Annotated in this window: 102 protein-coding genes, 1 other RNA gene and 10 pseudogenes (3 of these 113 only partly in view); 54 read left to right on the forward strand and 59 right to left on the reverse strand. The window is 70.9% G+C overall.

Translation table 11 applies throughout. From position 1 onward, the window contains the following. Positions 1–1,313: the 3' portion of a helix-turn-helix domain-containing protein gene (locus F0344_RS26655; protein ID WP_185301181.1), read on the forward strand. 700 nt of this gene lie to the left of the window's left edge; 1,313 of the gene's 2,013 nt are visible here — the last part of the coding sequence; the start codon falls outside the window, past its left edge; its stop codon occupies positions 1,311–1,313. 302 nt (positions 1,314–1,615) lie between these two features. On the opposite strand, the gene F0344_RS26660 is transcribed toward F0344_RS26655, so the two are convergent. The 7 genes from F0344_RS26660 to F0344_RS26690 all read right to left on the reverse strand — a co-directional run bounded on the left by F0344_RS26660 (position 1,616) and on the right by F0344_RS26690 (position 8,097). Continuing rightward, positions 1,616–2,542 (reverse strand): alpha/beta hydrolase, encoded by a 927-nt coding sequence (locus F0344_RS26660; RefSeq protein WP_185301182.1) that lies wholly within the window; start codon positions 2,540–2,542, stop codon positions 1,616–1,618. Beyond that, positions 2,539–3,675 (reverse strand): branched-chain amino acid ABC transporter permease, encoded by a 1,137-nt coding sequence (locus tag F0344_RS26665; RefSeq protein ID WP_185301183.1) that lies wholly within the window; start codon positions 3,673–3,675, stop codon positions 2,539–2,541. Before F0344_RS26665 ends, F0344_RS26660 begins: the two co-directional genes overlap by 4 nt. Then, positions 3,672–4,559, reverse strand: coding sequence for a branched-chain amino acid ABC transporter permease (locus F0344_RS26670; protein ID WP_185301184.1), 888 nt, complete (start codon positions 4,557–4,559; stop codon positions 3,672–3,674). The genes F0344_RS26665 and F0344_RS26670 overlap by 4 nt, the downstream gene beginning before the upstream one ends. Beyond that, positions 4,559–5,317, reverse strand: coding sequence for an ABC transporter ATP-binding protein (locus F0344_RS26675; RefSeq protein WP_258050130.1), 759 nt, complete (start codon positions 5,315–5,317; stop codon positions 4,559–4,561). The genes F0344_RS26670 and F0344_RS26675 overlap by 1 nt, the downstream gene beginning before the upstream one ends. Continuing rightward, entirely contained in the window at positions 5,314–6,105 is a 792-nt protein-coding gene (locus tag F0344_RS26680) for an ABC transporter ATP-binding protein (protein ID WP_185301185.1), read from the reverse strand. The genes F0344_RS26675 and F0344_RS26680 overlap by 4 nt, the downstream gene beginning before the upstream one ends. Positions 6,106–6,108: 3 nt before the next feature. Next, positions 6,109–7,347 (reverse strand): substrate-binding domain-containing protein, encoded by a 1,239-nt coding sequence (locus F0344_RS26685; protein ID WP_185301186.1) that lies wholly within the window; start codon positions 7,345–7,347, stop codon positions 6,109–6,111. A gap of 135 nt (positions 7,348–7,482) precedes the next feature. Next, positions 7,483–8,097: a TetR family transcriptional regulator gene (locus F0344_RS26690; protein WP_185301187.1), complete on the reverse strand. Its 615-nt coding sequence runs from the start codon at positions 8,095–8,097 to the stop codon at positions 7,483–7,485. A gap of 230 nt (positions 8,098–8,327) precedes the next feature. Between F0344_RS26690 and F0344_RS26695 the strand changes: the two genes are divergently transcribed. Genes F0344_RS26695 through F0344_RS26705 form a run of 3 tightly spaced genes read left to right on the forward strand, consistent with a single transcriptional unit; the run spans position 8,328 to position 11,498 of the window. Continuing rightward, positions 8,328–9,635 (forward strand): glycosyltransferase family 4 protein, encoded by a 1,308-nt coding sequence (locus F0344_RS26695; RefSeq protein ID WP_185301188.1) that lies wholly within the window; start codon positions 8,328–8,330, stop codon positions 9,633–9,635. 52 nt (positions 9,636–9,687) lie between these two features. After that, positions 9,688–10,428 (forward strand): class I SAM-dependent methyltransferase, encoded by a 741-nt coding sequence (locus tag F0344_RS26700; RefSeq protein WP_185301189.1) that lies wholly within the window; start codon positions 9,688–9,690, stop codon positions 10,426–10,428. Further along, positions 10,425–11,498, forward strand: a complete 1,074-nt coding sequence (locus tag F0344_RS26705) for a prenyltransferase/squalene oxidase repeat-containing protein (protein WP_185301190.1) — start codon at positions 10,425–10,427, stop codon at positions 11,496–11,498. Before F0344_RS26700 ends, F0344_RS26705 begins: the two co-directional genes overlap by 4 nt. 49 nt (positions 11,499–11,547) lie before the next feature. On the opposite strand, the gene F0344_RS26710 is transcribed toward F0344_RS26705, so the two are convergent. Further along, the gene (locus tag F0344_RS26710; RefSeq protein WP_185301191.1) at positions 11,548–11,841 is read right to left on the reverse strand and encodes a hypothetical protein; all 294 of its coding nucleotides are present in this window, start codon (positions 11,839–11,841) and stop codon (positions 11,548–11,550) included. A gap of 176 nt (positions 11,842–12,017) precedes the next feature. On the opposite strand from F0344_RS26710, the pseudogene F0344_RS26715 reads away from it, so the two are divergent. Beyond that, positions 12,018–12,348: pseudogene (locus tag F0344_RS26715) on the forward strand (hypothetical protein); the annotation flags it as partial. Positions 12,349–12,358: 10 nt separating this feature from the next. On the opposite strand, the gene F0344_RS26720 reads toward F0344_RS26715, so the two are convergent. The 5 genes from F0344_RS26720 to F0344_RS26740 form a co-directional block, all read right to left on the reverse strand. Beyond that, positions 12,359–13,369, reverse strand: a complete 1,011-nt coding sequence (locus tag F0344_RS26720; protein WP_185301192.1) for an LLM class F420-dependent oxidoreductase — start codon at positions 13,367–13,369, stop codon at positions 12,359–12,361. Positions 13,370–13,481: 112 nt separating this feature from the next. Then, positions 13,482–14,345 (reverse strand): hypothetical protein, encoded by an 864-nt coding sequence (locus F0344_RS26725; RefSeq protein WP_185301193.1) that lies wholly within the window; start codon positions 14,343–14,345, stop codon positions 13,482–13,484. A 186-nt stretch (positions 14,346–14,531) separates the two neighbouring features. Continuing rightward, a complete protein-coding gene (locus F0344_RS26730) occupies positions 14,532–15,410 on the reverse strand; it encodes an N-acetylmuramoyl-L-alanine amidase (protein WP_185301194.1) in 879 nt (292 codons plus the stop codon). 22 nt (positions 15,411–15,432) lie between these two features. Further along, positions 15,433–16,020 (reverse strand): class I SAM-dependent methyltransferase, encoded by a 588-nt coding sequence (locus tag F0344_RS26735; protein WP_374940168.1) that lies wholly within the window; start codon positions 16,018–16,020, stop codon positions 15,433–15,435. A 183-nt stretch (positions 16,021–16,203) separates the two neighbouring features. Continuing rightward, positions 16,204–17,733: an MFS transporter gene (locus tag F0344_RS26740; RefSeq protein WP_185301196.1), complete on the reverse strand. Its 1,530-nt coding sequence runs from the start codon at positions 17,731–17,733 to the stop codon at positions 16,204–16,206. Between the two features lie 204 nt (positions 17,734–17,937). Here F0344_RS26740 and F0344_RS26745 point away from each other — a divergent pair, with 204 nt between their 5' ends. The 3 genes from F0344_RS26745 (at position 17,938) to F0344_RS26755 (ending at position 23,035) form a co-directional block, all read left to right on the forward strand. Next, positions 17,938–20,163 (forward strand): acyl-CoA dehydrogenase, encoded by a 2,226-nt coding sequence (locus tag F0344_RS26745; protein ID WP_185301197.1) that lies wholly within the window; start codon positions 17,938–17,940, stop codon positions 20,161–20,163. Between the two features lie 12 nt (positions 20,164–20,175). Next, the gene (locus F0344_RS26750) at positions 20,176–21,378 is read left to right on the forward strand and encodes a lipid-transfer protein (protein ID WP_185301198.1); all 1,203 of its coding nucleotides are present in this window, start codon (positions 20,176–20,178) and stop codon (positions 21,376–21,378) included. Positions 21,379–21,595: 217 nt separating this feature from the next. After that, positions 21,596–23,035 carry an MFS transporter gene (locus F0344_RS26755; RefSeq protein ID WP_185301199.1) on the forward strand — a complete coding sequence of 480 codons (1,440 nt, stop codon included), beginning with the start codon at positions 21,596–21,598 and terminating at the stop codon, positions 23,033–23,035. A gap of 7 nt (positions 23,036–23,042) precedes the next feature. On the opposite strand, the gene F0344_RS26760 is transcribed toward F0344_RS26755, so the two are convergent. The 3 genes and pseudogenes from F0344_RS26760 to F0344_RS36145 all read right to left on the reverse strand — a co-directional run. Continuing rightward, positions 23,043–23,675 (reverse strand): response regulator transcription factor, encoded by a 633-nt coding sequence (locus tag F0344_RS26760; protein ID WP_185302910.1) that lies wholly within the window; start codon positions 23,673–23,675, stop codon positions 23,043–23,045. 5 nt (positions 23,676–23,680) lie between these two features. Beyond that, positions 23,681–24,565: pseudogene (locus F0344_RS36140) on the reverse strand (sensor histidine kinase); the annotation flags it as partial. After that, positions 24,552–25,025 (reverse strand): annotated as a pseudogene (locus tag F0344_RS36145) (ATP-binding cassette domain-containing protein); the annotation flags it as partial. The pseudogenes F0344_RS36140 and F0344_RS36145, both read right to left, overlap by 14 nt. A gap of 289 nt (positions 25,026–25,314) precedes the next feature. Between F0344_RS36145 and F0344_RS26775 the strand changes: the two are divergent. The 3 genes from F0344_RS26775 (at position 25,315) to F0344_RS26785 (ending at position 28,322) form a co-directional block, all read left to right on the forward strand. Then, entirely contained in the window at positions 25,315–26,169 is an 855-nt protein-coding gene (locus F0344_RS26775; protein WP_185301202.1) for a MaoC/PaaZ C-terminal domain-containing protein, read from the forward strand. A gap of 25 nt (positions 26,170–26,194) precedes the next feature. Then, positions 26,195–27,271: a Zn-dependent alcohol dehydrogenase gene (locus F0344_RS26780; protein WP_185301203.1), complete on the forward strand. Its 1,077-nt coding sequence runs from the start codon at positions 26,195–26,197 to the stop codon at positions 27,269–27,271. Positions 27,272–27,374: 103 nt separating this feature from the next. Next, positions 27,375–28,322 (forward strand): 3-oxoacyl-ACP reductase, encoded by a 948-nt coding sequence (locus tag F0344_RS26785; RefSeq protein WP_185301204.1) that lies wholly within the window; start codon positions 27,375–27,377, stop codon positions 28,320–28,322. A gap of 380 nt (positions 28,323–28,702) precedes the next feature. Here F0344_RS26785 and F0344_RS26790 read toward each other — a convergent pair whose 3' ends face one another. Beyond that, a complete protein-coding gene (locus tag F0344_RS26790; protein WP_185301205.1) occupies positions 28,703–29,992 on the reverse strand; it encodes a hypothetical protein in 1,290 nt (429 codons plus the stop codon). A gap of 287 nt (positions 29,993–30,279) precedes the next feature. On the opposite strand from F0344_RS26790, the gene F0344_RS26795 reads away from it, so the two are divergent. From F0344_RS26795 to F0344_RS26805, 3 genes are read left to right on the forward strand one after another with little or no spacing between them, the layout of a single operon-like run. After that, on the forward strand, positions 30,280–31,116 hold the full coding sequence (locus F0344_RS26795) for a Nif3-like dinuclear metal center hexameric protein (RefSeq protein ID WP_185301206.1): 837 nt from the start codon (positions 30,280–30,282) through the stop codon (positions 31,114–31,116). Then, positions 31,113–31,856, forward strand: coding sequence for a zinc ribbon domain-containing protein (locus F0344_RS26800; protein ID WP_185302911.1), 744 nt, complete (start codon positions 31,113–31,115; stop codon positions 31,854–31,856). Before F0344_RS26795 ends, F0344_RS26800 begins: the two co-directional genes overlap by 4 nt. Then, complete coding sequence (locus F0344_RS26805; RefSeq protein ID WP_185301207.1) at positions 31,856–33,118, forward strand: bifunctional RNase H/acid phosphatase; 1,263 nt, start codon at positions 31,856–31,858, stop codon at positions 33,116–33,118. The genes F0344_RS26800 and F0344_RS26805 overlap by 1 nt, the downstream gene beginning before the upstream one ends. Positions 33,119–33,122: 4 nt before the next feature. Here the strand turns inward: F0344_RS26805 and eda are convergent, their stop codons facing one another. Further along, positions 33,123–33,761 (reverse strand): bifunctional 4-hydroxy-2-oxoglutarate aldolase/2-dehydro-3-deoxy-phosphogluconate aldolase, encoded by a 639-nt coding sequence (eda, locus tag F0344_RS26810; protein ID WP_185301208.1) that lies wholly within the window; start codon positions 33,759–33,761, stop codon positions 33,123–33,125. 60 nt (positions 33,762–33,821) lie between these two features. After that, on the reverse strand, positions 33,822–34,622 hold the full coding sequence (yaaA, locus tag F0344_RS26815; RefSeq protein ID WP_185301209.1) for a peroxide stress protein YaaA: 801 nt from the start codon (positions 34,620–34,622) through the stop codon (positions 33,822–33,824). 264 nt (positions 34,623–34,886) lie between these two features. Between yaaA and F0344_RS36150 the strand changes: the two genes are divergently transcribed. Further along, the gene (locus F0344_RS36150) at positions 34,887–35,015 is read left to right on the forward strand and encodes a hypothetical protein (RefSeq protein ID WP_258050332.1); all 129 of its coding nucleotides are present in this window, start codon (positions 34,887–34,889) and stop codon (positions 35,013–35,015) included. Between the two features lie 92 nt (positions 35,016–35,107). Here the strand turns inward: F0344_RS36150 and F0344_RS26825 are convergent, their stop codons facing one another. Continuing rightward, positions 35,108–35,965: a hypothetical protein gene (locus F0344_RS26825; protein ID WP_258050132.1), complete on the reverse strand. Its 858-nt coding sequence runs from the start codon at positions 35,963–35,965 to the stop codon at positions 35,108–35,110. Beyond that, positions 35,962–36,702: a MerR family transcriptional regulator gene (locus F0344_RS26830; protein WP_185301210.1), complete on the reverse strand. Its 741-nt coding sequence runs from the start codon at positions 36,700–36,702 to the stop codon at positions 35,962–35,964. The genes F0344_RS26825 and F0344_RS26830 overlap by 4 nt, the downstream gene beginning before the upstream one ends. A gap of 265 nt (positions 36,703–36,967) precedes the next feature. Here F0344_RS26830 and rnpB point away from each other — a divergent pair. Both rnpB and F0344_RS36895 read left to right on the forward strand, forming a co-directional pair. Continuing rightward, positions 36,968–37,369, forward strand: an RNA gene (gene rnpB / locus F0344_RS26835) — RNase P RNA component class A. 196 nt (positions 37,370–37,565) lie between these two features. After that, positions 37,566–37,799: pseudogene (locus F0344_RS36895) on the forward strand (hypothetical protein); the annotation flags it as partial. A gap of 58 nt (positions 37,800–37,857) precedes the next feature. On the opposite strand, the gene F0344_RS26845 reads toward F0344_RS36895, so the two are convergent. Beyond that, complete coding sequence (locus tag F0344_RS26845) at positions 37,858–38,427, reverse strand: Fic/DOC family protein (protein WP_185301211.1); 570 nt, start codon at positions 38,425–38,427, stop codon at positions 37,858–37,860. Beyond that, on the reverse strand, positions 38,424–39,137 hold the full coding sequence (locus F0344_RS26850; protein ID WP_185301212.1) for an antitoxin VbhA family protein: 714 nt from the start codon (positions 39,135–39,137) through the stop codon (positions 38,424–38,426). Before F0344_RS26850 ends, F0344_RS26845 begins: the two co-directional genes overlap by 4 nt. Before the next feature lie 618 nt (positions 39,138–39,755). On the opposite strand from F0344_RS26850, the gene F0344_RS26855 reads away from it, so the two are divergent. Next, positions 39,756–40,247: a hypothetical protein gene (locus tag F0344_RS26855; RefSeq protein WP_185301213.1), complete on the forward strand. Its 492-nt coding sequence runs from the start codon at positions 39,756–39,758 to the stop codon at positions 40,245–40,247. A 111-nt stretch (positions 40,248–40,358) separates the two neighbouring features. Beyond that, the gene (locus F0344_RS26860; protein ID WP_185301214.1) at positions 40,359–40,550 is read left to right on the forward strand and encodes a DUF6191 domain-containing protein; all 192 of its coding nucleotides are present in this window, start codon (positions 40,359–40,361) and stop codon (positions 40,548–40,550) included. Positions 40,551–40,565: 15 nt separating this feature from the next. On the opposite strand, the gene F0344_RS26865 is transcribed toward F0344_RS26860, so the two are convergent. From F0344_RS26865 to F0344_RS26890, 6 genes are all read right to left on the reverse strand, one after another. Beyond that, complete coding sequence (locus F0344_RS26865; RefSeq protein WP_185303043.1) at positions 40,566–40,844, reverse strand: hypothetical protein; 279 nt, start codon at positions 40,842–40,844, stop codon at positions 40,566–40,568. Positions 40,845–41,012: 168 nt separating this feature from the next. Continuing rightward, entirely contained in the window at positions 41,013–42,026 is a 1,014-nt protein-coding gene (locus F0344_RS26870) for an NEW3 domain-containing protein (RefSeq protein WP_258050133.1), read from the reverse strand. Between the two features lie 42 nt (positions 42,027–42,068). Next, a complete protein-coding gene (locus tag F0344_RS26875) occupies positions 42,069–43,520 on the reverse strand; it encodes a Gfo/Idh/MocA family protein (protein ID WP_185301215.1) in 1,452 nt (483 codons plus the stop codon). Positions 43,521–43,676: 156 nt separating this feature from the next. Further along, positions 43,677–44,579, reverse strand: a complete 903-nt coding sequence (locus F0344_RS26880; protein WP_185301216.1) for a glycosyltransferase family 2 protein — start codon at positions 44,577–44,579, stop codon at positions 43,677–43,679. Between the two features lie 86 nt (positions 44,580–44,665). Further along, positions 44,666–44,887 (reverse strand): hypothetical protein, encoded by a 222-nt coding sequence (locus tag F0344_RS26885; RefSeq protein ID WP_185301217.1) that lies wholly within the window; start codon positions 44,885–44,887, stop codon positions 44,666–44,668. 99 nt (positions 44,888–44,986) lie between these two features. Beyond that, entirely contained in the window at positions 44,987–46,435 is a 1,449-nt protein-coding gene (locus tag F0344_RS26890; RefSeq protein WP_219732155.1) for an MFS transporter, read from the reverse strand. Between the two features lie 104 nt (positions 46,436–46,539). Here F0344_RS26890 and F0344_RS26895 point away from each other — a divergent pair, with 104 nt between their 5' ends. Next, entirely contained in the window at positions 46,540–47,151 is a 612-nt protein-coding gene (locus F0344_RS26895) for a TetR/AcrR family transcriptional regulator (protein ID WP_185301218.1), read from the forward strand. 46 nt (positions 47,152–47,197) lie between these two features. On the opposite strand, the gene F0344_RS26900 is transcribed toward F0344_RS26895, so the two are convergent. Next, positions 47,198–48,073: a PhzF family phenazine biosynthesis protein gene (locus tag F0344_RS26900; protein ID WP_258050134.1), complete on the reverse strand. Its 876-nt coding sequence runs from the start codon at positions 48,071–48,073 to the stop codon at positions 47,198–47,200. Positions 48,074–48,149: 76 nt separating this feature from the next. Then, a complete protein-coding gene (locus F0344_RS26905) occupies positions 48,150–48,905 on the reverse strand; it encodes an SDR family oxidoreductase (RefSeq protein WP_185301220.1) in 756 nt (251 codons plus the stop codon). Between the two features lie 142 nt (positions 48,906–49,047). Here F0344_RS26905 and F0344_RS26910 point away from each other — a divergent pair, with 142 nt between their 5' ends. Next, positions 49,048–50,715, forward strand: a complete 1,668-nt coding sequence (locus F0344_RS26910) for an alkaline phosphatase D family protein (protein WP_185301221.1) — start codon at positions 49,048–49,050, stop codon at positions 50,713–50,715. A 320-nt stretch (positions 50,716–51,035) separates the two neighbouring features. Here F0344_RS26910 and F0344_RS26915 read toward each other — a convergent pair. Beyond that, a pseudogene (locus F0344_RS26915) lies at positions 51,036–51,842 on the reverse strand (Gfo/Idh/MocA family protein); the annotation flags it as partial. Between F0344_RS26915 and F0344_RS26920 the strand changes: the two are divergent. Beyond that, a complete protein-coding gene (locus F0344_RS26920; protein WP_185302916.1) occupies positions 51,802–53,115 on the forward strand; it encodes a multidrug effflux MFS transporter in 1,314 nt (437 codons plus the stop codon). The pseudogene F0344_RS26915 and the gene F0344_RS26920 overlap by 41 nt on opposite strands. A 64-nt stretch (positions 53,116–53,179) precedes the next feature. On the opposite strand, the gene F0344_RS26925 is transcribed toward F0344_RS26920, so the two are convergent. Continuing rightward, the gene (locus tag F0344_RS26925; protein WP_185301222.1) at positions 53,180–54,490 is read right to left on the reverse strand and encodes a hypothetical protein; all 1,311 of its coding nucleotides are present in this window, start codon (positions 54,488–54,490) and stop codon (positions 53,180–53,182) included. 152 nt (positions 54,491–54,642) lie between these two features. On the opposite strand from F0344_RS26925, the gene F0344_RS26930 reads away from it, so the two are divergent. Continuing rightward, positions 54,643–55,641 carry a small ribosomal subunit Rsm22 family protein gene (locus tag F0344_RS26930; protein ID WP_185301223.1) on the forward strand — a complete coding sequence of 333 codons (999 nt, stop codon included), beginning with the start codon at positions 54,643–54,645 and terminating at the stop codon, positions 55,639–55,641. Here the strand turns inward: F0344_RS26930 and F0344_RS36155 are convergent. Next, positions 55,630–55,727, reverse strand: a pseudogene (locus F0344_RS36155) (amidinotransferase); the annotation flags it as partial. The gene F0344_RS26930 and the pseudogene F0344_RS36155 overlap by 12 nt on opposite strands. A 310-nt stretch (positions 55,728–56,037) precedes the next feature. Here F0344_RS36155 and F0344_RS26935 point away from each other — a divergent pair. Together F0344_RS26935 and F0344_RS26940 are read left to right on the forward strand one after the other, a co-directional pair. Further along, positions 56,038–56,652, forward strand: a complete 615-nt coding sequence (locus F0344_RS26935) for a TetR/AcrR family transcriptional regulator (RefSeq protein ID WP_185301224.1) — start codon at positions 56,038–56,040, stop codon at positions 56,650–56,652. Between the two features lie 139 nt (positions 56,653–56,791). After that, on the forward strand, positions 56,792–57,550 hold the full coding sequence (locus F0344_RS26940) for a bifunctional DNA primase/polymerase (protein WP_185301225.1): 759 nt from the start codon (positions 56,792–56,794) through the stop codon (positions 57,548–57,550). Positions 57,551–57,724: 174 nt separating this feature from the next. Here F0344_RS26940 and F0344_RS26945 read toward each other — a convergent pair whose 3' ends face one another. The 4 genes from F0344_RS26945 to efeO are packed head-to-tail and all read right to left on the reverse strand — an operon-like array spanning position 57,725 to position 62,048. Beyond that, positions 57,725–58,708: a hypothetical protein gene (locus F0344_RS26945; RefSeq protein ID WP_185302917.1), complete on the reverse strand. Its 984-nt coding sequence runs from the start codon at positions 58,706–58,708 to the stop codon at positions 57,725–57,727. Next, complete coding sequence (efeU, locus tag F0344_RS26950) at positions 58,596–59,564, reverse strand: iron uptake transporter permease EfeU (protein WP_185301226.1); 969 nt, start codon at positions 59,562–59,564, stop codon at positions 58,596–58,598. Before efeU ends, F0344_RS26945 begins: the two co-directional genes overlap by 113 nt. A 37-nt stretch (positions 59,565–59,601) precedes the next feature. Continuing rightward, positions 59,602–60,888: an iron uptake transporter deferrochelatase/peroxidase subunit gene (efeB, locus tag F0344_RS26955; RefSeq protein WP_185301227.1), complete on the reverse strand. Its 1,287-nt coding sequence runs from the start codon at positions 60,886–60,888 to the stop codon at positions 59,602–59,604. A gap of 23 nt (positions 60,889–60,911) precedes the next feature. After that, entirely contained in the window at positions 60,912–62,048 is a 1,137-nt protein-coding gene (gene efeO / locus F0344_RS26960) for an iron uptake system protein EfeO (RefSeq protein ID WP_185301228.1), read from the reverse strand. 373 nt (positions 62,049–62,421) lie between these two features. On the opposite strand from efeO, the gene F0344_RS26965 reads away from it, so the two are divergent. Then, positions 62,422–63,105, forward strand: a complete 684-nt coding sequence (locus tag F0344_RS26965; RefSeq protein WP_185301229.1) for a PhzF family phenazine biosynthesis protein — start codon at positions 62,422–62,424, stop codon at positions 63,103–63,105. A gap of 15 nt (positions 63,106–63,120) precedes the next feature. Here the strand turns inward: F0344_RS26965 and F0344_RS26970 are convergent, their stop codons facing one another. Continuing rightward, complete coding sequence (locus tag F0344_RS26970) at positions 63,121–63,786, reverse strand: biliverdin-producing heme oxygenase (protein ID WP_185301230.1); 666 nt, start codon at positions 63,784–63,786, stop codon at positions 63,121–63,123. A gap of 193 nt (positions 63,787–63,979) precedes the next feature. After that, positions 63,980–64,837 carry a type I methionyl aminopeptidase gene (map, locus tag F0344_RS26975; protein WP_185301231.1) on the reverse strand — a complete coding sequence of 286 codons (858 nt, stop codon included), beginning with the start codon at positions 64,835–64,837 and terminating at the stop codon, positions 63,980–63,982. A 58-nt stretch (positions 64,838–64,895) separates the two neighbouring features. Here map and F0344_RS26980 point away from each other — a divergent pair, with 58 nt between their 5' ends. After that, positions 64,896–65,129: a hypothetical protein gene (locus tag F0344_RS26980; protein ID WP_185301232.1), complete on the forward strand. Its 234-nt coding sequence runs from the start codon at positions 64,896–64,898 to the stop codon at positions 65,127–65,129. Positions 65,130–65,180: 51 nt separating this feature from the next. Here the strand turns inward: F0344_RS26980 and F0344_RS26985 are convergent, their stop codons facing one another. Both F0344_RS26985 and F0344_RS26990 read right to left on the reverse strand, forming a co-directional pair. Continuing rightward, positions 65,181–66,479 carry an MFS transporter gene (locus F0344_RS26985; protein WP_185301233.1) on the reverse strand — a complete coding sequence of 433 codons (1,299 nt, stop codon included), beginning with the start codon at positions 66,477–66,479 and terminating at the stop codon, positions 65,181–65,183. 64 nt (positions 66,480–66,543) lie between these two features. Continuing rightward, positions 66,544–67,146 (reverse strand): hypothetical protein, encoded by a 603-nt coding sequence (locus F0344_RS26990; protein ID WP_185301234.1) that lies wholly within the window; start codon positions 67,144–67,146, stop codon positions 66,544–66,546. A 139-nt stretch (positions 67,147–67,285) separates the two neighbouring features. Between F0344_RS26990 and npdG the strand changes: the two genes are divergently transcribed. Both npdG and F0344_RS27000 read left to right on the forward strand, forming a co-directional pair. Then, complete coding sequence (gene npdG / locus F0344_RS26995; RefSeq protein ID WP_185301235.1) at positions 67,286–67,996, forward strand: NADPH-dependent F420 reductase; 711 nt, start codon at positions 67,286–67,288, stop codon at positions 67,994–67,996. A gap of 146 nt (positions 67,997–68,142) precedes the next feature. Then, positions 68,143–68,328 (forward strand): hypothetical protein, encoded by a 186-nt coding sequence (locus tag F0344_RS27000; RefSeq protein WP_185301236.1) that lies wholly within the window; start codon positions 68,143–68,145, stop codon positions 68,326–68,328. Here F0344_RS27000 and F0344_RS27005 read toward each other — a convergent pair. Beyond that, complete coding sequence (locus F0344_RS27005; RefSeq protein ID WP_185301237.1) at positions 68,325–69,134, reverse strand: site-2 protease family protein; 810 nt, start codon at positions 69,132–69,134, stop codon at positions 68,325–68,327. The genes F0344_RS27000 and F0344_RS27005 overlap by 4 nt on opposite strands. 151 nt (positions 69,135–69,285) lie before the next feature. Between F0344_RS27005 and F0344_RS27010 the strand changes: the two are divergent. Then, positions 69,286–72,089 (forward strand): annotated as a pseudogene (locus F0344_RS27010) (BTAD domain-containing putative transcriptional regulator); the annotation flags it as partial. Here the strand turns inward: F0344_RS27010 and F0344_RS27015 are convergent. After that, a pseudogene (locus F0344_RS27015) lies at positions 72,089–72,709 on the reverse strand (ABC transporter permease); the annotation flags it as partial. The pseudogenes F0344_RS27010 and F0344_RS27015 sit on opposite strands and share 1 nt — an antisense overlap. Positions 72,710–72,767: 58 nt before the next feature. Further along, positions 72,768–73,652: a 3-methyl-2-oxobutanoate hydroxymethyltransferase gene (gene panB, locus F0344_RS27020; protein ID WP_185301239.1), complete on the reverse strand. Its 885-nt coding sequence runs from the start codon at positions 73,650–73,652 to the stop codon at positions 72,768–72,770. Between the two features lie 330 nt (positions 73,653–73,982). Between panB and F0344_RS27025 the strand changes: the two genes are divergently transcribed. Together F0344_RS27025 and F0344_RS27030 are read left to right on the forward strand one after the other, a co-directional pair. Then, the gene (locus F0344_RS27025; RefSeq protein ID WP_185301240.1) at positions 73,983–75,005 is read left to right on the forward strand and encodes an endonuclease/exonuclease/phosphatase family protein; all 1,023 of its coding nucleotides are present in this window, start codon (positions 73,983–73,985) and stop codon (positions 75,003–75,005) included. A 178-nt stretch (positions 75,006–75,183) separates the two neighbouring features. Beyond that, entirely contained in the window at positions 75,184–76,413 is a 1,230-nt protein-coding gene (locus F0344_RS27030) for an MFS transporter (protein ID WP_185301241.1), read from the forward strand. A gap of 240 nt (positions 76,414–76,653) precedes the next feature. Here the strand turns inward: F0344_RS27030 and F0344_RS27035 are convergent, their stop codons facing one another. The 6 genes from F0344_RS27035 to F0344_RS27060 all read right to left on the reverse strand — a co-directional run bounded on the left by F0344_RS27035 (position 76,654) and on the right by F0344_RS27060 (position 82,859). Next, entirely contained in the window at positions 76,654–78,408 is a 1,755-nt protein-coding gene (locus F0344_RS27035) for an NAD+ synthase (RefSeq protein WP_185301242.1), read from the reverse strand. Between the two features lie 80 nt (positions 78,409–78,488). After that, complete coding sequence (locus F0344_RS27040) at positions 78,489–80,072, reverse strand: multicopper oxidase family protein (RefSeq protein ID WP_185301243.1); 1,584 nt, start codon at positions 80,070–80,072, stop codon at positions 78,489–78,491. A gap of 214 nt (positions 80,073–80,286) precedes the next feature. Further along, positions 80,287–80,754: a hypothetical protein gene (locus F0344_RS27045; RefSeq protein WP_185301244.1), complete on the reverse strand. Its 468-nt coding sequence runs from the start codon at positions 80,752–80,754 to the stop codon at positions 80,287–80,289. Positions 80,755–80,852: 98 nt separating this feature from the next. Beyond that, positions 80,853–81,278, reverse strand: coding sequence for a CBS domain-containing protein (locus F0344_RS27050; RefSeq protein WP_185301245.1), 426 nt, complete (start codon positions 81,276–81,278; stop codon positions 80,853–80,855). A gap of 121 nt (positions 81,279–81,399) precedes the next feature. After that, on the reverse strand, positions 81,400–82,182 hold the full coding sequence (locus F0344_RS27055; protein WP_185301246.1) for a DUF305 domain-containing protein: 783 nt from the start codon (positions 82,180–82,182) through the stop codon (positions 81,400–81,402). Continuing rightward, positions 82,179–82,859 (reverse strand): DUF3105 domain-containing protein, encoded by a 681-nt coding sequence (locus F0344_RS27060; RefSeq protein WP_185301247.1) that lies wholly within the window; start codon positions 82,857–82,859, stop codon positions 82,179–82,181. The genes F0344_RS27055 and F0344_RS27060 overlap by 4 nt, the downstream gene beginning before the upstream one ends. A gap of 242 nt (positions 82,860–83,101) precedes the next feature. Here F0344_RS27060 and glnA point away from each other — a divergent pair, with 242 nt between their 5' ends. Beyond that, complete coding sequence (glnA, locus tag F0344_RS27065; protein ID WP_185301248.1) at positions 83,102–84,463, forward strand: type I glutamate--ammonia ligase; 1,362 nt, start codon at positions 83,102–83,104, stop codon at positions 84,461–84,463. Positions 84,464–84,693: 230 nt separating this feature from the next. Here the strand turns inward: glnA and F0344_RS27070 are convergent, their stop codons facing one another. Together F0344_RS27070 and F0344_RS27075 are read right to left on the reverse strand one after the other, a co-directional pair. Then, positions 84,694–84,894, reverse strand: coding sequence for a DUF3987 domain-containing protein (locus tag F0344_RS27070; RefSeq protein WP_185302918.1), 201 nt, complete (start codon positions 84,892–84,894; stop codon positions 84,694–84,696). A gap of 137 nt (positions 84,895–85,031) precedes the next feature. Then, on the reverse strand, positions 85,032–86,258 hold the full coding sequence (locus F0344_RS27075; RefSeq protein ID WP_185302919.1) for an IS1380 family transposase: 1,227 nt from the start codon (positions 86,256–86,258) through the stop codon (positions 85,032–85,034). 394 nt (positions 86,259–86,652) lie between these two features. On the opposite strand from F0344_RS27075, the gene F0344_RS27080 reads away from it, so the two are divergent. Both F0344_RS27080 and F0344_RS27085 read left to right on the forward strand, forming a co-directional pair. After that, positions 86,653–87,315: an HAD-IA family hydrolase gene (locus tag F0344_RS27080; protein WP_185301249.1), complete on the forward strand. Its 663-nt coding sequence runs from the start codon at positions 86,653–86,655 to the stop codon at positions 87,313–87,315. A 108-nt stretch (positions 87,316–87,423) separates the two neighbouring features. After that, positions 87,424–88,626 (forward strand): helix-turn-helix domain-containing protein, encoded by a 1,203-nt coding sequence (locus F0344_RS27085; RefSeq protein ID WP_185301250.1) that lies wholly within the window; start codon positions 87,424–87,426, stop codon positions 88,624–88,626. A 204-nt stretch (positions 88,627–88,830) separates the two neighbouring features. Here the strand turns inward: F0344_RS27085 and F0344_RS27090 are convergent. Continuing rightward, a pseudogene (locus F0344_RS27090) lies at positions 88,831–89,025 on the reverse strand (transposase family protein); the annotation flags it as partial. Positions 89,026–89,356: 331 nt separating this feature from the next. Between F0344_RS27090 and F0344_RS36160 the strand changes: the two are divergent. Then, the gene (locus F0344_RS36160) at positions 89,357–89,488 is read left to right on the forward strand and encodes a hypothetical protein (RefSeq protein ID WP_258050136.1); all 132 of its coding nucleotides are present in this window, start codon (positions 89,357–89,359) and stop codon (positions 89,486–89,488) included. Between the two features lie 401 nt (positions 89,489–89,889). After that, positions 89,890–90,972 carry a phage tail sheath family protein gene (locus F0344_RS27095; protein WP_258050137.1) on the forward strand — a complete coding sequence of 361 codons (1,083 nt, stop codon included), beginning with the start codon at positions 89,890–89,892 and terminating at the stop codon, positions 90,970–90,972. 291 nt (positions 90,973–91,263) lie between these two features. Here F0344_RS27095 and F0344_RS27100 read toward each other — a convergent pair whose 3' ends face one another. Further along, complete coding sequence (locus F0344_RS27100) at positions 91,264–92,661, reverse strand: hypothetical protein (protein WP_185301251.1); 1,398 nt, start codon at positions 92,659–92,661, stop codon at positions 91,264–91,266. A gap of 562 nt (positions 92,662–93,223) precedes the next feature. Next, positions 93,224–94,735 carry a hypothetical protein gene (locus F0344_RS27105; RefSeq protein WP_185301252.1) on the reverse strand — a complete coding sequence of 504 codons (1,512 nt, stop codon included), beginning with the start codon at positions 94,733–94,735 and terminating at the stop codon, positions 93,224–93,226. Positions 94,736–94,943: 208 nt separating this feature from the next. Between F0344_RS27105 and F0344_RS27110 the strand changes: the two genes are divergently transcribed. The 3 genes from F0344_RS27110 to F0344_RS27120 all read left to right on the forward strand — a co-directional run bounded on the left by F0344_RS27110 (position 94,944) and on the right by F0344_RS27120 (position 96,133). Next, the gene (locus F0344_RS27110) at positions 94,944–95,276 is read left to right on the forward strand and encodes a hypothetical protein (RefSeq protein ID WP_185301253.1); all 333 of its coding nucleotides are present in this window, start codon (positions 94,944–94,946) and stop codon (positions 95,274–95,276) included. A gap of 180 nt (positions 95,277–95,456) precedes the next feature. Next, the gene (locus F0344_RS27115; protein WP_258050138.1) at positions 95,457–95,897 is read left to right on the forward strand and encodes a hypothetical protein; all 441 of its coding nucleotides are present in this window, start codon (positions 95,457–95,459) and stop codon (positions 95,895–95,897) included. A gap of 26 nt (positions 95,898–95,923) precedes the next feature. Continuing rightward, on the forward strand, positions 95,924–96,133 hold the full coding sequence (locus F0344_RS27120) for a hypothetical protein (protein ID WP_185301254.1): 210 nt from the start codon (positions 95,924–95,926) through the stop codon (positions 96,131–96,133). 62 nt (positions 96,134–96,195) lie between these two features. Here F0344_RS27120 and F0344_RS36165 read toward each other — a convergent pair whose 3' ends face one another. Continuing rightward, the gene (locus tag F0344_RS36165; protein ID WP_258050139.1) at positions 96,196–96,384 is read right to left on the reverse strand and encodes a hypothetical protein; all 189 of its coding nucleotides are present in this window, start codon (positions 96,382–96,384) and stop codon (positions 96,196–96,198) included. Here F0344_RS36165 and F0344_RS36900 point away from each other — a divergent pair. The 9 genes and pseudogenes from F0344_RS36900 to F0344_RS27160 form a co-directional block, all read left to right on the forward strand. Further along, positions 96,328–96,522 (forward strand): annotated as a pseudogene (locus F0344_RS36900) (hypothetical protein); the annotation flags it as partial. The gene F0344_RS36165 and the pseudogene F0344_RS36900 sit on opposite strands and share 57 nt — an antisense overlap. A gap of 116 nt (positions 96,523–96,638) precedes the next feature. Beyond that, positions 96,639–96,869, forward strand: a complete 231-nt coding sequence (locus tag F0344_RS36905; protein ID WP_374940169.1) for a zinc ribbon domain-containing protein — start codon at positions 96,639–96,641, stop codon at positions 96,867–96,869. A 240-nt stretch (positions 96,870–97,109) separates the two neighbouring features. After that, positions 97,110–97,901, forward strand: coding sequence for a putative protein N(5)-glutamine methyltransferase (locus F0344_RS27135; protein ID WP_185301255.1), 792 nt, complete (start codon positions 97,110–97,112; stop codon positions 97,899–97,901). A 285-nt stretch (positions 97,902–98,186) separates the two neighbouring features. Then, complete coding sequence (locus F0344_RS35200) at positions 98,187–98,264, forward strand: hypothetical protein (protein ID WP_445585685.1); 78 nt, start codon at positions 98,187–98,189, stop codon at positions 98,262–98,264. A 348-nt stretch (positions 98,265–98,612) separates the two neighbouring features. Next, positions 98,613–100,145 (forward strand): MFS transporter, encoded by a 1,533-nt coding sequence (locus F0344_RS27140; RefSeq protein WP_219732156.1) that lies wholly within the window; start codon positions 98,613–98,615, stop codon positions 100,143–100,145. Positions 100,146–100,468: 323 nt separating this feature from the next. Then, positions 100,469–101,878 (forward strand): IS4 family transposase, encoded by a 1,410-nt coding sequence (locus F0344_RS27145; protein WP_185296855.1) that lies wholly within the window; start codon positions 100,469–100,471, stop codon positions 101,876–101,878. Between the two features lie 11 nt (positions 101,879–101,889). Next, positions 101,890–102,315: an ester cyclase gene (locus F0344_RS27150; RefSeq protein WP_185301256.1), complete on the forward strand. Its 426-nt coding sequence runs from the start codon at positions 101,890–101,892 to the stop codon at positions 102,313–102,315. 296 nt (positions 102,316–102,611) lie between these two features. Next, positions 102,612–102,785 (forward strand): hypothetical protein, encoded by a 174-nt coding sequence (locus tag F0344_RS27155; RefSeq protein WP_185301257.1) that lies wholly within the window; start codon positions 102,612–102,614, stop codon positions 102,783–102,785. Then, positions 102,782–105,775 carry a bifunctional [glutamine synthetase] adenylyltransferase/[glutamine synthetase]-adenylyl-L-tyrosine phosphorylase gene (locus tag F0344_RS27160; RefSeq protein WP_185301258.1) on the forward strand — a complete coding sequence of 998 codons (2,994 nt, stop codon included), beginning with the start codon at positions 102,782–102,784 and terminating at the stop codon, positions 105,773–105,775. Before F0344_RS27155 ends, F0344_RS27160 begins: the two co-directional genes overlap by 4 nt. 75 nt (positions 105,776–105,850) lie before the next feature. Here the strand turns inward: F0344_RS27160 and F0344_RS27165 are convergent, their stop codons facing one another. Together F0344_RS27165 and F0344_RS27170 are read right to left on the reverse strand one after the other, a co-directional pair. Then, complete coding sequence (locus F0344_RS27165; RefSeq protein WP_185301259.1) at positions 105,851–106,765, reverse strand: phosphatase PAP2 family protein; 915 nt, start codon at positions 106,763–106,765, stop codon at positions 105,851–105,853. A 76-nt stretch (positions 106,766–106,841) separates the two neighbouring features. Further along, positions 106,842–107,885, reverse strand: a complete 1,044-nt coding sequence (locus tag F0344_RS27170) for a LacI family DNA-binding transcriptional regulator (protein ID WP_185301260.1) — start codon at positions 107,883–107,885, stop codon at positions 106,842–106,844. Between the two features lie 425 nt (positions 107,886–108,310). Between F0344_RS27170 and F0344_RS27175 the strand changes: the two genes are divergently transcribed. Beyond that, on the forward strand, positions 108,311–109,582 hold the full coding sequence (locus F0344_RS27175; RefSeq protein ID WP_185301261.1) for an extracellular solute-binding protein: 1,272 nt from the start codon (positions 108,311–108,313) through the stop codon (positions 109,580–109,582). Positions 109,583–109,603: 21 nt separating this feature from the next. Then, a complete protein-coding gene (locus F0344_RS27180) occupies positions 109,604–110,620 on the forward strand; it encodes a carbohydrate ABC transporter permease (RefSeq protein ID WP_185301262.1) in 1,017 nt (338 codons plus the stop codon). Then, positions 110,617–111,495 (forward strand): sugar ABC transporter permease, encoded by an 879-nt coding sequence (locus tag F0344_RS27185; protein WP_185301263.1) that lies wholly within the window; start codon positions 110,617–110,619, stop codon positions 111,493–111,495. Before F0344_RS27180 ends, F0344_RS27185 begins: the two co-directional genes overlap by 4 nt. A 122-nt stretch (positions 111,496–111,617) precedes the next feature. After that, positions 111,618–113,293, forward strand: the 5' portion of a protein-coding gene (locus tag F0344_RS27190) for a glycoside hydrolase family 13 protein (RefSeq protein ID WP_185301264.1). Its footprint extends 1 nt past the window's final position; the window shows 1,676 of its 1,677 coding nt (coding positions 1–1,676); it begins with the start codon at positions 111,618–111,620; its stop codon straddles the right edge of the window (only 2 of its three bases are visible, at positions 113,292–113,293). Continuing rightward, positions 113,279–113,293 carry the start of a LacI family DNA-binding transcriptional regulator gene (locus F0344_RS27195; protein ID WP_185301265.1) on the forward strand. 1,044 nt of this gene lie beyond the right edge of the window, so the window shows 15 of its 1,059 coding nt (coding positions 1–15); the start codon lies at positions 113,279–113,281; its stop codon lies off the right edge, out of view. Before F0344_RS27190 ends, F0344_RS27195 begins: the two co-directional genes overlap by 16 nt.

The raw sequence follows: 113,293 nt of genomic DNA on the forward strand, positions 1-113,293 counted from the left end.
TCGACACCGCCCGCGCCCTCGCCGACACGGGCGCCGCCCTCGCCGAACTCGCGCAGGCGAACGCGGAGCTGGCCGAGGCCAACGCGGCCGTGCGCGAGCACTCCGCCGCCATGCGGCGCGCGGAGGCGGCCCACGACCGGCTCACCGACCTGGTGCTGCGCGGGGGCGACGTCACGGACGTCGCCACCTCGGTCGCCGGCCTCCTCGACAGTCCGCTGACCATCCACGACCCGGGCGGACGCACCCTGGCGGCGGTCCGGCCCGACGGGACCGCCTGCTCGGCCGACGCCGCGGACGGGGAATGGCTGGCCGAGACCGCCGAGGAGTCCCGCGCCGGAGGGCGTGCCGTGCACCGTGACGGGCGGTGGATCTGCGCCGTGCTCGCCGGGCAGGAGCTGCTGGCCAGCCTGGTGCTGCACCAGCGCCGACGCCTCGACGACTCCGACCGCCGGCTCTTCGAACGGGCGGCCGTGGTCACCGGGTTGCTCCTGCTGCTGCGCAGAACGGTGGCCGAGACGGAGAACCGGATCCGCGGTGAACTGATCAGCGACCTGCTGAGCGACGCGGAACGCGATCCGGCCGGACTGGCCGAGCGCGGCCGTCGGCTGGGCATCGACCTGGACCGGCCCCGGCTGCTGCTCGTCGCGGAGTCCGGCGCGCGGGAGAGGCTCGGCGCGGCTGCCATGCGGTATCTGTTCGGTGGGGACATCCGCGGGGTGAGCGCCGAACACGCGGGAACGGTCGTGCTGCTGGTCGACCACGACCACGGGGGCGCCGATGACGGTACGGGCGCCGGGCCCGGCTCCGGCCGGTCGCCCGGAGACGTGGCCAGGGCGGCGGCCGTCCAGCTCGGCCACCTCGTGCAGGCCTCCGTCACCGTCGCCGCGGCGGGCCCGGCGGGCGGACCCCGGGAGCTGGCCGCCGCATACGGGGAAGCGGCCCGGTGCCTTCGGGCGATGCGGGTGCTCGGGCGTACGGGCGAGGGCGCCTGTGTGGACGAACTCGGCTTCCTGGGCGTGGTGCTGGGCAACGCGCAGGACGTCGACGGCTTCGTCCTGGCCACGCTGGGGCCGCTGCTGCGGTACGACGAGCGGCGCGGTACGCATCTGGTGCGCACGCTGAGCGCGTACTTCGGGGCGGGGGGCAGCCTGATACGGGCCAAGGACGAACTGCACGTGCACGTCAACACGGTGGTGCAGCGGCTGGACCGGATCCAGGTGCTGCTGGGGCGGGACTGGAACGAGCCTGCGCGGGCGCTGGAGCTGCAACTCGCCTTGCGGCTGCATCTGCTGGGGGGCGGTCGGGAGGGATGACCGGGCGGCCGGGGTGCCGCCCGGCCTCAATCGCCGGCCGGGCTCAAAGATGTCCTCAATCGCCGGACGGGCTCGATCCGGGTGGGCCGGGTGGTCCTGCCGACATCTGGGATGTCCTCGGATGCGGACGCGCTTGATCTGGTTCGGCCGGTAGATCATCAGGGTGTCAGGGACGTCCTCAATCGCCGGACGGGCTTGGTTCCGGCTGGGGCGTGGTTGATAGGGGTGCGAGGGGTGTCCTCTCACGCCGGACGGGCTCGATGTGGCTGGGCCGCGTGGTGCCGCCGGCGTGAGGGGTGCCCTCAAACGGTGGGTGGGCTTGGCGTGGCTGAGCCTGGTCGTGAGTCGGTCAGCAGGTGGTGGGCGATTTCTCCTGCCCCTGTGTCGCCCGTCAGGATCGTGTAGTGGTTCACGTCCGGGATGCGTACCGTTCGGACCCCCGCTCCCCGGAGGCCGGCCGCCTTCAGGCGGGACTCGTCGTACAGGCCCTGGGGTTCGTTCATCAGGCCCCGCTCCGCCCACAGCAGCGTGGCAGGGGCCGGCAGGTTCCGTACCGCCGACAGCACCTCCTCGGTGAAGAGTCCGGCGCCGTCGGCGCGTACGGCGTCGATCCGGCAGGTGGAGCGCAGCAGCGGCTCCCGACCCGTCAGATCGCGCTGGATGTAGGCGTCCACCTCCGCCGACCACGCCCCGGCGAATGCCGGGTGGGCCTGCCAGAACGACCGGTAGGCGGCCCGGTCGGGGAACGTCATCGACAGCCGGTCCATCGCCGGTCCGATGACGGCGCTCAGGAGCGCGTCCGGGGAGAGGTGGGCAGGCGCGGGGAAACCGGCCCCGCCGTCGACGAGCAGCAGCGGTCCGAACCGCTCCGGATGCCGTACTGCGGCCAGCGTCGCCACGAACGCGCCCATCGAGTGGCCGGCCAGCACCACCCGGCCCTGGCCGGGGCACAGGGCCCCGGCCAGGGCCGCCACGTCGTCCGCGTGCGCGGCGATCCCGTACGGGCCGGGCAGCCCGGAACTGGCCGCCCGGCCCCGCAGGTCCGGGGCGATCAGCGTGACCCGGCCCGCCAGCGCCCGGGCCACCGGCCCCCAGGACAGGGCGTTGGCCGTGATGCCGTGCAGGGCCACGACCACGGGGGCGCCGGCCTCGTGGGCCGGCCAGCGCAGGGCCGCGAGTGCGCCTCCGGTGACGGGGACCCGCAGTTCCTCGTACGGGGTAGTGGTCATGAACTGCGCCCTTCAACCGAGGTGTTCGCTGTGGCGCGGCGGCCCGCGCCCAGCCGTGCGGGCAGCCGCGTGAGGCCGCCGGGCAGCAGATGCACCACGGCCACGAACAGCACCCCGAGCAGGAACAGCGGCTGGGACAGCGGTACCCGTAGCACCGCCGGGAGATCGGCGACCGCCCCCGACCCGGCGAGATCACCGAGACGGTGATCGGCCCAGGTGTAGAGGATGCCGCCGACCATCGGCCCCCACCGGGTCCCCGACCCGCCCAGGACCACCATCACCAGGAGCGACAGCGTGAAGTCGGAGGTCGTCGTCTGCGGGGTGGAACCCCCGGTGAGCAGCAGGTGGACCAGCCCGCCGACCGCGGCCAGCGCACCCGCGAGCACGAAGGCGGTCAGCTTGAATCCGTACGGCTTCAGGCCCAGCACCTCCACCCGGCGTTCGTTCTCCTTGATGCCCTCCCAGACGCGCCCCGTGGGCGAGCGGACGGCCCAGTGGACGACACCGAGCGTGAGGACGAGATAGGCCAGCGCGATCCAGTACAGATTCGCCGTGTTGTCGATACCGACGAGCCCGGACGGCAGCAGTCCGGCGGGTGCCGCGCGGCCCTCCTCGCCGCCGGTGAGGCCGCCGGGGTTGCGCGAGACGAGGATCGAGCCCGCCTGCGCGAAGGCCAGCGTCACCATGGAGAAGCCGATGCCGGTGACCCGCAGGCTCACCGAGCCGAGCACCAGGGCCAGGGCGGTCCCGAAGCAGAGGCCGAGCACCGCGGCGAGGGCGAACGGCAGTCCGGCCTCCAGCAGGAACATGTTGGTGGCGTAGCTGCCCGCCGCGAAGTACAGCGCGTGCCCGAAGGACAGCAGCCCGGTACGGCCGAGCAGCAGGTCGTAGCCGGTCGCCAGGGCGCCGAACAACAGGCAGGTGGCCAGGAGTTGCAGCGATCCGGGGCTGCCCACCGGTCCGTCCAGCAGCCCCGGCAGCGGCAGCGCGCTGAACGGGGCGACGGCCAGGGCGAGCAGCGCGGCGGCGGGCCACCAGCGCAGCACCCGGGCCGGTGTCGCGGCAGCCGGTCGCGGCGGTCCCGTGACGGGCGGCCCGTCGGTACGGTCATGTGTCTCGGTGGCGGTACTCACGCGAGCCTCCCGGTCAGTCCGCGCGGCCGGACGAGCAGCAGCGCGCCGAGCAGGACGACGACGGCCAGGTCGCCGAGGCCCGCTGCGGTGTAGTAGTTGGCGAACTGCTGGACCAGGCCGATGACGACGGCCGCCACGGCGGCCCCGGTCACCGAACCCATGCCGCCGGTGACCACCACCACGAAGGCGAAGATCAGCAGCGAGGTGCCCTGCCGGGGATCGACCGAGCCGAAGTACAGCCCGCCGAGGGCCCCGCCGAGCGCGGCGACACAGCCGCCGATCGCGAAGACGAGCGTGAACGCCCGGCGGACGTCGATGCCCAGAGCGGTCACCATCGCCCGGTCCTCGACCCCCGCCCGTACGACGAGTCCGTGCCGGGTCCGGCCGAGGAACAGCCGCAGCGCGACGAGGACCACGACCGCCGCCGCGATCAGGACCAGCCGGTTGACCGGGACGTGCGCGCCCAGCAGCCCGAAGGTGCCCGACAGCGCCTCGGGGCCCGGGAACGTCAGCGCGTCCGGCCCCCAGATCCCCGAGAGCAGCGCGGGGACGGCGAGCCCGACCCCGACGGTGGCGAGCACCTGCTCGCGCGGCCGGGTGTAGAGGGGGCGGACCACGGCGAGTTCTAGCAGAACGGCGGCGACGGTGCCCACCGCCGTACCGAACAGGACGGCGAGGGCGAAGCCCGCACCGCCGGGCCCCGCGCCGGGCAGATTCCCGGACGCCGCCCACCAGGTGCCGTACGCGCCGATGGAGAGCAGGGCACCGTGCGCGAAGTTGAGCACGTCCATCAGGCCGAAGATGAGCGAGAGGCCCGACGCGATCAGGAAGTAGAGCGCCCCCAGACCGAGCCCGGTCATGGTGAGCAGAACGATGGTGGACATCAGGATTCCGCCTCCGCGGTCGGGGAAGAGGCATGGGCGGCCGGGCCGTGCCCCACGCCGAGGAGCCTGCGGGCCGCCTCCGCGTCACCCAGCAGCGCTTCCGCCGGACCGTGGTGCGCGGTGCGCCCGTCGGCGAGGACGACACACCGGCCCGCCAGGCGGCGCACGACGGCGAGGTTCTGCTCCACGAGCAGCACCGGCACCGCCTCGGCGGCCCGTTCCAGTACCTGGGTGACCTCGGTGACGACCCGGGGCGCGAGGCCCTTGGTGGGTTCGTCGGCGATGACGAGCCGGTTGGTGTTGAGCAGGGTGCGCCCGATGGCCACCATCTGCTGCTGGCCGCCGGACAGTGTTCCCGCCAACTGGCGTGCGCGCTGTTTCAGTTCGGGGAAGAGCTCGTGGACGAGTGCGTACGCGGGCTCACCCGCCCCGCGCCGCTCCGCCAGCCGGAGGTTCTCCGCCACGGTGAGCCCGGCGAAGATCCCGCGGTCCTCGGGGGCGTAACCGATGCCCCGCCCGACGACGGCGTGGGTGGGCAGCGCGACGGTCTCCTCGCCGTCGAGCCGCACACTGCCGGCGCGGGGGACGAGGCCGAGGATGCCGCGTACGGTCGTGGTCTTTCCGGCGCCGTTGCGGCCCAGGAGCGCGGTCACCCCGTGCCGTGCGACGTCCAGGTCCACGCCGTGCAGGATGTGCCGCCCCCCGATCAGGACCCGCAGGTCCCGTACGGCGAGCAGGATGCCCGGGTCCGGAGTCACAGCCCCTCCCCGAGGTAGGCCCGCTGGACCTCCGGGTCGGCGGTCACGGCCCGCGGAGTGTCCAGCGCCAGGAGCTGCCCGTGATGCATGACGGCGAGCCGGTCGGCGAGGCCCAGCAGGACGTCCATGTGGTGCTCGACCATGAGGACGGTGCGGCCCTCGTCGCGGTGCAGGGTGCGGATCAGTTCGGTGAGCGCGGGCACCTCCTCGGCGCTGACGCCGGCCATCGGCTCGTCCAGCAGCATCAGCCTGGGCTCCCCGACCAGCAGCACCGCCAGTTCGAGCTTGCGCTTCTCCCCGTGGGACAGCTCGGCCGCCGTCGCCTGCGCCCGGTGCCCGAGGCCGGTGCGCTCCAGGACGCCGCACACCTCGGCGGTGTACGGGGAGGCCCGTCGCCACAGCCGGTACGAGCCGCCCTTCGCCGCCTGCGCGGCCAGCCGGACGTGATCGGCGACGCTCATCCCCGGCCAGAGGCTGGACGTCTGGAACGTGCGGCCGATCCCACGGCGCGCGCGGATGTGCGCGGGCTGCGCCGTCATGTCCGTACCGTCCAGCGCCAGGGTGCCGGCCGTGGGAGTGGTCAGCCCGCTGATCAGGTTGAACAGGGAGGTCTTGCCCGCCCCGTTGGGGCCGATGAAGGCCAGGAACTCGCCCTCGCGGACGCTCAGGGTGACGTCCTGGACGATGGTCGCCCCGCCGATGCTCCAGCCGAGCCCTTCGAGGGCGAGGACGGGGGCGGGTGCGCGCAGGTGTCGGTCGCGTTCCGTGGTGGTGCCCGGAGACGTCATCGCTCAGCCCGCCGAAGGCGCGACAGGCGGCGCCACCGCGTCCATCGGCCGGGTGCTCACCAGCTCCGGCACAGCGGCTGCGCCCTTCCCCTTCAGCCGTGCCACGAACATCGGCTGCAGCAGGGCGTGGTCCTCGGCGCGGACCTGCTCCTTGCCCTTCACCCCGTCGAAGGTCCAGCCCTCCAGGGCCTTCACCATGGCGGCGGTGTCGGTGGGGCTGCCCTCCTCCACGGCACGGACGATCATCTGGGCGGCCGTGAACCCGTCCGTGGTGAACAGGTCGGGGGTGCCGCCCGCCTTCTCGACCGCGTCCAGCATGGCCTGCTCCACCGCGTTGCCGCCGCCCGCGCCGGGGAAGTAGTGCGCCAGGAACGAGACCTTGGAGCCGGCCGCTCCGAAGACCGGGTACGAGGCCGTTCCGGCCAGTCCCGTGACCACCTTCCCGGCGTCCAGCACCCCCTGCTGGTCCAGTGCCGTCCACAGGGCCGGGGCGGTGGAGCCGGCCCAGGCGACGAAGACCAGGTCCGTTCCCGCGGCCTTCACCTGCCGGGCGAAGGGAGTCAGGTCCGTCGCTCCGGGCGGCGCCAGCACCGAGCCGACCTTCGCGCCTCCGGCGCCGAGCACCGCCTTGACCGCGGCGACGTTGGCCTGGCCGAAGGTGGAGTCCTGGGCCAGCACCGTGACCTTCTTGCCCTCGGCGTCGCCGAGCATCGTGCCCGCGGTGCGGATGTCCTGGTAGGACTGCCGGCCCGACCGGAAGGTGTACGTGTTGATCCCGGTCACCGCGTCGGTGGCGGCCGGCCCGCTGACGTACAGCACCTTGTTCTGCGCGGCGAGCGGGGCCATCTGGAGGGCGACGCCGGAGTCGGTGGTACCGGCCAGCACCTTGTAGCCCTTGCCGATCAGGTTCTTCGCGGCGGCGACCGCCTTGCCGGGGTCGCCCGCGTCGTCCTGCTCCGTCACCTCGATGCGGTGGCCGCCGGCTCTGCCGGTGCCCTTGGTGGCGTGGTCGAGCCCGGCCATGAAGCCGTCGCGGTACTGCTTGCCGTACGCGGCGAGCAGCCCGGTCCGCGAGTAGACCAGCCCCACCTTGACCGTCTCGTCCTTGCCACCGTCGGCCGGGTCGGAGCCGCCCGCCTGCCCGGCGGCCGTGCAGCCGGCCAGGAGCAGCGCGGCGGTGGCGAGGGCGGCTGCGGTCAGGGAACGGTGCTGGACGGTGCCTACGGCTCTGTGACGGCGCATGGTGACCGGCTCCTCGGCGTGGTTCGGATGATGTCGGCCGAACCGTACGAACACCGTGGCGCCGTCGATATGGTGCAGGAGCCCTCACCTGACCGGGTCCCCATGTGGGTGCCCGACATGGGCACGGGGAACGGCCTAGGCCGGACCGGATTCCTCGCTCGTCAGGTCGATCAGCCTGCACACCGTCTCGATGTCCATCTTCACCTGCGCGATCGATGCCCGTCCCGACAGCCAGGTGATCAGCGCGGAGTGCCAGGTGTGCTCGATGACCCGGACCGCCGACAACTGCTGCGGCGTCGGCTTCTCCAGGCCCATCGCGTCCAGCACGATCTTCGTCGTGAGCCGCGAGACGGTGTCCACCTCGGGGCTCACGCTGCGGTCGGCGAAGGTCAGCGCCCGCACCATGGCGTCGGCCAGATGGGGCTCCCGCTGGAGCGCCCTGAAGGCCCGCATCAGGGTCTCGGCGACCCGTTCCGCGGCGCTCTCCCCGGACGGGGGGCGCTTGCGGAGCGTGCTGTGCATGTGCTGGAGCTGGTCCTGCATCGTGGCGACCAGCAGATGGATCTTGGAGGGGAAGTAGCGGTAGAGCGTGCCCAGGGCGACCCCGGCGGCCTCCGCGACCTCCCGCATCTGGACGGCCTCGAAACCGCCCTTGCCGGCGAGCTGGGCGCTGGCATGGAGGATGCGACGGCGCCGGGCCTCCTGGCGTTCCGTCAGGGGCGGCGATGCGGGTCTGGCTTCCGCTGTCATGTGTCCCAATCCATGGCTTCTGTCCGCGACCGGCACAAGGGGGAGCGGGATTGCGGGCGGGCACAGCATGCCAGGGTGCCTGCCGTGGCGCGAATCACCTGATCCGGCGGTTACGCCGACGCTACCTGCCGGTAGATTCGATGCTCGTCGAACGATCCGGTCTGAAACTTGTTCTAGATTAGCGTGAGCGGTTACGCTCCGGCGAACACGCAGTGAGAAGGGGGCCGAGTGTGACCGCTGAGGCCATAGAGACGGGCCCCCGGGCGGGCACCGAAGCACCCGCCGGCGACCGGCCGTTGCGCATCGCACTCCTCACGTACAAGGGCAATCCGTTCTGCGGAGGCCAGGGCGTCTACGTTCGCCATCTCGGCCGCGAACTGGCCCGCCTCGGCCACAGCGTCGAAGTGATCGGCGCCCAGCCCTATCCCGTGCTCGACGAGGGTGTCCCCCTCACCGAACTGCCGAGCCTGGACCTGTACCGACAGCCCGACCCGTTCCGCACGCCGGGCCGCGGCGAGTTCCGCGACTGGATCGACCTCACCGAGGTCGCCACCATGTGGACCGGCGGCTTCCCCGAACCACTCACCTTCAGCCTGCGGGCCCGGCGCCACCTCCAGGCCCGCCGCGGTGATTTCGACGTCATCCACGACAACCAGACCCTCGGGTACGGCCTGCTCGGCGACCTCGGTGCTCCGCTCGTCACCACCATCCACCACCCCATCACCGTCGACCGGCAGCTCGACCTGGCCGCCGCCGCCGGCTGGCGCCGCCGCGCCTCCGTACGCCGCTGGTACGCCTTCACCCGTATGCAGAAGCGGGTCGCCCGCCGTCTGCCGTCCGTCCTCACCGTCTCCGGCTCCTCCCAGCAGGAGATCGTCGAGCACCTCGGTGTACGGCAGGACCGCGTCAGCGTGGTGCACATCGGGGCCGACACCGGCCTATGGTCGCCCGATCCGGCCGTCGCGGAAGTGCCCGGCCGCATCGTCACCACGTCAAGCGCCGACGTCCCGCTCAAGGGCCTCGTCCACCTCGTCGAGGCACTGGCCAAGCTCCGCACCGAGAACCCGCGGGCGCACCTCGTGGTCGTCGGCAGGCGGGCCGAGGACGGACCCGTCGCCCAGGCCATCGAACGGTACGGACTCCAGGACGCCGTCGAGTTCGTCAAGGGCATCAGCGACGCCGAACTGGTCGACCTGGTGCGCGGCGCCCAGATCGCCTGCGTCCCCTCGCTGTACGAGGGCTTCTCCCTCCCCGCGGCCGAGGCGATGGCCACCGGCACGCCGCTCGTCGCGACGACAGGCGGCGCGATCCCCGAGGTCACAGGACCGGACGGGGAGACCTGCCTGGCCGTACCGCCCGGCGACGCGGGCGCGCTGGCCGCCGCCCTCGGCCGGCTGCTCGACGACCCGCAACTGCGGGCCCGCCTCGGCGCGGCCGGCCGCGACCGGGTCCTGGCCCGCTTCACCTGGGCCAGGGCCGCCCTCGGTACGGCCGAGCTGTACCGTCAGGCGATGGTCTCCCGGGGAGCCCGCAGGTGACTGCCCCCGCGGCCCACGGAACCCGTACCTCCGACCTCGAAGGCAGGCCCTCGTGCTGACCGTCGACTTCACCCGCTTCCCGCTCGCCGCAGGCGACCGAGTGCTCGATCTGGGCTGCGGTGCCGGCCGGCACGCCTTCGAGTGCTACCGGCGCGGCGCCCAGGTGGTGGCCCTGGACCGGAACGCCGAGGAGATCCGCGAGGTCGCCACGTGGTTCGCCGCGATGAAGGAGGCGGGTGAGGCCCCCGAGGGCGCCACCGCCACCGCGATGGAGGGCGACGCCCTCAACCTGCCCTTCCCCGACGACTCCTTCGACGTCGTGATCATCTCCGAGGTGATGGAGCACATCCCCGACGACAAGGGCGTGCTCGCAGAGATGGTCCGCGTCCTGCGGCCCGGCGGCCGGATAGCGATCACCGTGCCGCGCTACGGCCCCGAGAAGGTCTGCTGGTCGCTCTCCGACGCCTACCACGAGGTGGAGGGCGGCCACATCCGGATCTACAAGGCCGACGAACTGCTCCGCAAGATCCGCGAGGCCGGACTCAAGCCGTACGGCACCCACCACGCGCACGCGCTCCACAGCCCGTACTGGTGGCTCAAGTGCGCCTTCGGGGTGGGCCGCGACGGCAAGGACGCAGCGCTGCCGGTGCGGGCGTACCACAAGCTCCTGGTCTGGGACATCATGAAGAAACCCGCCGTCACCCGGGTCGCCGAGCAGCTGCTCAACCCGGTCGTGGGCAAGAGCTTCGTGGCGTACGCGACGAAGCCGCACCTCCCCAAGGCCGAGGCGTGAGTACGCCCGAGCGCACCGAACACCTCGTACTGCCCGGGGTCCTCACCGCCGGCGAGGCCGCCGAGACCGTCGCCGCACTGCGCGCGGTCCAGCGTGAGGACGGGGCGCTGCCCTGGTTCCGCGGCCACCACCTCGACCCGTGGGACCACACCGAGGCCGCCATGGCCCTCGACGCGTCCGGCGAGCACGAGGCCGCGGAACGCGCCTACGACTGGCTGGCCCGCCACCAGAACGAGGACGGCTCCTGGTACGCCGCCTACCACGACGGCGACGCGGAGCAGCCGACCGACCGCAGCCGCGAGACCAACTTCTGCGCGTACGTCGCGGTCGGCGTCTGGCACCACTACCTCGCCACCGGCGACGACGCGTTCGTCGACCGGATGTGGCCGACGGTCTACGCCGCCGTCGAGTTCGTCCTGCGCCTCCAGCAGCCCGGCGGCCAGATCGGCTGGAAGCGGGAGCCCGACGGCACCGCCGTCACCGACGCCCTGCTCACCGGCTCCTCCTCCATCCACCAGGCCCTGCGCTGCGCACTGGCCATCGCCGAGGAACGCGAAGAGCCGCAGCCGGACTGGGAGCTGGCGACCGGGGCGCTCGCTCACGCGATCCGCGACCATCCGGAACGCTTCCTGGACAAGAACCACTACTCGATGGACTGGTACTACCCGGTCCTCGGCGGCGCGGTCACCGGCCCCGCCGCGCAGAAGCGGATCGACGCGCACTGGGACCGGTTCGTTGTCCCCGGACTCGGGGTGCGCTGTGTGCTCCCCAATCCATGGGTCACCGGTGGCGAGAGCTGCGAACTGGCCCTGGCGCTCTGGGTGATGGGCGAGTCCGACCGCGCCCTGGAGATCCTCCAGTCCGTTCAGCACCTGCGCGCCGAGGGCGGCCTGTACTGGACGGGATACGTCTTCGAGGGCAACCGGGCCTTCTGGCCCGAGGAGCTGACCACCTGGACGGCGGGCTCCCTGCTACTGGCGGTGGCCGCGCTCGGGGGGGACGAGGCGACCACCGCGGTCTTCAGCGGTGAACGGCTGCCCAGGGGACTGGAACCGGAGTGCTGCCGCTGAGGGTTCGGTGAGGTGCTTGCTGATCGCTCACTGACCGTTCAGGGACGGCTCAGGAGCGGCGGATACGGCCGGCCACGGCGTGACCGATGAAGAGGTAGACGACGGCGGCGAGACCGTACCCGGTGACGACCCGGGCCCACTCGGCGTCGAAGGTGAACAGGTCGTGCGACCAGCCGGCCAGCCACCTGGCGGCGTCCCGTACCCACTCGACGAAGTCGTTGGCCGGGTTGGCCTCGAGCAGGTACATCAGAATCCACAAGCCGATGATGAAGGCCATGACGTCGGCCACGACGGCTATGACGCGTGCGGCGGTACTGCTTCCTGTGCCGGTTCTCGGAGACATGGACTACGGATTACCGTTCCAAGCCGGTTGAAACCCGGAAGGCCCCTCCAACTGGCGGTCCCTTTCCCGGCGGGGAACCTGACCAGGAGTGCGGAAGTGCCCTGCACTCCTGCGAGAGCCCTGCCGGGAGGCCCGCCGCGCCCCGTTCCCGGCACCGTTGCGTCCACCGCGCCGCGGTGGCATTGCTGTTGTCCTGCGCAGTGCTGGTGAGCGCCACGGGGTGTGGGGACAGCGACAAGGCGAAGAACGCCGTCACGACCGGGAGCCCCAGCCCGAGCCCCTCGGCCACCGCCGAGAAGCAGAAGCTCGCCAAGACCCGGTTCGTGGCCAACGCGGGGCCGGCGGCCGGTGCGACGTACCAGCGGATCGTGAAGCCCTGTCGCGCGGGCTCGTTCAAGAAGGGCGGACGGCCGCACGTTCGCCTTGGTCAAGGCGGGGCTCGCGGGCGGATTCGCGTACAACCGGCTGAAGGCGGCATCCGAGAACGCCAAGGGCGACCCGCTGATCATCAACCGCTTCAGGAGTTGAGCTCCGCCAGCACCCGGAGCGTGTGGGGATCCGGTGCCGTGATCAGGAGGTCGGTCACCGGGCCCTCGCGCCATAGCTCCAGGCGCTCCGCGATCCGTTCGCGTGGGCCGGTCAGTGAGATCTCGTCGGCGAAGGCGTCCGGGACCGCGAGTACCGCCTCCTTCTTACGGCCCTCCTGGAACAGCCGTTGGATGCGACGGGCCTCCTCCTCGTATCCCATCCGCCCCATCAGATCCGCGTGGAAGTTCCGCGTCGCGTGTCCCATGCCGCCGATGTAGAACCCCAGCATCGCCTTCACCGGCCACAGGCCCTCGGCCACGTCCTGGCACACCTGCGCCCGTGCCATCGGCGCGACCATGAAGCCCTCGGGGAGACCGGCGGCCGTGACGCCGTACACCTCGGGGCGGGTGGGGGACCAGTACAGCGGGAGCCAGCCGTCCGCGATCCTGGTCGTCTGGGCGACGTTCTTCGGTCCCTCCGCGCCCAGCAGCACGGGGAGCCGGGCACGCAGCGGGTGGGTGATCGACCTCAGCGGTTTGCCCAGGCCCGTGCCGTCCGGACCGTCGTACGGGTGGGAGTGGAAGCGTCCCGCCAGCTCGACGGGGCCTTCCCGGGCGAGCACCTGCCGGATCACCTCCACGTACTCGCGGGTCGCGGTCAGTGGGCTGCTGGGGAACGGACGGCCGTACCACCCCTCCACCACCTGCGGCCCGGACAGTCCGAGCCCCAGCATCATCCGGCCGCCCGAGAGGTGGTCCAGGGTCAGCGCGTGCATGGCCGTCGCGGTGGGCGTACGGGCCGCCATCTGCGCGAGGGCGGTACCGAGCCGGATGCGGGAGGTGTGGGCCGCGATCCACGTCAGCGGGGTGAACGCGTCCGAGCCCCAGGCCTCCGCCGTCCACACGGAGTCGTAGCCGAGATCCTCGGCACCGCGGGCCAGGGCGAGGTGGTGGGGGTTCGGGCCGCGGCCCCAGTATCCGAGAGCGAGTCCGAGTCGCACAGCCGTCCCTCCAGCCGTATATGACGTACCGTCAGCATGCCGGTGCGGGAGGACTGTACGACAACGGCCCCCCGCCCGGAAGGGCGAGGGGCCGCGACGTAGGTGCGCGGGGTCAGCCGCGCTGGATGCCCGTGGTGTCCTGGAGGACTCCACGACGGCCGTCCTGGGTCTGGGCGATGAGGCCCGGACCGCGCTGCTCGACCGCGAGGTACCAGGTGCCCGGCGCCAGCTCGGCGATCGGGTTCGGCGAACCGTCCTCGCCGTACAGCGGACGGGCCACCGGAACGGCGAACCAGAACGGGGTGAAGTCAGCGGCAGGCGCTCCACCGTCCTGCGGTCCGTGCTGCGCCTGCGGGGCCTGCTGCCCCTGCATGGCGTGCGCCTGCGCCGGGTCGGCCTGACCGGGCTGCGGCTGCGCACCGTACGGCTGGGGCTGACCCGGCTGCGTGCCGTAGGGCTGCTGCTGGGCGCCGGGATAGCCGTAGCCCTGGCCGGGCTGCGCCTGCGCACCGTACGGCGCCTGCGCACCCTGCTGCACCGGGCGCGGGGCGCCCATCAGCGGGGCCTTGAGAGCCGGAACCATCGGGGTGGCGATCGCACCGGCCGCCAGCACGACGGCCGCGAGAAGGCCGAGGATCAAGCCGGCGCCCGCGTCGGGGGCGTCGATGATCGTCCAGAACGCCGTCCACAGCGAGAAGACGGTGAACGCGACACCGAACTGCCCGAGGTCCAGCCCCACGACCTTGCGGCCCGGCATGGAACGGCTCACGATCACCAGCGCCGCGCCGATGACTCCGGCCAGGAAGATGCTCATGAGATACGAGAGCGAGTCCCAGGCGTTCGGGCTTTCGAAACTGGAGCAGTTGACGCCCGTGGGGCAGTCGAAGCCGGAGAGGTCGAGGAAAGAGGCGATGAACAGCACCACCGCTGCTCCGATCACCACCCCGTCGCCTCGAGTGAGGGAGCGGATATTCACGTGAAGGTCCTTAGTCGGTCGTCTCGTCGGGGCGGTCGTCGCTGCCGCCTGTTCGGCGGGTACGGCGCGAAGCTCGGGGGCGGCTCCCCATCGTACGGATGAATCTATCGTCTGCCCGGCCGGGTTGTGCCCCGCCCCGGACCTTGGGCTGTTATCCGCCCAATTCCCGCGCAGGCCTTACGGGGTCTACCCGTTGAGGTAGCCGCTGATGCCGTCGGCGATACCGCGGGCCGCCTTCTGACGCCACTTCGCGCTCGTGAGCAGCGCCGCGTCCTTCGGATCACGCATGTTGCCGCATTCGACGAAGACCTTCGGCACGGTCGACAGATTCAGTCCGCCGAGATCCTTGCGGGTGTCGAGACCGGTGTGGTCGCCGACGTAATTGGAAGGCGCGCTTCCGGTGGCGCGGTGGAACTGTCCGGCGATACGGGTGCCGAGTTCGCGCGAGGGTCCGACGATTTTCGTGGTGTCCGCCGCACCTTCGTTCACCGGTCCGGGGACGATCACATGGAACCCGCGGTTGCCGGCCGCGGAACCGTCCGCGTGGACGGAGACGACCGCGTCGGCCCCGGCCTCGTTGCCGATCCGGGCCCGCTCGTCGATGCACGGGCCGAAGGGGCGGTCCTCGTGGTGCGTGAGCACGACCTTCGCGCCCTGCGACTCCAGCAGGGTGCGCAGCCGGTGCGACACGTCGAGGGTGAACCGCGCCTCCGCGTAACCGGCGTCGGTCGCGGTGCCCGTGGTGTCACACTCCTTCATGCCCGTACCGATGTCCACCTTGCTGTTGATCTCGCGGGTGTGGTCACGGTTGCGGGGGTTGTGCCCGGGGTCGATCACCACGGTCCTGCCCGTGAGCGGACCCTTCGGCAGGGGCTTGGCGGCGGCGGAGGAGGCCTCGGAGGGCGGCACGGCACTGCTGCCGGGGCGCGGCCGCGTCTGCTTCGCGTCGGCGCTGCCGCCTGCGGCTCCGCACCCGGCGACGGTCAGGGACAGGATGGCCAGGGCGGCGGCGGTGAGCACGGGCCGGCCGTGGCGGGTGGGGGGAGTTCTGTCGTCGTACGGCACGCGGCGACCCTATCCGGGCGGCTCAGATTCCCGGCCCCGTGCGCCGCAGCACGCGCAGCGAGTCCGTCACCGAGATCTCGCTGAACGCGCCGGAGGCCAGCGCCCGCTGATGGACGCGGTGCGGGGCCTGGCCGCCGTCCGCGGGGTCGGGGAACACGTCGTGGATCACCAGGAGCCCGCCGTCGGCGACATGCGGCGCCCAGCCCTCGTAGTCACCGTTCGCGTGCTCGTCGGTGTGACCGCCGTCGATGAAGACGAAGCCGAGCTTCCCGCCCCAGACGGCCGCGACCTGCGGCGACCTGCCGACGAGCGCCACCACGTGCTCCTCGAGACCGGCCCTGCGCAGGGTGCGCCGGAAGGTGGGGAGCGTGTCCATCAGGCCGACCTCGGGGTCGACGACGGTCGGGTCGTGGTACTCCCAGCCCGGCTGCTGCTCCTCGCTGCCCCGGTGGTGGTCCACCGTGAGTGCCGTGACCCCCGCCGAGCGGGCGGCGTCCGCGAGCAGGATCGTGGAGCGGCCGCAGTAGGTGCCCACCTCCAGGAGCGGGAGCCCGAGCGTGGCGGCGTCGGCCGCCGCCGCGTACAGGGCGAGCCCTTCGCGTACCGGCATGAAGCCTTTGGCGGCCTCGAACGCGGCAAGGATCTCCGGCTTGGGCTCGGCGGCCACGGCGTTCCTCCAGGTGGGTGGGTCGATCGACGGCGCCCCATCGTGCCGTACGCCCCCGCCCGGCGAGACGGCGGGGGCCGGTGCGCTGACCCGGTGCGCTGACCCCGCCGCGCTGACCCCGGGGGGTCAGGCCCGGGCGGGGGCCCAGGCCGCGGGGGCGGAGGCCGGTTCCGGCGAGGCCGTGGCGAGCAGCGCGTCGTCCGCGCTGCTCGCCAGCAGCACCGGCCCCGCCGGCCGCTGCGAGGGCAGGCAGGCGGCCAGCACCAGGCCGACCAGCACCGCCCCCGTCGCGATGACGAACGAGATCCGGAAACCCTCCATGCTGGGTACCTGGACCGGTCCCATGGCCACCGAGGTGTTCGCCAGCACCATGCCGATCACCGCACTCGACACCGAGGTGCCGATCGAGCGCATCAATGTGTTGAGCCCGTTGGCGGCGCCCGTCTGGGACGGATCGACGGCGCCGATGATCAGCGCGGGCAGCGAGGAGTACGCGAGCCCTATCCCGGCTCCGAGCACCACCGCGATCACCACGGTCTGCCACGCGGCGCTCATCAGGCCCAGCCCGGCCCCGTAGCCGATCGCGATGACCAGCATCCCGAGCATCAGGGTCGCCTTCGGTCCGCGTCGGGCCGAGACGCGGGCGTACACCGGGGCGACGAACATCATCGTCAGGCCCAGCGGCGCGACGCACAGCCCCGCCGTCACCATGGACTGCCCCAGCCCGTAGCCGGTCGAGGTGGGCAGTTGGAGCAGCTGCGGCAGCACCAGCGAGACGGCGTAGAAGGCGACGCCCAGCATGATCGAGGCGAGGTTGGTGAGCAGCACCTCGCGCCGGACGGTGGTGCGCAGATCGACCAGGGGGGCGGCGGTGCGCAGTTCGAACAGGCCCCACAGGAAGAGGATCAGCAGGGACGCGCCGATCAGTCCGAGCGTGGTGGATGAGGTCCAGCCCCAGTCGCTGCCCTTCGTGACGGGGATCAGCAGACAGACCAGACCGAGCGAGAGTCCGAGCGCGCCGATGACGTCGAAGCGTCCGGGGGCGCGCAGCGGAGGCTCGGGGACGATCAGCATGGTGAGCACCATGGCGACCACGCCGAGCCCGGCCGATCCGAGGAAGAGGGCGTGCCAGTCGGTGTGCTGGGCGACCACCGCGGCGGCGGGCAGGGCGAGTCCGCCACCCACCCCGATCGACGAACTCATCAGGCCCATCGCCGAGCCGAGGCGCTCGCGCGGCAGCTCGTCGCGCATGATCCCGATGCCGAGCGGTATGGCACCCATGGCGAAGCCCTGGAGGGCGCGGCCGACGATCATCACGGCGAGGTCATCGGTGAACGCGCAGACCAGTGAGCCGAATACCATGACGGCGAGGCTGGCCAGCAGCATCCGCCGCTTGCCGTAGAGGTCGCCGAGCCGCCCCATGACGGGCGTGGACACCGCCCCTGCCAGCAGGGTCGCCGTCATCACCCACGTGGCGTTCGACGGGGTGGTGTCCAGGAGTGCGGGCAGGTCCTTGATGACGGGGACGAGCAGGGTCTGCATCACCGCGACGGTGATACCCGCGAAGGCGAGGACGGGGACGATCCCGCGGCCCGTCCTGTGCTTCCCCGGATCGGGGAGGTCCCCGGCGAGCTGTTCGTTCGTCGTCCGTTGCATACGTGCGGCCTCCGGGCAGCGCTCCGACCACCCGGGCTCCCCCCAAGTGTGTGCATGCTGAACACTTCCGTACGCCCGAGGTATTCCGGTGAACGGGACGCGAACCCGGAGCGGATCGAAACGAGCGGTCTTCTGACCTTCCTTCGGAATGGAACGTGTTCTACTCTTGCGCCGTTCCAGTGGCTGCGACCGGCGAGGAACCGCATGGGCATCGGCATCACCGAAGAGCACCACGCCTTGGCGCAGGCGGTACGGGGCGGGCTGGCCCGCGCCGTACCGCCTCAGGAGACACGCGCGCTCCTGGACGCGGAACACCCCTGCGCGCCGGGCACCCCGGCCGCGCCGGGCACCCACGCACCGGACGCCCGCCCCGCCCACTGGGACGCACTGGCCGGGCAGGGGCTGCCGGGCATCCACCTGCCCGAGGAGTACGGGGGCGGGGGCGGCGCGCTCCTCGACCTCGCCGTGGTCCTGGAAGAGGCCGCGTACGCCTCGCTCCCCGGCCCGTACCTGGCGTCCGTCCTGACCTCGGCGGTCCTGCACAGGGCGGAGGCAGGGGGCCCCGGGGCCCCCGCGGGTCTCGTCAGGGACCTCGCGACCGGCGACCGCGTCGGAGCGGCTGCGCTCGGCGCCGCCGGCCTCACCGCGGTGGAGACCGAGGGCGGCCATCTTCTCGACGGCGTGGCCCCGCCCGTACTCGGCGGCGCCGAAGCCGATCTGCTCCTGCTCGCCGCGACCTCGGCCACCGGCACCCTGTGGTTCGCCGTCGACGCCCGTACGGAAGGGCTGACCGTACGCCCGCACCGCAGCGTCGACCCGACCCGCCCCACCGCCGAGGTGTACGCCAGGGGAGTCCGCGTACCCGCCCACCGGGTCGTCGCCACCGACACCGCGACCGTCCGCGATCTCGCCGCCGTCCTGCTGGCCGCCGACGCCTGTGGCACCGCCGCCCGTTCCCTGCACACGGCCACGGAACACGCCAAGGTCCGCGAGCAGTTCGGCCGCCCCATCGGACGGTTCCAGGCCGTCAAGCACCTGTGCGCCGACATGCTCGTCCGGGTCGAACAGGCCCGCGCCCTCACCTGGGACGCGGCCCGTGCCGCCGACGAGACGCCCGACGTGCGGGGACTGACCGCCGCCCTCGCCGCCGCCACCGCACTCGACGCCGCGTACAGCTCCGCCAAGGACTGCATCCAGATCCTCGGCGGCATCGGCTTCACCTGGGAACACGACGCCCACCTCCAACTGCGCCGGGCCGTGGTGGCCCGGCAACTGCTCGGCTCCGGTGACGCCCACCGCCTTCGCGCCGTCCGGCTCGCCGGGAGCGGCGCCCGCCGCGAACTCATGCTGGAGCTCCCCGCCGAGGCGGCCGCCCACCGCGCCGAGGCACGGCCGGCCGTCGCCGCCGCCCGCGGCCTCGACCCCCGGGCCGCCCGCCGCGCCCTCGCCCCGTCCGGCTACGCGGCCCCGTACCTCCCCGCCCCGTACGGACTCGGCGCGGGACCGGTTCAGCAGCTCGCCGTCCAGCAGGAGTTGACGGCGCAGGGCGTCAAGGTGAGTGACCTGGGGATCGCCACGTGGGTGGTGCCCTCCCTCCTCGCGTACGGGTCCGAGGACCAGCGGAAGCGCTTCCTCATGCCCACCCTGCGGGGCGAACTCCTCTGGTGCCAGCTCTTCTCCGAGCCGGACGCCGGTTCCGACCTCGCCTCGCTGCGTACCAGGGCGGTACGGACCGACGAGGGCTGGCGCGTCACCGGTCAGAAGGTGTGGACCAGCGCCGCCATGTCCGCCGACTACGGCATCCTGCTCGCCCGGACGGACCCAAAGGCGCCCAAGCACCGGGGGCTGACCTACTTCCTGGTGGACATGAAGAGCGCCCGCGGCATCGGCATCCGGCCGCTGAAGGAGATCACCGGGGACTCCCTCTTCAACGAGGTGTACTTCGACGACGTGCTGCTGCCCGCAGACGCGGTCGTCGGCGAGGTCGGCGACGGCTGGCGGGTCGCCCGCAACACGCTGGGCAACGAACGCGTGCACATGGCCGACCAGATGACGTTCGACACCGGCCTCGAAGCGCTGATCGCCCGCGCCGCCGGACTCGACGGAGCGGCCCGCAGCCGGGTCGGCGCACTCGCCGCCGAGGCCCACGCCCTGGCGTGCATCGGACTGCGGACCACGCTCCAGCAGGTCTCGGGCCTGGAACCGGGAGCCGGAGCCTCCGTACGCAAGCTCGTGCAGACCACCCACCAGCAGAAGGTCGCCGAACTCACCCTGGAACTCCTGGGGTCCGAGGGCGCCACCACCGAGGGGGCGGCGGAACGGGCCGTGCACGGCTTCCTGATGTCGCGCTGCCTGACCATCGCGGGCGGCACCACACAGGTCCAGCTCAATGTCGTCGCCGAGCGCATCCTCGGCCTCCCGCGTGACTGAAAGGACCGGTCCATGACCACGAAGGCGTACATCGTCGGCGTCGGGATGACGAAGTTCGAGAAGCCCGAGACCCGCGACTGGCAGTACTGGGACATGGCCGAGGAAGCCGGCACCAAGGCGCTCGGCGACGCGGGCATCCGGTACGAACAGGTCGAGCAGGTCCCCGTCGGCTACTGCTTCCAGCCCTCCACCGCGGGACAGCGCGCGGTCTACGCACTCGGCCTGACCGGAGTGCCCGTCTACAACGTCAACAACAACTGCGCCACCGGCGCGACCGCGCTCATGATGGCCCGCCAGTTCGTCGAGGGCGGCCACGCCGACTGCGTACTCGCCCTCGGCTTCGAGAAGATGGCGCGCGGCTCGCTCGGCGGCGGGGGCGCGGACGGCGGCGCGGCTGACTTCGCGACCTCTCCGGTCGCCCGGCACTACGGGATCATGGCCGCCGCCCACGGCTTCGAGATGTCCCCGCCCACCGCCCAGATCTTCGGCAACGCGGCACGCGAGCACATGGAGCGGTACGGGACGACGGAGGCGCAACTCGCGGCGGTCGGCGCCAAGAACCACCGGCACTCGGTGAACAACCCCCACGCCCAGTTCCAGGATTCGTACACCGTCGACGAGGTCCTCGCCGCCCGGACCGTCCACCGGCCCCTGACCAGACTCCAGTGCTCACCCACGTCGGACGGTGCCGCCGCCGCCGTCGTCGTATCGGAACGCTTCGTCGAGCGGCACGGGCTGTGGCACAAGGCCGTCGAGATCGTCGCCCAGGCCATGACCACCGACACCGGCGACTCCTTCGCGTCGGGCACCTGCATCGACGCGGTCGGCGCACCCATGTCCCGGGCCGCCGCCCAACAGGTCTACGCGGCCTCGGGACTCTGCGCCGCGGACCTCGACGTCATCGAGCTGCACGACTGCTTCTCCATCAACGAACTCCTCACCTACGAGGCACTCGGCCTGTGCGCGGAGGGCGAGTCCGGCAAGCTCGTCGAGTCGGGGGCCACCACGTACGGCGGCCGATGGGTCGTCAACCCCTCCGGCGGCCTGATCTCCAAGGGGCATCCCCTGGGCGCCACCGGCATCGCCCAGGCCGCCGAACTGACCTGGCAGCTCCGCGACGAGGCCGGCGCCCGCCAGGTCCCGGGCGCACGCACCGGGCTCGCCCACAACATCGGCCTCGGCGGCGCGGCGGTCGTGACAGTCCTACGCCGCTAGGTCCTGTCTGGAGTTCCAGCGCCGGAGGCGGCGGTGCCGGACGCCGCGACGCCGCGGGGGAACTCCAGACAGGACCTGGGGCCTTTCGTTCGGATCAGGCCGGATCAGGGAGCGCGTGCCGGCCCCCGCGAGCCCGGCGTGATCCAAACGAAAGACCCCAGGCCTACGCCCACTCCGGCCCTCCAACCGATGTACTGACCACTGGTCGCCTGGGACCATGACAGCCATGGCCGATGTCACGACACCCGCGCGCATAACCGACGACCGCAGAACCGCCGGTACCTGGGCGGTGGTGCTCGCAGCCTGCACCGGCCAGTTCCTCGTCGTCCTCGACATGTCCGTAGTCAACGTCGCCCTGCCGTCCATGCGCACCGACCTGGCGCTGAGCGCCCCCGCGCTCCAATGGGTCATCAGCGCCTACGCGATCGCGTTCGCCGGATTCCTGCTCCTCGGCGGACGGGCGGCCGACATGTACGGCCGCAAGCGGATGTTCCTCATAGGACTCGGCGTGTTCACCGCCGCCTCGCTGGCCGGCGGACTGGCCCAGGAGGGCTGGCAGTTGCCGGCCGCCCGAGCCGCCCAGGGCCTCGGCGCCGCCGTGCTGTCCCCGGCCACCCTCACCATCCTCACCGCCGCTGTCCCCGACGGCCCCGCCAGGACCAGGGCCATCGGCACGTGGATGGCGGTCGGCGCCGGCGGTGGCGCGGCCGGCGGGCTGATCGGCGGGGCGCTCACCGAAGCCCTCTCGTGGCGCTGGGTCCTGCTGATCAACGTGCCCATCGGTGCCCTCGTCCTCATCGGCGCCGCGCTCCGGCTCGCCGAGGGCCAGGCGGGCGTCCGGCGGCGCGTCGACCTGCCCGGCGCCCTCCTCGTCACGGCCGGGCTCGCCACGGTCGCGTACGGCATCGCGGAGACCGAGGCGGAAGGCTGGACCGCCGCCGCCACCCTCGTACCCCTGCTGTCCGGGCTCGCGTTGCTCGCTGCCTTCGTCCTGGTCGAGTCCCGGACGGCGGCCCCGCTGATGCCTCTGCGGGTGCTCGGCGTACGGGCGGTGTCGTCGGCGAACGTGGCCATGTTCATGATGGGCTCCGCGACGCTCTGCATGTGGTATTTCGTCACGATATACGCGCAGAACGTGCTCGGGTACAGCCCGCTCCAGGCCGGACTCGCCCTGATGCCCACGTCCGCCGCCGTCGTCATCGGCTCCACACTCGCCCCCCGCCTCATGGTGCGCATGGGAGCGAAGAGCCTGGCCGTGATCGGGTTGCTGATCACGGCCTCGGGCTTCGGCTGGCAGTCGACGATGACCGTAGACGGCTCGTACCTCACCGCGATCTGCCTCCCCGGCCTCCTGATGATGGGTGGAGCCGGCCTCGCCTCCACCCCACTGGCCACCCTCGCCACGTCCGGCGCCGCACCCGGGGACGCCGGACTCGTCTCGGGCCTGGTCAACACCTCGCGCACGATGGGCGGCGCACTGGGGCTGGCCGTCCTGTCCACCGTCGCGGCGGCCCGCACCGCCGGCTCGGGCACGTCCGCCGAGATCACGGCCGGTTACGCACTGTCGTTCCGGGTCGCCTGCGGAGTGCTGCTGGCCGGGGCGGCGCTCATGCTGCTGTGGCTGCCGAACCACCGGACGCCGTCCCCGAAACTCTGACGGCCCCTCAGAGCCACCCCTGCTGCCGGGCCGCCCGCATCGCCTCCATGCGGTTGCGGGTGCCGGTCTTGCCGATCGCGGACGACAGGTAGTTGCGGACGGTGGACTCGGACAGCCGCAGCTTCACCGCGATGTCCGCGACCGTCGCCCCGTCCACGGACGCGTTCAGCGCGTCGCGCTCCCGCGCCGTGAGCGGGCTGGGGCCGGCCCCGAGTGCCGCCGCCGCGAGCGCCGGATCGATCACGGTCTCGCCGCGCAGCACCTTGCGGATCGCCTCGGCAAGCTCCTCGACCGGCCCGTCCTTGACGAGGAACCCGGCGGCACCGGCCTCCATGGCCCGGCGCAGGTACCCGGGCCGCCCGAAGGTCGTGAGGATCAGCACCCGGCAGTCCGGCACCTCGTTCCGCAACAGGGCGGCGGCGTCCAGCCCGCTCATCCCCGGCATCTCGATGTCCAGCAGCGCCACATCGGGCCGCGCCGCCAGAGCGGCCCGCACGACCTCGTCCCCGGCCCCCACCTGCGCGACGACCTCGATGTCCGCCTCCATGCCCAGCAACAGGGCGAGGGCGCCCCGCATCATGCCCTGGTCCTCGGCGAGCAGAACACGTACGGACCGCGCGGGGCGGTGATCCTGCGGCATCTCGTTCACGGGGTCAGGTTATGGCCGGCCGGGTTCGGGGAAGCCCGGGACGCTTCCGGCACCGGGAGTCCGGCCAGTACCCGGAAGCCGCCGCGTTCCGCCGGGCCCGCCTCCAGGGAGCCGCCCGCCTGGGCCAGGCGTTCCGTCAGGCCCTTGAGGCCGGTGCCCGTACGGGACCGCGGCTCGCGGTCGGCGGGCATGCCCCGGCCGTTGTCCGTGATTCTCAGGCGGACGTGCTCAGGTGAGCCCTCCACCTCGATCTCGCAGCGTGACGCACCGCTGTGCCGTACGGAGTTGGTGACCGATTCACGTACCACCCAGCCCATCAGCGCCTCGCTCTGTGCGGTGAGCGGCGGTCCCGACCGGTGCACGACGGGCTCGATCCCTGCGGCGGAGAGTGCCGAGCGGGCCCGGTCCAGTTCCGTGGCCAGGCTGCCCTCGCGGTAGCCGGTGACGGCCTCACGGATCTCGGTGAGGGCCTGGCGGCCGACCGACTCGATGTCGGAGACCTGTTCCAGCGCGGCGTCCATGTCGTGCGGGGCGAGCCGGCGCGCGGCCTCGGACTTCACGACGATCACCGACAGGGTGTGGCCCAGCAGGTCGTGCAGATCCCGGGAGAAGCGCAGGCGTTCCCGTTCCACCGCCGTGCGGGCCAGTTCCTCCCGTGTTTCGCGGAGTTCCTTGACCGTCTCGGAGAGCGCGACGATCGCAGCCGTCACCATCGCGGAGATGAACGTCCCGTACGCGGCGTTGACGGCGCCCCAGCCGTCCCGGAGCCTCGCGACCAGTCCGGCCAGTGCGCTCAGGCCGAGAACGACAGGGAAGAGGTGCCTGCCGCGCACGATCGAGCCGGTGGCGAGGCCGAGCAGCATGAAGAAGAACAGCCAGCTGCGGGTTGCCCGCCAGCGCGACCGCGAAGCGCACCCGTTGGGTCTGGCCCCCCGAGAGCTTGTCGACGCGGCGTCCGGCGAAGTCGGTCAGCCCGGCCAGCGCCAGCGCCTGCGCGACCGGCATCGGCCGCGGATAGGTGGAGGCGACGAACGCGACCAGCTCCCGCACGGTGACCCCGGGGACCCCCGCCCCGTCCTGCAGCATCGCCCCGATCCGTCCGGCCCGAACCGCCCGCCCCGGGGTGTCACCGAAGAGCCGCACCTGACCGGCGTCGGGTTCGTTCAGGCCCAGGAGAAGTCCGATCGTGGAGGACTTGCCCGCCCCGTTGCGCCCGAGCAGGGCGACCGTCTCGCCGCGCCGTACGGCGAGGTGGACGCCGTCCACGGCCCGTACGGCGCCGTAGTGCTTGACCGCCCCGTCGAAGCTCACCGCGGGTGCGAAATCCGGTGTCTGCGTCATGCCGACGACGTTACGGAGGAGGCGGCCACCCCCGGCAGATGCGGATGTACGGACTCGGCGGTGACAAATGTACCGGCCCGCCCCCGAACGGATCTGACGTGGCGTCAGCGGTATTCACAAGTGCTGGAGCTTGCGTTATACATAGGCCATCGGCCCTAGAACACGTTCTAGAACGCGTGGGAGGAAGAGCGGGGCCGGTCCGCACGCGACCTCGGTGCGGCCGCCGGTGCGGACGGCCGTGCCGGGGTCTCCCCGCCCGCAGGACCAACCATCAAGGAGCAGATCCCCCATGCCCATTGATGCCGTGAAGGCGGTCGCCGCCGCACCCAGGACCGCCGAGATCCGCTGGGAGCACAAAGACATCCAGCTCTACCACCTCGGCCTCGGCGCGGGCATTCCGCCCACCGACCCCGGCGAGCTGCGCTACACCCTGGAGTCACGGCTCCACGTGCTCCCCACCTTCACCACCGTCGCGGGCGCGGGGAAGGCCGTGGCCGGCGTGGTCTCACTGCCGGGTATCGACATCGAACTCGCCTCCGTCCTGCACGGAGCCCAGTCCGTACAGGTGCACCGGCCGGTCCCCGTCCAGGGACGCGCTGTGCAGAGCGCCGCGGTCGCGGCCGTGTACGACAAGGGCACCGCGGCCGTCATCGTGCTGCGCACCGAGGCGGCGGACGACGAGGGCCCCTTGTGGACCAACGAGTCCCAGATCTTCGTACGCGGTGAAGGCGGTTTCGGCGGCGAACGCGGCCCCTCCACGAAATTCGCCCGGCCGGCCGTGGTGCCCGACCGCACGGTGGAGCGTCGGGTCCGAGAGGACCAGGCCCTGTTGTACCGGCTGTCCGGTGACTGGAATCCGCTCCACGCCGATCCCGACTTCGCCGCGCTAGCCGGTTTCGACCGGCCGATCCTGCACGGGCTGTGCACCTTCGGCATGGCGGTCAAGGCCGTCGCCGACACGGTGCTCGGCGGAGACGTCGCCAGGATTCGCTCGTGCGGCACCCGCTTCGCCGGTGTCGCGTTCCCCGGCGAAACCCTCCGTATCGACATGTGGACCTCGGACACCCGCACCGCGGTGACGGTCTGCGCCGTCGAACGGGACGGCGCACCGGTCCTCGACAGCACGCTCGTCGAATACTCCTGAACCACTCCACGAGGGGAGCCGCACCATGCGCGCAGCCGTACTGCACGAGATAGGCCAGGACAAGCTGGAAGTCCTCGACGACGTCGAGGCGGTGGGCTTCGGCCCCGGAAAGGTCAAACTCCGCATCCGGGCCACCGGGCTCTGTCACTCCGACGTCTCCGCGATGAGCGGAGTGCTGCCGCAGCCCGCCCCCTTCATCCCCGGACACGAGGGCGCGGGCGAGGTCATCGACATCGGCGACGGGGTGACCGGGCTCGCCCAGGGTGACCGCGTCCTCGTCTGCTGGCTGCCCGCCTGCGGCGCCTGCCCCTCGTGCAGGCGCGGACAGACGCACCTCTGCCTCGCCGGATTCATGAACGCGGGCACGCCCAACTTCAAGCGCCCCGGCGGTGACGTCTTCGGCTTCGCGGGCACCGGCACCTTCACCGAGGAGGTCGTCGTCGGTGCGGGCTGCGCGGTGCCGATCCCTGACGACCTGCCCTTCGACATCGCCGCACTGATCGGCTGCGGCGTCACCACCGGGCTCGGCGCCGCCATCAACACCGCACAGGTCGAGGCGGGTTCGTCGGTCGCCGTGATCGGCTGCGGAGGGGTCGGCATCTCCACGATCCAGGGCGCGCGGGTCCAGGGCGCCGCCCAGATCGTCGCCGTCGACCCGGTCGCCTCGCGCCGCGAGGCGGCACTGCGCTTCGGTGCGACCGAGGCGGTGTCTCCGGACGGACTCGCCGACGCCAGGCAGCGGATCACAGCGGGCGAGGGCTTCGACTACGTCTTCGAGGTCGTCGGGAAGTCGGTGACGGCCCGGACCGCGTACGAGAACACCCGGCGCGGTGGCACGCTCTGCGTGGTCGGCGCGGGCGCCATGGACGACAACTTCCAGGCCAACATGTTCGAGCTGTTCTTCGACGAGAAGCGGATCCTGCCCTCCATGTACGGCGGCGGGGACGTGCTGCGGTCCTACGAGCGGGCCATCGCCCTGTGGCGCGCGGGCCGCATCGACCTCGAATCGATGATCACCCACCGGGTGCGGCTCGACGGCATCAACGACGCCCTGGACCAGATGAGGACCGGCGAGTCGCTGCGCACCTGCATCGAGCTCTGACCGCCCCGCCGAAAGGCCGGGGAGGGCCGGCACGGGCCGGGAAGGGCCGGGAAGGCCGAGAAGGACCGGGAACGACCACTAGAGAAGGACGCTGAGGGCTGCGATGTCACATCCTCTTCCCCTGGACGGGCTCACCGCGATCGTCACCGGCGCCGGCCGAGGCCTCGGACGCGCCGAGGCGCTGGAACTGGCGCGGCTCGGCGCGGCCGTCGTCGTCAACGACTACGGGCAGCCCGGCCGCGACGGCTCGGGCGCGGCATCGGCCGCGCCCGCCGAGGAGGTCGCCGCGCAGATCAGGGCGGCCGGCGGCCGTGCGGTCGCCCACCTCGGTGACGTCTCCGACCACGAGCAGGCCCGCGCCTTGGTCGAACTGGCCGTGAGCACCTACGGAAAGCTCGACATCCTCGTCAACAACGCGGGCATCCTGCGGGACCGGATGATCTTCTCGATGACCGAGGACGAGTGGGACTCCGTCATCCGGGTCCACCTCAAGGGCCACTTCAACACCACGCATTTCGCCGCCTCCCACTGGCGCACCCGCTCCAAGGGGGCCGGTGGTCCCGTCTACGGGAGGATCGTCAACACCTCGTCCGAGGCGTTCCTCGCGGGCTCGGCCGGTCAGCCGAACTACGCGGCGGCCAAGGGGGGCATCGTCGGCCTCACGACCTCCACCGCCCAGGCGCTGGCCCGTTACGGCGTCACCGCCAACGTGATCTGTCCGCGGGCCCGTACCCGTATGACGGAGGACGTCTTCGCCGGCTTCCAGGAACCGGCGGACGGTCGCCTCGACGCGCTGGCTCCCGAGCATGTCTCCCCGCTCGTGGGCTACTTGGCTTCCCCGGCGGCCTCCCAGGTCAACGGCCAGCTGCTCGTCGTGCACGGCGGCATGGTCGCGATCGTCGAACGGCCCAGGGTGGCGGCCAGGTTCGACTCGTCCAAGGAGACCTTCACCTTCGACGAGCTCGACGGGCTGATCACTCCGTACTACGAGGACCGCCCGCCGCACGAGACCTTCGCGGCGGTCGAAGTCCTCGGCCTGAAACGCGAGTAGTCACCGACGGGAGAGGGCCGCCACAGCCGTAACGGCCGTGGCGGCCCTCCCCCGTCCCGGTCGGATCCTGTTGTGCGGCGCGGCTCAGGCGGCCGCTCCGCCACCCCCTTCGGAGAGGCGGCGGTGGCGGCCATACGTTCGCGTGGCCGTGTTCTCCATCGCCGCACCCCCTCGGTGCTTTCCGGAGCCGCCGGCTTCGGCCCGTTGCGCGTCCGCCCCCGGCGGGCGCGTCTGGGTCGTGTCGGTTCGGGCTTCAGACATGTGGGAAGTCACCCCGTTGTGATCGCTTACGTGTGTGTCGCAAGCCACGCCACCGCCATCCGACGCGGTCACCGTCGGCGACCGCCCCGTCATACGGATGCGTGGCCCAGGCTCCGGATTCAACCAGGCGCCAGGCGCCCCAGGAGAGGCGCCTGCCCCAACGGAACCGGCTTACACACCACAGGAGGCACGGGAGCCGCGGATGGTTCCGCTCCGCTTCCTGCCTGGTCAGACGGGTCCCCGGGCCGGTACTCCTCCCTGTCCGCCGGAGCGTCGACCAATGCCACCGCGCACGGGGCCGCGGCGTGCGCGTACGGGAGACGCAGTACGCCCTCCCGGCTCCAGGAACCGCAACCGGCCTGCCACCCCTCGGGCGCGGCGAACTGGTGCAGCCGGCGGCCCGCCGGACGCCACACTCCCACCCAGCTGCCCGCGGCCCCGTCGATCCGCAGCGCCACCGCACAGCTCTCCGGCATCAGCATCTGCCCCGGCTGTACGGCGAAGGGCGTCACCGCGACATCGGCCGGGCGCAGGCACTCCGGGAACCGCACCGGCAGCGAGCTGCCGAGCACGCCCCAGCCGAGCCGGTCGTGGCCCGGCGCGTCGGAACGGATGAGCAGCAGCCCGCTGTCCGCGTCGGCCAGCAGCAGCCGGTCGTTGCTCTCCGCCGCGATCTGGAGGAGTGGCGTCACCTCGCCGCCCCGTTCCAGGTCGACGGCGACCGCCTTCACCGGGCCGCGGCCCGGCAGCTTCCGGTCCAGTGCCAGCAGCCGCCCCGCCCGGTCCAGCCACACTCCGCCGGAACAGTGCCCCGGGATCTCGGCGACATGTTCGGGACCGAAGGCGCCGCCCGCCACCAGCCAGACGGCCGTGGAGCGTTCACCGGCCACCAGGGCGAAGACGCTCCCGCCGTCCGGTGACGGCGGCAGCAGCGTCAGTCCGGTGCATTCGATCGCGCCCAGTGGGAGCTCTCCCGTCCCGGGGCCGGTGGGGTAGAGCAGAGAGAAGGCGTGGCGGTCGGCTACCAGCCGCCGGATGAGGACCCGCCCGTCGGCGAGAGGCACGACATCGGAGTCCCGCTCCTCGGGCTGGTCCAGCGGGAGCGGCACCGCGTACGGCTCGGGCCCGTCCAGGGTCCAGCGCTCCGGATACCAGGCGCGGTCCTCGCCGGGTGCTGCCGGGGCGGCCGTGAGCCGTGCCGCGTACGAACCGTCAGCGGTGATCGTGAACGGCGGCGGGGGCAGAGGCGACGGAACGGCCGGCGCGGCTTCACCGGGCAGGCCGTTCCCCGGCACTCCATGGCCCGAAACGGCGGCTTCCGGCTCTCCGGGCTCGCCCGGGTCCTCGTCCAGCGGCTCCACCGTGGCGGTGGCCCCGGTGGTCTCACCCTCGATGGCACAGGCAGTCATGCAGCCATCACCTCCGGCAACCGAAGCTAGTTTTCGCACTTCCTGCCGAACAACGCCACCACGCGCGCTTCACACATAAGGGTGGCGATGTCCGTATTCGCCTGAGAGGCAGAGGGTGGTTGTGCTGGGGGCGGGATGCGAAGGTTGGGCAGTCCTGAGAAGTGCCTGTGGCGACGACCTGCGCGCCGACCTCGTGAAGTAACGATTCGTAGCCGGCTGCCGGTCCGCTCCCACGGGCTCCCGGCAGCCATGAACGGCGGGGCGCGGACGGAAGGTAGCCTTTCCTCGTGCCCCGTCTGTCTGAAGTCATCGCCGAGCTCGACGCCCTCTGGCCCCCCGAGCGGGCCGAAGGGTGGGACGCGGTCGGCACCGTCTGCGGAGACCCGGACGCCCATGTCGACCGGGTCCTGTTCGCGGTGGACCCCGTCCAGGCCGTCGCCGACGAAGCCCTGACCCTCGGTGCCCAGCTGATCGTCACCCATCACCCGCTCTATCTGCGCGGTACGACGACGGTCGCGGCCACCACCTTCAAGGGCCGGGTCGTGCACGGCCTCATCAGCAACGGCGTCGCGCTGCACGTCGCGCACACCAACGCCGACACCGCCGACCCCGGAGTCTCCGACGCCCTCGCCGGCGCCCTCGACCTGCGCGTCACCGGACCCCTCGTACCGGACCCGACCGACCCCAAGGGGCACCGCGGGCTCGGCCGGATCTGCGAGCTGGACCACCCCGAGACCCTCCGCGAGTTCGCCGCACGCGCCGCCGTCCGGCTCCCCGCCACCGCGCAGGGCATCCGGCTCGCGGGCGACCCGGACGCGCTCGTGCGTACCGTCGCCGTGAGCGGCGGGTCCGGCGACAGCCTCTTCGACGCCGTGCGCGCCGCGGGCGTCGACGCGTACCTGACCGCGGACCTGCGCCACCACCCGGCCTCCGAGGCCGTCCAGCACTCGTCGCTCGGTCTGGTCGACGCCGCACACTGGGCCACCGAATGGCCCTGGTGCGAGCAGGCCGCCGCACAGCTCGACGCGATTTCCGACCGCCACGGATGGGGCCTGCGGGTCCACGTCTCGAAGCGGGTCACCGACCCCTGGACCACCCACCACTCTTCTGGAGCCCCCAACTGAACGCCGCGCCCGCCGACCAGATCCGACTCCTCGAAGTCCAGGCCCTCGACGTACGTCTGTCGCAGGCGTCCCACAAGGCCCGGTCGCTGCCCGAGCACGCCGAGATCGACGCGCTCAGCAACGACCTCGCCCAGCTGCGTGACCTGCTGGTCGCCTCCCAGACCGAGGAGGGCGACACCACCCGCGAGCAGACCAAGGCGGAGCAGGACGTCGACCAGGTGCGCCAGCGCGCCGTCCGCGACCAGCAGCGGCTCGACTCCGGTGCGGTCTCCTCACCCAAGGACCTGGAGAACCTCCAGCACGAGATCGTCTCGCTGGCCAAGCGCCAGGGTGACCTGGAGGACGTCGTCCTCGAAATCATGGAGCGCCGTGAAGGTGCCCAGGAGCGGGTCACCGAGCTGACCGAGCGGGTCTCCGCCGTCCAGGCCAAGCTCGACGACGCCATCGCCCGCCGTGACGCGGCGATCCATGAGCTGGACGCCGAGGCGGCGACCCTCACCAAGGACCGCGAGGTCGTCGCGGGCGCCGTGCCCGCCGACCTCCTCAAGCTGTACGACAAGCTGCGCGCCCAGCAGGGCGGCGTCGGAGCGGCCCGCCTCTACCAGCGGCGCTGCGAGGGCTGCCGGCTGGAGCTCAACATCACCGAGGTCAACGATGTGAAGGCGGCGTCCCCGGACACCGTGCTGCGCTGCGAGAACTGCCACCGCATCCTGATCCGTACCTCGGAGTCGGGCCTGTAATGCCCCCTCCCCACCAGCTGGTCGTCGAGGCCGACGGCGGCTCCCGGGGCAACCCGGGGCCCGCCGGCTACGGCGCCGTCGTCATCGATCCGCAGACGGGCGAACCGCTCGCCGAGGCCGCCGAGTACATCGGCGTCGCGACGAACAACGTGGCCGAGTACAAGGGCCTCATCGCCGGCCTCAAGGCCGCGAAGGCGCTGTTCCCTTCGGACGACGCCCCGCGGGTGCACGTCCGGATGGACTCGAAGCTGGTGGTCGAGCAGATGTCGGGCCGCTGGAAGATCAAGCATCCCGACATGAAGCCCCTGGCGGCCGAGGCCGCCCGGATCCTTCCCCCGGCCTCCGTGACGTACGAGTGGATCCCGCGCGCCGAGAACAAGCACGCGGACCGGCTCGCCAACGAGGCGATGGACGCCGGCAAGCGGGGCAGGCAGTGGGAGCCCTCGTCCTCGACGGCGGCCCTCGACGCCGCTTCCCCGGCGGTCCCCCTGGACCTCCCGCCCGTCACCGGCCCGCCCGGCGACGCCGTGGCCGGTGCGGCGAAGGCCCGCGCGGCCATGGCCTCCCGGGCGACGACCGCGGCGCCCGTCGCCCCCGCCACCACGCCGCGGACCGGCTGGGGGACGGCGCCCGACCTGGGCGCGCCCGCCACGTTCGTCCTGCTGCGGCACGGGGAGACCGTCCTCACCCCCGAGAAGCGCTTCTCCGGCAGCGGCGGCAGCGACCCCGAACTCTCGGTCGCCGGCCGGGGGCAGGCCGCCCACGCCGCACGGGCCTTCGCCGACCGGGGCACCATCCAGGAGATCGTCAGCTCACCGTTGCGCCGCTGCCGCGAGACGGCGGCCGCCGTGGCCGGGCGCCTGAGCCTCGACGTCCGTATCGACGAGAATCTGCGCGAGACGGACTTCGGTGCCTGGGAAGGCCTGACGTTCGGCGAGGTGCGCGAGCGGTACGGCTCCGACCTGACCGCCTGGCTGGCCTCCCCGGACGTGGCCCCCACGGGCGGCGGTGAGAGCTTCGCCGAGGTCGCCGACCGCGTCTCGGCCGCCCGCGACCGCCTCATCGCCCGCCACCAGGGCCGCACCGTGCTTCTCGTCACCCACGTGACCCCGATCAAAACCCTGGTCAGGCTGGCGCTGGGAGCCCCGCCGGAGTCGTTGTTCCGCATGGAACTCTCGGCGGCATCCGTCTCGACCGTGGCCTACTACGCCGACGGCAACGCCTCCGTACGCCTCCTGAACGACACCTCGCACCTGCGCTGACGGCTCAGCCCCGCAACGCCGACGCCTCACGCGCCAGCCGCTCCACCCGGTCCCAGTCCTTCGCCGCCACAGCATCGCCGGGCAGCATCCAACTGCCGCCCACACAACCGACGTTCGGCAGCGCCAGATACGTCGGAGCCGAGGCGGGCGAGATGCCGCCCGTGGGACAGAAGCGGGCCTGCGGAAGGGGTGCGGACAGCGCCTTGAGATAGGCGGTACCGCCTGCCGCCTCGGCCGGGAAGAACTTCATCTCCGTCACGCCGCGCTCCAGCAGCGCGACGACCTCGGACGTCGTGGAGACACCCGGCAGGAACGGCACCCCCGACGCCTTCATCGCATCCAGCAGCGCGTCCGTCCACCCCGGACTCACGAGGAACCGGGCCCCCGCGGCCACGCTGTCCTCGACATTCCGTACGGATATCACCGTGCCCGCGCCCACCACCGCGTCCGGCACATCCACCGCGATCGCCCGGATCGCGTCCAGCGCCGCCGCCGTCCGCAGGGTCACCTCGATCGCCGGAAGCCCGCCCGCGACCAGGGCCCGGGCGAGCGGCACCGCGTCCGCCGCGTCCTCCAGGACGACGACGGGGACGACGGGTGCGAGATCGAGGACGCGGGGCAGGGCGGGAGCGGGAGAGGTCATGGCCTCATCCTGCCGCGCCGAAACACTCCACGCAATGAGCGTTGCATATTATGCAACGCTCTAGTGGATCTCCGTCACCACCACGTCGAGTGCCCACGCCCGCCCGGCCCGCTCGGGTGCCCGCGCCTCCACGACGAACCCGAGCTGCCGCAGTACGTCCACGAGCTCCGCGGGGCTCTTCGGCCGAGCCCCGGCCATGAGCAGTTCCCGTACCATCCGGCCCTTGGTCGCCTTGTTGAAGTGGCTGACCACGGACCGCTTCTCGACCCCGTTCACCATCTGCGACTGCAGCACCCGCACGCTCGCCGTGCGCTCGGCGACCACGCCCTTCGGCTTCCACGCGGCGGTGTACGCCGAGGACCGCAGATCCAGCACGAGTCCGCCCCCGGGGGCCTCCGGCATGACCTCCGCCATGGGGGTCCGCCAGTACGAGCCGAGCGCGCCGAGACCGGGCAGCTTCACACCCATCGAGCAGCGGTACGAAGGAATCCGGTCGCCGACCCGCACCGCGCCCCAGAGCCCGGAGAAGACCATCAGCGACTTGTTGGCCAGCCGACGGGCAGCGGTGTCCAGCGAGCCCAGGTCCAGGGCGTCGTACAGCACCCCGGTGTAGATCTCCCCGGCCGGACGCGTCCCCGCCGTGCGGAGCCCGACGTTCTTCGCGATCTCGCCGCGCAGCCCTTCGCTGAGCCCGAGCACGTCGCGGGCCTTCTCCTCGTCGGCAACGCACAGTTCGACGAGCTCGCCGAGGACCGCTTCCCGCGCGGCGGCCAGACCCGGCAGGGACAGGCTCTCCACCTTCAGGGGCGCACCACGCCCCGAGGCGGCCTTTCCTTCGGAGGGCGGCAACAGGACGAGCACGGTGTCTCCTTCATACGCAGGTGGGGCCCTGCAAGGGTACGGGTCCGTAGTGGGCGCCCCTCCTGCACCGCTCCACAGGTTCCCCCGGTCACCCACGGCGGCACGGGCGCACACAGGTCCCTTGGCCACCGCCGGTGGCACGGCCCACAGGCACCCACCCGCCGGCCGGTCCGGGGCGTGCGGGAGGGTCCCCGCAGGGTGAGGAACGGACCCCCACCCCAGGCCCGGGATGCCCCACCCCCGCCCCAGCCCTGCGCTCGGGACATGCCCCGCCGTCCCATACACGTGCTGGTGGCGGACGCGGGCACCGGCATCCCGCGTACGCTGCCCGTCGCCCCGGACGGCGCCGTCATCCTGCTGAGGCGCTCCGCGCAGGCTCTGCACATCGACTGACGGGAACCAACCACATCGAGGACCCGGCGATCGTCGCCCGGATCGAGGGGACCACGCGAGGCTCCCGCTGGGGGAGCGGCTGCGGGTGCGGCTCATACAGGCGGAACCGGGTGCGGCGAAGGTGCTGTTCGCACCCGCGTGAGGGCGGCGACCGCGGCCCGTGGGTCGTCGGCGTGGAAGCGGACCGTCCGGGCCAGGCCGGCCTTGCCCAGCGGGCGTACGAATCCGATGGGTTCCGTCAGTTCCACGGTCACCGTCGTCTGGCCGCCCACCGCGAGATCGAGCACCCCGTCCGGGCTCAGCCGGACCAGCCCGCCTTCGGGGTAGCGCCGGTCGACCCGGGCGGACGCCACCGAGGCGGCGGGCACGGCGAGGTCGAAGAGCCCGCCGTAGCGGATGCGGAGCGAGCCGTCCGCGCCGATCACGTGCGGCCGCGTCACGCAGGCCGCGTGCAGGGCGAGGACGAGGACCACGCCGTACACGTCGACGACCAGCAGGACGGCGTGGACGACGGGCCAGGGGATCACCAGGGCGAGTGCCACCGTCTCGATGACGGAGACGAAGACCAGGCCGTACATCATCGCGGTCTGCGGCCCGGTGTACGGGACGGCCAGGGCGTCGCCGGCCACACCGTGGCGGCGGCGCACGATCCACAGGGCGAGGCTGTACAGGGCCCGCATCTCGTGCGCGAGGAGCCGTCGGACCGGTACGGGGACCAGGGCGCGTACCCCGTCGCGCAGCGCCTCGCGACGGTCCGAACCCGCCCGGCGGCCTGCCGCGTAGAGCCGCCACAGCACCCAGCTCTCCAGGACCAGCGCGGCGAGCACCAGCAGTTCTGCCCCGAGGAGGACCGCGGCCGGTATCCGTACGCCGGCCACGAGGCACACCACCAGGGGCAGTTCCAGGGGCAGCACCACCCATGCCGGCATCCGCGCCATCCGTACGCTCATCGCTTCCTCCTGTTCACCCGGTCGGTCATGGCGGTCATCACCCGGCGTACGACCTCGGCCTGCGCGGGCGGATAGTCGGCGAGCAGCGCCTCTCCGAAGCCGGTCGGGGCGGGGCCATCGTCCGGGACCGACTCCAGCGCGGCGTCGGGCACGACGGCGACCAGGTCGGCGGCCAGCCGAGCGATCCGCGGGTCGTCGGCGGAGGCGGAAGCGAGTGCGTCCATCCGCTCGTACAGCCCGAGTACGGCCGGATCGTCGGCCAGCGCCCGCAGCGCGGCGAAGCCCTCGCCGCCCATCCCGGTGGAATGGAGCAGCGCCAGATGCTCGCGGTCCCTGGCGGCGGCCGGTGAGTGCGGGGCGGGCGAGGTCCCGAGCAGTTCGGCCAGCTCGCGTGGGACGGGCTGCTCAGTACCCACGGGCCGCTCCAGCAGCTCGGCCAGCCGCCGGCGCCGGTCCCGGATCTCCTGCTCCTGGCGGGCCAGGTCGGCATCCAGCTCACCCAGTACCTCGGCGAGCTCGCGCCCTTCGTCGTCGGCGAGGACATCGCGCACCTCGTCGAGCCCGAGCCCGAGCTCGGTCAGCCGCCGGATACGGGCCAGCAGGACGGCGTCGCGCACGCTGTACGTCCGGTAGCCGTTTCCCCGCCGTTCGGGCTCGGGCAGCAGCCCGATGTGGTGGTAGTGCCGAATGGCCCGGGAGGTGACTCCGACGAGCGCGGCGATCTCTCCGATGCGCATGAGCCCAGTAGAAACCTTGCCGTTGCGTCAAGGTCAAGCGCGTGCGGGGGGAGGGGCCGACCTCCGGCGAGCCGAGGTGGTCCTGTGCCACGATCGAGGGAAGCACTCCCATCTCACGGACGGCGGGTCCACCGATGTCCCAATCCGGCGAGCGACCGAGGAAGGGGCGTGACATGAGTGCCATGCCGCACGAACCGCTCACGCAGGCGGACGTCCTGCTGGAAGGCTTCCCGGCTCCGGCGGGTAGCATGGGCGGCACGGCAGACGAGCCGGGCGGACGGCCGCGTGAGGATCTTCGGATCCTCCCGAGGAACGTCCGGGCTCCACAGGGCAGGGTGGTGGCTAACGGCCACCCGAGGTGACTCGCGGGACAGTGCCACAGAAAACAGACCGCCCGGGACCTCGGTCCCGGGTAAGGGTGAAACGGTGGTGTAAGAGACCACCAGCGCCTGAGGTGACTCAGGCGGCTAGGTAAACCCCACCCGGAGCAAGGTCAAGAAGAGCCGTCGCAAGACGGCTCTGCGTGAACGTTCGAGGGCGGCCCGCCCGAGTTCACGGGTAGACCGCACGAGACCGGCAGCAATGCCGGTCCTAGATGGATGGCCGTCTCCCCGGCCGCCGCGAGGCGACCGGGCGACAGAACCCGGCGTACAGCCCGACTCGTCTGCCTCCACCTGGGGCTTTGGCTCGGAAAGGGCCTCCGACCTGGGTCGGAGGCCCTTTCCGATCTTTAGCGGGCTTGCCACGTCAGGCGGCAAAACGTCCCTCGAAAGCCCCTCGGGCGCCGGGCCGTTGTTGACTTCGAGCGTCGCCACAAGGGGGCAGGGGAGTTCACCAGCCACAAGGGCGTCTCCAAGGCGGTTGCCCATCTTGCAGGATCCAGGCTGACGCGGGATCTGCTCGACCCGTTCTGCGGCGCGGGCTCATTCCTCTGGGAGGCCGGCCCGTACTGGAATCAGGTCCGGCTCACGATTATGGGCATCACGCAGTTCCTCTGCTCTCAGGTCGCTCTGGAACTCAAGGAGTCTGCCTCCCGGGCGGTCCGGGAAGGAACCTGGGACGATCTTGCATGGGAACTCGTCGCCTTCGATGACTGAGCTGAGAGGTCGTGACCGGCAGACCGATCTCGGTGACGGCGCCGCCGGCGGACGCCAGTCAGGCGGGACGTACCAGGGCGTCGAGCATCTTCTCCAGTAGGTCGTTGTTCGCGTTGAAGCCGGCCACCGATGCGGCGATGTTCTCCTCTTGGTCCATGTCCTGCCAGGAGATGGCGTATCCGGCTTCGCGGGCGAGTTGGGCGAGGAAGGCGCGCTGGGTGCGACCGTTGCCTTCCCGGAAGGGGTGGATGGCGTTCACATCGCCATACAGGTCGGCCAGGGCTTGGATGAACTCCAGGCGGTCCAAGCTTTGCAGGTGGTCGTTGTCGGCGAGCTTGTGGAACACCTCCTTCGCGAAGGAGACGATGTGGATCGACGGGCAGAACGAGGTGCCCTTGGAGATCTCAATGGTTCGTAGCTCCCCGGCCCACGGGTACACGCTGCCGAAGATCTGCCGGTGTAACGCTTGCAGGTGTGCGAGGTCGTAGCTGCCAGGCAGCGGCTCGGCGTCCAGGATGGCGAGTTCCACGGCGGCGATGTCCGCTTCGGCCTCGGAGAGCTCGGTTGCGTCGGTGATGCCGAGACTGTTTCGGAGGACGCCGTTGGGCTCGCTGTAGGGGTCGGTCACTCAGCGGCCTTACGGGTGTAGCGGGCAAGGGTGCGGGCGCGCAAGGCTGCGGCGTCGAGTTCTCCGCGTGCGTAGGCGTCGAGGCCGGCGGTGGTGTCTGCGCTGACGCGCAGCCCCTCGGCCTCGGTGGAGCCGATGGCGGAGGCGACCGCCGCTTGGCGACGTTGGGCTTGCTCGTTCTGTTCGCGTCGTCGGTAGCCCTCTAGGGATGCGACGTCCACACGGCGGTGGGTGCCGACCATGCGGAAGTCGATCACGCCCTTGTCAAGCAGCTTGACCAGGTGCGGCCGGGAGACACCGAGGCTCTTCGCTGCCTGGATAGTGGACAGCTCCATACTCTTGGCGATTACCTCGACCGCGCGGCCGGAGGTAATGAGCGCCATGGTCTCCATGAGGACAGCCAGGGCTTCACGTGGCACCTCCATGGTGACCTTGCCCGCTTCCGCGACGGTGATGTGGAACGTCTCGGCACTGCTGGTGAGGGCGTCACGCAGGCATGGCACGGCCTCCTCGACGCTGCGTTTACGCTGCTTCTTCCGCGTCCGCTGCGCCTGGGTCCCACGCAGTGCCGACGGGTTCTCAGTGGGGCGCTTGCGCGGCACCTTCTTCCGGGTGTGGGAGTCGACCTCGTAACTGAGGGTCGTCGTACTGTCGTCGGTGGGGTGCTTCTTCTGCTTGGCCGGTTTCTGTTCCTGGTCGGTCACGGGCATGGGTGCGTCCCCAACTTTGAGTGGCTGCTATCACCGTCAACCATATGAAACAAGTGAACCAAGTGCAATATGTGCAACTACTTGGAGCGGAGGCGTTGCCCTTTGCGGCACTGGAGGGCAGCAGTCCGCGCCTTTGTCCCCGGTCAGGGTGACGCCGGTGTTGCCGAGGGTCACGTACGTGCTGCCGTTACCGCACTCGTTCGTACCGACCTTGGTACTCGGCGAGGTGTCCAGCGCCCACGGCGCCTTCGGCGGACGGTTGAACTCGACGATCAGTTTGGCGTCGGGCTTGAACTTCTTCCAGCTGTAGACGTCCTTGGCATCCTCCGCGCTCTGCGGGGCACGCAGACCGAAGGTGATGTTGCTCCACTTGCCCGCTGCGGCCTTGATGGCCGCGTCGTTGGCGATGAAGTCGACAGGCTTGTCCGCAATCGGGCAGAGGGCCGGCCATTGTTATCTTCACGAAGGAATTCGGATGGCGCATGAAGAAATGGGTGGAGATACCCGTGTGCACCGATTGCCAAGGCCGGTACAAGAAGTAGTAATTCCAGCCGGACGCCACGTACGATCCGGGCTTGGCGTGGTCGAATTGATTCTCTCGAACAGGAAGTATATGCAGTGAGCAGGAACCTGGCCGAAATCGAGATCGGCCGTATACGGTGGGAGGATTTTCGCACCCTCGGCGACCGGTCGAACGCTGTGCCCGGTGCCCTGCGTCGCCTGTTCGCGGCCGCCGGTGAGGACGAGGTCATGGGCGTCTACTGGGAACTCGAGAATGTCGTGGTGGTGCAGTCGCAGCTCCACAGTGCGGCACTGCCGACAGTCTCCGTTCTCCTGGCAGCCCTTCTCGACGAGATGTCGGCCGATGCCCGCGATGCTGTCGTGGAACTCCTCCTGCAGATCGTGATGGGTGAGTCCGCCAAGGACGAGATCGCCTTGGGTAATACCAACCTCGGCGATCAGTGCAGGGCAGCCGCACGAAACGGTCTGTGGCTCGTCTACCGCGAACTGGGTACCCGGCGCCGTGAGACGGCGGAGGCCATCCTGGAGCACATCGAGGATGACAAGCCGAGGCTCGCCGCCTATCTGGCCGGTGTCCGAGGCAAGTAGCGTGCGGACCCTTCGGCCTGTCGGCTGAAGGAGCACCCTTGACACCTCGACGGCACAGCACTTCCGCATGCCCGGCCCGGCGGACTACCGCGCCGACAGTAAGGAGTGGTCATGTTCGGTACCTTCGACCAGCTGTTCGCACCCAGTAGGCGGCACACCGAGGAAGAGCGGCGCAGGCAGGAGCTGGTCCTGGAGGAGGCCGGGGACGCCGATCCGGGCAGGGGGCCGGTAGACCTCACCAGCGGTGTGGTCCTGATACGCCCCGCGCGTTCCCCGGAGCCGCAGGACCCCGAGGACGGCTGACGGCGGCCCGGCGCGTCACCACGCCTCCTCGTCCCCGGGCGACTGCCAGAGGAAACGGCCCTCCAGCCCGTCCGGCGAGAGGAAGGCGTAACCCACTCCGCCGTCACCGAAGTTGATCCAGAACGGCAGCCGGTCCACGGCGAGCTGCCCAAGGAACTGCATGGGCTCGCCACTCGACCGTGACAGCGGCCAGGCGGGCTGCTCCAGCCAGACGGGCTGCCCGCCGAGCTTGGTCACGGGCGTGCCGACGCGATGCTCGGCGGGAGTGAAAGCGAGGGGAACCGGCACGGTCATGAAGCCTCCATGAGGGCGGGTCAGGCATGACCGGCATGCGAGCGGCGGGACGTGCCTCGGCGGCAGGGACGCCGCACCGGGTGCACATCGCGAACGCTAGCTCCCGCGTCGGTGCGACCCGGCCCCACCCCCGGGCTCGCCCCCCTTCGTGGGCCCGAGCCGCAACGGTCAGGGAGCGATCGCCATGTCGAAGAGGTGGACGTCGGCGTTCGCGGGCAGGACCACGAAGTCGACCGTCTTGGACGGGTCCAGCGGGACCGAGTGGGCGAAGACGCTGTACTTCACGGTGGCGTTGCCGTAACCGTCCTGGCGGTTGCGGCCGTCGGTCGACTTGACCAGCGTGGCGCCGTGCGCGGTGACCGGGTCGAAGGACCAGTTGGGGAAGCCGAACGAGCCCGTCGTGGTCGTGCCGTCGGTGTAGTACACGGTGCTGCTGCCCGTGGCGGAACTCCCGACGCCCGAGCCGAGGAACACCAGCTTGCTGCCCTTGCCGCTCAGGGTGATCGCCTGCCCCGAGCTCGCCACGTTGTCCGTCGTGCCGGCCGCTACATCCGGCCAGGTCAGGGTGGCGCCGAGGGCGCTGACGGATGCTCCGGGGGTCAGGCCGACCGCGGCGAGCTTCTGCGCGGAGAAGCTGTTGCCCTCGCCGTCGTAGTTCCCGGCCGTCGTCGCGGACTCGTCGGTGATCGCCACGCCGTTGTACGCGGCCGCGAGGTTCGCCCGCGGCTCGCCGCTGCGTTCCGAGCGGGTGCCGGTGGCGGAGCCCATGCCGTCCCCGCCCGTGTACGTCGCCGTCGCCTTGAACGTACGGATGACGAACCCGTCCCGCTTCTCCGGGACCTGGATGCGGAAGGTCGTCGTGGCCGAGGCGCCCGTGGCCAGGGAGCCGTCCACGTGCTTCAGGGACGGCTGGACCGCCCATCCGGTGGGTCCGGCGAACGTGACCCGCAGTGAACGCAGGCGCTGCGGGCCCGCGTTCTTGACGGTGACGTCCACCGAGGAGATGGCCGGGCCGTCGAGGTCGACGGATGAGATGGTCACCTCGGTCTTCGCCCCGTCGGCTGCGGACGCGGCGGACGAAGCGGACGCGGCGGGTGCGGCGACGGCCGCCCCGGCAGGAATCAGCAGGGCCGCTGCCACGGCCAGGACTCTGAGCGGGGTGATCAGTCGTACGGGTCTCAAGGTCTGCTCCTTCGACGGGGACGCCTGGGTGGGAGGGTGCGGCTATGCGACGGGGGGCATGTCCGTCTCGCGCGAGTCCAGGCCCGTACGCAGGTTGACCCAGGAGCCCCGGGTGAAGTCGGGGACGGCGACCGGGCGGCCCTTGTCGGCCAGGGACATGACGCTCAGGGGGACGGGCGCGCACCAGACGGCGGAGTCGTACACGTCGATGTCGGGGACCAGTCCGGCCCGCATCAGCTGGATGGTGCGCCACTGCAGGACGTAGTCCATGCCGCCGTGGCCGCCGTTGTTCGCGGCGTCGTCACCGATCTTCTTCCACAGCCAGTGGTCGAACTCCTTGCGGTACGTGTCGAAGTCGCGCCAGGAGTGGCCGCCGTGGTCCGGCTCCACGTAGACGCGTCCGCCCGTCGTCGAAGTACCGGCGTAGTCCTCGAAGATGCCTCGGCTCCCGGCCAGGGTGTTGATGCGGCTGTAGGGGCGGGGCGAACTCACGTCGTGGTCGGCCCGGATGGTCCTGCCGTTCGCCGTCTCGATGGCGCAGCTGACGAGGTCGCCGTTGACGTACGTCTCGTTCCACGACGGGTGGGACCTGGGGACGAAGCGCTCCCGGTAGTCGGCGAGGCCCTTCGGCGCGGTGGCGGTGGCCTTCAGCGTGGTCATGCGGTCGCCGCGGTTGATGTCCATGGCCGCCGCGATCGGGGCGAGGCCGTGCATGGCGTAGAAGGAGGCGGTGGAGCGGGTGTGCCAGAGCCTGCGCCAGGAGTCGGTGTAGTACGTGTTGGAGAAGAGCAGGGCGCGCAGGTCGTGCAGATAGCCGCCGTGGCCGTTGGTGATGTCGCCGAACAGGCCCTCGTGGGCCATCTTCAGCATGGCCATCTCGTTGCGGCCGTAGTTGCAGTTCTCGGCGAGCATCAGGTTCTTGCGGGTGCGCTCCGAGGTGTCGACGAGGTCCCACAGCTCGTCCAGCTCGGTGGCGACGGGGAGTTCGACGATCACGTGCTTGCCGGACAGGAGCGCGGCCTTGCCCTGCTCGTGGTGGAACTCCCAGGGCGTCGCGATGTAGACGAGGTCGATGTCGTCGCGCTTGAGCATCTCGGCACAGGAGTCGGCGGAGCCGCCGAACTCCGCAGGGCGCGGCTTCCCCTTCGCCACCAGCCCGTCGGCGGTGCGCTTCACGCGGTCGGCGCGGATGTCGCACACCGCCGTCACGGTGCAGCCGGGGATGACGGACCAGCCCGTCGTCATTCCGGAACCCCGGTTCCCGAGTCCGATCACACCGACGCGGACGGTCGCGTACGGCTCGAACGGCACGTTGACCATGGACTTCTGGCCGGGCGCGCGACGCGGTGCGGCGGCTCCCGCCAGTGCGGAGGGGGCGGTCGGCGCGGGTGCTGCCGCGGCGCCGGCGGCCGAGCCGATCCCGGCGGCGAGTGCCCCCGTGGCCAGCGTTCCTCCCAGAACCAAACGGCGTGAGACTGCGGGTATTTCGGACATGGCGACAACGCTCCTGTCGTGTGACCGGCATCACTGGCGGCAACGACTCTCGCCGGAATGTCGGTCGCATGTCAATAGGTGTTCGCAGAAGCCGTGTTCTGAGCAAAACCAAGCATCCCGTGAGCGTCGGAGATGCCCGGTTCGCCGGGGGCCCGTTCAGATCACCGGGGGGCGGCCCAGCATCGTCATGCGCCACACCGTGCGCCAGCGCATCGGGCTGCGCGGGCCGCACGGGGTCCGTACCCCCTCGGCGAAGCCGGCCGCCCAGGCCCGCAGCCCTTTCGGTGAGCGGGTCCGTGCCACGGTGAGCAGGGTCCAGGTGCCCAGATAGGCGGGGACCAGGGGCAGGGGCAGGTTGCGGCGGGCCAGCCAGACACGGTTGCGGGCCGTCATCCGGTAGTAGACCGCGTGCCGTGCCGGGGAGGTCTTCGGGTGCTGGAGGAGCAGATCGGGCTCGTAGAGGATCTTCCAGTCCGCGTCCAGCGCCCGCCAGGACAGATCCGTCTCCTCGTGGGTGAAGAAGAACTCGGCGGGCCAGGTGCCGGTCTCCGCGAGCATCTTCATCGAGAACGCGTGGCCGCCGCCCAGGAACGCGGTGACCGGTCCGCGCCGCATGGGGTCGGTGGTGCGCAGCCGGGGCACATGGCGGCGCTGTGTCTCACCGTGCTCGTCCGCGATCCGGAAACCGACGATGCCGAGCCGGGGATCGGAGGCGTAGAGCTCCTGGACCTTGCGGAACACCCCGCTGTCGACCAGCAGTCCGTCGTCGTCCAGCTCGATGACCACGTCCACGTCGCCCAGCTCGGCCAGTCGGCTCAGGGCCACGTTGCGCCCGCCCGGGCAGCCCAGATTCTCGGCGAGCTCGATCGTGGTGACACCGCCCTCGAGACCGGACAGGCCGGGCAGGGTGCTGAAGTCCGGCAGCGGGGAGCCGTTGCCCACGACGACGAGCCGGGTGGGCCGGACGTCCTGCATGGCCACGGACGCGAGCAGCGCCTCGACCTGCTGCGGCCGGTCTCCCATGGTGACGATGGATACGCCGATGCGTGGTTCGGACAAGGGTCGGCACTCCTGGGTTCGGCGACGGGTTAGGTGACGGGTTAGGTGACGGGGCTGCGGTGCGCGTGATCGTAACGCCTCGGGGTTCACCTGTCCGTCGCCGCCCGGCCACCGGAAGGGCGTTCCTCGTTCACGGAGGCGTACATGAGCATGTCCCGGCGCCGCTCGCCCACTCGCTGCCAGCTCCGCAGCAGGCCCTCGCGCCGGAACCCGGCCGCCTCGGCGGTCCGTACCGACCCGGTGATCCACGGTTGCGGGAGGTCACTCAGCTCCCAGGGGCGCAGGACGAAATGGGGTCCCGCGGTCATGCTCGGTACGGTCAGCGGCTGAACCATGTCCGTATCCTGCCGCGACGCGCCCGGTCGGCGGGTGCCGACGCGGGCGCGTCCGGATGATCGGTGACCGGCTCACCCGGCCGGGCTCCGCGTCTCGCGCCGTCCGAGGAGGAACCAGGCGGCCAGGGCGCCGGCCAGGACGAGGGCGGAGTTCACCAGGACGGCCACCGAGACTCCGGACAGCACCGCGTCGGGCCCCGTGGCCCCTCCCATGCGGGCGGTGACGATAGCGCTCATGACCGGGATGCCCAGGGTGATGCCGACCTGCTGGGTCATGGTCGCCAGCCCGGTGGCGAGACCCTGCTCCTCGTCGGGGAGGCCCGAGGTGGCGCTGACCATGAAGCCGACGATCATCAGCATGTTGCCGATGCCGCCGATGAACGTTGCGGCCAGCAGGAGTTGGATCCAGCCGCCCGAGGTTCCGAGCGCCACCAGGGACAGGGTGGCGGCGGCCTGGACGATCCCGCCGAAGGCGATGGTGCGCCGGGTGCCGAAACGGCCCACCGCGCGCCCACCGAGGGTGCCGCCGATCACCGTACCGATGCCCAGGACACCGAAGGCGAGGCCGGTGGCGAGCGGTGAGTATCCGAGGACCTCCTGGAGGTAGAGGGTGAGGAGGAAGACCAGGGAGGTCTCGGTGACGAAGGCGATCAGACCGGTGGTGTTGCCCCAGATCACGCTGCGGCGCTTCAGGATGTGTACGGGGACGAGCGGCGACGCCGCCCGCTTCTCGATGAACCAGAAGCCGACGAGGAGCGCCGCGCCCGCGAGCAGGGCGGCGAGGGTGGCGGGTGTGGTCCAGCCGGTTTCGCCCGCCTGGGTCAGTCCGTAGACGAGGAGCAGCAGTCCGCCGGTGACGGTCGCGGCGCCGGGCACGTCGAGCTTCGGGCGGACGGCGGGGCGCGAGTCCGTGATGACGGCCGGGGCGAGGGCGACGACGAGCGCGGCGACCGGCACGTTGACGAAGAACGCCCAGCGCCAGGAGAGCAGATCGGTGAGCAGTCCGCCGAGGATGGCCCCGGCGGTGAACCCGGCCGACATCAGCGCGCCGTTGAGCCCGAGAGCGCGTTCGCGCAGTCGGCCCTCCTTGAAGGCGGTGGTGAGCAGCGCCAGTCCGGCCGGGGTGACGGCGGCGGTGGCGAGTCCCTGCAGCACCCGCGCGGTGAGGAGGACTTCGGGCGAGTTGGCGAGGCCGCCCAGTGCGGAGGAGAGGCCCAGGAGGACCATGCCGCCGATGAACAGGCGCTTGCGCCCGACGAGATCGGCGATGCGGCCGAAGAGCAGGGTGAATCCCGCGGCGGCGAGGGCGAAGGAGGTGGCGATCCACTGGAGGTGGGAGAGGGAGAAGCCGAGGCCTTCGCCGACGACCGGGAGCGCCACGTTCAGGATGGAGAAGTCCACAGCGATCATGAACTGGGCGCCGAGGAGGAGGGTGAGGACGAGCTTCTGCCGTCCCGTCATGCGAGGGTCGGCTGCTTGCGGGGCCGCAGGTGCGACCGGTGCCGTGCTGGAGATGGACATGGGAGCCCTTTCCTGGGGCGGGACGACTTAATGGTTCCCTGGTTCCGTTAAGGTGGGGGTCACCGTAGCAGGAAAGGGCGCACTAATGGAACTGGAGACCCGTTATGGATGCTGAGGGCGGTGAGCCGGGCATGGTCCGGCCCGGTGGGCGAACGGCCCGGGTGCGGGACGCGGTTCTGCGGGCGGCGGGCGACGCCCTGGCCGAACACGGCTTCGGCGGGCTCGACCTCGCCGATGTCGCGCGACGCGCGGAGGTCGGCAAGACGACGGTCTACCGGCGCTGGTCCACTCCGGCCGGGCTGGTCGCCGACCTGCTCGCGTACATGGCCGACCAGTCCGTACCGCGTACGGACCTGGGTTCGCTCGACCAGGACCTCGCGGCCAACGCCCGACTCGTCGTCAGGACGCTCACCGACCCGCGTCAGGGCGCCCTCTTCACGTCCGTGATCGCGGCGGCGACCTGCGACACGCGTACGGCGAAGGCGCTGCACCGCTTCTACGAGGTGCGCGTCAAGGAGTGGGCGGGCTGCGTCGAGGCAGCGGTCGAGCGCGGTGAACTGCCCGCGGGTACGGACGCGTCCGAGGTGATCCGGGCCGTGTCGGCGCCGCTCTACTACCGGCTGCTGACCGGCGGGGGCGCACTCGACGAAGCCGCCGCCGACCGGGCGGCCGAAGCCGCCGCGGTGGCGGCGAGGGCAGGTGTGTACGTGAGCTGAGGGCCGCGGTGGACAGGGTGTGCCGCGCGGGAGCCCCGGCGCACGGTCAGCCGATGCGCGTACCCGTGCCGGTCACCCGGACGCGGCTGTCGCCGGGGCGCAGCTCCACGGTCAGGGTGCCGGGGCGGCCCATGTCCTCGCCCTGTTGAAGGGTGAGGACCGCGGCCTCCGGGACGAGAGCCAGGTCGCGCGCGTACGCGCCGAAGGCCGCCGCGGCCGCGCCTGTCGCCGGGTCCTCGACCACTCCGCCGACCGGGAACGGGTCGCGTACGTGGAAGACCGCCGGGCCCTCGCGCCACACCAGCTGAATTGTCGTCAGGTCGAGACGGAGCATGAGCGCTTCGAGGCGCGCGAAGTCGTAACTCAGGTCCGCGAGCCGTTCGCGGGTGGCGGCGGCCAGCACGAGGTGCCGGGCGCCCGCGTACGAGATCCGGGGCGGCATGGCCGGGTCCAGATCGGCGGCCGGCCAGTCCAGCGCCGCCAGGGCCTCCGCCAGATCCTCCGGACCGGCCTCCGTGACCTGTGGCTCGACGCTGGTGAGCGTGGCGCGCAGTTCGCCTTCCTCACGGCTGACGGTGACCGGGACCGTACCCGCCCGGGTGGAGAACACCAGGTCGCCCGGACCGTCGCGCTCGGCGAGGGCGATCGCGGTCGCGACGGTGGCGTGACCGCAGAACGGCACCTCGGCCCTGGGGCTGAAGTAGCGGATCGTAAAGGCCCGGCCGTTCGCCTCGGTGAGGAAGGCCGACTCGCTGTAGCCGAGTTCGGCGGCCACGGCGAGCATCGCGGTGTCGTCGAGCCCCGAGGCGTCCAGGACGACGCCCGCGGGGTTGCCGCCCTCGGGGTCGGCCGAGAAGGCGGTGTACCGCAGGATGCCGGCGGCGGAAGCGGAGAGGCCGGGGGTACCGGAACGCTGACTCATGTAGCGGCTCAACCCCGTCCGCGCCGAAGGCATTCCCCGGTACGGGCCGGAGCCCGGACCGGGTGGCGGACGTGCCTCAGCCCCGGCCCACGTACGGCATCGCCGTCGCCAGGACCGTGGCGAACTGCACGTTCGCCTCCAGCGGCAGTTCCGCCATGTGGAGCACCGTTCGCGCCACGTCCGCCGCCGCCATCACCGGCTCCACCGCCAGTTCGCCGTTGGCCTGGAGAATGCCGGTCCGCATCCGCTCGGTCATCTCCGTCGCCGCGTTGCCGATGTCGATCTGCCCGCAGGCGATCCGGTACGGACGTCCGTCCAGGGACAGCGACTTCGTCAGCCCGGTCATCGCGTGCTTCGTCGCGGTGTACGCGATCGAGTGCGGACGCGGCGCGTGCGCGGAGACCGAACCGTTGTTGATGATCCGGCCGCCCTGCGGGTCCTGCTCCTTCATCAGCCGGTACGCCGCCTGCGCGCACAGGAACGCGCCCGTCAGGTTGACGTCCACCACGGCCCGCCAGTCCTCGTACGCGATGTCCTCGACCGGCACCGAGCGCGGCCCGAACGTCCCCGCGTTGTTGAAGAGCAGGTCCATCCGGCCGAACCGCTCGCGCACGGCGGCGAAGAGCGCGGCCACCTCGGCGGGGTCGGCCACGTCCGTCGGTACGCACAGGGCGTCGCCGGCCCCCGCCTCCCGCGCGGTCTCCTCCAGTGCCGCCGGCCGTCGCCCGGCCAGGGTCACCGACCAGCCCGCGCCGGCCAGGGCCAGTGCCACGGCCTTCCCGATTCCCGACCCGGCACCCGTGACGACAGCGGTCCGCCGCTCAGCGTTCATGGCCCGGTAGCGTACGGGAGGTGGGGGTGCGGACGGCACGCAGTGCTCATCGGGTTGCCATCGGGATGTTGTGCACGCGACAACAGTCGGTCGTCGCCCCGCATTCCAATTCCCCCGACAGCAGCCGTCAGGGGAGGGGCACATGACACCCGCACAGATCGCCGCAACGCCTGCGCAGCCGGGCCACTCGACCGAACTCCGCGCCGCCGCACAGCATCTCGGCGCCGGACTGGACCGCCGCCGCTTCCTCACCGTCACCGGCGCCGCGGCCGCACTGGCCTTCGCCGTCAACCTCCCCAGCGCGGGCGCCGCCGGCGCCGCCGAACTCGACTCCCGGCAGATCACCGAGGACCCCTTCACACTCGGCGTCGGCTCGGGCGACCCGCTGCCCGACTCCGTGCTGCTCTGGACGAGACTCGCCCCGCGCCCTTACGAGCCGGGCAGCGGGATGCCGGCCGCCCGCGTCAGGGTCCGCTGGGAGATCGCCCGCGACGAGCGCTTCAGCCGCATCGTCCGGCGCGGATGGAGCACCGCCCATCCGGAGTTCGCCCACAGTGTCCACGTGGACATCGACGGACTCGACTCCGACCGCGTCTTCTACTACCGCTTCCGCGCCGGCACCTGGATCAGCCCGGCAGGCCGGACCCGCACGGCCCCGGCCCCGGGCGCGGCCAACAGCTCGCTGAGCATCGCGGCGGTCTCCTGCCAGGCGTACCACGACGGCTACTTCACCGCGTACAGGCACCTCGCCGACGAGGACGTCGACGTGGTCTTCCACCTCGGTGACTACCTCTACGAGTACGCCGTGAACGCCACCGGCGGCGCCCGTGCCTACACCGACCGCACGCTCCCGGGCCACTACAACCGCGAGACGGTCACCCTGGAGGACTACCGGCTGCGCTACGCCCTCTACAAGTCCGACCCGGACCTGCGGGCCGCCCACGCCGCTCACCCCTTCGTCGTCACCTGGGACGACCACGAGACGGAGAACAACTACGCGGGCGGCGCCCCCGAGAACAACGTCCCGCCGGAGGAGTTCCTGCTCCGCAGGGCAGCCGCCTACCGCGCGTACTGGGAGAACCAGCCGCTGCGCTCCCCGCAGCGGCCGACCGGCCCGGACATGCGGCTCTACCGCCGCCTCACCTTCGGCCGGCTGGCCCAGTTCGACATCCTCGACACCCGCCAGTACCGCAGCAACCAGGCGTTCGGTGACGGCTGGAAGGTGCCGGGCCCCGAATCCCAGGACCCCGCACGCACCATGACGGGAGCCGAGCAGGAGCGCTGGCTGATCGACGGCTGGCACGCCTCGCGGGCCCGGTGGAACGTGGTGCCCCAGCAGGTCGTCCTCGCCCAGCGGCGGGACGTACCGACCGACGCCTTCAAGCTGTCCATGGACTCGTGGGACGGCTACCCGGCCTCCCGGCAGCGGATTCTGAACGGTGCGCAGGCCGCCGGGGTCGACAACCTGATGGTGCTGACCGGCGATGTGCACGTCGGCTACGGCTTCGACCTGAAGAAGGACTTCGACGACCCCTCCTCCCGCACCATCGGTACGGAGATCGTCGCCACGTCCATCAGCAGCGGCAAGGACGGTGCGGAGCGGCCCGCGAACTGGACGAACCTGACGCAGGCCAACCCGCACCTGAAGTTCTACAACGGCCGCCGGGGCTACGCGCTGGTCACCTTCGGCACGAAGGAGGCCCGCGCCGACTTCCGTACGGTGTCGGGGGTCACGACCCCCGGTGCGGCCGTGACGACCGCGGGCTCCTTCGTGACCGAGGCGGGAAACCCTGGGCTCACGCCCGCCTGACAGCGGGACTCGTCGGCCGGGTAGCGGACGCCGATGCGGTCACGTACCGCGTCGAGCGTCCGCATCACGGCGAGGGAGCCGTCCAGCGGTACGAGCGGGGACTCCGTCTCGCCCGCCCGGATCGCGCGCATCACCTCGGCGGCCTCGTACTGCATCCCCGAGAGGCCCCGCGGACCGGGGCCCGAGTCGAACTCCTCCGGGTCCCGGCCCGGCCGGTGCAGGACGAACCGCTCCGGGTGGAAGAAGCCGTGCGGGAAGTCGATGCGGCCGGCCGTGCCGGTGACCGACGCGGTCGTCGGGTGGTCGCCGACGAGCGAGCAGGCGAGCAGCGCGGTGGCGCCCGAACCCGACCAGCCCAGCAGCATCCCGGTGTTCAGGTCGGTGCCCTCGGGGGAGAGCAGCGCGTCCGCCTGCACCCGGTCCGGCTCACCGAGCAGCAGGTGGGCGAAGGAGACCGGATAGACGCCGAGGTCCAGCAGCGCGCCGCCGCCCAGGGCCGGGTCGAGCAGCCGGTGGCCGGACTCGAACGCGCCCGCGAACCCGAAGTCGGCCTGGATCGTGCGGATGTCGCCGATGGCGCCGTCCCGCACGAGTTCGGTCATCCGCCGGATGACGGGGTTGCAGTACGTCCACATCGCTTCCATCAGGAACAGTCCGCGCTCCCGGGCCAGTGCGACGAGCTCCTCGGCCTCCCGGGAGTTGAGCGTGAACGACTTCTCGCACAGCACGTGCTTACCGGCCTCCAGGGCGAGCCCGGTGGCCTCCCGGTGCGCGGAGTGCGGCGTGGCCACGTACACCACGTCCACCTCGTCGTCGGCGAGGAGCCCCGCCCAGGACCCGTACGCGCGCTCGATCCCGAACCGTTCGGCGAACGTCTTCGCGGAGGCGTCCGTGCGGGAAGCCACCGCGACCACCTCGGCATCCGGCATCCCGAGGAGGTCCTCGGTGAACCGCGCGGCTATACCGCCCGTTGCCAGCACGCCCCATCGCACAGTTCTGCTCATGTCCGCCCCCATAAGTAAACGGTTCCGACCACCGTGGTTGAGCTGAGAGCATAGATGCGGATTCAACGATGTGGAGATGAGAATGCCGGACAGCGGCGGAAGCCGGGCCCAGAAAGAGCACATACACACGACAGGGACCGGCGTCGAAGCCGGTGCCGCCCCGATCACATCCACCCCCGCCGCCCGGCGGACCGGACTGCTGGTCACCCTGGTTCTCGGCGGACTGACCGCGCTGCCGCCCCTCTCGATGGACATGTACCTCCCGGCACTCCCGGAGGTCACCGACGTCCTGCACGCCCCCGCCTCGACCGTCCAGCTCACCCTGACCGCCTGTCTGGCGGGCATGGCGCTCGGCCAGCTCGTCGTCGGACCGATGAGCGACCGGTGGGGCCGGCGCAGACCGCTGCTCCTCGGCATGATCGTCTACGTGATCGCGACCGCGATCTGCGCGTTCGCCCCGACCGCCGAACTCCTCATCGGCTTCCGGCTCCTCCAGGGGCTGGCGGGCGCGGCCGGCATCGTCATCTCCCGGGCCGTGGTGCGTGACCTCTACGACGGCGTGGAGATGGCCAAGTTCTTCTCCACCCTCATGCTCATCTCCGGAGTCGCCCCGATCATCGCCCCGGTGATCGGCGGACAGGTGCTCCGCTTCACCGACTGGCGGGGCATCTTCGTCGTCCTCACCGGCGTGGGCATCGTGCTCACCCTGGTCGTGTGGAAGTGGCTGCACGAGACGCTGCCGCCCGAGGAACGCCACGGCGGCGGCGTCGGCGAGGCGCTGCGCACCATGCGCGGACTGCTCGCCGACCGGGTGTTCACCGGCTACATGATCGCCGGCAGCCTCGCCTTCGCCGCGCTCTTCGCCTACGTGAGTGCCTCGCCGTTCGTCGTGCAGGAGATCTACGGCGCCTCGCCGCAGACGTTCAGCCTGCTCTTCGGCATCAACTCGATCGGCCTGATCGCCGTCGGACAGATCAATGGCAAGGTGCTGGTGGGCCGGGTCAGCCTGGACAAGGCGCTCGGCTTCGGACTCGGCGTCATCTCGCTGGCCGCCGTCGCACTCCTGCTGATGACGTCCGGGGTCTTCGGCGACGTCGGCCTGCTGCCGGTTTCGGCCGGACTCTTCGTACTGATGTCGGCGATGGGCCTCGCGATGCCCAACACCAACGCCCAGGCACTCATGCGTACGAAGCACGCGGCCGGCTCGGCGTCGGCGCTGCTCGGCACGTCGTCGTTCCTGATCGGGGCGATCGCCTCGCCGCTCGTCGGAATCGCGGGGGAGCGAACGGCCGTGCCGATGGCCGTGGTGCAGGTGGTCTGCGCGCTCGGAGCGGTGGTGTGCTTCCTGGCGCTGTGCAGGCCGTGGCAGCGGGCCCGTACGGCGGGCGGGCTCTGACGGCGGGCGGGCTCTGACGGGGCGGGACGCGGGGCGGGCGCTCGTGAGGGCCCGCCCCGGCCGGTCAGCCGCTGCGGGGATAGCCGATGAGATGGAGCCGGTCCCTGCGGTCCGTCCAGGGGAACAGGCCGACGCCCGCCGTTTCCATCCCCGGCAGCCGCACATTCGGTGACAGCGGTGAGACCGTCCCGCTGGTGAGCTCCATCTCGACCGGCTCGCCGCCCCCGTCCAGGGCGTCCGACGCGTCCCGCACGTTCGTCGCGCCGTAGGCCACCCCCCGGTCCGTCACCGAGGCGAGCGTCACCGAGGCCGAACCGTCCTCGTCCTCCAGACAGAACCCCTTCGCCGCCCCCAGGTCGAACCCCAGGTTCCCAGCCACGAGATAGCCGTCCGACGCCGCTACGACGGCCTCCGGATAACGCCCCGGCTCGATCGCCGGCCTGTGGCACTCCACCGAGACCACCGGCTTTCCCGTCGCCGCTTCGTGCACCGCCCACAGCTCATGGCTCGCGGCTCGCTTCGCGCCCTTGGCCAGCTGCCATTTCGCCAGGATCCACCCCGGCGCCACGGACGTCGGCACCCCGCTCCGCCGGTCGGTGCCCTTGGGCGCCACGTTCCGGCTGAACCAGCCGCCCCGCACCCAGAACTCCTCTGCCCCGCTCACCAGCAGCCCCTGCCCGGTCTGGCCCCGGACCTCCGTGAGCTGCTTGCACGCAGGGCAGCCCTTCGGATACTTCAGCGCGGTGGAGGCGACCCGGGACACCTCACCGGTGGCCGGATCGATCATCGCGCTGTTCGCACGCCCGTCACTGATCAGGATGTCGGGACCGGTGGCGGTCACCTTCGGCGCGCCGCTCCACGGCACCTCGGCCCGGCGGCGGCTGCCGTCGGCGGCGTCGTACACGTCGAGGGAGACGAACGTGTCCGTGGCGGAGAGGCCGTCGCCGACCTTCCCGTACGCCCAGGTCACGAAGAACTGCCGGTCCGCCGCGGCCACGGAGATCAGCTTCGGGAAGTGCAGCGGGTCCGGCGGGCGCCAGGCCGGGCCGCTCCACGCCAGCTTTCCGGATGCCGCGTCCAAGGTCCGCAGCTGGTAGCGGTTCCCGGAGGCCGTCACCAGGAAGGCCAGCCGGCCGGTCGGCCGGGACACCGCGAACTCGGGCGCCGCGCCGATGATCTCCCAGCCGTGGGCCGTCGAGTAGGCAGGCGGGACGGTCAGCCGCGTCGAGGGACCGGAACTCTTCGCCGCCGGCTTCTTCGGAGACCCGCCGCTCTCGTCGCTGCCGCCGTCGCCCCCGCAGGTCGCCAGCAGGAGCAGCAGGGCCAGGACCAGCACCCCTCCGGCCAGAGCCAGGCGCACGATCCTCTGTCTCATTGGTCCCCCCGATGAGCAATCCCCGAACCTCGCGGCGGTCAGCGTAGCAACAGCCCACCGGGGGACAGCAGTTCGGTTTCGTCGCCGTTCCGTCCCGATTCCGTACCGGCGGACGGGCGGCGGCCGGCCTGCCGCCTGCCTACAATTCGGCGGTGAACGCCTCCACCCCCACCGCGGAGTCCCTGCGCACGGCCCTGGCCGTGCTGCTCGACGGGCTGCCGCCCAAGCAGGCCGGCCAGGCAGTCGACCGGCTGATCGCCAGCTACCGCGGGACCACGCCCACAGCGGCCCCGATCCTGCGCGACCGCTCCGACGTCGTCGCGTACGCCGCGTACCGGATGCCCGCGACCTTCGAAGCCGCACGGTCCGCGCTCGCCGCCCTGCGCGAAGCCGCCCCGCACTGGGCTCCCGCCACGCACACCGATGTCGGGGGCGGCACGGGTGCGGCGAGCTGGGCGGTGGCCGGGGCCTGGCAGGGGACGGCGACCACGGTCCTGGACTGGGCCGAGCCCGCACTCGTGCTGGGCCGCGAACTGGCGGCGGCGTCGGACCTCCCCGGGCTGCGCGGAGCCCAGTGGCAGCAGGCCAGGATCGGCGCCGCACTGGAGCTCGCGCCCGCGGACCTGGTGACCGTCTCGTACGTACTCAAGGAGCTCACCCCGCAGGCCAGGGCCGAGCTGGTGGACGCGGCGGCGGGCTCCGCACAGGCCGTGGTGATCGTCGAGCCCGGCACCCCCGACGGATACGAGCGCGTCATCGAGGCCCGTACGCGGCTGATCACCGCCGGGTTCACCGTCGCCGCGCCCTGCCCGCACGACGACGCCTGCCCCATCGGACCGGGCACCGACTGGTGCCACTTCTCCGCCCGGGTCAGCCGCTCCTCGCTGCACCGGCAGGTCAAGGGCGGCTCCCTGAGCCACGAGGACGAGAAGTTCAGTTACGTCGCCGCGACGCGCTTTCCCGTGACGCCCGCCGCTGCCCGGGTCACCCGCAGGCCGCAGATCCGCAAGGGGCAGGTGCTCCTCGAACTCTGCACCCGCGACGAGGCCCTGCGGCGCGACACGGTCACCAAGCGGCACGGCGAGCTGTACCGGGCGGCCAGGGACACCGCGTGGGGTGACCCCTGGCCGCCCGAGGCCTCACAGCCGTAGCTCCTGGGTGCAGCACTTCACGCTGCCCCCGCCCTTCAGCAGCTCGCCCAGATCCCCATCGGCACCGGATCGAAGCCGCGGTCCCGTTGGCGGCGAAGACCACGTCCGGCAGGCCGGGGCGAGGAGTCAGCAGGTCGACGGTGTGCCCGAGCGTGCGGTAGCGGTCGCGCAGATGTGGCGTCACGGTTCAATGCGGGCTCCTCTCGAACGGCATCCTCGGCTGCGGAACGGTGGGACGCACCGTCGGTGCGTGAGCTCGTGGTGCGCCGCGCCCGGCCGATCCGCAGTGCACCGACCGGGTGGTTCGTACGGGGGTCCGAGCGGGCGGTCCCCGGGCCCGCCCTCCGCCGAACCAAGACGAGACGTATCGGTTGGCTCCACGCTAGATTGGCGGACATGTCACCCACCAAGGCCCCCGACTCCAGCCGCCGCAGCGACCGCTCCCGCCGCGCCATCCACGACGCCGCTCTCGCCCTGGTCGTGGAGGTCGGCTACGGGAAGACGACGATCGAGGGGATCGCCGCCCGGGCCGGGGTCGGCAAGCAGACGATCTACCGCTGGTGGCCGTCGAAGGCGGCCGTACTCCTGGAGGCGTTCACCGCCCTCGCGGAACGGGCGGCGGAGACCGCGGGGGAGGTGCACGGGCTGCCGGACACCGGGGATCTCGCGGCCGACCTCAAGCGCGTCCTGCGTGCCACCGTCGACGAACTGAACGACCCGGCGATCGAGGCGCCGACCCGCGCGCTCACCGCCGAGGGGATCGTCGATCCGAAGCTGGGCGCCGAATTCACCGAGAAACTGCTCGACCCGCAGCTCCAGTTCTATGTCACACGCTTGCGCGCCGCCCAGGAGGCCGGACAGCTCAGGGCCGGTATCGACCCCCGCATCGCCCTGGAGCTGCTGATCGCACCCCTGACCCACCGCTGGCTGCTACGGACCCTCCCGCTGACACACGCGTACGCCGACACCGTGGTCGACTACGCCCTCCGGGGCCTGTCGGCGGAGGACTGAAACAAGCCCGGTATGTCATGACATCCGGCGTGATGGCACTCACCTTCGTGTATCTCACCCCGTACCCGCTCGAGAACTCTGGCCACCCAGGGCGCAGGATGGTGGGACGATGGAGAGGCAACGTGAGGTGAGGGGATAGATGGGCGCCGATTCCGGCCGTTATCGCGGCACAGAGAACAGGATTACCCAGTGGCTGCGGCGACGACCCAAACCGCAGCGGGCCGAAGCCGATGACAGGGCGGCCCGCCTGGAGCTGCTACTGGCCGTCGCCGACGCGGGCATGCCGATCTCGCCCGCCGCGCATCCGAACGGTTACCGGTGTTCGTGCGAACGCGTCGGATGTCCGACCCCCGCGCGTCACCCCGTCTCGTTCGCCTGGCAGACCCAGTCGACGACCGACCGCGCGCAGATCGAGCGCTGGGCCGAAGGCCAGCCACTGGCCAACTTCATCACCGCGACGGGCATGATCCACGACGTCCTGGACGTCCCGCTGACCGCCGGTGCCGGAGCTCTGGAACGGCTCCTCGCCGCCGGGATCGACGTCGGCCCCGTCGCCCGGTCCGGCCAGGACAGGATGCTCTTCTTCACCGCCACCCGCGGGACCCCCGAGGACGAGGACGAGTGGTGGCCCTGCGAGCTGGACTGCCACCCCGAGACCATGGACGAGCATCCGGGGCTGCGCTGGCACTGCCGCGGCAGCTATGTCCTGATCCCGCCCGCGCGGCTTCCCGGTGAGCTGGATGAGCTCGATGTGCACTGGCTCAGGGGACCGGAGCATCCGCTGCCGGATCCGCTGACCCTGCTGGAGACGCTGACCGACGCGTGCGCGCAGTACGCGGACTCCGCGGAGCAGAGCGACCTGGACCACGATTCCGTGGCATGGCCGCTCAGCCGCTAGGTCCTGTCTGGAGTTCCCCCGCGGCGTCGCGGCGTCCGGCACCGCCGCCTCCGGCGTTGTCGTCAGTCGCGAGGGCTCCGCCATCGCTCCCTCCTCCGCCTTGGATTCGACGGCACCGGACGCCGCTCCTTCTCCCGCGCTGGAACTCCAGACAGGACCTAGGACCGGGCGGTGCTATGAACCCTTCGCGGCCGTCAGGCCGGGAAGGCGGTTCAGTACGCGTACCTTGCCGTCGCCGTCCGACGCGTTCCGCCCGGGGACGTACACGAGCTGGCTGGAGACCCGCTCCTTCGTGAGCGAGCTCTTGACCTCGCCCGTCAGCAGCGCCTCCACGTCCGAGTTCAGCACCGGCTTCAGCCCCGGAGCCGCTGTCTGCCGCTCGAAGTGCTTGCTGCTGAAGAAGACCAGCGCCCCGCCGTCCTCCGTCGTGAGTCCGAGCGGCGCGAACGTTCCCGTGTCCAGGGACTGGTCGACGTACTGGTACGAGAAACCGGCCACCCGCGTGTTCTTGCGCGTGTCGCGCCATGCCGAGGTGGCCGGCCCGGGGGCGAACACGTCCGGGTCGCCGTCCTTGAGATAGTCGGCGTACGTCGTGCTCAAGTCCACCGGCTTCACGGCCAGTTCGGCCGCGTCCGCGGTCACCGGCTCGGCCAGACCGTCGTCGTCCACCCGGAAACCGGGAAGCTGGGCAGGGGTGACGACCGCCAGATAGGCGGCCTTCCACAGCGCGTCGGGACCGGTACGCACGAAGACCAGCAGCCAGCGGGTGTCCAGCTTCCCCGCGTCCTGGTCACGGTTGGAGTCGGTGTCCGCGACGAACCAGCGGGGCCAGCCGGCCTTCTTCGGGATCGTGTACGTGGCATCGGTCAGCTCCAGCGGCCGGTGGGCCGGGTTGCCTTCCGGGCTGTTCTTCTGCCGCGCCTTGAGACCCGCCTGGTTGATCGCACCGAGCGAACCGGTCACCCGGTCCGCGTCCAGCGCCGGATCGTACGCCTTGTCCGCCTTGTTGTAGGCGCTCGTGAAGTCCTCCAGGGCCCGTGCGGCCTCAGACTTCGTCGCTCCCGGTACGACTTCCAGCTCGCCGTGCACCGTCACGCAGCCGCTCGCCGTCACGCTCAGCACTGTCGCCGTCGCGAGCCCCGCCGCCAGTCGCCCCAGCCTTCTCATCCGTTGCTTTCTGCGCCTTCTGATCCGTCGCCCGCACTGACCGTCCGAACCCTACCGGGGCGAGGAACAGCGCGAGCGTGGGGACCAGATACAGCGCCCACACCGTGACCTGAAGAACGGTCGGATCGGGCTGGAAGTTGAACACGCCCTTCAGCAGCGTTCCGTACCAGCTGTCGGGCGGGACCGCGGCGCTGACGTCGAAGGCCTTGTTCCGCAGACCGGCCAGGAACTCCGCCTCCTGGAGGTCGTGCACGCCGTACGCCAGCACACCGGCCGCCACCACGACCAGCATCCCGCCCGTCCAGGTGAAGAATCTCGCGAGGTTGATCCGCAGCGCCCCGCGATAGAACAGCCACCCCAGCACGACGGCGGTGGCGATCCCGAGAAGGACCCCGATCAGCGGCGACGAGGACCCCTCGCCGCTCGCCCGCACCGACGCCCACACGAACAGCGCGGTCTCCAGGCCCTCACGGCCCACCGCCAGGAAAGCCGTCGCCACGAGCGCGCCGGTGCCCATCGCGAGCGCCGCGTCGAGCTTTCCGTGCAGCTCCGCCTTCAGATGCCGCGCGGTGCGGCGCATCCAGAAGACCATCCACGTCACCAGGCAGACCGCGATGATCGACAGCGAACCGCCCAGCGCCTCCTGCGCCTTGAACGTCATCTCCTGCGAACCGAATTCCAGCGCGGCACCGAAGGCCAGCGAGATCGCACAGGCGATCCCGATGCCCGTCCACACCGGGCGCAGCGCGTCACGGCGTTCCGTCTTGACCAGGTAGGCGACGAGGACGCACACGACGAGGCTGGCCTCCAGCCCCTCGCGCAGGCCGATCAGATAGTTGCCGAACATGCCGGTCCTTCCGCAGTGCGGACCAAGGGAACGTGGTTCACGAGAACAGGGCCCGGCCCCACCAGTCGTCCTTGTCACGGACGCCCGGCGGGACGGCGAACACGGCCGAACCCACGTGCTGGATGTACTCGTTGAGCGCGTCGTGCGCCGCCAGACTCCGCTGCACCGGAATGAAGCCGGTGCGGACATCACGCTGGTACGCCAGGAAGAACAGGCCCGCGTCGAGCCGCCCGAGGCCGTCCGTACCGTCGGTGAAGGAGTAGCCGCGGCGCAGGATCGTCGCCCCGTCGTTGGTGTCCGGGTGCGCGAGACGTACGTGCGCGCTCGGCAGCATCGCCTTGAGGAAGGGCTCGTCGCGTTCCTTCGCCTTCCCGACCGGTGCGCCCTCGCCCTTGTCCCGGCCGAAGATGTCCTCCTGCTCCTGGAGCGGAGCCCGGTCCCAGGTCTCGATGTGCATCCGGATGCGCCGGGCGACGAGGTAGGACCCTGCGCTCATCCAGCCGGAGCCGTCCCGTTCGCCGACCCAGACGTGCTTCTTCAGGGCTGCCGCGTCGGTACCGGAGACGTTCCTGGTGCCGTCCTTGAAGCCCATCATGTTGCGCGGGGTCTGCTCCTCGGGCGTGGTCGACGAGGTCTTGCCGAAGCCCAGCTGCGACCACCGGATCGCCGTACGCCCCATGCCGATCCTGGCGAGGTTGCGGATGGCGTGCACCGCGACCTGCGGGTCGTCCGCGCACGCCTGGACGCACAGGTCACCGCCGCTGCGGCTCGCGTCGAGATTGTCGCCGGGGAACTTCGGCAGCTCGACGAGTGCCTCGGGGCGCCGGTCCTCCAGCCCGAACCGGCCCTTCGCGAAGAGGGAGGGGCCGAAGCCGATGGTGAGGGTCAGACGGGAGGGCTTGAGGCCGAGCGCCTCGCCCGTGTCGTCCGGCGGAGCCTCCGGCAGCCCTCCGTACGCCCCCTCGCCCACCGGGTGTCCGGCCGTCATCAGTTCGGCGGCCCGGGTCCACTCCTGGAGCAGGGCGGCCAGTCGGGCCCGGTCCTGCGTCGTCACGTCGAACGCCGCGAAGTGCAGCCGGTCCTGCACGGCGGTGGCGATCCCGGCCTGGTGCGGACCGTGGAACGGCACCTCGGCGCCGCTCGGCCCGACGGGCGCCGTGGCCCCCTCGGAGCGCACCGCGGCGACCGCGCCGCCGGCCGCGACGGCGCCGAGCGCGAGCCCGGAGCCGCCCCAGCCGAGCAGGGCACGGCGCGAGGGGCCGTGGTGCCCGTCCGGGGAGGACCGGTCCGGCGCTCCGGATGGGTTCCGCGCGTCCTGGGACATGAGAGGCAGCCTCCTCGCCGTTGTTACTTCGTCACCGCGGCGGCGAGCCGGGACAGCGGCTCCGCGAGCGCGTTGACCGCGTCCAAGAGCTCCTTGCGGTCCGCCTTGCCGACCTTGTCGTACGGGGTGAACTCGTAGGAGTCCTTGTCCTCGCGGTAGGTGTCCAGGAGCGTGTTCAGCGCGGCGAACTGCGTGTCCAGGGAGGCGGTCAGCGCGGCGTCGTTCTTCGACGCGACCGGCTTCAGCAGCGCGTACGACTTCTCCGCACCCTCGACGTTCGCCTTGAAGTCGACGAGGTCGGTGTGGCTGTAACGCTCCTCCTCACCGGTGACCTTGCCGGTCGCGACCTCGTCGAGGAGTTCCTTGGCGCCGTTGGCCATCGAGGTGGAGGTGATCTCCGCCTTGCCGACGCGGTTCTGCCAGTCGACGAGGTCCTTGTAGAGGACGGGCGCGAGGGCCTTCTCCTCGGCACCCAGCTTCTCGTCCTGCCACAGTGCCTTCTCCAGGCGGTGCCAGCCGGTCCACTCCTGGCCCTCCTCCAGGCCGTCCGCGCGGACGTCGACCTTCGGGTCGATGTCACCGAAGGACTCCGCGACCGGCTCGGTGCGCTCCCAGCCGATACGGGAGTCGGCGTACGCCTTCTTCGCGGCCTCGATGTCACCGGCGGCGACGGCGTCGGTGAAGACCTTCACCCTGGGCAGCGTCTCGTCGGCCTGCGCCTGCACATAGGTGCGGTACTCGGCGACGGCCTTGTCCATCTCCGGGCTGCGCTCGGCCGCCGCGGCGCCGGTGACCTCGATCTTCTGCCGGATGCCGTGCCCCTTCATACCGGGCTTGCAGGCGATCTCGTACGAACCGGCCTTCACCTCGGCGGTGATCGTCGCCTTGGTGCCGGGGCCGATGTTCTCGCGCTCGGTGACGATGCGGTCGTCCGGGAAGAGGACGTAGACCTCGGTGACCTTCGATCCCTTGTTCTCGACGGCCAGTTCGACATGGCCGGCGGGGATCTTCGTCTTCGAGACCTCGCAGGAGTCGTCCTTCGCTACGACCTGGACCGCGCCGTCGCCCTTGGCGTCGCTCTTCTCGGCGCAGCCGGTGACGGCGGTCAGTGCGGCCACGGTCGCGGCGGCGGTGACGACGGACAGACGAACGGCTCGCATGCGGGCTCCACGGAATGAGGTCGAAGGGGATTGTCGAAGGGAATGGGGGACAGCCGGGCAAAGCCGGGTGAGGCAAACCTAACTTAACCGAGCCTTACCTTACCCGTACCCCCTCTGGAGGTGATTCGGCTCTCATCTTCCGCGGCGAAGAACGACCTGGTCACAGTCGCCCCATCAGCGACCCAGGGGCGGGTCAAGCAATGGTCAAGCGCCCCTTGCCGGTACGACGGGAGGCACTCCGGTCCGCGGGTGCGGGAAGACGTCGACCGGCTGCCGGCAGACCTCTCCGGGCGGCTTCCGGCGCCGGCGCCGTCGTGGCCGCCGGTACGGCCCTGTCGCGCCTGGGGAGCCCGTACGGTGCTTGAATGCGCGTGTGAACGACTTCGGCGTACCCGACGGCATCGACGTCCTGCGTGTGTTCTGCGGTCCGGACGGGCGGCACGGCAATGCGCTCGGCGTCGTGCGCGAGGGGGGCGCGTACCCCGGCGAGGCGTCCCGGCAGACGCTGGCGCGCACGCTCGGCTTCAGCGAGACGGTGTTCGTCGACGATCCGGAGCGCGGGCGCGTCGACATCTACACGCCGGGGCTGCGCCTGCCCTTCGCCGGGCATCCGCTCGTCGGCGCGGCCTGGCTCCTCGACCTGGAGGTCCTGGAGCTGCCGGTGGGAGACGTGTTCGCCCGCCAGGACGGCGAGTTCACCTGGATCACCGCCCGCCCGGAGTGGGCGCCGCCGAGGGCGCTGGAGCAGTACGCGTCGGCCGCCGAGGTCGAGGCGCTGACGGGACCGCCGCCCGGCGAGGGGTGGCTCTACGTATGGGCCTGGGAGGACGAGGCCGGGGGCCGCGTCAGGGCGCGCGCCTTCCCCCGGAGGGGCGAGGGCATCGTGGAGGACGAGGCGACCGGCGCTGCGGCGTTGCTGCTCAGTGCCGCGCTCGGCCGGGCCCTGAACATCAGACAGGGACGCGGCTCCCAGATCCTCACGGCGCCCGGGCCCGACGGCACGGTGGAGGTAGGGGGCCGCGTCCTTCTGCTGCGGGCGGTTCCGGCCGCGGTGTGAGTGCGGCCTGGTGCGTCAGGCGCTGAGCGGGAAGACCTCGCCCAGCTCGCGGAAGACGGCGGTGTTCAGCGCGAAGGCGCGCTTGCACTCGTCGATGATGCGCTGCTTCTCCAGATCGTCCGCGTCCACCGCGTCCAGCAGCTCCCGGTAACCCCGCTTGAACGCGGCCGGGTTGGCGATCTCCTCGAAGACGTAGAACCGCACCCCGTCACCCTTGCGCGCGAAGCCCCAGGTCTTCTCCGCCTTGTCGCGGATGATCTGGCCGCCCGAGAGGTCGCCGAGGTAGCGCGTGTAGTGGTGCGCGATGTAACCGGCGGGCCAGGTGCGGGCGCACTCGGCGACCCGCTCCGCGTACGCGGCCGTGGCGGGCAGCGGCGCCAGGCCCTCGCGCCAGCCGGGACCGCGCAGATGTGCGAGGTCCCGCTCCAGCTCGGTGCTTCGCATCAGCTCGGACCGTATGAAGGGACCGGCGGCCGGGTCGCTCCGCAGGGACTCCGCACCGTCCTCCAGCGCCCGGTACACGAACCACAGCTGTTCGGTGTAGCGCGTGTACGCGTCCACGCCCAGGCGTCCGCCGAGCAGGTCGCCCATGAACGTCGAGGTCTCCGCCTCGGTGTGCTGTTGGTGCGACGCCGTGCGGATGAGCGTGGAGAAGGGGGTGGCGGTGCCGGGTGCGTCCAAGGCGGGCCTCCGAAGACCAGGGAACGGGAAGTCCGGAAGAAGTCCAGAAAGAGACGGACGTATCGGATCTGCCGCCAACGGTGGACAGCAGCGCTCGCGATACGTCGATCTTCCTGCTTAGGCGTACCTAAGTCAACTGGTTCCCGACTGTCTGTCGGTAAAAAGATACGCCCGGACGCACCGGCGCGGGAGGTTACGGAAGAGTGAGGATCTCCGCCCCCGTCTCCGTCACCACCAGCGTGTGCTCGAACTGCGCCGTCCGCCTGCGGTCCTTCGTCACCACGGTCCAGCCGTCGTCCCACATGTCGTGCTCATGGGTGCCGAGCGTCAGCATCGGCTCGATCGTGAACGTCATCCCGGGCTGCATCACCGTGGTGGCGTGCGGGCTGTCGTAATGGGGAACGATGAGACCGGAGTGGAACGAGGAATTGATCCCGTGCCCGGTGAAGTCCCGCACCACCCCGTAACCGAAGCGCTTCGCGTACGACTCGATGACCCGGCCGATCACGTTGATCTGGCGCCCCGGGCGCACTGCCTTGATGGCCCGGCTCAATGCCTCCCGGGTGCGCTCGACGAGCAGGCGCGACTCCTCGTCGACCTCACCGCACAGATACGTGGCGTTGTTGTCGCCGTGCACCCCGTTGATGTACGCGGTGACATCGAGGTTCACGATGTCACCGTCCCGCAGCACGGTGGAGTCCGGGATGCCGTGACAGATGACTTCGTTGAGCGAGGAGCAGAGCGACTTCGGGAAACCCCGGTAGCCGAGCGTCGACGGGTACGCGCCGTGATCGACCATGAAGTCGTGGGCGACCCGGTCGAGCTCGTCGGTGGTGACACCCGGAGCGATGTGCTTCGCGGCCTCCTCCATCGCCTGTGCGGCGATACGGCCCGCGATCCGCATCCGCTCGACGGTCTCGGCATCCTGGATCTCCGGGCCGGTGTAGGGCGCCGGAGCCGGCTTGCCCACATACTCGGGGCGCCGGATGTTTCCGGGCACGGAACGAATGGGAGTGATCTCCCCTGGTACGAGCAGCGACTGGCCAGACATGCGAGCGAGTCTAACCAGCGGGCTCGGGGCAGCATGATCACAAGGAAAGGAAGCGACGATGGCCCTGTTCAAGAAGCGCACCGTCGGCAAGCCGGGCGAGTGGTACTACTGCCTGGAGCACAAGAAGGTCGAGGAAGGCCCCGAGTGCCCGGCGAAGGACCGTTTCGGCCCCTACGCGACGCCGGAAGAGGCCCGCCACGCCATGGACACCGCCCAGGAGCGGAACCTGGAGTGGGAGACCGACCCGAAGTGGCATGACAGGACACCGCCCCAAGACCCCTCCGGCGACTGACGGATCACTTCCCGTACCGCGCCTCCCTACCCCTCCCCGCTCTCCCGCTCCTCAGACGCCGGACGGGTCCGCGTGCTGCGCCCGTCGCCTGGCCGCGTCCTCGTCCGTCTCCGAGTCGTACGACAGAAGCTTCGGCAGCGCCGCCGCCAGCAGGGCGACCGACACCACGCACGCCACCCCGCCGGTCCAGATGGCCGGCCGTGTCCCCGTCCAGCCCGCCATCGCGCCGGCCCTCACCTGGCCCAGCTGCGGGCCGACGCTGTACGACAGCACCTCGATGCCCGCGAGCCGGCCCCTCAGCTCCTCCGGAACGGTCTGGTTCCAGATCGTCGCCCGGCCCAGGCCGCTCAGCATGTCGCCGGCGCCCGCCACCGCCAGGCACACCAGCACCAGCCACACTTCGCCGAACCAGCCCGCCGCCGCGATCGCCAGGCCCCATACCCCCGCGCCGAACACCACGAACAGCCCGTGCCGCCTGACCCGCGAGGTCCAGCCACTGGTCAGCCCCAGCACCAGGGAGCCGACCGACCCCGCCGCGTACATCAGGCCGAGCGACCACTGCGCGTCCAGCTCGTCCGCCAGGAACGGAAAGATCGCGTTGGGATAGGCGAAGAACATCGCCGCCAGGTCGATCGCGTACGTCCCCAGCAGCACCGGCCTGCTCCACGCGTACCGCGCGCCCTGCGCTATCCCGCTCAGCGACGGCTTCGGCGCGTCATGGGCCGCAGGCGCGGGGGCGAGCCGCAGACAGAGCAGGACGGAGACGGCGAAGGTGACGACCGTGACCGCGTACGCCGTGGCGTGCCCGGCGTAGGCCACCACCAGTCCCGCCAGCGCCGGACCGGCGATGGCGCCGATCTGCCAGCGCAGGGAGTTCAGCGCCGCCGCGGCCGTCTGCTCGCCGTGCGGCACGATCCTTGCGATCAGCGAGTCCAGCGCGGGCCGTTGGAGCCCCGCCAGCGCCGCGACCCCCGCGGCCACCACGTACAGCGGCCAGAGCGCCGGTTCGGGCATCAGCGCGTTCACCAGCAGGATCACCGCGAGCAGCCCGAGTCCCGCCTCCGTGCCCAGGATGACCTTGCGGCGGTCCGCCGCGTCGGCCAGCGCCCCGCCGTACAGCCCGAACACGATCAGCGGCACCAGCTCCACGGCGCCCATCGCGCCGACGGCCAGGGGTGATCCGGTGAGGTGCTTGATCTGCAGGGGCAGCGCGATCAGCGCCATGAAGCTGCCGAAGTACGTGATCAGACCCTGGCCCCACAAGAGCTTGAAGTCGGCCGAGGAGCGCCAGGGCGAAAGATCGGGAAGGAGCGCGGCAAGCCTGGCCCGCCAGGGGATCGGAGACGTCACGAGGGGTCATGGTCCGGGCGCCCGGGCGCCCCGCGCAACCGGATTACCGGGCGGGCCGGAGGTCTCACCAGCGGGCGGGCGGCGGCGCCGTCAGCTGGTCGGCCAGCCGGGAGAGCCGGTCGCGGAACGAGCGGCGGGCGCGCGGCGCGGGCCTGCTGTTCTCCCCGGCCGCCGCACTCACCAGGTGCTGGACGGTGTCGAGGTCCACCTCGTCCTCGCCGGTGACCGAGAGCGACTCGTGGGCGAGACCCCGCACCTCGGAGTCGTCGCCGCCCAGCGCCAGCACGGTCGCCCCGGCCCGCCTAGCGTCGTGCACCCGCTCCAGCAGGCCGCCGTCCGGCCGCTCGGGCGCCACCACGAGCAGGGTCTCGCCGCGTCGCGCCGCCTCGATCCGGCCCAGACCGACGGCCAGGTGGACCGGGTCGCCCGCCTCCACCCGGTGCCGCACCAGGGTCGGCCGCAGCTCCGGCAGCCCGGACCAGGTGGACTCGTCGACCAGATGCGCGGCCAGGTGCCACGGCTCGTACACCTCGGTCCCCACGAGCAGCAGCCCGCCGCCGTGCGGGACCACGGACGAGCGGAGCGTCCCGGCGAAACGCCGTGCCGCCGCGGGCCACTCGGTCCCGGCGAGCACTTCCCGCAGCAGTGCCACTCGTACGGCGTCCATGCTCCGGCATGATGCCTCAAGGCCTGCCCCGCCGAACCCCGTTGGCGGCGAACCCACCCGAACGTGAGCCCTCGGACAGCGGGCCGGCCCGGCTCGCACCGCCGCGTTCCACGCCCTACCTGGCAGTAGTGTCGGGGCCATGACTACCCATGACAGCGGCAGCGCGCCCAAGCCCCCCGCCAAGGACCCCTGGGACCTTCCCGACGTCTCCGGACTGACCGTCGGCGTGCTCGGCGGGACCGGCCCGCAGGGCCGCGGCCTCGCCTACCGCCTCGCCCGCGCAGGCCAGAAGGTGATCATCGGTTCCCGGGACGCCGGACGAGCCGGTACGGCAGCCGCCGAACTCGGCCTCGGCGTCGAGGGCGCCGACAACGCGGACTGCGCACGGCGCAGCGACATCGTGATCGTCGCCGTCCCGTGGGACGGCCACGCCAAGACCCTGGAGTCCCTGCGCCAGGAACTCGCGGGGAAGCTCGTCGTCGACTGCGTCAACCCGCTCGGCTTCGACAAGAAGGGCGCCTACGCCCTCAAGCCCGAGGAGGGCAGCGCCGCCGAGCAGGCCGCCGCCCTGCTGCCGGACTCCCGGGTCACGGCGGCCTTCCACCACCTCTCGGCGGTGCTGCTCCAGGACACGGCGATCGAGGAGATCGACACCGATGTGATGGTCCTGGGCGAGGCCCGCGCCGACACCGACCTCGTCCAGGCCCTCGCGGCCCGCATCCCCGGCATGCGCGGCATCTTCGCGGGCCGGCTGCGCAACGCGCACCAGGTGGAGTCCCTGGTCGCCAACCTGATCTCGGTCAACCGCCGCTACAAGGCCCACGCGGGGCTGCGCACCACCGACGTGTGACGGCTCCGGGGCCGCCCGGCACCGGGCGCCACCGGCCCCGGACCGGCTGTGCACGGCCGGGCGGCCCCGGACCGGACAGCGAGCGGAACCGGGCATGAGGGACACTGGACGGGATCGCGCACCATCCCCGGACAGGAGCCCCCCCCATGCCCCGCCTCGCCCTCTACGCCCTCGCCGTCTGCGTACTCGCCGTCGCCGCGGCGGTGGTCTCCTTCGTCCAGGGCAGCTGGCTCGGGATCATCTGGGTGCTGCTGGCCGGTCTGTCCTCCAACATGGCGTGGTTCTACCTCCGGCAGTACCGCGCGCGGGCCGGGGCCCACGACGCCGCCTAGCGGTTCACCGAACAGACAGGGTTCTGCTCGCCCCAGAACTCCTGCCAGAACCGGTAGGTGTCCTGTCCGCAGTACGACTCGATCTCGCTGACCCCGAGCCCGCCCAGGAGTCCGTCGACCGCCTCGAAGAACGCGATGTTCACCTCGGGGATCCACAGGACGCCGAAGACCGCGATCAGCCCGAACGGAGCGAATGGCTCCACCTGGCGGCGGAACCTGTACGGGAGCCAGGGCTCGATGACCCCGTAACCGTCGAGGCCCGGCACCGGCAGGAAGTTCAGGATCGCGGCCGTGATCTGGAGCAGGGCCAGGAACGCCAGCGCGTCGCGGAACGCGGTCGGCACCCCGTCCAGGGCGTCCAGCCAGAACGGCGCCGTGCAGACGATCGCGAAGAGCACGTTGGTCAGCGGCCCGGCCGCGGAGATCAGGCTGTGCCGCCACCGGCCGGTGATCCGGCCCCGCTCGATGTAGACCGCGCCACCCGGGAGCCCGATCCCACCCATGATCACGAAGAGCACGGGCAGCACGATGCTCAGCAGGGCGTGCGTATAGGCGAGTGGGTTGAGTGACAAATACCCCTTTGCTTCGATCGTGATGTCGCCGCTGTGCAGTGCGGTGCGGGCATGGGCGTATTCATGGAGACAGAGTGAGACGATCCAGGCCGCGGTGACGAACAGGAAGACCGCGACGCCGGTCGGTACGGCGAAGTCCGTCCACACCGCCCAGCCCGAGACCGCCAAGACGGCGGTGATCGCGAGGAAGACCGGGCTGATCCTCCGGTCGCTGCGCGTGGCTGCGGTGGTCATCGGTGCGACTCCTGGTGGCTGGACGGAACGCGGCCGGCCCCGACGGTACGCGGCGCGACACGCCGAGAACGTCTCGCGCCTGGACGTTGGTTCCGCAGGGCCGGACGGGCGTCTGCGCGAATCGCCTTCCCCGGTCGCGGACAATGGGCGGGTGCGCTACAGCATCCTCGGAACCACCCGGGCCTTTCGCCCCGACGGCACGGCCGTCGCCCTCGGCGGGGCGCGGCTGCGTACCCTGCTGACCGTTCTGGCCCTGCGTCCGGGCCGTACGGTCGGGGCCGCCGTACTCGTGGGCGAGGTGTGGGACGGCGATCCGCCCGCGGACGCGGTGGGCGCCCTGCAGGCACTCGTGGCACGGCTCCGGCGGGTGCTGGGACGGGCGGCGGTCGAGTCCGTCGAGGGCGGCTACCGGCTCGCCGCCGACCCCGACGACGTGGACCTGCACCGTTTCGAGCGGCGGGCGGGGCAGGGGACGCGGGCGCTGGCCGAGGGGGACGCGGAGAAGGCCCTCGCCGCTCTCGACGACGCACTCGCCCTGTGGCGTGAGCCCGTACTCCCCGATCTGCCCGACCGTGCCGCAGCCGCGGCCGGACTGGAGGCGCGGCGGCTGGACGCCCGCCGCACCCGGCTCGCCGCGGTCCTGGCCCTCGGCCGCCCCGAAGAGGCCCTGCCGGAACTCACCACGCTCGCCGCGGCCCACCCGATCGACGAACCCCTCCAGGCACTGCGCATCCGGGCGCTGCGCGACGCCGGGCGCACGGCGCAGGCCCTGGCGGCGTACGAGGAGGTCCGCCTCGTACTCGCGGACCGTCTGGGCGCCATGCCAGGACCCGAACTCCGCGATCTGCACACCGAACTGCTCTGCCTGGACCGGCCGGACCCCGCCCCGGCCGCCCCCGCCGCGCCGCCCCGGGGAAATCTGCGGGCCAGGCTCACCAGCTTCGTCGGACGGGAAGGCGATATCGCCGACCTGCGCGAGGACCTTGCGCAGACACGGCTTGTCACCCTCCTCGGCCCCGGCGGGGCGGGCAAGACGCGGCTGTCCCTGGAGGTCGCCGAGACGCTCGCCGAGAACTGGCCGGACGGCGTCTGGCTGGCAGAGCTCGCCCCCGTCGACGATCCCGACAGCGTGGCCGAGGCCGTGCTCGGCGCGCTCGGAGCCCGGGAGACCGTGCTGCGGGGTGCGGGCGCTGAGGAGTTGCGGGCCGCCGAACGCGGTGCGGGCGACCCGCTCGTACGGCTCACCGAGCACTGCTCGCGGCGGCGCATGCTGCTGCTCCTGGACAACTGCGAGCATGTGATCGACGCGGCGGCCTCGCTCGCGGACCATCTGCTGGCGCACTGCCCGGAACTCACGGTCCTGGCGACCAGCCGTGAACCCCTGGGCGTGCCGGGCGAGTTCGTCCGCCCCGTCGATCCACTGCCGGACCCGATGGCGCTACGGCTGCTCGCGGACCGGGGCGCCGCGGACCCGGAGACCGCCGCGGCCTGCGCGGAGATCTGTCAGCGGCTCGACGGACTGCCGCTCGCCATCGAACTCGCCGCGGCCCGGCTGCGGATGCTCGGCCCGCGCCAGATCGCCGACCGGCTCGACGACCGCTTCCGGCTGCTCACCAACGGCAGCCGTACCGTGCTGCCGCGTCAGCAGACCTCCGGGCCGTCGTCGACTGGTCCTGGGAACTGCTGGACACGGCCGAGCGCGCGGTGCTGCGCCGGCTGTCGGTGTTCGCGGGCGGCTGCGCCCTCGATGCCGCGGAGGAGGTGTGTTCCGTCGCAGGCGCGGAGCTGTCGGCCGGATCCGACGCCGTCGACGCCGTCGACGCCCGTGATGTCGCCGCCCTGCTGGGTCTCCTTGTCGACAAGTCCCTGGTCGTCGCGGCTCCCGGCGACGACGGAGAGATGCGCTACCGGCTCCTGGAGACCGTCGGTGAGTACGCCGCGGAGCGGCTGGACGAGGCGGGGGAGCGGGCGGCCGTCGAGCGGGGGCACCTCGTCCACTTCCGGGAACTGACCCGTACCACCGGACCCGAACTCCGCGGTGCCGGCCAGCGGGCCGCGATCGACCGGTTCCAGCGCGAGTACGAGAATCTGCGCACCGCCCTGCGCCACGCCGTCGCCGCCCGGGACGAGCAGGAAGTGCTCTGCCTCGTACTCTCCCTGTCCTGGTACTGGATGATGCGCGATCTGCGGACCGACGCCCGCCAGTGGGCCGACGCGGCTGCCGCCCTGGGCCCCGACCCGTTCGCTCCGCCCGGCTCCCCGGCACCCTCGCTCCTGGATCGGTGCACCGATCTGCCGCTGCCCTGGGTCCCCGAGCAGCTGGAGGAGGCGCGGCGCGGGGTGCGGCTGATCCAGCTGGTCAGCATGGACCACCAACTGGACTCGTGGATGAACGAGGAGAGCCAGGCCCGGCTGCGCGTGGTCGTCGACACCTATCAGCCGGGCCAGCCGCAGACCTGCCGGACGCCGGGCTCCTTCTGGATGTTCGCGGTCCTGCTGACCGGCGAGACCGCCCAGTTGCGGGAACTGATGGACGAAACGGTGCGGGCGTGCCGGGAGTTCGGTTACGAGTGGGAGCTGGCGTCCGCGCTCCAGATGCGGGCCAATGTTCTGGCCAATCGTCCCGACTGGGCGGGCGAAGCGCGGGTGGACGCCGACGAGAGCCTGGAGATCTTCGTCCGGCTCGGCGACGACTGGGGGGCCGCGGAAGCGCTGTCCTCACGTGGCGAGGCCAATGAGCGGGCCGGTTCGTACGCCCGGGCCGCCGAGGACTACCGGGCCGCCATCGGCTGTGCCGAACAGCTCGGCGCCCACGCCCAGGTCGCGGTGCTGCGGTCGCGACATGCGAGCGCGCTCACCGAGTTGGGCCGCGCCGAGGAGGCGGAGCGCATCCTGCGGGACATCCTCGACGCCGGCCCGCAGGCGGGGCACGAGGCGATGCCGTCGGCACGCATGGCGAAGATCGAGGAGCCGAACTGGAGGGGCATGAGCACCAGGAACCCCATTCCCTGAACTGCCTGCGCCGTCTTCAGGGACAGCCCGAGCAGGATGAAGATCCACATGATGGCGGCGCCGAACACCGCCGCCAGCCCGACCGCCGCGAGCAGGCCCGGCACCGAGGTGATCCGCATGCCGAGGACGAAGCCCATCGTCAGCAGGATCGCCGTGGCGACCATCATCCGGCCGAGCTCGACGACGATCTTGGCGATGAGGACGGACTAGCGGGCGATGGGCATCGTCCGGAACCGGTCCATGATCCCCTTGCGGAAATCGTCGTTGACGCCGGTGCCGACGGCCATGGCGATGTGCATGCCCATCATCGCCATCAGCCCCGGGACCACGTAGTTGATGTAGGTCTGCCGGTCTCCACCGAGGCTCGCGCCGACGGAGCCGCCGAACACGTACACGAACAGGAGGGCGAAGACGATCGGCATCAGGACCGCGTCGAACATCGACTCGGGGTCCCGCTTGATCTGGAGGAGATTGCGCCGGACCAGAGCGCCGATGTGCCGGAGATTGCCCCGGGCGACAGCGGGCCGACGGGGGAACGCGGCGGACCCGCGACAGGCCGACAGCCCGCCGGAGGGGGGTAGCCGGCGGGCTGTCGGTGGTGCGGGATGTGGTCTGTGCGGATCAGTGGAACGTGTGCTCCGCCCGCGGGAACGTTCCGCCGACGACCTCGTCGGCGAACTCCTTCGCGGCGTCGCCGAGGACCTTGCGCAGGTTCGCGTACTGCTTGGTGAAGCGCGGCACCTTGCCACCGGTCAGCCCGACCATGTCCGTGTAGACGAGCACCTGGGCGTTCGTGTCGGGCCCGGCGCCGATGCCGATGGTCGGGATGTGCAGGGTGCGGGTGACCTCGGCGGCCAGTTCGGCCGGTACGAGTTCCAGGACGACGGCGAACGCCCCGGCGTCCTGCACGGCCTTGGCGTCGCGCAGCAGCTGCTGCGCGGACTCCTCGCCGCGGCCCTGTACCCGGTAGCCCATCGCGTTGACGGACTGCGGGGTCAGGCCGATGTGGCCCATGACCGGGATGCCGGACTCGACCAGGAGGCGGATCTGCTCGTGGGAGCGTTCGCCGCCCTCCAGCTTGACCGCGCCGACACCGGCCTCCTTGATCAGCCGGGTGGCGCTGCGGAGAGCCTGGACGGGGCCCTCCTGGTACGAGCCGAAGGGCAGGTCGGCGACGACCAGGGCGCGCTTGGTGCCGCGGACGACGGCGGCGGAGAGCATGGCGATCTCGTCCATCGTGACGGGCACGGTGGTCTCGTAGCCGAGGTGACAGTTGCCCATGGAGTCGCCGACGAGCATGACCGGGATCCCGGCCTCGTCGAACACGGACGCGGTCATCGCGTCGTACGCGGTGAGCATGGGCCACTTCTCGCCGCGCTCGGTGGCGGCGGCGATGTCGTGGACGGTGATGCGGCGGGTGGACTTTCCTCCGTACAGCGCCTTGCTGCTGTCGGCGGGCCCCGCGGGGGGAGTGGCGGACGGGTCGTGCGCAGCCTGAAGCGACATTGCCAACGGCTCCTTCGTCATCTCGAGGCGCCCTGACGGCGTCCCCGGATCCTCTCCATGGTGGCATCCCGTGCCGGTTCCCGTGAAGTGGCCCCGCGCGGGACCTTCCCCGCGCACCCCGTAACCGCAGGTCACAGCCGACGCGCCCGAGCTCGGGCCGAGTGTGCCCGTTGTGTCACAAGGCCGCTCGGCCGTCCCCGAAGCGGAACCTGCCCCGCCGCTCCGGTCGTCCTATGAGGTACGGCCGTCGTCGACGGCAGGAAAGCGCCGCTCATCGCCTAGGGTCGTGGGGCGCGGCGATATGTAGGGCAAGGCAGTGAGGAAAGCACGATGGTGCAGGCGTACGGAGCGGATACCGGCAACGGCAGCATGGAGCCGCCCCACACCGGAAGCCGTTTCCAGCACCTGCGCGAGAGATGGACGGCGGACCGCGGAATCTGGCGGCGCGGCATCGTGCTCGCCGCCTGCTCGGTGCTCATCACGCTCCTGATGGTCCTCCACGCGCAGATCCCGAACCGGATCGGCAACCTGGGCAGCCTCATCGAGACGTTTCTGCCGTGGCTCGCGGTGTTCATCCCCGTGCTGCTGGTGCTGGGACTCGTACGGCGCTCCGCGACCGCACTGGTGGCGCTGCTGCTGCCGGTCGTGGTCTGGCTCAACGTCTTCGGCGGCCTCCTCACCGACAAGTCGGGCGGCGGTGGCGACCTCACCGTCGCCACCCACAACGTCAACGCGGACAACCCGGACCCCGCGGGCACCGCACAGCAGGTGGCGGGCTCGGGCGCGGACGTCGTGGCCCTCCAGGAACTCCCGGGCGGCCAGGTCGCGACGTATGAGAAGTCGCTCGCGGCCCGTTATCCGTACCACTCGGTGCAGGGCACCGTCGGCCTGTGGAGCAAGTACCCGATCAGTGGCACCCGCCCCGTCGACATCAAGATGGGATGGACGCGGGCGATGCGCACCGTGGTCGCCACGCCCGAGGGACGGATCGCGGTCTACGTGGCGCACCTGCCGTCCGTACGGGTGAAGGTGAAGGCCGGCTTCACGGCCAACCAGCGGGACGACAGCGCCGACGCGCTCGGCGAGGCCATCGCGGACGAGCCGCTGGAGCGCGTCTTCCTGCTCGGTGACCTCAACGGCACGATGAACGACCGCTCGCTGAACGCGGTCACCTCCCAGATGCGTTCCACGCAGGGTGCGGCGGGTGACGGCTTCGGTTTCAGCTGGCCGGCCTCGTTCCCGATGGCGCGGATCGACCAGATCATGGTGAAGGGCGTCGAGCCACTGTCCTCGTGGTCGCTGCCGGCCACGGACAGCGACCATCTTCCGATCGCCGCCCGGGTCGGACTCTGACGCAACGGCCCGTTCACCTCCGGGCATAGAACGTCTGCGACACTTTGTTCCGGGAACATACTTAAACGTGTGCCAGTGAAGACGCCGGTACGTCCTGCCGCACGCCTCCACCGCCGCCGGGCCTCCACGGGGCCGGGCCGCGCCCCACCCCGCCGGCCCGCTTCGAAAGGTCTTCCCCATGCCCCTGGCCCTGCTCGCGCTGGCTGTGAGCGCCTTCGGCATCGGAACGACGGAGTTCGTGATGATGGGCCTGCTGCCCAACGTCGCCGACGACCTGGGAACGTCCGTGCCCACCGCCGGCTACCTCGTATCGGCGTACGCGATCGGCGTCGTCCTCGGCGCCCCGCTGCTCACCGGCCTCGGCTCCCGCATCCCCCGCAAGCGGATGCTCCTGCTGCTCATGGCCCTCTTCACCATCGGCAACCTGGCCTCCGCACTCGCCCCCGACTTCGGCTGGCTGCTCGCCGGCCGACTGCTCGCAGGGCTGCCGCACGGCGCGTTCTTCGGTGTCGGCGCGGTCGTCGCGGCCACGCTGGTCGCGGAGGGCCGCCGGGCCCGGGCCGTCGCGACGATGTTCCTGGGGCTCACCGTCGCCAACATCATCGGCGTACCGGCGGCCACGCTGCTCGGCCAGCACCTGGGCTGGCGGGCGACCTTCCTGGTGGTCGCGGTGATCGGTCTGGGCGCGATGGCGGCGCTCGCCCGCCTGGTTCCGCAGATCCCACTCGACGCCCGGCAGAACGTCCGCCGCGAGATGCGGGCGCTCGGTAACCGTCAGGTGCTCCTGGGGCTGCTCACCGCCGTCTTCGGCTTCGCCGGTGTCTTCGCGGTGTACTCCTACCTCTCGGCCATGACGACGGAGGCGATGGGCTTCGGCGAATCCTCGGTCACGCTGGTACTGGCCCTGTTCGGCATCGGGATGACGCTCGGCGCGCTCGCGGCGGGACCGCTCACGGACCGCGCCCTGCGGCCCACGCTGTACGGCTCCCTGGCGGCGCTCGCCGTGGTGCTGGTGGTCTTCCCGTTCACCGTCCATGTGCAGTGGGCGGCACTGGTGATGGTGGTGCTGCTGGGCGGGGTCGGCTTCATGACGACCACACCGCTGCAGATGCTCGTCATGAACAAGGCCAAGGACGCGCCCACGCTCGCCTCCGCCTCCAACCACTCGGCCTTCAACCTCGCGAACGCGGGCGGCGCGTGGCTGGGCGGCGTGGCGATCGCGGCCGGGTGGGGCTGGACCTCACCGGCGCTCGTGGGCGCGGTGCTGGCGGTGGTGGGCCTGGCCATCGCGGTCACGGCGGGCGTCCTGGACCGCGAGCGTAAGCCGGGTGCGTCGAGGGTCGTGGCAGGCGGAGCGGGCCACGCGGCCCACGAGCAGGAATCCGGCACCCGGGCGGAAGCGCGCTGACGGGCCCTGGGAAGAACCTCACGGACCGGGACTTGGGAAGAAGCGTCCGGACCGGGACCCCGGTCCGGGCTTCGTCCTCGGTCACCGGGCAGGCTTGACTCCGGCTGAGCATCGGCCAACGCTGCCGGTCCGGCGTTCGAAGACGCCGGACGCCGGACGCCGGACGCCGGACGCCGGACGCCGGACGCCGGACGCCGGACGCGAGTGCCGGGGGCCCGCCCCCGGCACACATCCGCCCCGTCACCCCGACTCGCGCCACCGATTCGTGATCGGCAGCCGTCGGTCCTTCCCGAATCCCTTGGGTGAGATCTTCGTACCCGGCGGATACTGCCGCCGCTTGTACTCCGCGGTGTCCACCATCCGCAACGTCCTCACCACCAGTGCGTCGTCGAACCCCGCGGCCACGATCGCCTCGCGGCCCTGGTCCCGGTCCACGTACAGCTCCAGGAGCCGGTCCAGTACGTCGTAGTCGGGCAGCGAATCCGTGTCCACCTGTCCCGGACGCAGCTCGGCGCTCGGTGGCTTGGTGATCGAGGCCTCGGGGATCGGCGGGGTCTGCCCCCGCGCCTCCGCCGCCCGATTGCGCCACTTCGCGAGCCGGAAGACCGACGTCTTGTAGACGTCCTTGATCGGGCCGTACGCACCCACGGAGTCCCCGTACAGCGTCGAGTACCCCACCGCCAGCTCCGACTTGTTGCCCGGCGCGAGGACGATCTGGCCCTCCTGGTTGGAGACGGCCATCAGCATCGTGCCGCGCAGCCGCGACTGCAGGTTCTCCTCGGCCAGGCCGGTCAGTCCCAACGACCCCATGTACGCGTCGAACATCGGCTCGATCGGCACGGTCCGGAAGTTCAGCCCCGTACGCCGCGCCAGCTCGGCCGCGTCGCTCTTCGAGTGCTCCGAGGAGTACGCGGACGGCATGGAGATGCCGTACACGTTCTGCGCTCCGAGCGCGTCGCACGCGATGGCTGCGACGAGCGCGGAGTCGATGCCGCCGGAGAGCCCGATCAGCACACTGCTGAAACCGTTCTTCGCGGCGTACGCGCGCAGGCCCACGACCAGCGCCGAGTACAGCTCCTCGTCGTCGTCGAGCCGCTCCGCGTAACCGCCCGTCAGTTCCGGCTCGTACGCCGGGAGAGGCTCGTCGGAGAGCACCACGTGATCGATGCGCAGCCCGTCGTCCACACTCCCCGACGGCGCCTTTGCCGCGGCGGCCGGCAGGTCCAGGTCGAGGATCATGCTGCCCTCGGAGAACTGCGGGGCACGCGCGATCACCTCGCCCCGCTTGTCCACGACGATCGAGTCGCCGTCGAAGACCAGCTCGTCCTGTCCGCCGATCATCGCGAGGTACGCCGTCGTACAGCCGGCCTCCTGCGCCCGCTTGCGGACCAGTTCGAGCCGGGTGTCGTCCTTGTCGCGCTCGTACGGCGAGGCGTTGACCGACAGGAGCAGCCCGGCCCCGGCGGACCGTGCGGCCGGCACCCGGCCGCCGTCCTGCCAGAGGTCCTCGCAGATCGCGAGCGCCACATCGATGCCGTGCACCCGCACGACCGGCATCGAGTCGCCCGGCACGAAGTACCGGAACTCGTCGAAGACGCCGTAGTTGGGCAGATGGTGCTTGGCGAAGCTCAGCGCGACCTGCCCGCGGTGCAGCACCGCGGCGGCGTTCTGCGGGGACCCGGCGGGCTGGCCGTAACGGGCCTGCGACGTCCCGGACCGGTCCAGATAGCCGACGACGACGGGCAGCTCACCGAAGCCCTCCGCCCGGAGGCGCGCGGCCAGCGCGTGCAGTGCGTCGCGGGACGCGTCGACGAAGGACGACCGCAGGGCCAGGTCCTCGACGGGGTAGCCGGTCAACGCCATCTCGGGGAACGCCACGAGATGGGCACCCTGCTCGGCGGCGTGCCGGGTCCAGTGGACGATCGACTCGGCGTTCCCGGCGAGATCGCCGACCGTCGAGTCGATCTGATTCAGTGCGAGGCGTAGTTGAGGCACGCCACCCAGTCTAATCGTCTTTCTGACGCGATGTCCTGGCGGGCCGGGCGGCATCAGGGCCGGCCCGCCAGGACGGGCCGTCAGCGCCGGTAGCCGATGACCGTCATCATGCCCGCCTCCGCGTGGTAGACGTTGTGACAGTGCAGCATCCACAGCCCCGGATTGTCGGCGTCGAAGTCCACCGTCAGCGGCCGCTTCGGGAGGATCACCGCGGTGTCCTTGCGCGCCCCGGCCGCGCCTCCCGCCAGCGCGAACGTGTGGCCGTGCAGATGCAGCGGATGCCACATCGACGTGGTGTTGTGGAACTCCAGCCTGACCCGTTCCCCGGCGTCGACGGGATGGCGCCGGTCAGCGCTGTACGGCTTCCCGTCGAAGGCCCAGTCGTACGCCCCCATCGACCCCGTGAGCGCGATCCGGATCGTACGGTCAGGGGTGCGCGTGGCGAGGGCGACGGACTCGTCCGGGACCAGCCGGCCGGCCGTCACCAGCTTCCCGTCCAGCTCCTTCGGCCGTACGGAGGCGGTCGGCGCCGCGCCGCTCCCCGTGCGCAGCAGGGCCAGCGCCGATGCCTTCTTGCCCTCGGCGAGCGCGGTCAGCGGGAACACCCCGTCCCCGGCGGTGACCAGCACGTCGTACCGCTCGCCCATGCCCAGCAGCAGGGCATCGGTCGTCGTGTGCCGGACCGGGAAGCCGTCGGTGTGGGTGACGGTCATCCGGTGGCCGCCGAGTGCGACCCGGAAGGCGGTGTCGCCGCCCGCGTTGATCAGGCGCAGCCGGATGCGGTCGCCGGGCCGGGCGGTGAAGGACGAAGGGGACTGGGACGTACGGCCGTTGACCAGGTAGTACGGGTAGGCGACGTCGCCCGCGTCGCCGCCGAGCAGTTCGCTGGTGGCGCCCATCATCATGCGCGAGGGCCCGTCGCCCTCGCTCCGGGTGGACATCTGCGACATGTCGTGCCCGCCACCGTGATCCATGCCGCCGTGGCCTCCGCCGTCGGCCCCGCCCATGCCCCGGGAGAGCTCGGCGAGGACCCCGTCGGGCGTCGAGCCGTCCACGCCGTCGACCCAGTCGTCGAGCACGACGACCCACTCGCTGTCGTACGACAGGGGTTCCTTCGGGTCCTCGACGATCAGCGGCGCGTACAGCCCGCGGTCCTGCTGGACTCCCGAGTGCGGATGGAACCAGTACGTGCCCGGGTGCGGAACCGCGAACCGGTACGTGAAGTCCGCCCCCGGCGCGATGTCCCGCTGGGTCAGCCCGGGGACGCCGTCCATGTCGTTGCGCAGGGCGAGGCCGTGCCAGTGCAGGGAGGTCGGCCGCGGCAGGTGGTTGGCCAGGGTGAGGGCCAGCGTGTCACCGGCGGTGACACGGACCTCGGAGCCGGGCAGCCGGTCCCCGTAGGCCCAGGAGGCGGCCGTGCGCCCGCCGCCGAGATCGAGGCGGGCCCGGGTCGCGGTGAGCGAGACCTTCCGTACGGGACCGGAGCCCCGCTCGGCCTCGGCCGCCGCGACCTCCTTGCCGTCGGGCGAGACGAAACGGTCGCCGGTCTTCGCCCCGGAGGCCGTACCGGTTGACGTATCGCCGGAACAGGCGGCGAGAACCCCCGTACCGGCCAGGGCGATTCCGGCGCCGAGCACGGCTCGGCGCGTGTGCTGTGCGGACATGACTGAGTGCACCTCAATGAAGTCGATGTGCTGGAGGAGGGCGGAGGCGGACGCCCGCTCCTAGGTCCTGTCTGGAGTTCCAGCGCGGGAGAAGGAGCGGCGTCCGGTGCCGTCGAATCCAAGGCGGAGGAGGGAGCGATGGCGGAGCCCTCGCGACTGACGACAACGCCGGAGGCGGCGGTGCCGGACGCCGCGGGGGAACTCCAGACAGGACCTAGATGCGCAGCACCGACAGCGTGGCGAGAACGGTCCTGCGGGGCGGTGGATTCGGCCACGGGAGCAGCGGCGGCCGTACGCCGGTCGCACGGCCGGAGAACGGCCGCGCACGGCCCGGCCCGAGCAGCCGGAGGGCGAGCAGGGTCACGGCCCAGGTGCTCAGCACGGCGAGGCAGACGGCCATCGGGTCCATGCCGCTCATGGGCGCGGCATCGGTGGGACCGGCGGCCGGGAAGGCGTGGGGGAGCGCGGAGGAGGCCGCGCCGACGGGTTCCGGCGCTTCATGGTCTCCGTGTGCGCCCCCGTGTGCCGAGGCCGCCGGCATTCCGGCAGGCGCTCCCGCTGCCGACAGTCCGGCCGGAGCGTGCTCGGCGGGGTGTCCGACCGTATGCATGGTGGCGATCCCGAACAGCAGCGCGACGAACAGCAGCCACTGCCCGGACGTCGCGCTTCTCTTCCGCTCCACACCCGGCACATCCCACACCCTACCCCCGCCGGGTATACGAGCCGTGGCCCGGTACCCCCTTCGCCAGGGGTGCCGGGCCACGGTTGTCACACAGGCGCTCAGCTGCGCGAGTAGACCTTCTCCGCCCAGCCCGCGATCTGCTCGTCGGAGAGGTGCTGCGCGAGATCGGCCTCGCTGATCATGCCGATCAGCTTCTTGTTCTCGACGACGGGGAGACGTCGGATCCGGTGCTCCTGCATCTCGTGCAGCACCGCGTCGACATCCGCGTTCGCGTCGATCCAGCGCGGTGTGCCCTGGGCGAGCTCGCCCGCGGTCACCTTCGACGGGTCGTGGCCCATGGCCACACAGCCGACCACGATGTCGCGGTCCGTGAGGATGCCGACCATACGGTCCTGTCCACCGTTGGCCGAGATGGGCAGCGCGCCCACGTTGTGGTCACGCATCATCTGCGCGGCGCGGTCGAGCGTTTCGTGAGCCGGAATCCACTGGGCTCCGCTGTGCATGATGTCTTTGGCGGTCGTCATGAAGGGTTTCCTCCTGCGTGCCGGTCGGGCATTGGTGTACGGGCCCCGAGCGAACCCATCGTCATGGGACCGCCCGGGGCACGCGACCGCTGCGACCCGTTCGGGTGGGCAGCCGTACGCCTCAGGGCCGGGGCTTCGCTCCCCTGGCCGTCAGCATGTCCGCCATCAGGTCCATCTCGGAACGCTGGGCGTCGACCATGCCCTGGGCGAGCCGCTTCTCGACCTTCACGGCACACAGGTTCACGCAGCCCCTGGCCATGTCGACCCCACCCTTGTGGTGGTCGGACATCAGCTGGAGATACAGGATCTCCGCCTGCCTGCCGTCGGCCGCGCGGAGCCGGCCGAGTTCGGTCCTGGTGGCCATGCCGGGCATGAAGGCCCCGTCGTGGGCGGTGAACCCCGGGCCGTCCGTCCCCGCCGCGTCCATGTCGTGCCCACCGTGCTCACCGTGGTCGCCCTGACCGCCGGCCATCCAGTGCATCGGCGGCTGTCCGTCGGGGGCCGTCTTCGGCAGCTCCCACAGATCCAGCCAGCCGAGCATCATGCCCCGCTGGTTGGCCTGCGTGTTGGCGATGTCGTACGCGAGACGCCGTACGTCCTCGTCCTTCGTACGGTCGCGCACGAGGAAGGACATCTCCACGGCCTGCTGGTGGTGGACGGCCATATCGCGGGCGAAGCCCGCGTCGGCCGACCGCGCCGAGGGGAGCGACGCCACGCCGTTCCCATGGCCCGCACCGTGACCGGCTCCCTCGCCGGCCCCGTCGCCCCGCGAGGAGGCGACCGTCGCCGCCCCCGCGAACAGCAGGGCGAGGGCCACGGCGGACCCCGCCACCCACCGTGTGCGCCGCAGCCGCCGCGCGCTCTCGTCCGCCGGTTCCTGGCCGGCTCCGGGCTCCCGCGTCACCCGGTGGCTCCGATCCCGCCCGTGCAGGGAGCGCCGGGCTCGGGTGTCTGCGCGCCCTGGACGTACTTCGCGAAGAACTGGGCCACCCGCCGGTCGTCGGCGCTGTCCACCGTGACCTGCTTGCCCCAGGCGGTCAGCATGATCGCCCCGGCCTGCTCCTCGTACGGGCTCATCAGCGAGAACGGAGTGCTCTCGACGCGGCTCGCCAGCTTCCGCACATCGGCGTCGGCGGCCTTGCCGTTGTACGTCACCCAGACGGAACCATGTTCGAGGGAGTGCACCGCGTTGACGTCGGCGACGGCCTTCTCGTATACGACGCCGTCGCAGTTCAGCCACGCCTGGTCGTGGTCACCGCCGACCGGCGGCCGCATGGCGTACTTCACCTCACCGGCGACGTGGTTACGGGGCAGCGTCTCCGCATCCCAGGACTTCTCCCCCTCGACGGGCTCGGCGGCGAGCGCTGACTCGTCCTGCACGGGCGGCTTGCCGTCCTGCGCCACCAGGTCCGGCGTCTGCTCCCTCGCCTCGGACTTGTCCAGCACGAGGTAGGAGCCGAAGCCGGCCAGACCGGCGACCACCAGGGTGCTCAGCGCTATGGCGACGATCCGGTTGCGGCGGTCGCGCGTGCGGTCGGCGTCGCTCATCTGCTCTGAGCTGGTCCTGCGGTCGAAACTCATGTCGGCCAGTTCCTTCTGCGAAGGGGGAGTGGGGGAAAACCAGGTCTGAAACAGGCATGCGGAGGGCGGTTGCGAAGCCGCGGGCCCCCTTGCACGCCTTGGCCGCCGATCGTAGTGGGTGGCCGAGTGCTCTCTCTCACACCGTGTGCGTAATCTGGGTGAAATCCCCGGTCGTGATACTGGCGTTCCTCCCCTACCCCGGGCGGTGGTGCACAGACCGTCTGAACTGCAAGGATGTGGCTATGGACAAGCAGCAGGAATTCGTCCTCAGGACACTCGAGGAGCGCGACATCCGCTTCGTACGGCTGTGGTTCACCGATGTCCTCGGGTTCCTCAAGTCCGTCGCCGTGGCCCCCGCGGAGCTGGAGCAGGCGTTCGACGAGGGCATCGGCTTCGACGGGTCGGCCATCGAGGGATTCGCCCGGGTGTACGAATCGGACATGATCGCCAAGCCCGACCCCGCCACGTTCCAGATCCTGCCCTGGCGTGCGGAGGCTCCCGGCACGGCCCGGATGTTCTGCGACATCCTCATGCCCGACGGTTCGCCGTCCTTCGCCGACCCGCGCTATGTGCTCAAGCGCATCCTCGCCAAGACCTCCGACCTGGGCTTCACCTTCTACACCCACCCGGAGATCGAGTTCTTCCTGCTGAAGAACAAGCCGCTCGACGGCACCCGGCCCACGCCCGCCGACAACTCCGGCTACTTCGACCACACCCCGCAGAACGTCGGCATGGACTTCCGCCGCCAGGCGATCACCATGCTGGAGTCGATGGGCATCTCGGTCGAGTTCAGCCACCACGAGGGCGCCCCCGGCCAGCAGGAGATCGACCTCCGTTACGCGGACGCGCTCTCCACCGCCGACAACATCATGACCTTCCGCCTGGTCATGAAGCAGGTCGCGCTGGAACAGGGCGTGCAGGCCACCTTCATGCCGAAGCCGTTCTCGGACTACCCGGGCTCGGGCATGCACACCCACCTCTCCCTCTTCGAGGGCGACCGCAACGCGTTCTACGAGTCGGGTGCCGAGTACCAGCTCTCCAAGGTCGGCCGCTCCTTCATCGCCGGTCTGCTGAAGCACGCCGCGGAGATCTCCGCCGTGACCAACCAGTGGGTCAACTCCTACAAGCGCATCTGGGGCGGCTCCTCCCGCGCCGCGGGCGCCGGCGGCGAGGCCCCCTCGTACATCTGCTGGGGCCACAACAACCGCTCCGCCCTGATCCGCGTCCCGATGTACAAGCCCGGCAAGACCGGCTCGGCCCGCGTCGAGGTCCGCTCCATCGACTCCGGCGCCAACCCCTACCTGACCTACGCGGTGCTGCTCGCCGCGGGCCTCAAGGGCATCGAGGAGGGCTACGAACTCCCGGCCGGCGCCGACGACGACGTCTGGGCCCTCTCCGACGCCGAGCGCCGCGCGATGGGCATCGAGCCGCTCCCGCAGAACCTCGGCGAGGCGATCGCCCTCATGGAGAAGAGTGAACTGGTCGCCGAGACGCTCGGCGAGCACGTCTTCGACTTCTTCCTCCGCAACAAGAAGCAGGAGTGGGAGGAGTACCGCAGCGAGGTCACGGCCTTCGAGCTGAAGAACCTGCTGCCGGTGCTGTAAGTCCAGGTCAGCGCCGTTAGGGCGCCTGCATGTGGCTTCGGGCCGACGGTGTCGCACCGTCGGCCCGAAGCTGTTTCACCCGCCCTGGGCCGTCTGTGGGCCGTCCGGTGCTGAATCGACGGCTTCGTACATGCTGTCCACGGCCTTCCGGGTACGTCCTTCGCTGCTCGGCATGAGGCGCGTGTTGACTCGCAGCGTGAACTTTGGGTCGCTGTGACCGAGGCACGTGCTCATCGGTAGATCGGAGCGGTCATAGCGGCAAAGACGTCCGACTTCCGGCTGGCCGGTGGCATCGCACAGACCAGGTAAAGGTTGGTCTGCTCGGTCCAGCCGGGGCGGACCTGGACGTTGACCCTGCCCCCTGCGGCGGTGGAGAGGGCAGCCAGCCTCGTTGTTTCACGGCGACGTGCGGTTGGTCTTGCGTCCGTGATGTCGTGTTGATCCCGGTCCGGGGACGGTTCCGGTCAGGGGAGTGCGTCGGCTGACGTGCCGGATGACGTCGGGTTCCACGGTCCCGGAGCTTGTGGGTGAGTCTCCTCTTGATGCTCGATGAGGTCGTTCGTGCTGGTCAGGTGGGGTGGGGCAGGGCGAGGATCCGTTCGAAGGCGCGGATGATCGCCGTGGCCCAGGGCCAGGTGTCGGGGAGTTTCAGACGGCGTTTTCGCTGGCCGCGCACGAGGCGGGCGGGGGCGTGGAGGATGCGGTAGCGCAGGGTCTTCGGGGTGGCTTTGGCGAGCTCGCCGTCCAGGGCGAGGAGCTGGAACCAGCAGCGGAGATCGGCGGCGAGGGTGGTGGCGGTGAGCCAGGCGGCGTTGATCTCCAGCTCGCGTGAGGGCGGCAGGCCGATCCCGGATGCCTTCTGATCGCGGATCCTGGGCTCGACCCGGGCGTGTTTGCGGTGTCGGCCGTCCAGGTGGGCGATCTGCCCGCGTTGGTGGTTGGTCGCGAAGGTCTGGTAACGCGCCTCCTGCTTGATCTCGTAGGCGTTGGCGTCCTTGACGTAGCGGGGGTGCAGGGGCTCCTTCCGCGCGATCACCCGGTGGTGCGCGGGCCAGCCGGTCAACTCGCCGAGCAGGGCGGTGATGTCGGCGACGAACGCGCCCTCGCGCACCCCGCCGTCCGCGCCGCCGCCGGCCGGCTGCCACAGGTTCTTCTTGTCGCAGATCTCGATGGCGGCCTGTTCGCGGGTGGTGAAGGCCCAGCCGACGGAGTACTCCCAGCGGAAGGTGGGGCTCTTGCGGCCGCCCGCGGAGGCGATCCAGTCGATCAGCTGGTGGGAGAAGCCCGCCCCGTCGACCCGGAAGAGGATCTTCTGCCGTCGCCACCAGGGCAGTTGGGCCACCGCCCGGGTCAGGATGTCGATGTTCACTGCCGCGTCGTTGGCATTGACGTTGCCCGTGTGGAGCGTCGCGGCGAGCTGTTCGCCGGTGTTGTCGCAGGTGGCGACGAATATGTGGTGTCCGAGGAAGCCCCTGTAGGTGCCGTGGGCTCCTTCCTTCTCCGACGGCGCGGGGATCAGTGTCCCGTCACTGTCGATCACGGTCCAGCCGGTCAGCGGCACCCCTTCGACCTCGACCTCGGGAAAGCCCTCGGGCCGCTTACGGAGCAGTTCGTAGACGCGGCGGCGTACTGCCGCCCGGGCCCGCCCGGCCCGGGCCCGGGCGAGTTCGTCGAGTTCCTTCAGCGCCCGCCACGCGGTGGGATGGGAGGCGACCGGGCCGAAGACGGGCCGCTGGTGTTCCAGCAGCCGGATGTCGCGGATGCAGGTCGCGCCCAGGGTTATCGCGACCGCGATCCACCATCACCTGCCCCCGGTCGTGCAGCGGCATGAACCCCGGCCGAGCCCGTGCGCTCCGCGAGCAGCCGCAGATGCACACCACCCACATGCCCGACCTGCCCCTTCCCGTCCCCCGACATCGCCAGACCCCGCGCCCACTCGCTACCCTGCACGTGAAAGGTGCCCCCACCCGCTCATGATCCAGTCCTCAACAAGCCGGATCATCGCAGGCCACGGGGCACCTTTTGCATGCGGTGACAGAACGTCACAGTTCATGGAATTCACGGTGAAACACCGAGGCCGGGCGTCCTGCACAGTGTCGTCGGCCGAGTCGACGAAACGCACGCGACGAAGGAGCGGAACACCTCGCGGTAGCGTCGTCGTTGAGGTCGACGGAGAGGAACCCCGCAGCATGCCGCAGCGTACGGACACCGCCCATCACGACGCCCCGCGCGGGCTCATCCTGGACTTCGCCGGGGTCCTGACCGGGGACCCCCGCCCCGTGCACCGCGCCTGGTGCGAGTCCGAAGGGCTCCTCGTGGAAGCATGGCGGGCGACGCTCAACGACCATCCCGAGGGACGGCGACTGTACACCGCCCTGGAGATCGGCCAAATGAGCCAGGCCGAGTGGAACGAGGGGACTGCCGCTCTGCTTGGCGCGCACGTTCCCCCGGAGAACTTGATGGGACGCGCCTGGGCGAACGTACCGCCGGCCCGGCGCATGGCCGCGCTCGCCTGCGCCGCCAAGGATGCCGGATACCGGCTGGCGCTCCTGTCGAACAGCTTCGGGCTGGAGCCGTTCAACCCTTATGCACATGCGGGCATTTGGGACCTGTTCGACGTCCACGTGGTTTCGGAGGTGGTCGGTCTCGCGAAGCCCGACCCGGCGATCTACCAGCTCACCCTGGACCGCCTCGGCCTGCCGGGGCCGGCCTGCTTCTTCGTCGACGACCACCCGGTCAACCTTCCGCCCGCCGAGGCCCTCGGCATCACCACCGTCCTCGCGACAACTGAGAACGAGACAGTCGACGAGCTGGAGCGCCTCCTCGGGGTGAACGCAGTCCTCGCCGTGTAGGCGCTTTTCAGCCAGCCCGCCAACTCGCCCTCACCCAAAGGGCGCACGCACCTGCGGTGAAGTGGGTACGGTCCAAGCCTGGCTTGAACGGCCCGGGGAGTTACCGCCATGCAATGGTCGGAATACACCACCGCTGAACGCCTCAAGACCCTCCGCAGCGGGATGACGCAAGAGCAACTGGCCGAGGCCGCCGCGGTATCGGTCGGTGTCGTGCGGAAGCTGGAACGTGGCGGCACCGCTTCTCTTCCCTCCCTGCTCGCCATCGCCTCCACGCTCGGCACCGACATCGCCGTACTCCTCGGGCAGCAGGCACCTCGCCGCTCGATGGATCGTGACGAGCGTGCGGCCCTGCGAACTCTCTCGGCTGCCACGCACGACGCCGCGATCGGCATCCCCGCCGACACCGAGCCGGGCACCGTCACCGAACTGCGTGCCGCCGTCCGGCACGCGGACACCGCCTACTGGGCAGGCCGGTACACCGAACTCGGCACTCTGTTGGCGGCCCTGCTGCCGGAGGCCCGCGCCCGGTACGACGCCGCCGGCACCGACGAGAGAGAAGCCGCGGCCGGGCTGCTGGCCGACGTCTTCCAGACTGCGGGCATGGCCGCGAACGTCTGGGGTTCGCGGGACCTCGCCTACGCCGCCCTCACCTACGGGCGCCAGATCGCAGTCCAGGCCGGGGACGACCTGCGTGAGGCGCACCTCGCGGCCACGACGGCGTGGGTGAACCTCCGTGACGGGCGTACGGCGCAGGGCTTCGCGCTCGCCGCCGCACGAGCGGAGCGGATCGAGCCCAGGATGTCCGAGCACGACCCCGACCGACTGTCGGTGTACGGGCAGCTCGTCACCAATGCAGCCGTGGCCGCGTCGCGGGGAGGGGCTTCCGCCGACACGGCACGCGAGTACCTGTCCCAGGCCCACGCGGTCGGCGCCCGCCTCGGCAGCGAGTACGCGCGCGGCGGTCATGCGCAGCCGCACGGTCCGCTGTACGCCGCCACCCAGGCCATGAGCATCGCCGTCGCCCTGAGCGACACGGCGGGGGCGCTACGGCTTATGGACACCGTCCGACTGGACGAAACGGTGCCGCTCGCGACCCGAGCCCGCTACGGACTCGACGTCGCCCTGACCCACGTGGAGTGCCGCCGGTGGGACCGGGCTGCTGACACCCTGGAGGCGGTCTGCACCATGGCACCGGGATGGGTTCAGCACCAGATGCTGCCAGGCGTGATCATCTCGCGGCTGGCAGGTGTGTCCGTGGGCCGACTTCGCGGACTCGCGCACGCAGCCGGTGTCCCTTTGGGCGTGCGCTGACCACCCACCACCACGACCCGTAGCAGTTCGGCGATCAGGAGTTTGCCGACTGCCACGCTCCGTGGCAATCCGAACCCCGCTTGCGGGCTCTACCGGTAGGGTGCGTTTCCGTCTAAGTGAGATTTGAACTGATGTTCGTGGCGTTCGGGTGGGTTGTTCAGGCTGCTGTGGCGTATTCGTGCTGGTAGTGAGCCTTTTCCAACTTCAGGTTGAGGCGTGGTGGAGGGTGACGATGGCCTTGACGATGTCGGTGATCCGGTTCGTGCTGCAGCGGAGCTTGCGCAGGAGTCGCCAGCCCTTGAGTGTGGCCATGGCTTGCTCGCCGAGGCAGCGGATCTTGGCGTGAGTGCTGTTGTGCCGCCGCTTCCATCGTTTGAGCCGCCGTCCCCGGAACGGCACTAACCACGCCGGGGCGAAACTCACCGCCGGTGACCTGCGGTGGGGAGTGCGGCCAGGCCCGGCCCGGGGTGGAGGCGAAGCCGAAGGTGTCCCGCGCGGAACGTTTCCAGCTCCACCTGGTCAGGCTCGCGGGGCTCGTCGAACGGGAACCACGCGAAGGTGCCGCGCCCTTGCAAGACCCCGGACGGGGCGGTAGCGGCATGCTGGCGGTGGGCGATCTCGGCGATGCTCAGGGCCGTCATAGGCGGTGGGCGTGAGCCGCGCTCACCGGGTGTGGGGGCGGTGAGCGGCAACGGCGTCGGCGCCGTCCAGGGCGGCCAGGGTCTTGTTCTTGGGAGCCGGGCAGGCAGGCTGCGGCCTCGGCCTGGTGGTGCGCGACGGGGCGCAGCGCGCGTTCCAGGACCGTGGGGGCATGGTGCTGATGGCAGATCAGGACCAGGCGGGGCCCGGTGTGGTCACGTAGGTCGAGTAGGGGCTGCAGCCGGGCGGCAGGAAGCAGGTGTGCGCGCAGCACGGTCAGAGGGGTGATGCCGGTGGCAAGGATCCAGGTTGCGGCGATCGATCTTTGGGCTGCGGTGTGGCGCGAGGCATGGGGGCCTGATTCGCACAGCTCAACCGGGCGGGTGAACGAAGGTGGCGTGTGCAGCAGCCGGGGTGCCGTTCATGTTCGGGTGCTCTCACTACATCAACTGCTCGACGGCGGTGGCGCAGACGCGGATATTGATCATGTGAGGGCACAACGTCGTTACGCTCTCCGGTAAGGGTGGTGCTTCCTGTGTCAGGTCTCGCGTTCGGCGATCTTGATGCGGCGGCGCGCCCTTGTCCTGTCGTGACCTGGATGGAGTGTGCTCGATGGCAGATTCAGTGAACTACCCCGGCGTCAACATCGAGGAGGTCGCCTCGTTGAGCATGGTGGTTTCCTCCGGCGCGACTGCCGTGCCGGTGTTCATCGCCGACTTCGGTAGAGCGTTCGAGGACATCGTCCGGGTCAACAGCTGGCTCGACGTTTCCCAGGCTGCCGGTGGGGCCCAGTTTTCCGGCGTGAACGGTGGGGTGCTGCGTGGGTACTTCGAGAACGGGGGCGGCTCCTGCCTTCTGGCCAACACCGCCAGCAGGACTCTGAAGGAGGTGTTGACCTCACTCGAAGGTGACGAAGTAACGATCCTGGTGCCGCTCGGCCTGTGGGACGGCGGCGCCGATGCGGCCGGCGAGATGGCCAGGGCCGTGACCGCCTACGCGGCGACCCACCAGGCGATGGCCATTTTGCACGCCGGCCAGGACCACGATGCACGGCAGGCTCGCGACGCGGCGAGGGCGTTCAAGCTGGACGCCGACCAGAGCGCGCACGCCGTCCTCTACCACCCGTGGCTGGTTCCCTCCGCAGACGGCGCCAAGCCGGTTCCGCCCGTCGGCGTGGCTGCCGGGGTGTGGTGCCGGGTCGATAGCGAGCGCGGGGTGTGGAAGGCTCCGGCGAACGTCACGGTGAACGGCGCGCGTCCGTCCCAGACGGTGAGCGACGCGGAGCAGGGCGAGGCTCAGCCGGTCGACGTGCTGCGTGAGCTCCGGGGCGTGGGCACGATCGTTGGGGGCGCCCTCACCCTCAACGAGACCGACGACCGGTGGAAGTCCATTCCGGTGCGACGTCTGGCTGACACGGTGGAGCGCGACCTGCAGAAAGCTTTCCGCGTCGTGTTCGAGCCGAACACCGAACCGACGTGGCAGAAGGTGCGGGCTGCGGCCGACAACTACCTGCAGACCCTCTGGCGGAAGGGCGGGCTGCAGGGGGCTAAGCCGGAGGACGCGTACTTCGTCCAGGTCGGGGTGGGCGTCACCATGACCGAGGAAGACGTCCAAGCCGGAAGGATCATCCTGAAGGTCGGCCTCGCCGCGGTACGCCCGACCGAGTTCATCCCTGTGGCCGTGACCGGAAACGCGGCTCAGGCCTGACGGCCGGCATCAGCCTGCGCGCCTCTCCGACGGCGCCGCGCGGACTGCGCCCGACGGACACGGGAGGAGCTAGTTCCTGGCAGGTCCTTGGGTGGGTGGAGCTCGGCGCGTAGCATGCGCACCTGCCACCACGGATCATCGGGCCTGCCGCGCCGGTACGCCTTGCGCTGCTTGTCGGTGGGTACATGCAGGCGCAGCTGCTTCGGGGTTCCACGGTGGCCGCCCGTGTAGGCGGCCACCGGGAGCCATCGGCTTTGGGCCGTCATCGCCTTGCGACGGCGGTGTTCTTGGTCAGGCGGAGGTGGTGGGGGTTGCTTCTTCTTGGGCGATCCTGGCTTCCATCTCGGCGGTGTCGGTGCCGGCCGCCCTCGCGCCGTAGCCGCGGTGGACGACGAGGAGCTGGTTCTCGGTTCCGTTCTTGTCGCGGTAGGCGACCACTGCGGGGCCTGCTCCGCTGCGGTGGTCACCGAGCCTCTGGTCGGTGCTCCACGAGCTGCCGTTGTAGGAGCTGAACCACAGCTGGTCGTCGCTTCCGCCGTAGCCGCGGTGCAGGCAGTAGAGCTTGTTGTCGAGCACCGCGAGAGCGGGGCCTTCCAGGCTCTCGTGGGCGGGCAGCCTGGTGTCCTTGCTCCAGCTGGCGCCGTCGTAGATGGCGTGCCAGAGCTCGGTGTTGTTGCCGGACTTGTGGACCAGGTGGAGCTTTCCGCCGTAGACCGTCAGGGCCGGGTTGGCGGAGGTCTCGTGCGCCGGCAGGGCGGTGCCCTTGCTCCAGCCGGCGCCGTCGTAGGTGGCGTGCCACAGCTGGTTGTTGTTGCCGGACTTGTAGACCAGGTGCAGGCGCCCGTTGAACACGGCGAGGGCCGGCCCCGTCGTGCTCATGTGGTCGATCGGGGCATCCGTGCTCCAGGAGGTGCCGTTGAACATCGTGTGGAAGAGCCGCTTGTCGTCACCCACTCCCCGGTGCACGCAGTGCAGCTTGCCGTTGAACGCCGCCAGCGCGGGTCCGGCCGCCGTCATGTGGTCAGGGAAGCGGTGGTCCTCGCCCCACCCGTGCTCCGGGTCGTAGACGGCCCACCACAGGTCGTCATGAGGGCTGGCGAAACCGCGGTGCACCAGATACAGCTTGCCGTTGTACTCGGCCAGCGCCGGGTTCGAGCCGCTGTGATGCGCGCTGAACTTCTCGTCCGCGTTCCAGGCCATCCGGCCGGTGTCGTCCCGCCCGTAGACGGTCCACCACAGGCTCGTGTCCTCACGCGGGGCCAGCGAGATGGGCAGCAGCATGGCGGGCATGGGCCAGGGGGAGACGAGTTTGCAGCCGTAGTCCTTCATCCGCTCCACGGCATCGGCGCGCAGGGCCATGGTGGCTTCGGCGGCGATGGCGATCGGCAGCGGCAGGAACTCGGCGACCAGCGCGGTGACCGCAGGGGCGGCTTTGGCGAACAGCTCGCAGCCCGCCGTGTTGAAGTGGATCTCGACGCCCCACCACTTCGTCACCACCGCCACCTGCGCCCCCGGGAAATACAGGTCGTCGGTCAGCGGGATCTCGGTCCAGCCGAGCGGGACGGTGACCGACTCCCCCGAAGCGGTCTGCATAGTCAGCACGTGCTGCCCGTCCGGGCCCGGCTCCTGTGCCTGTGTCCCGGCGCCCGGCACCGTCTCACCGACCTGGCGGTTCTCGACCGTCATCATGCTCCTCTCCTGGTTGCCCGCGTGATCACGGACACGTCATCCGTACACCCGGCGACACCAGGACAAACCCGAAATCCAGCCAGCGTGACACCGCCGCCGGCCCAGGCCTGATGCCGGACTTCGCACTCACCCCGACCTCGCACGCGCCTATCCGCACAGGTCACAGGGCGCGACAGCCCCCAACGCGACAGGGGCCGCGACAGCCGCGCGGCCGCCCGCAATCACGCGGCGCAGTCCTTCACCGGGTAAAGCCTGCCGTGCAGCACCCGCACCTCCCACCACGGATCGTCCGGCGCGCAGACCAGCGCGGCCAGCAGCGAAGAACCGCGACGCGCTGCGTCAACAGCGGCCTCGTGGAATCAGGTGCTGGCCGGGGCCGTCGGCTCCTGGCTGGCCTTGCGCCAGGGTGCCGCAGGGTCTCGGAGGGTGTCGAGCATGAGCTCGCACCAAGTGAGGGCGGCGTTAGCCGCGAGGTGGGCGTGGCGGGCGCCCAGTCCGGTGGGGGGTGCGTTTCCGTCTGAGTGAGATTTGAACTGATGTTCGTGGCGTTCGGGTGGGTTGTTCAGGCTGCTGTGGCGTATTCGTGCTGGTAGTGGCTGGTGTGGTCGCGTTGGTGGGCGCGTTGGGCGTGGAAGTGCCAGTAGGCGTCGAAGTCGCCGTTGTCGATGACGGCGCGTAGGAGGAGGACGGCTTCGGCGCCGGTCAGGCTCCATCGGGCGCCGGTGATGTCGAGTCGGTCCTTGATCAGGTAGCGGCAGCAGCCCTCGATGACGCCGCTGGCGATGGGCCAGCCCATGGTCAGGGCGATGCGGTAGGCCAGGAACGGCTCCTTGGCCTCGATGTAGGCGATGGCGCGGTCCAGTCCGGGCAGTTGGGCGGGGCCGTCGTGGCGGCGGGTGCGGGCTTGGGCGCGGAGGTCGGCGACCACGCGGGCGCTGTGTCCTTGCAGGACGGTGCGGGCCAGGGCGTCGACGCAGGCCGCGCGGGCGGGCCCGGCGGGGTGGAGGTCCTCGGCTGCCTTCCACAAATATTCCAGCACGTGGATAAAGTCGACGACGATGTCGATTTTGACACGCGTGTGGCGGCTTCGCTTTGCAGGCAGTCGAGTTGGTGGTTCGCTCCGTCGACCAGGACGACCCAGCGGCGCTGGTGTCCGGGGTCGCGGGCGGTGGCCTGGTCGAACATGGCGGTGACCATCTGGGTGGTGGAGTGCTCCAGGGAGGCGTGGACCTCGCGGCCGGTGGCCCGGGGGCCGGGCTCGCGGTTGCGGCGCTGGTCGGCGGTGGCGGGCAGCACGTCGGCCGGCGGGGACGGCGTCGTAGACGGCGGTGACGGTGGCCATGCGCCGCTTGCCGGTGCGGGTCCGGGAACTGAGCTGCGCGGACGGCGGCTGCGGGCCGCTGCGGGCGGCCGCTGCCGCGCGGACCGGCTCGCGCAGGTCCTTCTCGATCATGTTGACACCCGTTGCGTCGCAGGTCAGGACCAGCAGATCGCCGACGTCGGGACCTTGGCCGGCGCCGGGGGCGTCGAGCTGGGCCTGGTAAAAGTCGGGGATGTCGGCGGCGGCGCCTTCGCAGATCTCCATCAGCTGCCGGGTGCCGATCCGCTGGCCGGTGGTGCGCTCCAGGTTCAGCGCGGCCTGGCGCAGGGAGCCGCTGGCGGCCTCGTGCACCGCATGGCGCTGCAGGGGACGGGTGTAGGCCTGCGCGGGCAGCGACAGGACCGCGTCGGCGGGGTGCAGGTTCCCGGCCTTCAAGGCCCGGTAGGCGATCCGGGTCGTCTCGACGCGGCCCAGCGCGGAGACCATCAGCCGGCGGTGGCCGGGCTCGGCCCAGCACCGCACCACCTGGTCCGAACCCGTCACCCGGGGCAGGCGGACCTCGGTGGCGGCGCGGGAGTCGAGCTGGTCCTGCATCATGCGACGCAGCAACTCCCGGCCCTCGGTGGTGACGTAGTCCTCCAACGCTTCCGCGGTGCACGACATCATCACCGGCCCGGACAAGTGTCCGACCATCTCATCCAAACGGGTGTAGGTGGCGGCGAACGGCTGGGCTTCGAGGCTGGGGCGGCGCATGCCACAAGCGTGCTGGGGCAGACCGTTGGTCAACAGGCACGGGCCGTTGCTACAGCGGAGGTTCGGGACCGTTTGGGCTGTCACACCCCGTACCGGTAGGGGTGCGTTTCCTTCTGAGTGAGATTTGAACTGGGGTTCGGGGTGTCTGTGGGGGTGCCCGTCTCGTTGCGGTTGCTGGTTGGCCAGTTGACGTGAGAGGTGGGTTCGGATGGGCTGCGACGAGGTGCTCCGGCTGTTGCGGGACCGGGAGGCGGCCTGCCGGGGGGAGGTCGAGCGGCTGCGCGGGGAGGCGGAGCGTATCGCTCAGCTCCTGGCGGAGTGTGAGGAGGACCTGGCGGCGGTCGCCACGGCGTCCAAGGTGGTCGGCGAGCTGCCGGCGCTCCACGCGCCGGTGCTGGCGGGCCCGGTGGGGCCTGTCGTGATCCCGTTGCCGCGCGCTGGGGTGTCGGCAGGGCGGGCCGGGGTGCGGGAGGCGGCGGCGGAGTTCACCGAGCAGGTAGTGGAGGTGCTGGCCCGGGCGCGCGGGCCGGTGCGCGGGTAGGGTTCCACCGGGTCTTCTTTCTAATCGGTCAGGCGGTTCAACCCGACCAACTAGGAGAAGGCCCTTTACCGTTACACCAGTTCACCCTCGCGAGGACACCGCGGCCGGCGTGTTGACCGGCGCGAACAGGCCCCCTGGCGTCGCGACCGCCCGGCCATCGGCCACCGCTCGCTTCAGGTGGTGGCGCACCCGCTCGACATTGCGCGCCGTGCCCTCCAATCCGAGCCACCCCGTGGACACGTCCCCGTCGCCGACTACTCCTGCGCAGCCGAACCCCCTGCAGTACGCGAGGCGGAACGTCGGGCTCGTCACTACTCCGATGCCCGCCACTGGCACGTCGCCGGTGTCTGGTCCGACGACGACCCCACCGTGCCCCTCGACACCCGGTTGGGCTGGTCCGCCATCACGGGGGCCCTGTCGTCCGGCCTGGTCCGTGGAATCGTCGTCGCCGGAGCCACGCACGTCGCCGACGACGCCGCCCAGTTCGCCGCGCTCGGCGTCCTCATCCGCGACCGTGGCGGATTCCTGACCGAGGCGACTAACAGCCCCTCCCGCCACACACCCGGTCAGCACGACCGTCGCCGGATCCTCTTCGAGGCCGCGGCCGGCTGGACGCCATGAGGGCGCCTCATCCCCGGAAGCGTCCAATGAGCCGCGCACGTGCGGAGATCGGCGATCTTGTCCAGGACGGCACCGGACGGCAGGCGATCGTGACCGACATCAAGCAGGGGCGGACCTGGGTCCTGCGTCGACCGTCGGGCGGCACGGCGCACCAGTGGGAGACCCACGACCCCGACTCCCTTCACGTGCTGGAGACCCGCACGTCCCGGTTCGCACGCCAGCGAGACGAGCAATGAGCACCCCTACAGACGTCCCGTCCCTGCCTCTGGAAGGCGAACCCGCTGTGTACGCATTCGGCTTATGCCTCGACCAGCGCTACCTCGTGCCGGGCCTGGCCGCCATCACCGCCCTCGCCGACAGCCTCACTCCCCGAGCCCGCCGGGACGTGGCGCTGCGCGTCCTCACCCTCGACCTGACTTCGTCCGAGGCCGTGCTCCTCTCGCACCTGGGGCACCGCGTCGGCTTCGGCTCGTTCGACCTGGCCCACCGCTCCCCGCTGCGTACGGCGCGGATGGCGGACTCCTCCTACATCAGCGTCGCCACCTACCTGCGGTTCGAGTTCACCGCCGCGTTTGTCCGACGGCCGTATCTGATCTACCTCGATGCCGACACTCTCGTGCGAGGCGACCTGAGCGCACCGCTGAACGACTTGCGCCTGGGTGACGTGGGCGCTGTACCGCGAACATCAACCACATCATCTCGAAGAAGATCGTCACCACCGCTGAACGCACCGGCCGCGGTATCGCCCTGGAAGACCTCACGGGCATCCGCGACCGGGCACGGCTCCGCAAGGACCAGCGGACACAACTGCATTCGTGGAGCTTCCACCAGCTCGGCTCCTTCCTTGAGTACAAGGCGCGCCGGGCCGGGGTGCCTCTGGTGTACGTCGATCCGGCGTACACCAGCCGGCAATGCTCCGCATGCGGACACATCGACCGGAAGAACCGAGTCGGTCAGGCAACGTTCGCGTGACAACATCGACCGCAAGGGCGAAGCTGTGTGGACAGCGGGGCGTGAGTCACGCGTCCCAGCCACCCCATAGGTGGTCCGGACGGAGGAGGCCACACCACAGCCAGTGGCGCCCCACCTCCAAGCCCGGTCCTTCAGAGCCGGGTCAAGTTGACGCTGGGTGCTCCCTTCTGACGATCGCGTGGTCGACCCGACATAGACGATCGCGGAGCGCCCATCGGCATTCCCGAAAGGCTCCGCTTCATGTCGGTATCCGCGTCACCGCTTTCCCTCTCTTCGGTCGTCACCACCCTCCGCGCCGCAGGCTGTGTCTTCGCCGAGGACGAGGCCGCACTCCTCCTCGCCACCGCCGGAACCCCGGCCGAACTGGCTGCCATGGTGGAGCGCCGCGTCGCCGGCCTTCCCCTCGAACACGTCCTGGGCTGGGCCGAGTTCTGCGGGCTGCGCGTCCACGTCGGCCCCGGTGTCTTCGTCCCCCGCCGCCGCACCGAGTTCCTCGTCCAGCAGGCCGTGGGACTCACCCCGATCCCGTCCGTCGTCGTCGACCTCTGCTGCGGATCGGGAGCGCTCGGAGCGGCTCTGGCAGCGGCACTGGAGGGCGTCGAACTGCACGCCACCGACGTCGAACCGGCGGCCGTACGGTACGCCCGGCGCAATGTCGGCGGCCTCGGAAAGGTCTACGAGGGCGACCTCTTCGCGCCCCTGCCGGACTCCCTGCGCGGACGCGTCGACGTCCTGCTCGCGAACGTGCCGTACGTACCGACCGGCGATGTCGAACTGCTGCCCGCCGAAGCACGCATCCACGAACCGCGCGTCGCCCTCGACGGCGGCGGTGACGGACTCGACGTGATGCGCCGCGTGGCCGCCGAGGCACCGCGGTGGCTGGCGCCGGGCGGCAGCCTGCTCGTGGAGACGAGCGAGCGGCAGGCGGCGCGGGCGGAGGAGGCGGTGGGCAGCGGCGGGCTCATCCCGCGCGTGATGACCTCGGACGAGCTGTACGCCACCGTCGTCATCGGCACCAGGCCGGTGGACTAGTACTGCAACCACATGTGGGGGTCTTGGCCCCGTCGTTGGTAGTGCAGCGGCGGGCTCGGGCTTGGCTGCGGCGGCGGAAGTGTGACCAGCGGAGACGGTGCTCGTTGGGTTGGCAGTGGGGCGTGAGGACGACGTGCCCGATCATCCGGCGGATCTCGGGGACGCTGAGGGGTATGAGGTGCGGGCGAGCGCCCAGTGCCCGAATCCGCCCTCCCAGGTGGGCCGGACCGCGACGCGGGCCCAGTGGCAGATCCGCTGGCCGTGGCCGCCGGCACCCTGCACGCTGTGTCGCCCGTCCGGCCGGTCGATGCCGCGCGCCCGGCCCACCGCGACGTCCTGGTCACGACCTTCACACCCGGCTGACCGGGCCTGTCCCGCCGGTGGGGGTCCTTGCCCGGCGGCACCTTGGTGATGCCGGCGCCGAGGACATCGGCCAGCCGCGCTCGACTGCGAGGAGGTGCCGCCCGCTACCAAATCCACCGGGACCGGCCCCTCGAGGGACTGCGGCGCACGAAAGTCGAGCCCGTCGAGAGCACCGGATGGGAGCGGGGGCATGACCAGCGCCGCTGGTCCGGGCGGTCTGTGCGGTCCAGATGGTTCGAACAGGTGTCAGGCCACGTGCGTCGGCCCGGGAGGGCGGGCCGGAATCGGAGGCCGGTTACGGTCGGTCATCGAGCGGTCGGCGCCGGCCGACGTACAGGAGGTGCTGCTGTGTCGACTACGGAGCCGCGATCCACCATCGCGATGCTCCCGATCATCTCGGGACTCTCCCTGGCTTTCACGATCACGGCCGTCGACCCGCTGGTCCTCAGCCTGAACATGCCGCAGGTCAGTCGGGCGCTCCAAGTGCCGCCCGACATCGTCGGGTTCCTGGGAGGCGCGGCTACGCTGGTCGTGGCCGCCGCCGTGCTCGCCGTGGGCAGTCTCGGCGACGCCTTCGGGCTCAAGCGGATGCTGATGCTGGGGCTGGTCGGTGACATCCTCGTCAACCTGCTGTCGGCGCTCTCCCCCGGCTACACGTACCTGCTGGTGATGCGCCTCCTCGACGGCCTGGCCCTGGCCGCGGTCCTGGGAGTGTCACTGGCCCTGCTCAAGGTGTCGGTGCCGGCGGAGAGGCGGCCGGCAGCCATCGGCATCTTCATGGCCATCGAGATGCTGCTGTGCGGGGTCACCCCCGCGCTCGGGGGCTGGGTGGTGGACACCGTTGGCTGGCGGTGGCTCTTCCTGCTCGCACCACTGCTGTCGCTGATCGCACTCGGGCTGACGGCCCGGTACGTCGCCGAGCCCCCCACCCTGCAGCGCCGACGAGTCGACATCGTCGGCGTCAGCCTCGTCGGCCTTACCCTGCTGACCCTCGTGCACGGCATCGCCGAGGCGCAGAACGGGATCTCCCAGCTCCAGGCATGGCTGCCGCTGGTGATCAGTTCGGTCGCCGGCGTGCTGTTCGTGCTCCGTGAGCGCCGGACACCGGATCCGGTCCTCGACCTGTCGCTGTTCCGCAGCAGCCCGTTCACCGTGGCGGCGCTGGCCAGCCTGACGCTGAACTTCATCGTCGCGGGCTTCAGTTTCGCACTGGGGCAGTTCGGCAGTGTGATCATGTCGCTGCCACAGAGCACGATCGGCCTGCTGTATCTGCCAGGCACACTGGCGATTTCCGGCGCCGTCATCCTCGCCGGAAGCCTGATCGGGAAGTACACACCCCGGCCCGTGCTCATCACCGGCCTGCTGGTGCTGGTTGCGGGCGGGCTGCTGATGGCGGCCACCGCCAAGCCGACGATGCCACTGTGGATTCTCGTACTGGCCACCTGGCTCACCAACCTCGGATCGCTGGTGGCCTCCGCCGCGGTGGCCGAGACCATCCTCTCGCACGCCCCGCCCGGGAAGTCCGGCGCCGTGGCCTCCGTCCAGCCGGCGTTCGGAATGACCGGCTACGCACTCGGCCCCGCCGTCTACCTCCTGCTTCTCAACTTCTTCTTCCAACGGCAGTGGCTCAACGACGCCGAGGAGCGTGGAGTGTCGGCGACCGAGGCCGATCAGGCCGTGGACGCCACCCGAAGCGCGATGGCGCACAGTCCGGGCACCACCGGATACGACCCGGGCCTGCTCCGGCAGTCCGGACTGGACCTCGGGCTGGACTTCACCAACGGTCTGAGGCTCACCATGCTGGTCGTGAGCCTCCTGCCCCTCGCCCTGGCTGTGGCGGCGTACCTGCTCATTCCCCGCCGGCCGCGGCCCACGCGGTAGGAAGCCGTCCGGGCCGGTCCGACCGGCCACCAGGAGGCCGTGGCCACCGGGCCACCCGGCCACAGACGGCGCGCAGAAGTTCGAAGGGATGGACGCGACGCTCGTGACAAGCCTTGGCTGTCCCGCAGGGCTGCACAGTCGGACGCGGCGGGTCAGTATGGAAGGGAAGGCACGTTCCCGAGTGGAGGCTCTCATGGCTGATACCGAAACGTCAACGCCGTTGCGTTTGGGTTTTGAGTCGCAGGTCAAGCCCTGTTGAATGACGCAACGGGACGTCCTGATAGATCAGCTTGTGTCGAGCAAGAAGATCATCGGGAGTCCCGTTGCAGGAGAAGTCTGTCATCACGCGCACGGTCGAGGCGGCCGGGGGTGTGTACGCGCCCGGCCACTTGGGCGAGCTGACCCAGATCGTGGACTTCGTACTGGTGGACGCGGTGATCGATGAGACAGGGTCACGTGAGAAGCGGCTGCGGCTGCTGCCGTCCCGGGTGGTGGTCTATTTCGTCCTCGCGCTGGCCCTGTTCGAGGACTGTTCCTATCGGGGCGTGTGGGGCAAGCTGACGGCGGGGCTGGAGGGACTGCCGTTGGTGCGTCCGGCGGTCTCCTCGCTGTCCCGGGCCCGACGGCGGATAGGAGCGGCACCGCTGCGGCGGCTGTTCGAGATCCTCGCCGGACCCGTCGCCCACCTCGGGCAGGCCGGCTCGTTCTATCGGGGGCTTCGGACCGTGGCCGTGGACGGCACCTTGCTGCACGTGCCCGATGAGGAGGCGCTCACCTGGCGCTATCCCAAGCGGGCGGGCGAGAGCGTGGAGTTCGGCTACCCGCTGCTACGACTCGTGGTCCTGGTCGAGTGTGGCACCCGTGCCGTGCTGGCCGCCGCGTTCGGCCCCGAGAGTGACGGCGAACTCACCTACGCGGGACGCCTGTTGAGTGTGCTGGACCGCACGATGCTCCTGCTGGCCGATGCCGGCTTCGACGCGAACGAGTTCGCCCGGGACGTCCAGGCCACCGGCGCCCAGTTCCTGGTGCGCTCCTCCGCCCGCCGCATACCCACCCCCTTCCGGCACCTGGACGACGGCTCCTACCTGGCCCGGATCGGCTACGGCGTCCTGCCCGTCATGCTGACCGTCCGCGTCATCGAGGCGTCCGTCACCGTGACCCTGGCCGATGGCACCGTCCGCACCGAGCAGTGGCGCCTGCTCACCACTCTCCTCGACCCGGCCGCCCACCCAGCTGCCAGGCTCGTGGATCTCTACCACGAGCGGTGGCAGTCGGAGACGACGTACTTCTCGATCAAGGCAACGATGCTGGACGGCCGTGTCCTGCGCTCCCGCAGCCTGACCGGCCTCGACCAGGAGGTCTACGCCCTGCTCACCACCTACCAGGCCCTGATCCGTGCCGCTTCCGACACCGCCTGCACCCGGCCCGGCCTGGACATGGACCGCATCAGCTTCACCGTCCTGCAGACCACCGCCGGCGACACCGTGACCACCGCGACCGCGATCCTGCCCCCGACGGGACCCGCCGACCTCGTCGGCACCATCGGCCGGGCCGTCCTCGACGCCCTGCACCCCGCCCGCCACCGGCACCGCGTCAAGGCCCGCACCCGAAAGAACCCCACCAGCAAGTACGGCCCGAACGCCGGACAACACCCCACGACCAGCCAGAACTACACCGTCCACACCACTGTCACGTTCTTCGAGCACGGACTTGCGAGCCGCTCGCGGACGTAAACGCAACGGTGTTGACCGAAACGTTCGTCCGCGATCTCTTCAGGGCGTGGAACGACAGGGACTACGACTCCATCGCCGAGTCCGTCGCTCCGGACTGCACCCTCGTCGAGCAGGGCAGCGGAAGGACACTGAAGGGTCCGGAGGGGTTCACTCAGCTTGCGAAGGCCATGTTCGAGGCGATGCCCGACGGCACGTTCACCCTCGACCACATCACGTCCCAGGGGGAGACGGTGGTCGTCGAGTACACGGGCAGCGGGACCCAGACCGGCGACCTGGTCCTGCATGCGGGCACCGTGCCCGCCACGGGGCATCGCGTCACGGTGCACGCGTGCGACATCTACGAGGTCAAGGACGGCAAGATCCAGGAGGGCCGCGCCTATCTGGACACCGGCGCCATCATGAGCCAGCTGGGTCTGGCCGAGCAGCTGCGGGGCTGACCGGAAAAGGCCCCCTACCGAGGGCCCCCGACCGAGATCGAGAAGCCAAGGGGGGCGACCACCTGATCAGGTAGTGCACCTCCCGCCGCGTAGTCTCGGCGCCACACCGCCCGCTTCAGTGCAGGTCGCGAGGTGACCGTCAGGCGCGCATGGGATCTGAGCAGACCGGCGACGGCCCAGGTGAGCGCGGCTGCCCGCCTCGACGGGCACCAGGACCGCTTTCGGGGCCGAGCCTGCGGGCGTCCAGCTCGGTGACCGGGTCCCTCTCGGACATGGTCTCGGGAATGGTCCCGGACATGGCGGTCCTCCTGTTCCTCATCGTGCTTCCGAAGCTCCTGCCTCCGAAGCTCCTGCTTCCGAAGCTCCTGCCTCCGAAGTGCGGACTCCGTCGCCGCTCCGGATTCATCGGTGCCCGGCTAGGCTCGACCTGCGGGTCCATGAAGGTCAGCGGGCAGGAGAGCGTGGAATGACGACGGTGCCGGGGCGCAGTAGCAGTACGTTCACCCGTCTGCTACGGCACGGTTTCACCGATCCCTCCGCAGCCGAACGGCTCCTGGAGCTGGGTGCCCTCTCCTCCGTACGGTCCGATCCGGTCCTGCTCGAAGCGCTCGGCGCGACCGCCGACCCCGATCTGGCACTGCGGAGCCTCGTCCGGGTGGTCGAGGCCGAGGAGGCCGACGAGCGGCAGAGGCTGCTGGACACGCTGGTCACCGCCAAGCCCCTCCGGGACCGGCTCCTCGGCGTGCTCGGTGCCTCGGAGGCGCTCGGGGACCACCTGGCGCGCCACCCGCGCGACTGGCGGGCACTCGTCACGTACGAGGCCACCGACCTGCACCCGGGCGTGGCCGAATTCGAGCGGGGGCTCGCCGACGCCGTGGATCCGGACACGCTGCGCATCTCCTACCGTCGCTGCCTGCTGGCCATAGCGGCCCGGGACGTCTGCGGCACCATCGATGTCGCCGAGACCGCCGCCGAGCTGGCCGACCTGGCGACGGCCACGCTCCGGGCGGCGCTCGCCATCGCCCGTACGGCCACGCCCGCCGACGCCGCCCTCTGCCGGGTCGCCGTCATCGCGATGGGCAAGTGCGGCGGCCACGAACTGAACTACGTCTCCGACGTCGACGTGATCTTCGTGGCGGAGCCCGCCGACGGGGTCGAGGAGAGCATGGCGGTGCCCGCCGCCACCAGGCTGGCCGCCCACATGATGCGGATCTGCTCCGACACGACGGGCGAGGGCACCATCTGGCCGGTCGACGCCAACCTCCGCCCCGAGGGGCGCAACGGCCCCCTCGTCCGGACTCTCTCCTCCCACCTCGCGTACTACCAGCGCTGGGCCAAGACCTGGGAGTTCCAGGCACTGCTGAAGGCCCGGCCGGTCGCCGGTGACCCCGAGCTGGGCGCCGAGTACGTCGAGGCGGTCTCTCCGCTGGTGTGGCAGGCAGCCGAACGGGACAACTTCGTCGCCGACGTGCAGAAGATGCGCCGCCGTGTCGTCGAGACCATTCCGGTGGACCGCGTCGACCGCGAACTGAAGCTGGGACCGGGCGGGCTGCGTGACGTCGAGTTCGCCGTCCAGCTGCTCCAGCTCGTACACGGCCGCAGCGACGCGAGTCTGCACAGCGGATCCACGCTGGAGGCGCTGCGGGCGCTCGCCGAAGGCGGCTACGTGGGGCGCGTCGACGCCGCGCACTTCGACGAGGCGTACCGCTTCCTGCGTGCCATGGAGCACCGCATCCAGCTCTACCGGCTGCGCCGCACCCACCTCGTGCCCGAGGGCGAGGCGGACCTGCGCCGGCTCGGCCGGTCCCTCGGGATGCGTACGGACCCGGTCGCCGAACTCAACAAGGCGTGGAAGCGCCACGCGTCCGTCGTGCGCCGGCTGCACGAGAAGCTCTTCTACCGGCCTTTGCTGGACGCTGTCGCCCAGCTGGCCCCCGGCGAGTCCCGGCTCAGTGCCAAGGCCGCCGGAATCCGGCTGGAAGCCCTCGGCTACGCGGACCCGGCAGCGGCCCTGCGGCATCTGGAGGCGCTGTCGTCCGGGGTCTCCCGCAAGGCCGCCATCCAGCGCACGCTGCTGCCGGTGCTGCTCGGCTGGTTCGCGGACTCCGCCGACCCGGACGCCGGACTCCTCGGCTTCCGCAAGGTCTCGGACGCGCTGGGCAAGACGCCCTGGTACCTGCGGCTCCTGCGCGACGAGGGGGCGGCGGCGGAGAACCTCGCCCGTGTCCTGTCCGCCGGGCGCCTCGCTCCCGACCTGCTGCTGCGCGCCCCGGAGGCCGTGGCGATCCTCGGCGATCCAGAGGGCCTGAAGCCGCGCACCAGGGAACACCTGGAGCAGGAGGTGCTGGCCGCGGTGGGGCGGGCCGACGGTGCCGAGTCCGCGGTCGCGGCGGTGCGTGGCATACGGCGCCGGGAGCTGTTCCGGACGACTGCGGCCGACATCATCCGCTCGTACGGAACGGAGGAGAGCCCCGCCGAACAGGACCTGGGCGCACTCGTCGACCGGGTCGGCTCCGCGGTCTCCGACCTGAACGCCGCCACTTTGTCGGGCGCGCTGCGGGCCGCCGTACGGGAGCGCTGGGGAGACACCCTCCCGACCCGGTTCGCGGTGATCGGGATGGGCCGCTTCGGGGGGCACGAGCTGGGGTACGGCTCCGACGCGGACGTGCTGTTCGTCCATGAGCCGCGGGAGGGGGTGAGCGACCAGGAGGCGTCCCGGGCCGCCAACACGGTCGTGTCGGAGATGCGCAGGCTGCTCCAACTGCCCACTGCGGATCCGCCGCTGCTGATCGACGCCGATCTGCGGCCGGAGGGCAAGAGCGGCCCGATGGTGCGGACACTCAAGTCGTACGGGGCGTACTACCGGCGGTGGGCGCTGATCTGGGAGAGCCAGGCGCTGTTGCGGGCCGAGCCGGTCGCGGGCGACGAGGAGCTGGGGCGCGAGTTCATTGATCTGATCGATCCGCTTCGGTATCCGATGGAGGGGCTGGGGGACGACGCGGTCCGCGAGATCCGCCGGCTCAAGGCCCGGATGGAGTCCGAGCGCATGCCGCGCGGCGCCGATCCGACGCTGCACGCGAAACTGGGGCGCGGCGGGCTCAGTGACGTCGAATGGACCGTTCAGCTCATGCAGTTGCAGCACGGCTGGGTCGAGCCGGGGCTGCGGACGACGCGTACGAGGGAGGCACTCGCCGCGGCCTGTGCGGCCGGACTCATTCCGGCCGAGGAAGCGCAGACCCTGGACGAGGCATGGGTGCTGGCGACGCGGGTGCGCAACGCCGTGATGCTGGTGCGGGGACGGCCGGGAGACACGTTCCCGTCGAACCCGCGCGAGCTCACGGCTGTGGGGCGGTACCTGGGGTACGAGCCGGGGCACGTCGGCGACATGCTGGACGACTACCGGCGGATTACGCGGCGGGCCCGGGCGGTGATGGAGGAGCGGTTCTACGGGGCGGTGTGAGGGGCTGGGCCGCTCGGGCCGACCTGACCGCGTCCGGGCTCGACCCTGTGGGCCGGTATCGGATCGTCCTCGTCCTCAGACGCGGGACGAGCCGGTTCGTGCCGTCGCCGCCGCCGGGGACAGGGCTCCCAGCCGTCCCCGGCCGGTGGGAACCAGCTTCGAAAGGCGGTGCGGCAGCGAGCCGTACCAGGCGAACGACAGTGCGTAACCGAAGCTCAGGCAGGCGATGCCGCCCACCGCGTCGAGCCAGAAGTGGTTGGCCGTCGCGACGATCACGACCAGGGTGGCCGTCGGGTAGAGCAGCCCCAGGATGCGCCCCCAGGGTGCCGAGGCCAGCGCGAAAATGGTCAGACCGCACCACAGCGACCAGCCGATGTGCATCGACGGCATCGCCGCGTACTGGTTCGACATGTTCTTGAAGTCGCCCGAAGCCATCGAGCCCCAGGTCTGGTGCAGCAGCACGGTGTCGATGAAGTTCCCGCCGTTCATCAGGCGGGGCGGTGCGAGCGGATACAGGTAGTAACCGAGCAGAGCCACACCCGTGGTCGCGAAGAGGACCAGTCTGGTCGCGGAGTAGCGGCCAGGATGCCGGCGGAACAGCCAGACGAGCACACCGATGGTGACGATGAAGTGCAGCGTCGCGTAGTAGTAGTTCATCGACACGATCAGCCATGTCACCGAGTTGACGCCGCGGTTGACCGTTTCCTCGAACGCGAGGCCCATGGCCTTCTCCGCCGACCAGATCCAGTCGGCGTTGCGCAGGGCGGCGGCCCGCTGTTCGGGGACGGAGTTGCGCACAAGGGAGTACAGCCAGTAACTGACCGCGATCAGCAGGATCTCGAACCACAGCCGTGGCCGACGAGGCGAGCGCAGCGACCGGAATCTCGCCGACGCGCCGGACGGCTTCGGTTCGGGGGCTGCCTCGGCCGCCATGGGTGCCGCAGCGGCCGTCGTCCGGCCTTCCTGTGTCTTCACTTGCGATTCACCCATAGGCGCAGAGTCTGCCAGATACGTCCCACACTCCCCGATCATCCTCCGGTCGGGCTCCGGTTGCACGCCCTGCACCTTACGAACGGGGGGAAATGCCGGAATCCGGCCCGGGGCCGGAGGCCGTCGAGCCGCGAACCACCAGCTCAGGCATGAACACGAACTCACTGTGCGGGGCCGGGGTCCCGCCGATCTCTTCCAGCAGCGTGCGTACCGCGGCCTGGCCCATCGCCGTCACCGGCTGCCGGACCGTGGTCAGCGGCGGATCGGTGAACGCTATCAGCGGCGAATCGTCGTAGCCCACGACCGACAGATCGCGCGGCACTTCAAGCGACAGCCGACGGGCCGCGCGGATCGCGCCGAGCGCCATCATGTCGCTCGCGCACACCACCGCCGTGCAGCCTCGCTCCATCAGCGCCGAGGCGGCCGCCTGGCCGCCCTCCAGCGTGTACAGGGAGTGCTGGATCAACTCCTCCACCTCGTCCACGCCGAGGCCGAGCTGCTCGCGCATCGTGGCGTGGAAGCCCTCGATCTTGCGGAGCACCGGGACGAAGCGCTTGGGGCCGACCGCCAGGCCGATCCGCTGGTGGCCCAGCGAGATGAGGTGCGTGACCGCGAGCCGCATCGCGGCGCGGTCGTCGGGAGAGATGAACGGTGCCTGCACCTTGGGCGAGAAACCGTTGACCAGGACGAAGGGGACACCCTGGGCGCGCAGTTGTTCGTAGCGCTGCATGTCGGCGGAGGTGTCGGCGTGCAGCCCCGAGACGAAGATGATGCCCGAGACGCCCCGGTCGACGAGCATTTCGGTGAGTTCGTCCTCGGTGGAACCGCCGGGAGTCTGGGTCGCCAGCACCGGGGTGTATCCCTGCCGTGTCAGCGCCTGGCCGATGACCTGGGCCAGCGCCGGGAAGATCGGGTTCTCCAGCTCGGGCGTGATGAGGCCGACGAGGCCCGCGCTGCGCCTGCGCAGGCGTACCGGGCGCTCGTAGCCCAGCACGTCGAGCGCTGCGAGGACGGATTCGCGGGTGGCAGCGGCAACGCCGGGTTTGCCGTTCAGTACGCGGCTGACCGTAGCTTCGCTGACCCCCGCCTGAGTTGCGATATCGGCAAGCCGTGCGGTCATGAAAGGGGACTGTACCGGGCCCGTGTCGGATTGCCCACCGTGTGCGGAAATCGGCCATGCGGGCTGCTCCGGGCCGCGGAGATCAAGGATTCCCGGCTCGTTGCCGCCGCTGCCCCGGCTCGTTGCCGCACCGTCCCGGCTTGTTCCAGACCTCCCCGTCGCAACATCTTGCAAGGGCTTGCGGGGGCCGTTCGCTGACCGCAGTCAGATGGTCGCACTACGGATATACCGTGTGTGGCCTGCGATGTGTAGGGGTAAGACGCTCCCGTCAAGAGTCCCGATGGCAACCTTGAGGACACGCGGATGTAACGATCGCCAGAGCTTGCGGAAATCTTCCGCAAGGTCTTTCGGTCGTCTTTCATCCTTGTTACGTTCTCGACGACCCGGCGCCGCGACGGAGCGGTACGGCAGTTGAAGGAGTTCAGATGCGACGTGGCATAACGGCCACCGCCCTGGTTGCGGCCCTGGCGCTCGCGGCGACCGCCTGCGGCAGCGACGAGAAGACCGAGGGCAGCAAGAGCTCGGGAGAGCTCTCCGGCACGGTGACGTGGTGGGACACCTCCACCGTCGGCAGTGAGGACAAGGTCTTCAAGAAGCTCGCCGAGGGCTTCACGAAGAAGCACCCGAAGGTCGACGTCAAGTACGTCAACGTGCCGTTCGGTGAGGCGCAGAACAAGTTCAAGAACGCCGCGCAGGCCGGCGGCGGCGCCCCCGACGTGATCCGCTCCGAGGTCGCCTGGACCCCCGAGTTCGCCGACCTCGGCTACCTCGCCCCGCTCGACGGCACCGCGGCGCTGAAGGACGAGAGCGACTTCCTCAAGCAGGCCGCCGCGTCCACCAAGTACAAGGACAAGACGTACGCGGTCCCGCAGGTCATCGACTCCATGGGCATCTTCTACAACAAGAAGATCTTCAAGGACGCCGGTGTCGAGGTCCCGGCGTCGATCGACGACGTGAAGACCGTCTCGAAGACGATCAAGGACAAGACCGGCAAGACCGGCCTCTACCTGCGCGGCGACGACGCGTACTGGTTCCTCTCCTTCCTGTACGGCGAGGGCGGCGACCTGGTCAACGCGTCCGACAAGACCGTCACCGTCGACAAGCCCGAGGGCGTCAAGGCGTTCAAGGTCGTCAAGGACCTCGTGGACTCCGGTGCCGCGAAGACCGACGCCACCGACGGCTGGGAGAACATGCAGTCGTCGTTCAAGGACGGCAAGGTCGCCATGATGATCAACGGCCCGTGGGCAGTGGCCGACACGCTCGCCGGCAATGAGTTCAAGGACAAGACGAACCTGGGCATCGCCCCGGTCCCGGCCGGCTCCGCGGGTCAGGGTGCCCCGCAGGGCGGTCACAACCTCGCCGTCTACGCGGGCTCCAAGAACCTCGACGCCTCCTACGCCTTCGTCGAGTACATGACGTCCGTGGAGACCCAGGCGCAGACCGCCGGCGAGCTGAACCTGCTGCCGACGCGCACCTCCGCGTACGCCAAGCAGCAGGCCGTGGACAGCGAGATCGTCGGCTTCTTCAAGCCGGTCGTCGAGACCGCCGTCGAGCGCCCCTGGATCCCGGAGACCGGCAGCCTCTTCGCGCCGCTCGTCACCGAGTACACCAAGGTCCTCACCGACCAGACCACGCCGGAGAAGGCCGCATCGGCCACCGGTGACTCCTACCGCAAGCTCCTCAAGGGCTGGAAGTAACCCAGGAAGGCAGGCCGGCTGATGGCTGTCCACACCAGCCAGTCGGTGGCGAAGGCCGCGGGCGACGATGTCGCCCGCGGCCGGAGCCGCGGTACTGGTAACCCCCCGCCGCCGAGCAGGCTCCGGCGGGCTCTGTCGGTCCACTGGTACGCCTGGACGATGGTCGCCCCCGTCGTCCTCGTGATCGGCGTGATCATCGGCTATCCGCTGGTCCGCGGCATCTGGCTGTCGCTGACGGACGCCAACGAGCGCAACGTCGCCCGGTCCATCGGCGTCAACGAGATGCCCGCCACCTACGAGTTCGTGGGTGTGGACAACTACGTGGACGCGCTGACGGGTACCCAGTTCCTCGGCACGCTCGGCTGGACGCTGGTGTGGACGGTCTCCTGCGTGGCCATCACGTTCTCGCTGGGCATGGGCCTCGCCAACATGCTCAACCGCCGGTTCGCCGGGCGCTCCGCCTACCGGATGGCACTCATCCTGCCCTGGGCGATCCCCGGCTTCGTCTCGGTCTTCGCCTGGCGCTTCCTCTACAACGAGGACCGCGGGCTGCTCAACAAGATCCTCGGCGGCGCGGGCATCGACGGCATCCCGTGGCTCAACGACCCCACCTGGGCCAAGTTCTCCGTCATCGCCGTCAACGTCTGGCTCGGCATCCCCTTCATGATGGTCGCCCTGCTCGGCGGACTGCAGTCCATACCGGCGGAGCAGTACGAGGCGGCCGAGATGGACGGCGCCACCGCCTGGCAGCGGTTCCGCCACATCACGCTCCCCGGTCTGCGCCCGGTCTCCACCACGGTGATTCTGCTCTCCACCATCTGGACCTTCAACATGTTCCCGGTCATCTTCCTGCTCACCCGCGGCGGACCCGGCGAAGCCACCCAGATCCTGGTCACCCAGGCGTACAAATTCTCCTTCGAGATCAGCCCGCGAGACTTCGCGCAGTCCTCCACCTGGGGCGTGCTGATCCTCGTACTCCTGATGCTCTTCGCCGTGGTCTACCGGCGAGTGCTCCGCACGCAGGGAGACAACTGGTGACCACCATCACGGAACCCTCCGGACGGCACGCCGTCCGCAAGCCGCGCCGGCGCGGCGACCGCTCCCCGCTCGCCTCCACGGGTCTGCACCTCACCCTGATCATCGCGTCCGTCATCGCGGTCTTCCCGGTGCTCTGGGTCCTGCTGACCTCCCTGAAGCCCGCCAAGTTCGCGACGACGACGGACTTCTTCCGGGAGACGACGTTCGTCAACTACACGAACCTGATCAAGGACACCGAGTTCCTGAGCTGGTTCGGCAACTCCGTGATCATCGCGGGGCTCTCCACCGTCATCGGTGTCTTCGTCTCCGCGACCACGGGCTACGCCGTCAGCCGCTTCCGCTTCCCCGGCAAGCGCGGGCTGATGTGGACGCTGCTGATCACCCAGATGTTCCCGGTCGCCGTCCTCATCGTGCCGATCTACAACATCATGTCGAACATCGGCCTGCTCAATCAGCCCGCCGGTCTCGTGATCACCTACCTCACCATCTCGGTGCCGTTCTGCGCCTGGATGATGAAGGGCTTCTTCGACACCATCCCGCGTGAGATCGACGAGTCGGGACAGGTCGACGGCCTCACCCCCTTCGGCACGTTCTGGCGGCTCATCCTGCCGCTCGCCAAGCCAGGGCTCGCCGTCACCGCGTTCTACTCCTTCATCACCGCCTGGGGCGAAGTGGCGTACGCCTCCGCCTTCATGGTCGGCGACGAGAACCTCACGCTCGCCGGCGGACTCCAGAAGTTCGTCAACCAGTACGGCGCCCAGTGGGGTCCGATGACCGCCGCCTCCGTACTCATCGCGATACCGGCGGCGCTCGTCTTCCTCTTCGCGCAGCGCCACCTGGTGACCGGCATGTCCGCCGGAGCCGTCAAGGGCTGAGGGGCAACCCGACAGGCTCTGCCCCCACGCCCGACCGTACGACCGATCGCACCAGTCACAGCGGCGCCGGGACCCCGACCCGGTCACGGCGCCGCTCCCCTCCCAGACACCCCAGGGACGACATGACCCAGCACCTCGCTGCCCCCTTCACCGGCACGTCCGACGGCGCCCAGGGCCACCGCACCGGCTGGTGGCAGGACGCGGTGATCTACCAGGTCTATCCACGGAGCTTCGCCGACGGCAACGGCGACGGCATGGGCGATCTGCCAGGCGTCACCGCCCGTCTTCCGTACCTCAAGAGCCTCGGTGTCGACGCGGTCTGGCTCAGCCCCTTCTACGCCTCGCCGCAGGCCGACGCCGGTTACGACGTCGCCGACTACCGGGCCATCGACCCGATGTTCGGCACGCTGCTGGACGCCGACGCCCTGATCCGGGAGGCCCATGGCCTGGGGCTGCGCATCATCGTCGACCTCGTGCCCAACCACTCGTCCGACCAGCACGAGTGGTTCAAGCGCGCCCTCGCCGAAGGCCCCGGCTCGGCCCTGCGCGACCGCTACCACTTCCGCCCCGGCAAGGGCACGACCGGCGAACTCCCGCCCAACGACTGGGAGTCCATCTTCGGCGGCCCGGCCTGGACCCGGACCACCGACCCGGACGGCACGCCCGGCGAGTGGTACCTCCACCTGTTCGCCCCCGAGCAGCCCGACTTCAACTGGGAGCACCCGGCCGTCGCCGACGAGTTCCGCTCGATCCTGCGCTTCTGGCTCGACATGGGCGTCGACGGATTCCGCGTCGACGTCGCCCACGGCCTCGTCAAGGCCGAGGGCCTGCCCGACCTCGGCGCCCACGACCAGCTCAAGCTGCTCGGAAACGATGTCATGCCGTTCTTCGACCAGGACGGTGTGCACGAGATCTACCGCAGCTGGCGCGTCATCCTCGACGAGTACCCCGGTGAGCGGATCGCCGTCGCCGAGGCCTGGACGCCCACCGTCGAGCGCACCGCCAACTACGTGCGCGGCGACGAGATGCACCAGGCGTTCAACTTCCAGTACCTCGGCACCGCCTTCGAGGCCGCCGAACTGCGCAAGGTCATCGACACCTCGCTCGACGCCATGCGTCCCGTCGGAGCCCCCACCACCTGGGTGCTCTCCAACCACGACGTGACCCGGCACGCCACCCGCTTCGCCAACCCGCCCGGCCTCGGCACCCAGATCCGCACCGCAGGCGACCGCGAGACGGGTCTGCGCCGTGCCCGCGCCGCGACCCTGCTGATGCTGGCGCTGCCCGGCTCCGCCTACGTCTACCAGGGCGAGGAGCTCGGCCTGCCCGACGTCACCGACCTGCCCGACGAGGCCCGCCAGGACCCGTCCTTCTTCCGTGCCGAGGGCCAGGACGGCTTCCGCGACGGCTGCCGGGTGCCGATCCCGTGGACCCGCGACGGCGGCTCGTACGGCTTCGGGGACGGCGGCAGCTGGCTGCCGCAGCCCACCGGCTGGGGCGAGCTCTCCGTCGAGGCGCAGACCGGCGTGGAGGGATCCACCCTGGAGCTGTACCGGGCCGCGATCACCGCCCGCCGCACCCACCCGGGCCTCGGCGCCGGAACCGGCGTGGAGTGGCTGGACGCCCCGGAAGGCGTCCTCGTCTTCGGCCGCCCCGGCTTCGTCTGCACCGTCAACACCACGACCCGTCCGGTACGGATGCCGGTCCGCGGCAGTGTGCTGCTCTCCAGCGCGCCCGTGACCGTCGACGGTGCCGAGTTCGAACTGCCCGCCGAGACCACGGTGTGGTGGACGGTGTG

It is taken from the genome of Streptomyces finlayi, from assembly GCF_014216315.1.
Classification (GTDB): Bacteria; Actinomycetota; Actinomycetes; order Streptomycetales; family Streptomycetaceae; genus Streptomyces; species Streptomyces finlayi_A.

Coding starts and splice junctions, on each gene's coding strand:
- F0344_RS26660 (WP_185301182.1), bottom strand. CDS start 2,542: ATGACCACTACCCCGTACGAGGAACTGCGGGTCCCCGTCACCGGAGGC.
- F0344_RS26670 (WP_185301184.1), bottom strand. CDS start 4,559: ATGTCCACCATCGTTCTGCTCACCATGACCGGGCTCGGTCTGGGGGCG.
- F0344_RS26680 (WP_185301185.1), bottom strand. CDS start 6,105: ATGACGTCTCCGGGCACCACCACGGAACGCGACCGACACCTGCGCGCA.
- F0344_RS26685 (WP_185301186.1), bottom strand. CDS start 7,347: ATGCGCCGTCACAGAGCCGTAGGCACCGTCCAGCACCGTTCCCTGACC.
- F0344_RS26690 (WP_185301187.1), bottom strand. CDS start 8,097: ATGACAGCGGAAGCCAGACCCGCATCGCCGCCCCTGACGGAACGCCAG.
- F0344_RS26710 (WP_185301191.1), bottom strand. CDS start 11,841: ATGTCTCCGAGAACCGGCACAGGAAGCAGTACCGCCGCACGCGTCATA.
- F0344_RS26735 (WP_374940168.1), bottom strand. CDS start 16,020: ATGCCGGTACGCGAAGGGCTCGCCCTGTACGCGGCGGCGGCCGACGCC.
- F0344_RS26740 (WP_185301196.1), bottom strand. CDS start 17,733: ATGCAACGGACGACGAACGAACAGCTCGCCGGGGACCTCCCCGATCCG.
- F0344_RS26745 (WP_185301197.1), top strand. CDS start 17,938: ATGGGCATCGGCATCACCGAAGAGCACCACGCCTTGGCGCAGGCGGTA.
- F0344_RS26750 (WP_185301198.1), top strand. CDS start 20,176: ATGACCACGAAGGCGTACATCGTCGGCGTCGGGATGACGAAGTTCGAG.
- F0344_RS26755 (WP_185301199.1), top strand. CDS start 21,596: ATGACAGCCATGGCCGATGTCACGACACCCGCGCGCATAACCGACGAC.
- F0344_RS26760 (WP_185302910.1), bottom strand. CDS start 23,675: ATGCCGCAGGATCACCGCCCCGCGCGGTCCGTACGTGTTCTGCTCGCC.
- F0344_RS26775 (WP_185301202.1), top strand. CDS start 25,315: ATGCCCATTGATGCCGTGAAGGCGGTCGCCGCCGCACCCAGGACCGCC.
- F0344_RS26780 (WP_185301203.1), top strand. CDS start 26,195: ATGCGCGCAGCCGTACTGCACGAGATAGGCCAGGACAAGCTGGAAGTC.
- F0344_RS26785 (WP_185301204.1), top strand. CDS start 27,375: ATGTCACATCCTCTTCCCCTGGACGGGCTCACCGCGATCGTCACCGGC.
- F0344_RS26790 (WP_185301205.1), bottom strand. CDS start 29,992: ATGACTGCCTGTGCCATCGAGGGTGAGACCACCGGGGCCACCGCCACG.
- F0344_RS26805 (WP_185301207.1), top strand. CDS start 31,856: ATGCCCCCTCCCCACCAGCTGGTCGTCGAGGCCGACGGCGGCTCCCGG.
- eda (WP_185301208.1), bottom strand. CDS start 33,761: ATGACCTCTCCCGCTCCCGCCCTGCCCCGCGTCCTCGATCTCGCACCC.
- F0344_RS36150 (WP_258050332.1), top strand. CDS start 34,887: ATGCCCCGCCGTCCCATACACGTGCTGGTGGCGGACGCGGGCACCGGC.
- F0344_RS26825 (WP_258050132.1), bottom strand. CDS start 35,965: ATGAGCGTACGGATGGCGCGGATGCCGGCATGGGTGGTGCTGCCCCTG.
- F0344_RS26830 (WP_185301210.1), bottom strand. CDS start 36,702: ATGCGCATCGGAGAGATCGCCGCGCTCGTCGGAGTCACCTCCCGGGCC.
- F0344_RS26850 (WP_185301212.1), bottom strand. CDS start 39,137: ATGCCCGTGACCGACCAGGAACAGAAACCGGCCAAGCAGAAGAAGCAC.
- F0344_RS26860 (WP_185301214.1), top strand. CDS start 40,359: ATGTTCGGTACCTTCGACCAGCTGTTCGCACCCAGTAGGCGGCACACC.
- F0344_RS26865 (WP_185303043.1), bottom strand. CDS start 40,844: ATGACCGTGCCGGTTCCCCTCGCTTTCACTCCCGCCGAGCATCGCGTC.
- F0344_RS26875 (WP_185301215.1), bottom strand. CDS start 43,520: ATGTCCGAAATACCCGCAGTCTCACGCCGTTTGGTTCTGGGAGGAACG.
- F0344_RS26885 (WP_185301217.1), bottom strand. CDS start 44,887: ATGACCGCGGGACCCCATTTCGTCCTGCGCCCCTGGGAGCTGAGTGAC.
- F0344_RS26890 (WP_219732155.1), bottom strand. CDS start 46,435: ATGTCCATCTCCAGCACGGCACCGGTCGCACCTGCGGCCCCGCAAGCA.
- F0344_RS26895 (WP_185301218.1), top strand. CDS start 46,540: ATGGATGCTGAGGGCGGTGAGCCGGGCATGGTCCGGCCCGGTGGGCGA.
- F0344_RS26900 (WP_258050134.1), bottom strand. CDS start 48,073: ATGAGTCAGCGTTCCGGTACCCCCGGCCTCTCCGCTTCCGCCGCCGGC.
- F0344_RS26905 (WP_185301220.1), bottom strand. CDS start 48,905: ATGAACGCTGAGCGGCGGACCGCTGTCGTCACGGGTGCCGGGTCGGGA.
- F0344_RS26910 (WP_185301221.1), top strand. CDS start 49,048: ATGACACCCGCACAGATCGCCGCAACGCCTGCGCAGCCGGGCCACTCG.
- F0344_RS26920 (WP_185302916.1), top strand. CDS start 51,802: ATGCCGGACAGCGGCGGAAGCCGGGCCCAGAAAGAGCACATACACACG.
- F0344_RS26925 (WP_185301222.1), bottom strand. CDS start 54,490: ATGAGACAGAGGATCGTGCGCCTGGCTCTGGCCGGAGGGGTGCTGGTC.
- F0344_RS26935 (WP_185301224.1), top strand. CDS start 56,038: ATGTCACCCACCAAGGCCCCCGACTCCAGCCGCCGCAGCGACCGCTCC.
- F0344_RS26940 (WP_185301225.1), top strand. CDS start 56,792: ATGGGCGCCGATTCCGGCCGTTATCGCGGCACAGAGAACAGGATTACC.
- efeU (WP_185301226.1), bottom strand. CDS start 59,564: ATGTTCGGCAACTATCTGATCGGCCTGCGCGAGGGGCTGGAGGCCAGC.
- efeB (WP_185301227.1), bottom strand. CDS start 60,888: ATGTCCCAGGACGCGCGGAACCCATCCGGAGCGCCGGACCGGTCCTCC.
- efeO (WP_185301228.1), bottom strand. CDS start 62,048: ATGCGAGCCGTTCGTCTGTCCGTCGTCACCGCCGCCGCGACCGTGGCC.
- map (WP_185301231.1), bottom strand. CDS start 64,837: ATGTCTGGCCAGTCGCTGCTCGTACCAGGGGAGATCACTCCCATTCGT.
- F0344_RS26980 (WP_185301232.1), top strand. CDS start 64,896: ATGGCCCTGTTCAAGAAGCGCACCGTCGGCAAGCCGGGCGAGTGGTAC.
- F0344_RS26990 (WP_185301234.1), bottom strand. CDS start 67,146: ATGGACGCCGTACGAGTGGCACTGCTGCGGGAAGTGCTCGCCGGGACC.
- npdG (WP_185301235.1), top strand. CDS start 67,286: ATGACTACCCATGACAGCGGCAGCGCGCCCAAGCCCCCCGCCAAGGAC.
- F0344_RS27000 (WP_185301236.1), top strand. CDS start 68,143: ATGCCCCGCCTCGCCCTCTACGCCCTCGCCGTCTGCGTACTCGCCGTC.
- F0344_RS27005 (WP_185301237.1), bottom strand. CDS start 69,134: ATGACCACCGCAGCCACGCGCAGCGACCGGAGGATCAGCCCGGTCTTC.
- panB (WP_185301239.1), bottom strand. CDS start 73,652: ATGTCGCTTCAGGCTGCGCACGACCCGTCCGCCACTCCCCCCGCGGGG.
- F0344_RS27025 (WP_185301240.1), top strand. CDS start 73,983: ATGGTGCAGGCGTACGGAGCGGATACCGGCAACGGCAGCATGGAGCCG.
- F0344_RS27030 (WP_185301241.1), top strand. CDS start 75,184: ATGCCCCTGGCCCTGCTCGCGCTGGCTGTGAGCGCCTTCGGCATCGGA.
- F0344_RS27040 (WP_185301243.1), bottom strand. CDS start 80,072: ATGTCCGCACAGCACACGCGCCGAGCCGTGCTCGGCGCCGGAATCGCC.
- F0344_RS27050 (WP_185301245.1), bottom strand. CDS start 81,278: ATGACGACCGCCAAAGACATCATGCACAGCGGAGCCCAGTGGATTCCG.
- F0344_RS27060 (WP_185301247.1), bottom strand. CDS start 82,859: ATGAGTTTCGACCGCAGGACCAGCTCAGAGCAGATGAGCGACGCCGAC.
- glnA (WP_185301248.1), top strand. CDS start 83,102: ATGGACAAGCAGCAGGAATTCGTCCTCAGGACACTCGAGGAGCGCGAC.
- F0344_RS27080 (WP_185301249.1), top strand. CDS start 86,653: ATGCCGCAGCGTACGGACACCGCCCATCACGACGCCCCGCGCGGGCTC.
- F0344_RS27085 (WP_185301250.1), top strand. CDS start 87,424: ATGCAATGGTCGGAATACACCACCGCTGAACGCCTCAAGACCCTCCGC.
- F0344_RS27100 (WP_185301251.1), bottom strand. CDS start 92,661: ATGATGACGGTCGAGAACCGCCAGGTCGGTGAGACGGTGCCGGGCGCC.
- F0344_RS27105 (WP_185301252.1), bottom strand. CDS start 94,735: ATGCGCCGCCCCAGCCTCGAAGCCCAGCCGTTCGCCGCCACCTACACC.
- F0344_RS27110 (WP_185301253.1), top strand. CDS start 94,944: ATGGGCTGCGACGAGGTGCTCCGGCTGTTGCGGGACCGGGAGGCGGCC.
- F0344_RS27120 (WP_185301254.1), top strand. CDS start 95,924: ATGAGCCGCGCACGTGCGGAGATCGGCGATCTTGTCCAGGACGGCACC.
- F0344_RS27135 (WP_185301255.1), top strand. CDS start 97,110: ATGTCGGTATCCGCGTCACCGCTTTCCCTCTCTTCGGTCGTCACCACC.
- F0344_RS27155 (WP_185301257.1), top strand. CDS start 102,612: ATGGCGGTCCTCCTGTTCCTCATCGTGCTTCCGAAGCTCCTGCCTCCG.
- F0344_RS27160 (WP_185301258.1), top strand. CDS start 102,782: ATGACGACGGTGCCGGGGCGCAGTAGCAGTACGTTCACCCGTCTGCTA.
- F0344_RS27165 (WP_185301259.1), bottom strand. CDS start 106,765: ATGGGTGAATCGCAAGTGAAGACACAGGAAGGCCGGACGACGGCCGCT.
- F0344_RS27170 (WP_185301260.1), bottom strand. CDS start 107,885: ATGACCGCACGGCTTGCCGATATCGCAACTCAGGCGGGGGTCAGCGAA.
- F0344_RS27175 (WP_185301261.1), top strand. CDS start 108,311: ATGCGACGTGGCATAACGGCCACCGCCCTGGTTGCGGCCCTGGCGCTC.
- F0344_RS27180 (WP_185301262.1), top strand. CDS start 109,604: ATGGCTGTCCACACCAGCCAGTCGGTGGCGAAGGCCGCGGGCGACGAT.